At 44.0% G+C, this 107,084-nt stretch carries 116 protein-coding genes (1 of these 116 only partly in view); 36 read left to right on the forward strand and 80 right to left on the reverse strand.

What is annotated here, in order from left to right:
* From HGG78_RS01070 to HGG78_RS01100, 7 genes are all read left to right on the forward strand, one after another.
* On the forward strand, nt 1-111 hold the final stretch of the coding sequence (locus HGG78_RS01070) for a YtfJ family protein (RefSeq protein ID WP_172531849.1). It extends 441 nt beyond the left edge of the window; 111 of the gene's 552 nt are visible here — the last part of the coding sequence; its start codon lies beyond the left edge, outside the window; its stop codon occupies nt 109-111.
* Nucleotides 112-243: 132 nt separating this feature from the next.
* Nucleotides 244-537 carry a DUF2607 family protein gene (locus HGG78_RS01075; protein WP_172531850.1) on the forward strand — a complete coding sequence of 98 codons (294 nt, stop codon included), beginning with the start codon at nt 244-246 and terminating at the stop codon, nt 535-537.
* Nucleotides 538-612: 75 nt separating this feature from the next.
* The gene (gene zrgA, locus HGG78_RS01080) at nt 613-1,296 is read left to right on the forward strand and encodes a zinc uptake protein ZrgA (RefSeq protein ID WP_172531851.1); all 684 of its coding nucleotides are present in this window, start codon (nt 613-615) and stop codon (nt 1,294-1,296) included.
* Between the two features lie 62 nt (nt 1,297-1,358).
* Complete coding sequence (locus HGG78_RS01085) at nt 1,359-2,075, forward strand: ABC transporter ATP-binding protein (protein WP_053309491.1); 717 nt, start codon at nt 1,359-1,361, stop codon at nt 2,073-2,075.
* On the forward strand, nt 2,072-3,331 hold the full coding sequence (locus HGG78_RS01090) for an ABC transporter permease (protein ID WP_172531852.1): 1,260 nt from the start codon (nt 2,072-2,074) through the stop codon (nt 3,329-3,331). Before HGG78_RS01085 ends, HGG78_RS01090 begins: the two co-directional genes overlap by 4 nt.
* A gap of 9 nt (nt 3,332-3,340) precedes the next feature.
* The gene (locus tag HGG78_RS01095) at nt 3,341-3,841 is read left to right on the forward strand and encodes a DUF3299 domain-containing protein (RefSeq protein WP_053309493.1); all 501 of its coding nucleotides are present in this window, start codon (nt 3,341-3,343) and stop codon (nt 3,839-3,841) included.
* 296 nt (nt 3,842-4,137) lie between these two features.
* The gene (locus tag HGG78_RS01100; RefSeq protein ID WP_172531853.1) at nt 4,138-5,037 is read left to right on the forward strand and encodes a TIGR03899 family protein; all 900 of its coding nucleotides are present in this window, start codon (nt 4,138-4,140) and stop codon (nt 5,035-5,037) included.
* Nucleotides 5,038-5,116: 79 nt separating this feature from the next.
* Here the strand turns inward: HGG78_RS01100 and cysC are convergent, their stop codons facing one another.
* The 5 genes from cysC to cobA all read right to left on the reverse strand — a co-directional run bounded on the left by cysC (nt 5,117) and on the right by cobA (nt 10,875).
* Nucleotides 5,117-5,734, reverse strand: coding sequence for an adenylyl-sulfate kinase (gene cysC / locus HGG78_RS01105; RefSeq protein WP_168520887.1), 618 nt, complete (start codon nt 5,732-5,734; stop codon nt 5,117-5,119).
* Between the two features lie 20 nt (nt 5,735-5,754).
* Nucleotides 5,755-7,479 (reverse strand): SLC13 family permease, encoded by a 1,725-nt coding sequence (locus tag HGG78_RS01110; RefSeq protein ID WP_053309496.1) that lies wholly within the window; start codon nt 7,477-7,479, stop codon nt 5,755-5,757.
* Nucleotides 7,480-7,526: 47 nt separating this feature from the next.
* The gene (gene cysN / locus HGG78_RS01115) at nt 7,527-8,954 is read right to left on the reverse strand and encodes a sulfate adenylyltransferase subunit CysN (protein WP_168786518.1); all 1,428 of its coding nucleotides are present in this window, start codon (nt 8,952-8,954) and stop codon (nt 7,527-7,529) included.
* A gap of 17 nt (nt 8,955-8,971) precedes the next feature.
* The gene (gene cysD, locus HGG78_RS01120; RefSeq protein WP_053309498.1) at nt 8,972-9,880 is read right to left on the reverse strand and encodes a sulfate adenylyltransferase subunit CysD; all 909 of its coding nucleotides are present in this window, start codon (nt 9,878-9,880) and stop codon (nt 8,972-8,974) included.
* A 98-nt stretch (nt 9,881-9,978) separates the two neighbouring features.
* Nucleotides 9,979-10,875 (reverse strand): uroporphyrinogen-III C-methyltransferase, encoded by an 897-nt coding sequence (gene cobA / locus HGG78_RS01125; RefSeq protein WP_172531854.1) that lies wholly within the window; start codon nt 10,873-10,875, stop codon nt 9,979-9,981.
* A 287-nt stretch (nt 10,876-11,162) separates the two neighbouring features.
* Here cobA and cpdB point away from each other — a divergent pair, with 287 nt between their 5' ends.
* Together cpdB and HGG78_RS01135 are read left to right on the forward strand one after the other, a co-directional pair.
* On the forward strand, nt 11,163-13,124 hold the full coding sequence (cpdB, locus tag HGG78_RS01130) for a 2',3'-cyclic-nucleotide 2'-phosphodiesterase (RefSeq protein ID WP_168520879.1): 1,962 nt from the start codon (nt 11,163-11,165) through the stop codon (nt 13,122-13,124).
* 114 nt (nt 13,125-13,238) lie between these two features.
* The gene (locus tag HGG78_RS01135) at nt 13,239-13,817 is read left to right on the forward strand and encodes a Crp/Fnr family transcriptional regulator (protein WP_053309501.1); all 579 of its coding nucleotides are present in this window, start codon (nt 13,239-13,241) and stop codon (nt 13,815-13,817) included.
* Between the two features lie 26 nt (nt 13,818-13,843).
* On the opposite strand, the gene dbpA is transcribed toward HGG78_RS01135, so the two are convergent.
* Complete coding sequence (gene dbpA / locus HGG78_RS01140) at nt 13,844-15,229, reverse strand: ATP-dependent RNA helicase DbpA (RefSeq protein ID WP_053309502.1); 1,386 nt, start codon at nt 15,227-15,229, stop codon at nt 13,844-13,846.
* A gap of 177 nt (nt 15,230-15,406) precedes the next feature.
* Here dbpA and HGG78_RS01145 point away from each other — a divergent pair, with 177 nt between their 5' ends.
* The gene (locus HGG78_RS01145) at nt 15,407-15,859 is read left to right on the forward strand and encodes a GNAT family N-acetyltransferase (RefSeq protein WP_172531855.1); all 453 of its coding nucleotides are present in this window, start codon (nt 15,407-15,409) and stop codon (nt 15,857-15,859) included.
* Nucleotides 15,860-15,889: 30 nt separating this feature from the next.
* Here HGG78_RS01145 and HGG78_RS01150 read toward each other — a convergent pair whose 3' ends face one another.
* Nucleotides 15,890-16,453: a LysM-like peptidoglycan-binding domain-containing protein gene (locus tag HGG78_RS01150; protein ID WP_172531856.1), complete on the reverse strand. Its 564-nt coding sequence runs from the start codon at nt 16,451-16,453 to the stop codon at nt 15,890-15,892.
* A 234-nt stretch (nt 16,454-16,687) separates the two neighbouring features.
* On the opposite strand from HGG78_RS01150, the gene HGG78_RS01155 reads away from it, so the two are divergent.
* Entirely contained in the window at nt 16,688-17,308 is a 621-nt protein-coding gene (locus HGG78_RS01155; protein WP_053309505.1) for a BamJ family beta-barrel-assembly machinery protein, read from the forward strand.
* A gap of 301 nt (nt 17,309-17,609) precedes the next feature.
* Here HGG78_RS01155 and rplQ read toward each other — a convergent pair whose 3' ends face one another.
* From rplQ to kefG, 37 genes are all read right to left on the reverse strand, one after another.
* Nucleotides 17,610-17,996: a 50S ribosomal protein L17 gene (gene rplQ, locus HGG78_RS01160; protein WP_053309506.1), complete on the reverse strand. Its 387-nt coding sequence runs from the start codon at nt 17,994-17,996 to the stop codon at nt 17,610-17,612.
* Between the two features lie 26 nt (nt 17,997-18,022).
* Nucleotides 18,023-19,015, reverse strand: coding sequence for a DNA-directed RNA polymerase subunit alpha (locus tag HGG78_RS01165; protein ID WP_053309507.1), 993 nt, complete (start codon nt 19,013-19,015; stop codon nt 18,023-18,025).
* A gap of 23 nt (nt 19,016-19,038) precedes the next feature.
* Nucleotides 19,039-19,659, reverse strand: a complete 621-nt coding sequence (gene rpsD / locus HGG78_RS01170; protein WP_053309508.1) for a 30S ribosomal protein S4 — start codon at nt 19,657-19,659, stop codon at nt 19,039-19,041.
* A gap of 27 nt (nt 19,660-19,686) precedes the next feature.
* Nucleotides 19,687-20,076 (reverse strand): 30S ribosomal protein S11, encoded by a 390-nt coding sequence (gene rpsK, locus HGG78_RS01175; RefSeq protein WP_001118870.1) that lies wholly within the window; start codon nt 20,074-20,076, stop codon nt 19,687-19,689.
* 18 nt (nt 20,077-20,094) lie between these two features.
* Nucleotides 20,095-20,451 carry a 30S ribosomal protein S13 gene (gene rpsM / locus HGG78_RS01180; protein WP_053309509.1) on the reverse strand — a complete coding sequence of 119 codons (357 nt, stop codon included), beginning with the start codon at nt 20,449-20,451 and terminating at the stop codon, nt 20,095-20,097.
* Nucleotides 20,452-20,598: 147 nt separating this feature from the next.
* Nucleotides 20,599-20,712 carry a 50S ribosomal protein L36 gene (gene rpmJ / locus HGG78_RS01185; RefSeq protein WP_000868186.1) on the reverse strand — a complete coding sequence of 38 codons (114 nt, stop codon included), beginning with the start codon at nt 20,710-20,712 and terminating at the stop codon, nt 20,599-20,601.
* A gap of 27 nt (nt 20,713-20,739) precedes the next feature.
* Nucleotides 20,740-22,074 carry a preprotein translocase subunit SecY gene (gene secY, locus HGG78_RS01190; protein ID WP_053309510.1) on the reverse strand — a complete coding sequence of 445 codons (1,335 nt, stop codon included), beginning with the start codon at nt 22,072-22,074 and terminating at the stop codon, nt 20,740-20,742.
* A gap of 20 nt (nt 22,075-22,094) precedes the next feature.
* Nucleotides 22,095-22,529 (reverse strand): 50S ribosomal protein L15, encoded by a 435-nt coding sequence (gene rplO, locus HGG78_RS01195; RefSeq protein ID WP_053309511.1) that lies wholly within the window; start codon nt 22,527-22,529, stop codon nt 22,095-22,097.
* 5 nt (nt 22,530-22,534) lie between these two features.
* A complete protein-coding gene (gene rpmD, locus HGG78_RS01200; protein WP_004398455.1) occupies nt 22,535-22,711 on the reverse strand; it encodes a 50S ribosomal protein L30 in 177 nt (58 codons plus the stop codon).
* 7 nt (nt 22,712-22,718) lie between these two features.
* Nucleotides 22,719-23,219 carry a 30S ribosomal protein S5 gene (rpsE, locus tag HGG78_RS01205; protein WP_053309512.1) on the reverse strand — a complete coding sequence of 167 codons (501 nt, stop codon included), beginning with the start codon at nt 23,217-23,219 and terminating at the stop codon, nt 22,719-22,721.
* A gap of 14 nt (nt 23,220-23,233) precedes the next feature.
* Nucleotides 23,234-23,587: a 50S ribosomal protein L18 gene (gene rplR, locus HGG78_RS01210; RefSeq protein ID WP_053309513.1), complete on the reverse strand. Its 354-nt coding sequence runs from the start codon at nt 23,585-23,587 to the stop codon at nt 23,234-23,236.
* A 9-nt stretch (nt 23,588-23,596) separates the two neighbouring features.
* Complete coding sequence (gene rplF, locus HGG78_RS01215) at nt 23,597-24,130, reverse strand: 50S ribosomal protein L6 (protein ID WP_053309514.1); 534 nt, start codon at nt 24,128-24,130, stop codon at nt 23,597-23,599.
* Between the two features lie 10 nt (nt 24,131-24,140).
* Nucleotides 24,141-24,533 (reverse strand): 30S ribosomal protein S8, encoded by a 393-nt coding sequence (rpsH, locus tag HGG78_RS01220; protein ID WP_053309515.1) that lies wholly within the window; start codon nt 24,531-24,533, stop codon nt 24,141-24,143.
* A gap of 29 nt (nt 24,534-24,562) precedes the next feature.
* Nucleotides 24,563-24,868 carry a 30S ribosomal protein S14 gene (gene rpsN / locus HGG78_RS01225; RefSeq protein WP_053309516.1) on the reverse strand — a complete coding sequence of 102 codons (306 nt, stop codon included), beginning with the start codon at nt 24,866-24,868 and terminating at the stop codon, nt 24,563-24,565.
* 17 nt (nt 24,869-24,885) lie between these two features.
* The gene (gene rplE, locus HGG78_RS01230) at nt 24,886-25,425 is read right to left on the reverse strand and encodes a 50S ribosomal protein L5 (RefSeq protein ID WP_053309517.1); all 540 of its coding nucleotides are present in this window, start codon (nt 25,423-25,425) and stop codon (nt 24,886-24,888) included.
* A 14-nt stretch (nt 25,426-25,439) separates the two neighbouring features.
* The gene (gene rplX / locus HGG78_RS01235) at nt 25,440-25,754 is read right to left on the reverse strand and encodes a 50S ribosomal protein L24 (RefSeq protein ID WP_053309518.1); all 315 of its coding nucleotides are present in this window, start codon (nt 25,752-25,754) and stop codon (nt 25,440-25,442) included.
* A gap of 12 nt (nt 25,755-25,766) precedes the next feature.
* Nucleotides 25,767-26,138, reverse strand: coding sequence for a 50S ribosomal protein L14 (rplN, locus tag HGG78_RS01240; protein WP_053309519.1), 372 nt, complete (start codon nt 26,136-26,138; stop codon nt 25,767-25,769).
* A gap of 160 nt (nt 26,139-26,298) precedes the next feature.
* Entirely contained in the window at nt 26,299-26,553 is a 255-nt protein-coding gene (gene rpsQ / locus HGG78_RS01245) for a 30S ribosomal protein S17 (RefSeq protein ID WP_053309520.1), read from the reverse strand.
* A complete protein-coding gene (gene rpmC / locus HGG78_RS01250; protein WP_010318766.1) occupies nt 26,553-26,744 on the reverse strand; it encodes a 50S ribosomal protein L29 in 192 nt (63 codons plus the stop codon). The genes rpsQ and rpmC overlap by 1 nt, the downstream gene beginning before the upstream one ends.
* A complete protein-coding gene (gene rplP / locus HGG78_RS01255; protein WP_010318765.1) occupies nt 26,744-27,154 on the reverse strand; it encodes a 50S ribosomal protein L16 in 411 nt (136 codons plus the stop codon). The genes rpmC and rplP overlap by 1 nt, the downstream gene beginning before the upstream one ends.
* A gap of 11 nt (nt 27,155-27,165) precedes the next feature.
* On the reverse strand, nt 27,166-27,864 hold the full coding sequence (gene rpsC, locus HGG78_RS01260; RefSeq protein WP_053309521.1) for a 30S ribosomal protein S3: 699 nt from the start codon (nt 27,862-27,864) through the stop codon (nt 27,166-27,168).
* A gap of 17 nt (nt 27,865-27,881) precedes the next feature.
* Nucleotides 27,882-28,214: a 50S ribosomal protein L22 gene (rplV, locus tag HGG78_RS01265; RefSeq protein ID WP_053309522.1), complete on the reverse strand. Its 333-nt coding sequence runs from the start codon at nt 28,212-28,214 to the stop codon at nt 27,882-27,884.
* A gap of 10 nt (nt 28,215-28,224) precedes the next feature.
* The gene (rpsS, locus tag HGG78_RS01270; RefSeq protein ID WP_010318762.1) at nt 28,225-28,503 is read right to left on the reverse strand and encodes a 30S ribosomal protein S19; all 279 of its coding nucleotides are present in this window, start codon (nt 28,501-28,503) and stop codon (nt 28,225-28,227) included.
* Between the two features lie 20 nt (nt 28,504-28,523).
* Nucleotides 28,524-29,348, reverse strand: coding sequence for a 50S ribosomal protein L2 (gene rplB, locus HGG78_RS01275; protein WP_053309524.1), 825 nt, complete (start codon nt 29,346-29,348; stop codon nt 28,524-28,526).
* 16 nt (nt 29,349-29,364) lie between these two features.
* A complete protein-coding gene (rplW, locus tag HGG78_RS01280; RefSeq protein ID WP_053309525.1) occupies nt 29,365-29,667 on the reverse strand; it encodes a 50S ribosomal protein L23 in 303 nt (100 codons plus the stop codon).
* The gene (rplD, locus tag HGG78_RS01285) at nt 29,664-30,266 is read right to left on the reverse strand and encodes a 50S ribosomal protein L4 (protein WP_053309526.1); all 603 of its coding nucleotides are present in this window, start codon (nt 30,264-30,266) and stop codon (nt 29,664-29,666) included. The genes rplW and rplD overlap by 4 nt, the downstream gene beginning before the upstream one ends.
* 16 nt (nt 30,267-30,282) lie before the next feature.
* Complete coding sequence (gene rplC / locus HGG78_RS01290) at nt 30,283-30,912, reverse strand: 50S ribosomal protein L3 (RefSeq protein ID WP_053309527.1); 630 nt, start codon at nt 30,910-30,912, stop codon at nt 30,283-30,285.
* 14 nt (nt 30,913-30,926) lie between these two features.
* The gene (gene rpsJ, locus HGG78_RS01295) at nt 30,927-31,238 is read right to left on the reverse strand and encodes a 30S ribosomal protein S10 (protein WP_001181007.1); all 312 of its coding nucleotides are present in this window, start codon (nt 31,236-31,238) and stop codon (nt 30,927-30,929) included.
* A 392-nt stretch (nt 31,239-31,630) separates the two neighbouring features.
* Nucleotides 31,631-32,371 (reverse strand): 23S rRNA (guanosine(2251)-2'-O)-methyltransferase RlmB, encoded by a 741-nt coding sequence (rlmB, locus tag HGG78_RS01300; protein ID WP_172531857.1) that lies wholly within the window; start codon nt 32,369-32,371, stop codon nt 31,631-31,633.
* A gap of 17 nt (nt 32,372-32,388) precedes the next feature.
* Nucleotides 32,389-34,839, reverse strand: coding sequence for a ribonuclease R (gene rnr / locus HGG78_RS01305; RefSeq protein WP_172531858.1), 2,451 nt, complete (start codon nt 34,837-34,839; stop codon nt 32,389-32,391).
* Nucleotides 34,840-34,971: 132 nt separating this feature from the next.
* On the reverse strand, nt 34,972-35,607 hold the full coding sequence (gene motX / locus HGG78_RS01310; RefSeq protein WP_053309530.1) for a flagellar protein MotX: 636 nt from the start codon (nt 35,605-35,607) through the stop codon (nt 34,972-34,974).
* 218 nt (nt 35,608-35,825) lie between these two features.
* Nucleotides 35,826-37,142 carry an adenylosuccinate synthase gene (locus HGG78_RS01315; RefSeq protein ID WP_172531859.1) on the reverse strand — a complete coding sequence of 439 codons (1,317 nt, stop codon included), beginning with the start codon at nt 37,140-37,142 and terminating at the stop codon, nt 35,826-35,828.
* Nucleotides 37,143-37,271: 129 nt separating this feature from the next.
* Complete coding sequence (locus tag HGG78_RS01320) at nt 37,272-38,213, reverse strand: isoaspartyl peptidase/L-asparaginase family protein (protein ID WP_172531860.1); 942 nt, start codon at nt 38,211-38,213, stop codon at nt 37,272-37,274.
* Nucleotides 38,214-38,393: 180 nt separating this feature from the next.
* Entirely contained in the window at nt 38,394-38,999 is a 606-nt protein-coding gene (gene slyD / locus HGG78_RS01325) for a peptidylprolyl isomerase (protein WP_172531861.1), read from the reverse strand.
* Nucleotides 39,000-39,094: 95 nt separating this feature from the next.
* Nucleotides 39,095-39,295 carry a YheV family putative zinc ribbon protein gene (locus HGG78_RS01330; RefSeq protein WP_053309534.1) on the reverse strand — a complete coding sequence of 67 codons (201 nt, stop codon included), beginning with the start codon at nt 39,293-39,295 and terminating at the stop codon, nt 39,095-39,097.
* Between the two features lie 30 nt (nt 39,296-39,325).
* Nucleotides 39,326-41,128: a glutathione-regulated potassium-efflux system protein KefB gene (gene kefB / locus HGG78_RS01335; protein WP_172531862.1), complete on the reverse strand. Its 1,803-nt coding sequence runs from the start codon at nt 41,126-41,128 to the stop codon at nt 39,326-39,328.
* Complete coding sequence (kefG, locus tag HGG78_RS01340; RefSeq protein WP_172531863.1) at nt 41,109-41,699, reverse strand: glutathione-regulated potassium-efflux system ancillary protein KefG; 591 nt, start codon at nt 41,697-41,699, stop codon at nt 41,109-41,111. Before kefG ends, kefB begins: the two co-directional genes overlap by 20 nt.
* 132 nt (nt 41,700-41,831) lie before the next feature.
* Here kefG and HGG78_RS01345 point away from each other — a divergent pair, with 132 nt between their 5' ends.
* From HGG78_RS01345 to crp, 6 genes are all read left to right on the forward strand, one after another.
* On the forward strand, nt 41,832-43,751 hold the full coding sequence (locus HGG78_RS01345; protein ID WP_172531864.1) for an ABC transporter ATP-binding protein: 1,920 nt from the start codon (nt 41,832-41,834) through the stop codon (nt 43,749-43,751).
* Between the two features lies 1 nt (nt 43,752).
* Nucleotides 43,753-44,232, forward strand: coding sequence for a TIGR02444 family protein (locus tag HGG78_RS01350; protein WP_172531865.1), 480 nt, complete (start codon nt 43,753-43,755; stop codon nt 44,230-44,232).
* Nucleotides 44,233-44,291: 59 nt separating this feature from the next.
* Complete coding sequence (locus HGG78_RS01355; protein WP_172531866.1) at nt 44,292-45,269, forward strand: hydrolase; 978 nt, start codon at nt 44,292-44,294, stop codon at nt 45,267-45,269.
* Between the two features lie 69 nt (nt 45,270-45,338).
* On the forward strand, nt 45,339-45,551 hold the full coding sequence (locus tag HGG78_RS01360; RefSeq protein ID WP_053309540.1) for a YheU family protein: 213 nt from the start codon (nt 45,339-45,341) through the stop codon (nt 45,549-45,551).
* Between the two features lie 76 nt (nt 45,552-45,627).
* Nucleotides 45,628-46,497: a phosphoribulokinase gene (locus HGG78_RS01365; RefSeq protein ID WP_053309541.1), complete on the forward strand. Its 870-nt coding sequence runs from the start codon at nt 45,628-45,630 to the stop codon at nt 46,495-46,497.
* A gap of 242 nt (nt 46,498-46,739) precedes the next feature.
* Nucleotides 46,740-47,372, forward strand: coding sequence for a cAMP-activated global transcriptional regulator CRP (gene crp / locus HGG78_RS01370; protein ID WP_010318741.1), 633 nt, complete (start codon nt 46,740-46,742; stop codon nt 47,370-47,372).
* Between the two features lie 85 nt (nt 47,373-47,457).
* Here the strand turns inward: crp and HGG78_RS01375 are convergent, their stop codons facing one another.
* From HGG78_RS01375 to HGG78_RS01390, 4 genes are all read right to left on the reverse strand, one after another.
* Nucleotides 47,458-48,252 carry a DUF1338 domain-containing protein gene (locus HGG78_RS01375; RefSeq protein ID WP_172531867.1) on the reverse strand — a complete coding sequence of 265 codons (795 nt, stop codon included), beginning with the start codon at nt 48,250-48,252 and terminating at the stop codon, nt 47,458-47,460.
* Between the two features lie 351 nt (nt 48,253-48,603).
* Nucleotides 48,604-50,061 (reverse strand): succinylglutamate-semialdehyde dehydrogenase, encoded by a 1,458-nt coding sequence (gene astD, locus HGG78_RS01380; protein ID WP_172531868.1) that lies wholly within the window; start codon nt 50,059-50,061, stop codon nt 48,604-48,606.
* A gap of 28 nt (nt 50,062-50,089) precedes the next feature.
* On the reverse strand, nt 50,090-51,109 hold the full coding sequence (gene astA, locus HGG78_RS01385) for an arginine N-succinyltransferase (protein ID WP_053309544.1): 1,020 nt from the start codon (nt 51,107-51,109) through the stop codon (nt 50,090-50,092).
* A gap of 66 nt (nt 51,110-51,175) precedes the next feature.
* On the reverse strand, nt 51,176-52,387 hold the full coding sequence (locus HGG78_RS01390; RefSeq protein WP_168520847.1) for an aspartate aminotransferase family protein: 1,212 nt from the start codon (nt 52,385-52,387) through the stop codon (nt 51,176-51,178).
* A 261-nt stretch (nt 52,388-52,648) separates the two neighbouring features.
* Here HGG78_RS01390 and HGG78_RS01395 point away from each other — a divergent pair, with 261 nt between their 5' ends.
* The gene (locus HGG78_RS01395; RefSeq protein WP_172531869.1) at nt 52,649-52,792 is read left to right on the forward strand and encodes a hypothetical protein; all 144 of its coding nucleotides are present in this window, start codon (nt 52,649-52,651) and stop codon (nt 52,790-52,792) included.
* On the opposite strand, the gene HGG78_RS01400 is transcribed toward HGG78_RS01395, so the two are convergent.
* The 14 genes from HGG78_RS01400 to pilM all read right to left on the reverse strand — a co-directional run bounded on the left by HGG78_RS01400 (nt 52,766) and on the right by pilM (nt 67,851).
* The gene (locus tag HGG78_RS01400) at nt 52,766-53,344 is read right to left on the reverse strand and encodes an aminodeoxychorismate/anthranilate synthase component II (protein ID WP_172531870.1); all 579 of its coding nucleotides are present in this window, start codon (nt 53,342-53,344) and stop codon (nt 52,766-52,768) included. The two genes, HGG78_RS01395 and HGG78_RS01400, sit on opposite strands and share 27 nt — an antisense overlap.
* Nucleotides 53,345-53,486: 142 nt before the next feature.
* Complete coding sequence (locus HGG78_RS01405) at nt 53,487-56,102, reverse strand: ExeM/NucH family extracellular endonuclease (protein WP_172531871.1); 2,616 nt, start codon at nt 56,100-56,102, stop codon at nt 53,487-53,489.
* A 346-nt stretch (nt 56,103-56,448) separates the two neighbouring features.
* Nucleotides 56,449-57,465 (reverse strand): tryptophan--tRNA ligase, encoded by a 1,017-nt coding sequence (gene trpS, locus HGG78_RS01410; RefSeq protein ID WP_053309557.1) that lies wholly within the window; start codon nt 57,463-57,465, stop codon nt 56,449-56,451.
* A 138-nt stretch (nt 57,466-57,603) separates the two neighbouring features.
* Nucleotides 57,604-58,290: a phosphoglycolate phosphatase gene (locus HGG78_RS01415; RefSeq protein WP_172531872.1), complete on the reverse strand. Its 687-nt coding sequence runs from the start codon at nt 58,288-58,290 to the stop codon at nt 57,604-57,606.
* An 80-nt stretch (nt 58,291-58,370) separates the two neighbouring features.
* The gene (rpe, locus tag HGG78_RS01420; protein WP_053309559.1) at nt 58,371-59,042 is read right to left on the reverse strand and encodes a ribulose-phosphate 3-epimerase; all 672 of its coding nucleotides are present in this window, start codon (nt 59,040-59,042) and stop codon (nt 58,371-58,373) included.
* Between the two features lie 113 nt (nt 59,043-59,155).
* The gene (locus HGG78_RS01425; protein WP_053309560.1) at nt 59,156-59,983 is read right to left on the reverse strand and encodes a Dam family site-specific DNA-(adenine-N6)-methyltransferase; all 828 of its coding nucleotides are present in this window, start codon (nt 59,981-59,983) and stop codon (nt 59,156-59,158) included.
* A gap of 69 nt (nt 59,984-60,052) precedes the next feature.
* Complete coding sequence (locus tag HGG78_RS01430) at nt 60,053-61,552, reverse strand: SPOR domain-containing protein (protein WP_172531873.1); 1,500 nt, start codon at nt 61,550-61,552, stop codon at nt 60,053-60,055.
* 48 nt (nt 61,553-61,600) lie between these two features.
* The gene (gene aroB / locus HGG78_RS01435) at nt 61,601-62,689 is read right to left on the reverse strand and encodes a 3-dehydroquinate synthase (RefSeq protein WP_053309562.1); all 1,089 of its coding nucleotides are present in this window, start codon (nt 62,687-62,689) and stop codon (nt 61,601-61,603) included.
* Between the two features lie 24 nt (nt 62,690-62,713).
* Entirely contained in the window at nt 62,714-63,235 is a 522-nt protein-coding gene (aroK, locus tag HGG78_RS01440) for a shikimate kinase AroK (protein ID WP_053309563.1), read from the reverse strand.
* A gap of 186 nt (nt 63,236-63,421) precedes the next feature.
* Nucleotides 63,422-65,068 carry a type IV pilus secretin PilQ gene (locus tag HGG78_RS01445; RefSeq protein ID WP_422108873.1) on the reverse strand — a complete coding sequence of 549 codons (1,647 nt, stop codon included), beginning with the start codon at nt 65,066-65,068 and terminating at the stop codon, nt 63,422-63,424.
* A gap of 89 nt (nt 65,069-65,157) precedes the next feature.
* Nucleotides 65,158-65,676: a pilus assembly protein PilP gene (locus HGG78_RS01450; protein ID WP_172531875.1), complete on the reverse strand. Its 519-nt coding sequence runs from the start codon at nt 65,674-65,676 to the stop codon at nt 65,158-65,160.
* Complete coding sequence (locus HGG78_RS01455; protein WP_168520835.1) at nt 65,663-66,256, reverse strand: type IV pilus inner membrane component PilO; 594 nt, start codon at nt 66,254-66,256, stop codon at nt 65,663-65,665. The genes HGG78_RS01450 and HGG78_RS01455 overlap by 14 nt, the downstream gene beginning before the upstream one ends.
* Complete coding sequence (locus tag HGG78_RS01460) at nt 66,249-66,851, reverse strand: PilN domain-containing protein (protein ID WP_172531876.1); 603 nt, start codon at nt 66,849-66,851, stop codon at nt 66,249-66,251. Before HGG78_RS01460 ends, HGG78_RS01455 begins: the two co-directional genes overlap by 8 nt.
* A complete protein-coding gene (pilM, locus tag HGG78_RS01465; protein ID WP_172531877.1) occupies nt 66,835-67,851 on the reverse strand; it encodes a type IV pilus assembly protein PilM in 1,017 nt (338 codons plus the stop codon). Before pilM ends, HGG78_RS01460 begins: the two co-directional genes overlap by 17 nt.
* Before the next feature lie 143 nt (nt 67,852-67,994).
* Here pilM and HGG78_RS01470 point away from each other — a divergent pair, with 143 nt between their 5' ends.
* The gene (locus tag HGG78_RS01470) at nt 67,995-70,514 is read left to right on the forward strand and encodes a PBP1A family penicillin-binding protein (RefSeq protein WP_172531878.1); all 2,520 of its coding nucleotides are present in this window, start codon (nt 67,995-67,997) and stop codon (nt 70,512-70,514) included.
* A gap of 59 nt (nt 70,515-70,573) precedes the next feature.
* Here HGG78_RS01470 and oxyR read toward each other — a convergent pair whose 3' ends face one another.
* A complete protein-coding gene (gene oxyR / locus HGG78_RS01475) occupies nt 70,574-71,464 on the reverse strand; it encodes a DNA-binding transcriptional regulator OxyR (protein ID WP_172531879.1) in 891 nt (296 codons plus the stop codon).
* Nucleotides 71,465-71,622: 158 nt separating this feature from the next.
* Between oxyR and HGG78_RS01480 the strand changes: the two genes are divergently transcribed.
* From HGG78_RS01480 to HGG78_RS01490, 3 genes are all read left to right on the forward strand, one after another.
* Nucleotides 71,623-72,351 carry a redoxin family protein gene (locus HGG78_RS01480; RefSeq protein WP_171979772.1) on the forward strand — a complete coding sequence of 243 codons (729 nt, stop codon included), beginning with the start codon at nt 71,623-71,625 and terminating at the stop codon, nt 72,349-72,351.
* 81 nt (nt 72,352-72,432) lie between these two features.
* A complete protein-coding gene (locus tag HGG78_RS01485; RefSeq protein WP_172531880.1) occupies nt 72,433-73,905 on the forward strand; it encodes a dihydrolipoyl dehydrogenase in 1,473 nt (490 codons plus the stop codon).
* Between the two features lie 141 nt (nt 73,906-74,046).
* Entirely contained in the window at nt 74,047-74,307 is a 261-nt protein-coding gene (locus HGG78_RS01490; protein WP_053309573.1) for a DUF3624 domain-containing protein, read from the forward strand.
* 200 nt (nt 74,308-74,507) lie between these two features.
* Here HGG78_RS01490 and argH read toward each other — a convergent pair whose 3' ends face one another.
* The 4 genes from argH to argC form a co-directional block, all read right to left on the reverse strand.
* Nucleotides 74,508-76,382, reverse strand: a complete 1,875-nt coding sequence (argH, locus tag HGG78_RS01495) for an argininosuccinate lyase (protein ID WP_172531881.1) — start codon at nt 76,380-76,382, stop codon at nt 74,508-74,510.
* A 239-nt stretch (nt 76,383-76,621) separates the two neighbouring features.
* Nucleotides 76,622-77,842 carry an argininosuccinate synthase gene (locus tag HGG78_RS01500; protein WP_172531882.1) on the reverse strand — a complete coding sequence of 407 codons (1,221 nt, stop codon included), beginning with the start codon at nt 77,840-77,842 and terminating at the stop codon, nt 76,622-76,624.
* A 99-nt stretch (nt 77,843-77,941) separates the two neighbouring features.
* Nucleotides 77,942-78,736, reverse strand: a complete 795-nt coding sequence (argB, locus tag HGG78_RS01505) for an acetylglutamate kinase (protein ID WP_172531883.1) — start codon at nt 78,734-78,736, stop codon at nt 77,942-77,944.
* 23 nt (nt 78,737-78,759) lie between these two features.
* Nucleotides 78,760-79,761 (reverse strand): N-acetyl-gamma-glutamyl-phosphate reductase, encoded by a 1,002-nt coding sequence (gene argC / locus HGG78_RS01510; RefSeq protein ID WP_172531884.1) that lies wholly within the window; start codon nt 79,759-79,761, stop codon nt 78,760-78,762.
* Nucleotides 79,762-79,917: 156 nt separating this feature from the next.
* On the opposite strand from argC, the gene argE reads away from it, so the two are divergent.
* The 3 genes from argE (at nt 79,918) to HGG78_RS01525 (ending at nt 84,825) form a co-directional block, all read left to right on the forward strand.
* Nucleotides 79,918-81,054, forward strand: a complete 1,137-nt coding sequence (argE, locus tag HGG78_RS01515) for an acetylornithine deacetylase (RefSeq protein WP_053309578.1) — start codon at nt 79,918-79,920, stop codon at nt 81,052-81,054.
* A 236-nt stretch (nt 81,055-81,290) separates the two neighbouring features.
* Nucleotides 81,291-83,924, forward strand: a complete 2,634-nt coding sequence (gene ppc / locus HGG78_RS01520) for a phosphoenolpyruvate carboxylase (RefSeq protein WP_172531885.1) — start codon at nt 81,291-81,293, stop codon at nt 83,922-83,924.
* Between the two features lie 361 nt (nt 83,925-84,285).
* The gene (locus tag HGG78_RS01525; protein ID WP_172531886.1) at nt 84,286-84,825 is read left to right on the forward strand and encodes a PadR family transcriptional regulator; all 540 of its coding nucleotides are present in this window, start codon (nt 84,286-84,288) and stop codon (nt 84,823-84,825) included.
* A 45-nt stretch (nt 84,826-84,870) separates the two neighbouring features.
* On the opposite strand, the gene cysE is transcribed toward HGG78_RS01525, so the two are convergent.
* The 5 genes from cysE to epmA all read right to left on the reverse strand — a co-directional run bounded on the left by cysE (nt 84,871) and on the right by epmA (nt 89,289).
* Entirely contained in the window at nt 84,871-85,692 is an 822-nt protein-coding gene (cysE, locus tag HGG78_RS01530) for a serine O-acetyltransferase (RefSeq protein WP_168780560.1), read from the reverse strand.
* Nucleotides 85,693-85,784: 92 nt separating this feature from the next.
* Nucleotides 85,785-86,813 carry an NAD(P)H-dependent glycerol-3-phosphate dehydrogenase gene (gene gpsA / locus HGG78_RS01535; RefSeq protein ID WP_172531887.1) on the reverse strand — a complete coding sequence of 343 codons (1,029 nt, stop codon included), beginning with the start codon at nt 86,811-86,813 and terminating at the stop codon, nt 85,785-85,787.
* Nucleotides 86,814-87,093: 280 nt separating this feature from the next.
* Nucleotides 87,094-87,561 carry a protein-export chaperone SecB gene (gene secB / locus HGG78_RS01540; protein WP_053309583.1) on the reverse strand — a complete coding sequence of 156 codons (468 nt, stop codon included), beginning with the start codon at nt 87,559-87,561 and terminating at the stop codon, nt 87,094-87,096.
* Nucleotides 87,562-87,729: 168 nt separating this feature from the next.
* Nucleotides 87,730-88,164 (reverse strand): rhodanese-like domain-containing protein, encoded by a 435-nt coding sequence (locus tag HGG78_RS01545; RefSeq protein ID WP_053309584.1) that lies wholly within the window; start codon nt 88,162-88,164, stop codon nt 87,730-87,732.
* Nucleotides 88,165-88,314: 150 nt separating this feature from the next.
* The gene (gene epmA, locus HGG78_RS01550; RefSeq protein WP_172531888.1) at nt 88,315-89,289 is read right to left on the reverse strand and encodes an elongation factor P--(R)-beta-lysine ligase; all 975 of its coding nucleotides are present in this window, start codon (nt 89,287-89,289) and stop codon (nt 88,315-88,317) included.
* Between the two features lie 248 nt (nt 89,290-89,537).
* Here epmA and frdA point away from each other — a divergent pair, with 248 nt between their 5' ends.
* From frdA to frdD, 4 genes are read left to right on the forward strand one after another with little or no spacing between them, the layout of a single operon-like run.
* Nucleotides 89,538-91,352 (forward strand): fumarate reductase (quinol) flavoprotein subunit, encoded by a 1,815-nt coding sequence (gene frdA / locus HGG78_RS01555; protein WP_172531889.1) that lies wholly within the window; start codon nt 89,538-89,540, stop codon nt 91,350-91,352.
* Nucleotides 91,352-92,125 carry a succinate dehydrogenase/fumarate reductase iron-sulfur subunit gene (locus HGG78_RS01560; protein ID WP_053309587.1) on the forward strand — a complete coding sequence of 258 codons (774 nt, stop codon included), beginning with the start codon at nt 91,352-91,354 and terminating at the stop codon, nt 92,123-92,125. Before frdA ends, HGG78_RS01560 begins: the two co-directional genes overlap by 1 nt.
* Before the next feature lie 2 nt (nt 92,126-92,127).
* A complete protein-coding gene (frdC, locus tag HGG78_RS01565) occupies nt 92,128-92,511 on the forward strand; it encodes a fumarate reductase subunit FrdC (RefSeq protein WP_053309588.1) in 384 nt (127 codons plus the stop codon).
* Nucleotides 92,512-92,523: 12 nt separating this feature from the next.
* Nucleotides 92,524-92,901, forward strand: coding sequence for a fumarate reductase subunit FrdD (gene frdD / locus HGG78_RS01570; RefSeq protein WP_172531890.1), 378 nt, complete (start codon nt 92,524-92,526; stop codon nt 92,899-92,901).
* A gap of 140 nt (nt 92,902-93,041) precedes the next feature.
* Here frdD and efp read toward each other — a convergent pair whose 3' ends face one another.
* A complete protein-coding gene (efp, locus tag HGG78_RS01575) occupies nt 93,042-93,608 on the reverse strand; it encodes an elongation factor P (protein ID WP_172531891.1) in 567 nt (188 codons plus the stop codon).
* A 33-nt stretch (nt 93,609-93,641) separates the two neighbouring features.
* Here efp and epmB point away from each other — a divergent pair, with 33 nt between their 5' ends.
* Together epmB and HGG78_RS01585 are read left to right on the forward strand one after the other, a co-directional pair.
* Nucleotides 93,642-94,664 carry an EF-P beta-lysylation protein EpmB gene (epmB, locus tag HGG78_RS01580; protein ID WP_172531892.1) on the forward strand — a complete coding sequence of 341 codons (1,023 nt, stop codon included), beginning with the start codon at nt 93,642-93,644 and terminating at the stop codon, nt 94,662-94,664.
* A gap of 124 nt (nt 94,665-94,788) precedes the next feature.
* Entirely contained in the window at nt 94,789-95,298 is a 510-nt protein-coding gene (locus HGG78_RS01585) for an MgtC/SapB family protein (RefSeq protein ID WP_172531893.1), read from the forward strand.
* A 219-nt stretch (nt 95,299-95,517) separates the two neighbouring features.
* Here HGG78_RS01585 and HGG78_RS01590 read toward each other — a convergent pair whose 3' ends face one another.
* The 5 genes from HGG78_RS01590 to HGG78_RS01610 form a co-directional block, all read right to left on the reverse strand.
* Entirely contained in the window at nt 95,518-96,945 is a 1,428-nt protein-coding gene (locus HGG78_RS01590; protein WP_172531894.1) for a hypothetical protein, read from the reverse strand.
* A gap of 53 nt (nt 96,946-96,998) precedes the next feature.
* Complete coding sequence (locus tag HGG78_RS01595) at nt 96,999-97,472, reverse strand: hypothetical protein (RefSeq protein ID WP_172531895.1); 474 nt, start codon at nt 97,470-97,472, stop codon at nt 96,999-97,001.
* 58 nt (nt 97,473-97,530) lie between these two features.
* Nucleotides 97,531-98,088 carry a VC2662 family protein gene (locus HGG78_RS01600; RefSeq protein WP_172531896.1) on the reverse strand — a complete coding sequence of 186 codons (558 nt, stop codon included), beginning with the start codon at nt 98,086-98,088 and terminating at the stop codon, nt 97,531-97,533.
* 277 nt (nt 98,089-98,365) lie between these two features.
* Nucleotides 98,366-100,003: a chaperonin GroEL gene (groL, locus tag HGG78_RS01605; protein ID WP_053309595.1), complete on the reverse strand. Its 1,638-nt coding sequence runs from the start codon at nt 100,001-100,003 to the stop codon at nt 98,366-98,368.
* 75 nt (nt 100,004-100,078) lie between these two features.
* Nucleotides 100,079-100,369, reverse strand: coding sequence for a co-chaperone GroES (locus HGG78_RS01610; protein ID WP_053309596.1), 291 nt, complete (start codon nt 100,367-100,369; stop codon nt 100,079-100,081).
* A 251-nt stretch (nt 100,370-100,620) separates the two neighbouring features.
* On the opposite strand from HGG78_RS01610, the gene HGG78_RS01615 reads away from it, so the two are divergent.
* Together HGG78_RS01615 and HGG78_RS01620 are read left to right on the forward strand one after the other, a co-directional pair.
* Entirely contained in the window at nt 100,621-101,238 is a 618-nt protein-coding gene (locus tag HGG78_RS01615; protein WP_172531897.1) for a helix-turn-helix transcriptional regulator, read from the forward strand.
* Nucleotides 101,239-101,353: 115 nt separating this feature from the next.
* Entirely contained in the window at nt 101,354-101,692 is a 339-nt protein-coding gene (locus HGG78_RS01620; protein WP_172531898.1) for a DUF3135 domain-containing protein, read from the forward strand.
* 47 nt (nt 101,693-101,739) lie between these two features.
* Here the strand turns inward: HGG78_RS01620 and HGG78_RS01625 are convergent, their stop codons facing one another.
* Together HGG78_RS01625 and HGG78_RS01630 are read right to left on the reverse strand one after the other, a co-directional pair.
* Nucleotides 101,740-102,165 (reverse strand): DUF805 domain-containing protein, encoded by a 426-nt coding sequence (locus HGG78_RS01625; RefSeq protein WP_053309599.1) that lies wholly within the window; start codon nt 102,163-102,165, stop codon nt 101,740-101,742.
* A gap of 51 nt (nt 102,166-102,216) precedes the next feature.
* Nucleotides 102,217-102,564, reverse strand: coding sequence for a 5-carboxymethyl-2-hydroxymuconate Delta-isomerase (locus tag HGG78_RS01630; RefSeq protein ID WP_053309600.1), 348 nt, complete (start codon nt 102,562-102,564; stop codon nt 102,217-102,219).
* A gap of 289 nt (nt 102,565-102,853) precedes the next feature.
* On the opposite strand from HGG78_RS01630, the gene tpiA reads away from it, so the two are divergent.
* The 3 genes from tpiA to HGG78_RS01645 all read left to right on the forward strand — a co-directional run.
* Nucleotides 102,854-103,627 carry a triose-phosphate isomerase gene (gene tpiA / locus HGG78_RS01635; RefSeq protein ID WP_172531899.1) on the forward strand — a complete coding sequence of 258 codons (774 nt, stop codon included), beginning with the start codon at nt 102,854-102,856 and terminating at the stop codon, nt 103,625-103,627.
* A 134-nt stretch (nt 103,628-103,761) separates the two neighbouring features.
* Nucleotides 103,762-105,120, forward strand: a complete 1,359-nt coding sequence (locus HGG78_RS01640; protein ID WP_171981459.1) for an MATE family efflux transporter — start codon at nt 103,762-103,764, stop codon at nt 105,118-105,120.
* A gap of 898 nt (nt 105,121-106,018) precedes the next feature.
* A partial coding sequence (locus tag HGG78_RS01645) for a hypothetical protein (RefSeq protein WP_172531900.1) occupies nt 106,019-107,084 on the forward strand: 1,066 nt, incomplete at its 3' end.

A 107,084-nucleotide genomic window follows, 5' to 3' on the forward strand; every position in this document is an offset into this window, starting at 1 on the left:
TCAGCCATTATCGTTCAAGATAAACAAGGCAAGGTGCTGTTTGTTAAAGAAGGTGTCCTTACAGAAGATGAAATTCAAACAGTATTAGGCATAATCAAGCAGAGCTTATAGCGCTCGCAAACTCACCATGATTGGGTGATGCCTATCGATAGATATTCTCACCCAATATAAAAAAGAGTATTCTTTGCTCTCTTTATATTGTTATATTATAACAATTGTTATTTTCACGACTGTCTTCATTTAATGCTCAATCGTCCGTGTTTTTCCTATTCCAGCATAAAGTTCACTGCACTATGTGCCGTGTTACTCACCTTATGGCTGAATGCGGCTTATGTTGAGCATTACCTCGACATCACGCCATCCCATCATACACAGCACCATTGTCAGCATTTTGCAGGTCTACAAAATGGCCTAAGCTGTGCGATGCCGACGCTGCCGGTTATGATTGGAAGTGAGATTCCTTTTACTGTCGAAAGAATACAGCGTCGTCCTTCTGTACATTACGCTTATCTTGCGCGCTCTCCGCCGATCTTTTAAACATTTTCATAGCCATGATTATTACCCTAGGCGCATGCGCTAAGGGATATTTTAATGTTTAAAAGGAACCAACCAATGATAATGCAACACAAACTAGCTTTATGTATCGGCGTTGCGATGAGCGCATCTAGCCTAATGATCAGCACGGCAGCACTCGCCAATGAAGAGTTTCGTCAACATGAAGCACACGTACACGGCCATGTTGAATTTAATATTGCTCAAGATGGACAAGATTTATTAATCGAGATTACAGCGCCAGGCGCTGATGTGGTGGGTTTTGAGCATGCCCCAGAAAATGATCAACAACAGCAAACACTGAATAAAGTGCTTGAACAGTTCAACCAACCCAAGGCAATTTTCCAGTTATCTAGCGCAGCGAACTGCCACCTAGAACAAAGTGATATTACGCACACTTTAGGTGTTGATGAGCACCACGACCACGACCACGACCACGACCACGACCACGACCACGACCACGACCACGACCACGACCATCATGATAAACATGATGAAAAACATCAAGATAAAGATATCCATCATGATCATGATGAGCATCACCACAGTGTTCAACACTCAGCCCATGGTTCATTCAGTGTGCAATACCAATATCACTGTGATGACATTGCTCAATTACAACAAATTGATACTCAATGGTTTAAGTTGTTCCCAAATACCAAATCGATCAGTGCTAATCTGCTTACAGACAAAGCACAATCTGCATTGGAATTGAAAGAGAACAATACGCGTATTTCACTTTAAGCCATCACAATGTTGGGTAAGGACTTACTTACCCAACACATTTGTTGTTACAGGAATCAACCATGAGTGATCTGCATATTCTATCGCTGGCCTCTGTCATTGAATTGAATGACGTTGAATTTTGTTGGCCCAACAGCCCTCAATCAGCGTTAAACATCAAACAGCTGTCGGTTAAACGTGGTGAGCATCTATTTATAAAAGGACCCAGTGGCTGTGGAAAATCAACCTTACTCAGCCTGTTAACGGGCATCAACCAAGCCCAACATGGCCGAGTTTCGATTTTAGGTACCGATCTTTCAGCACTAACATCCCGTCAACGAGATAAATTTAGAGCCGACCATATCGGTTATATCTTCCAACAATTTAATTTACTGCCTTACTTATCGGTTATTGAAAACGTGATATTACCTTGTCAGTTTTCAGCCATACGTAAACAGCAGGTCGAGGGGGATATGGCCGAAAAAGCCAAACAACTGCTCACTAGGCTGCACTTAGCTGAATCGCTGTTTACTAAATCAGTTATTGAATTAAGTATTGGCCAACAACAGCGCGTTGCTGCCGCTCGAGCACTCATCGGCGAGCCACAATTGATCATTGCCGACGAGCCAACCTCAGCGCTCGATCACGATAATCGCTTAGCCTTTATTGAACTGCTACTCGAAGAAGCGGACCACGCAGGGGCCACTTTGGTTTTTGTCAGCCATGACCCAACACTAGAAAATCTATTTGACCGAAGTATTCACTTACCACAATTAAACCAAGCAGGAGAAGTCGCATGAATGTGATTGCTAACCTTGCTTGGAAAAGTGTCCTAAACCGTAAAACAACAGCCATACTATCGATACTGACGGTAGCTATTTCCGTCATTTTGCTGATGGGTGTAGAACGGATCCGCACTCAAGCCAAAAATAGCTTTGCCAACACCATTTCAGGAACTGATTTAATCGTCGGTGGCCGTTCAGGACAAGTTAACTTACTGCTTTATTCTGTATTTCGCATTGGTAATGCCACCAATAATATCGACTGGAAAAGCTACCAAGATTTTAGCCAGCACCGCGCGGTGAAATGGGCAATCCCTATTTCACTAGGAGACTCGCACAAAGGTTTTCGAGTGATGGGCACAAACCACAGCTATTTTGAGAATTTTAAATATGGAAGTAAGCAACCACTTACTTTTTCTCAAGGAACTGAGTTTAATGGATTATTTGAAACAGTATTAGGTTCAGATGTCGCCAAAACGCTTGGATATCACATCGGTAGCGATATCATTATCGCTCATGGCATCAGCGATGTTGGGTTTAGTCGCCATGACAACTTACCATTCAAAGTTGTAGGCATTTTAGCTCCTACTGGCACACCGGTTGATAAAACCGTACACGTATCACTTGAAGCGATTGAAGCGATTCACGTTGGCTGGGAATCTGGTGCACATTTAGGCAATACACCGTCGCAAGAACAATTAGCCCAGTACGATTTTCAACCAAAGCAGATCACCGCCATGTTGGTCGGGCTGAAATCAAGAATTCAGACGTTTGCCCTACAGCGTGAAATTAATAATTATCGCCAAGAACCCCTCAGCGCGATTATGCCGGGCGTTACCTTGCAAGAATTGTGGAGCATGATGTCCGTCGCTGAACAAGCATTAATGGCGGTTTCCATTTTTGTAGTGGCCGCAGGTTTACTGGGCATGCTCAGTAGCTTATTAACCAGCTTGCAAGAAAGGCGTCGTGAAATGGCCATACTACGAGCAATGGGTGCTCAACCTAAACATATTTTTGCCCTGCTCATCAGTGAGGCCACGACGCTCACTTTTATGGGAATCGTCGTTGGGCTTATTGGGCTATATGCTTTACTCGCTATTGCTCAACCATTTATTGCTCAACAATATGGCATCCAAATTACCTTAAGTGCTATTAGTCGCTATGAGTGGCAACTATTAGCTTATGTACAACTCGCCGGTGTGATCATTGGTTTCATTCCTGCATTGCGCGCATATCGACAATCACTCAGTGATGGTATGACCATCCGAATTTAGGATTTATTAATGAAGAAACTACTACTTATCAGCACCTTATTGCTGTCCGGCTTGTTGCCCTTTTACGTCCAAAGTAACGAAGATGTGTTAAAGCTCGATTGGATTGATCTCATTCCACAAAACGAGCGAAACCAATTCACCCCCGAAGGCATGCCTGCCTTAAGCCATAATGGTGATATGACAGCGGAACAGTCTAAGGTTGGAGGTGTGAGAAGTGAGCTAAACGGTAGTAAAGTCAAAATTCCGGGGTTTGTGATTCCATTAGAAGGCGATGCCAACATGGTGACCGAATTTCTACTGGTTCCGTATTTTGGCGCTTGCATACACGTGCCACCACCACCACCAAACCAAATCATTTATGTTAAATTTCCAAAAGGTGCGCCCATTCAACAGTTATGGGATGTGATTTATGTCGTCGGCACATTGAAAACAGAAAATATCAGCCACGAATTGGCTGAGACCGCTTATGTGATCGAAGGGACGGCCATCGAAGAATACGATGATATGTAATTAACAAAGCAGCAACCTATCGATTCGTCTAAGCTAAACTATATATTTGGAGAGATACGCTAACAAAGCGACATATACCAAAAAGAGTAAGGCGAACGATAGGGGCTTTTTTAGTTTATTCTCTTTCCAACACTTCATAAGCACCTCGTAAATACCGATAACAATTTTAACAACTTATTATCATTGGCGGTAGCTCAAATTTATGATCTAGAATGACTGTTTTTTCTAGATGCGAAATGAGTTACACGTTACATTTTGATTTATAGATAAAATGAGCGATTGAATCGGAAATGTGAATGGTAGATACCAGTAAACCTGTCGTGATTGAGCATCAAACAAACTCAAACCAAAGCCACGAAAAAAAATCGAGTTATATAAAAGACAGCGCCAGCCGCATTTTGAATATTGCGCAGTGCCATGGTCTTGATGCATTGCTGCAAAACGAACCACCACAGAAAACACCACTCGATCGCGCCCTATTTAGAGAGCGTCAGCGCAAAGAGCAGAGACAAAAAAACCTCGAACAGATCCTCAAACTCGCTCATGTTTCATGCAAAGATGAAACGGCTGGCGATCCAGACCAAGACTGGTTGCATCGTTTTTTTGATATGGCGCAAGACATCCATAATTCCTCGATGCAGCGACTTTGGGCGCAAGTGCTTAAGCGTGAAGTGACCAACCCAGGTTCGACGTCATTGAAGGCATTACAAGTTCTACAAGATATGACTCCCAAAGAGGCGCAAATCCTCCAAAGAGCATCATCATTGGCATGCAGTTTCGGCAGTGATAATAGCCGTAAACTGTTGGTTGGAGTTCGAGCATCAAATGGGATTTTTAGTTTAGGTAAGCGCAATATCACCTTGACCATCAATATGGGGAGCTTTCAGCTTCCCTACTCAAGCCTATTAGTGTTAATTGAGTTAGGTCTGTTACATGCAACGGAGTTAGAGTCAGGCGAAATTGAACTAGAACCTGCGCTATTATTGATCTATCAAGGCAAGAACTTGTCTTTACAAGCGATGGGCAAAGGGGTTCGCTTACTCTATTACCGCTTTAGTCCGACGGGTAACGAGCTGTGCAAGCTACTCGGTAATAAACCCAATATGCAGTACTACGATCAAATGGTTGCCGTATTAAGCCAAAAATTCACCGTGCAAACCGAAGCGGCCAGTAATTCATTTCATCACGCAGTGTAAGCACTCGACGTCGTTAATATAGTTAATACAATAGCAAAAGGGCTCATCTGAGCCCTTTGGACGATTTAGTATCGTAATTTTACGCGATGATCGCACGCTGTTTCAGTGCTTGCAGACAAAGATCGACCAGTTCATCAATAGGCTTTTCACCAGCCGGAAGGTCTATTTCCGGGTTTAACGGTTGTTCATATTCAGAATCGATTCCCGTGAAATTGGCAATTTCTCCAGCACGAGCTTTTTTATATAGCCCTTTAGGGTCACGCTGCTCGCAGATATCTAAATCAGTATTGACGAACACTTCAATAAACTCGCCCTGTGGCAATAAATCACGCACTAACTGGCGCTCTGCTCGGTGCGGTGAAATAAAAGCAGACAGCACAATCAACCCTGCATCAGCCATTAATTTTGCCAACTCACCAATGCGACGGATATTCTCACGGCGATCTTGCTCGGAAAAACCCAGATCACTACACAAACCATGACGAACGTTGTCACCATCCAATAAATAGGTATGAAAACCCAATTGTGCTAAACGCTGCTCTAGTGCTCCTGCAATCGTCGATTTACCAGCACCAGAAAGTCCGGTAAACCACAGCACTGCTGGTTGTTGCTGTTTTAATTTGGCACGAAATTGTTTATCAATACTGTGTTGATGCCAGACGATATTTTCATCTTTATTGGCAGAAGCGGTACTCATAACGAAGTCCTTTTTATACATCAAAATGGAAAAAATTGAGGAATAAGTGTCAACACCAAAGCTGAATACACCAACGAAATTGGCACTCCGATTCGTACGTAATCGCTCAATTTATAATTTCCTACGCTGTAAACCAGTAAATTGGTTTGATAACCATAAGGGGAAATAAAGCTGGCACTGGCACCAAATAGCACTGCCATAATAAATGGCATCGGGTCAACGCCATAGCCAATCGCCATGCTGTAACCAATAGGAAAGGCCAGTGCGGCGGCTGCGTTGTTGGTCACTAGTTCAGTGAGCACTAAGGTGACAAAATAGGTCGCCACTAAAGCACCAAATACCCCCCATCCATTAAACGCTTCGATGAACATTTGCCCCATCCGAGCAGAAAGACCGGATGAGATCATCAGTTGTGCAATGGATAAAGCTGAACCAACGATCACCACAATATCAATCGGGAAACGGCGACGTAGTTCGTTGATTTGTACAATGCCACAAATCAACATCACCAATAGATAGCCCAATAAGCCTTTGATGATAGGAATGATCCCCAATAGCGAAGCGGCAATCACAGCAACAAACCCTATCAACACTAAACTGGATTTATGGCTATCAAGCTTGGCGCTAGAATCCAAATCATTGATCAATACAAACTCGCGGCGATGTGCTCGACGTTCAGCATCAAAACGCTTACCAGGAACCAATACTAAGGTATCACCAGCGGTTAAAATTATATTGCCGAGCCCACCTTCTAAACGTTCATGACCACGACGAATCGCGACCACAACCGCATCAAATCGCTCACGAAATTGGCTTGATTTAAGTGTTTTATTACAAAAACTGGCTGATGAGCTCACCACCACTTCAACAAAACTTTGGCCGTTTAAATGATGTTGTCCAAACAACGTTAAACCTTGGATCTCTTGCAGAGTTGAAACACTTTCAATATCACCACAAAACAGTAGGCGATCTTTGGCTTGCAGTATAAAGTCAGGATCAACCGATGCGACGGTTTCACCATTGCGGATCACTTCAGCTAAAAACAGTTTACGCAGTGCTCGTAAATTATTTTCACTGATACTCCGCCCCACCAGCGGTGATCCAGCTTCGACTCTAGCTTCTAAGAAATAAGGTAAATCCTCTTGGCTTTGATCATCGTAATTCGGCAAAAAATAACTGAGCGGAATTAAGATCAAAACACCACCGAATAAGACCGCAAGTCCAATCATCGTCGGCGCGAAAAATCCCAAACTCGGCAAGCCGGCATCTTCCACAAAGCTGTTAATAATGAGGTTGGTTGACGTTCCTATCAGAGTTAATGTGCCACCAAAAATGGCCGCATAAGAAAGTGGGATCAATAACTTAGAAGGCGCATGTTGTTGATTACGCTTAACTGCGCCAATCAATGACACCACGACGGCAGTATTGTTGGTAAATGATGAAAGCAGCGCTGTTGATAAGCCTAATTTAGCTACCACGGACCCAAGCGTGCCTTCGGAAATACTACGGCTCACCCAACTGATCAAACGTGTTTTCTCTAAAGCAGCCGAAGCCAGCACCAGAAGAATTAACGTTAATAGTGATGAGTTAGTGAAGTTTGCCGCAACACTTTTTAGCTCGATCATTCCTGCCATAAACGCCACAAAAGCGGCACCCGCAAAAATGAAACTAGGCTTAATACGAGTTGCAAGCAAGCAAGTAATAATGCCGAGCAAAATTGCTAACACCAATCCTTGTTCCCACATAACTCATCCCTCAATAAGAGAGTGATCACTCACTCTCACAACAATGACTACTTTAATAATTGACTGAGATCTTTTGCGTCCCAATGTGGGAAATGCTTGCGGATCAGAGCATTTAATTCAATTTCGAAAGCAGAATGATGGTTTTCATCGCGCGCTAAGTTTTGCAGGCTATCACGCACTAAACCAGCTCCAACTGTTACGTTAGTAAGACGATCAATAATGATAAAACCACCGGTATTGGCGCTGTCTAAGTACTTGTCGAGAGCAATCGACTCATTCAATGACCATTCGCACAATCCAATACCATTGAGCGGCAGCTCATCACTTTGATAGGTCGAAAGGTTATTGATGTCATATTGATGACGAATAGCCTTTACTTGACCAACCGTTTTCTTACCTGCAATTTTGATGTTGTACTCGCGACCCGCCTGAAGTGGTTGCTCAGTCATCCACACCACATCCGCCAATAGGTGGTTGGTTGACTCAACACTCGCCCCTTCAAGGACAATTAAGTCACCACGACTAATGTCGATTTCATCTGTCAGTGTCAAGGTAACCGCCTGACCTGCCTGCGCTTGTTCTAGATCACCATCGAAAGTGACAATGCGGGCAATGGTCGATTGTTTGCCCGATGGCAATGCTTTGATTGAATCACCGACGTTGATGCGACCTGATGCTATCGTGCCCGCAAAGCCTCGAAAGTCGAGATTCGGGCGGTTGACGTACTGCACTGGAAAACGAAATTCGCCCGCGCCTTTCTCTTGATCAACATCGACATCTTCAAGTAACTCAAGTAGAGATGGTCCTTGATACCAGTCCATAAACTGACTCGCCTCGACCACGTTATCGCCTTCTAATGCTGAAATCGGGATGATCTGAATATCAATCTCACCTTGTAGGTGCTTGGAAAACTCCAAATAATCTTGGCGAATTTGCTCAAAACGCTCTTGTGCATAATCAACCAAGTCCATTTTATTGACCGCGACTACAAAATGCTTCAAGCCCAATAAGTTGGAGATAAATGAATGGCGACGTGTTTGATCTAAAATCCCTTTACGGGCATCAATCAGAATCACCGCAAGATCACACGTTGAAGCTCCAGTGGCCATATTTCGCGTGTATTGCTCATGCCCAGGAGTATCGGCAATGATGAATTTTCGTTTTTGAGTTGAGAAATAACGGTACGCGACATCAATCGTGATGCCTTGTTCACGTTCGGCTTGCAAACCATCCACCAGCAGCGCCAAATCAGGACGTTCGCCAGTCGTACCAACACGCTGACTATCGGAATGCACTGCGGCTAATTGATCTTCATAAATCTGCTTTGAATCATGAAGCAGACGACCAATTAAGGTACTTTTTCCATCATCTACCGAACCACATGTGAGAAATCTAAGTAGCGATTTGTGTTGGTGTTGAGTGAGGTAACCTTCAATACCTAGCTCAGAAAGTTGAGCTTGAACTGCACTATTCATAATCTTTCCTTAGATCCTTAGAAATAACCTTGGCGTTTTTTCAATTCCATCGATCCCGACTGATCGTGGTCGATCGCACGGCCTTGTCGTTCACTCGATGTGGCAACGAGCATCTCTTCAATAATACCGGTCAAGGTATTCGCTTTGGATTCAACAGCGCCAGTCAGCGGGTAACAACCGAGAGTGCGGAAGCGAACACTTTTGTATTCAACCTTTTCACCCGGCTCAAGTTTCATACGGTTATCATCAACCATGATCAACATGCCATCACGCTCGACCACAGGACGAATTTCAGACAGATATAGCGGTACGATCTCAATATTTTCTAGATAGATGTACTGCCAAATATCAAGCTCAGTCCAGTTCGACAAAGGAAATACGCGAATGCTTTCGCCCTTGTTTACTTGACCGTTATAGGTCTTCCATAATTCTGGGCGTTGGTTTTTAGGATCCCACGTGTGGTTTTTATCTCTAAATGAATAGACCCGTTCTTTGGCGCGAGATTTCTCTTCATCACGACGAGCACCACCAAAAGCAGCATCAAAGCCGTACTTATTCAGTGCCTGCTTCAGCCCTTGAGTTTTCATGATATCGGTGTGTTTTGAAGATCCATGAACAAAGGGACTGCACCCCATTGCCAGACCTTCTGGGTTTTTGTGAACCAGTAGCTCAAAACCATATTTTTGTGCTGCACGATCACGAAATTCGATCATCTCGCGAAACTTCCAGTCAGTATCGACATGCAGCAAAGGAAACGGAATTTTTCCTGGGTAAAAGGCTTTACGTGCTAGATGCAACATGACGGATGAATCTTTACCGATCGAGTACATCATTACTGGATTATCAAACTCAGCCGCCACTTCACGAATAATGTGAATACTTTCCGCTTCGAGCTGCTGTAAATGGGTTAAGCGTTGTTGGTCCATCTTCATGCTTCCTTTTGGCTCGCAGTGCGAGCGTGTTGCAATGAGAGTCATTGATACAATCGTATTTTCAGAGCGTTACTGCGCCCTTATGATTAGAATTAGGCGTAATTGATGTGAGTGGTCTCAATCGCTTGGCCGTGCTGAAATGCCGGCTCACCAAACCAATGCAGCTTGTCAGACAACGCAACGACTTCACCAACCACAATTAAGGAAGGCGCTTGTGCTTTTGCTGCCAATTGCGATAAATCGCTAAGCTGACCTTTGAAAACTTGCTGTGTTCGCTGAGTACCGCGTTCAATAATGGCGATCGGTGTGGTGGCTTGGCGGCCATGCTCAATCAACTGTTCTTGGATATAACTCGACTTCATCAACCCCATATAAATCACCAAGGTTTGATTACCACGGGCTAGCGTTGACCAATCCATATCATCGTTTTCAGCTTTTAAATGACCAGTCACGAATAAGGCTGATTGAGCATAATCTCGATGAGTTAATGGGATGCCAGCATAAGCCGTCGCGCCTGCGGCTGCGGTAATACCAGGGATCACCTGAAACTTAACTCCGGCATCGAACAAGACTTCCAGCTCTTCACCACCGCGCCCAAAGATAAAAGGATCACCACCTTTAATGCGCACTACTTTATGACCTTGCTTGGCAAAATCGACCAATAACTGATTGGTTTTGTGTTGCGGAACACTGTGATGACCGGCTCTTTTACCAACACAAACTAAAATGGTTTCACTGGATACCAAAGACATGATTTCATCTGAAACCAAGTAATCATAAAGCACCACATCGGCCTGCTGCAGAAAGCTCAACGCTTTTAAAGTTAATAATTCAGGATCACCAGGACCTGCGCCAATTAGTGCTACTTCGCCTGAAGCAAGTTGGCTTTTTACGTACGATGGCGTGCTAGGAACTAGGGTTTGAGCATTCACAGCAACGAGGCGTGGCCCTTTTACCGGAAGCTGAGAAATTGTGTCCTTACCTGTCATTATCGTCATCCATAACTGAATTTATAGATGCATTATGGCGAGGTCTTTATATTACCTGAAATTCTAAAATTTCATTTTTTATATCAAAAGCTGATAAGGGATTAATTAGCTATCACAATAAAATCACTTATTTTTGATGAAAAAGTCATGATTGTTGGGATCTTGGCTACAGAATGCCACCAAGTTAACGCTTAACATCACAAATTAATCCTCATTGAAATCATTGTTTCATGAGCTTTTGATACATTACACCAGTTATTTATTTCCCCTATATAATGGAGTACACAATGAAAGTGGCAGTGAAACCTCTATCAATAGCCGTTCTTGGCGGTATGTTGGCCATGGCTGGCCCCGCAATGGCTGACACAATTAAGCTTCGTATTGTCGAAACAACCGACATCCATACCAATGTGATGGATTACGACTATTACAAAGATAAGCCATCCAACCAAATCGGATTATCTCGCGCTGCCACCCTGGTCAAACAAGCTCGTAATGAAGTTCAAAACAGCGTATTAGTGGACAATGGTGACTTAATCCAAGGTAGCCCAATGGGTGATTACATGGCAGCCAAAGGAATCAAAGCTGGCGAAGTCCATCCTGTCTATAAAGCCATGAATCAGCTCGGTTATGATGTAGGTAACATTGGTAACCATGAATTTAACTACGGTTTATCTTTCTTAGCAGAAACCATCAATGACGCTGATTTCCCTTATGTAAACGCGAACGTTTACGATCAAAAAACCGGTAAGCACTACTTCAAACCCTACCTAATTAAGACACACACTTTTAAAGATACCGACGGTAACGCTCATCAAATTAAAGTTGGTTATATCGGTTTTGTACCACCACAAATTATGGTGTGGGATAAGAAAAACCTTGAAGGGCAAGTGGTAGCCAAAGATATCAAAGAAACCGCTGAGCAGTTGATCCCACAAATGAAACAAGAAGGCGCAGATGTGATTGTGGCTATTCCACACTCAGGGGTGTCATCTGACCCGCACAAAACAGGGGCGGAAAACTCGGTTTATTACCTCACACAAGTAAAAGGTATTGATGCCATCGCTTTTGGTCACTCACATGCGGTTTTCCCAAGCAAAGATTTTGCGAAATTACCGGGAGCTGACGTTGAAAAAGGCACTATTAATGGCGTAACTGCGGTAATGCCAGGACGCTGGGGCAGCCATGTTGGCGTCATGGACCTCACTTTAGAAAATAAAGATGGTAAGTGGAGTGTGGTAGACGGCCAATCACAAGCTCGTCCTATTTTCGACAAAGCTAACAAAACATCACTGGCTGAAGCCGATGCTGGCATCGTAAAAGCATTGCAAGATGATCACAAAGGTACTCGCGAATTTGTTAACCAACCGATTGGTAAAGCGAATGACGTGATGTACAGCTTCTTAGCATTAGTACAAGACGACCCAACGGTGCAAATCGTTAACCTCGCTCAGAAAGATTATGTAGAACGCTTTATTCAAGGTGATCCTAGCCTTGATGGCTTACCAGTTCTTTCTGCTGCGGCTCCATTTAAAGCAGGTGGTCGCAAAAATGACCCTTCTAACTTTACCGAAGTCGAAGCAGGTCAACTGACGTTCCGTAATGCTGCTGACTTATATCTCTATCCAAACACGCTAGTTGCACTCAAAATGACAGGTCACGAAGTGAAAGAGTGGTTAGAGTGCAGCGCAGGCCAATTTAGGCAAATTGATATCAACAGCACAGCACCTCAGCAGTTAATTGACTGGGATGGCTTCCGCACTTACAACTTCGATGTGATGGATGGTGTGAACTATCAGATCGACGTGACTCAACCAGCAAAATACGATGGTGATTGTAAAGTTCAACATGAAGGCGCAGAACGTATTGTCGGTTTGACTTACCAAGGTAAGCCTATCGATATGAAGCAGACCTTCATTGTGGCCACCAATAACTACCGCGCTTACAGCAATAAGTTTGCAGGAACTGGTACAGAGTTCATCGCTTTTGATTCACCTGATGAAAACCGCACTGTTGTTGCAGACTATATTTCTCGCGTGAGCCAAGAAAAAGGGCTGGTAAACCCAAGCGCTGACAATAACTGGTCATTTGCACCGATAAAAACCGATACAGCGTTGGATATTCGTTTTGAAACATCACCAAGTGACAAAGCGGCACAATTTATCAAGGACAAAGGTCAGTATCCAATGACCAAAGTTGCCACTGACGATGTTGGCTTCGCGGTTTATAAAATTGACCTAACGAAATAACTGATTCAATATCCAGATTATTTATCTTCAAACGCAGCCATTGGCTGCGTTTTTTATTACTCACTAAAATCAAGGTAAGATAGAAGCTCTATCAACAAGAAGGCTCATCATGAAATGGATGTCGATTTTTACCAGCAGTTATTCCGCCACGGTTTTGCGCAAGATGATATCGAACACTTACTCACTATTGCCAAACCATTAGAGCTACCAACAAGACATATACTAGTCAATCAAGGCGAATACGCTGACGAATTCTACTTTGTACTACAAGGTGTTTGTCATGCCTGCTATCTCACCGAGCAAGGCAAACAATTCAGCAAAGAATTTTATTGGGAAAAAGACTGGGTGATAGGATTCGAGAGTTTGATCAATCATCAACCCTCCCCTTATTTATTAGAGACACTCACTCCGGTACAACTGTTATGTATTCCGATGCAGACATTGCAGAAATGGCGTGACAATGCTCATCCCATTTATCTTAAGCTGTTGGAAACACAATTGAGGTATAAAGAAAACAAAGAACGGTTCATGCTGCTGCATTCGCCACAACAGCGTTATCAACTGTTGTGCCAACACTTTCCTGAGCTATGTGAGCGTATTAATGAACAACATATTGCGGCTTATCTTGGTATTACCCCCATCAGCCTTAGCAGAATCAAAGCACGCATAAACGCAAAAGCCAGCGCAAATTAGCGCTGGCTCAATTAAACCTAACCTGACTACTTAAGTAGACGCGCTCGGAATTGACGACCTTTCATTTTGCCAGACTCCATCTTTTTCAGTGCTTTTTTAGCAACTGACTTATGTACGGCCACATAAGCACGCATCGCAAATAGGTTAATCTTGCCGACATATTGGCCATCAATACCACCATCACTGGTTAAAGCTCCCAGAATATCGCCTGGACGTACTTTCTGCTTTTTGCCGCCATCAATCTGAATCGTCACCATATTAGCTTGATATGGCTGTCGATTCATCGCACTTGAATCTGGTAGTTTCGCCGGCTCGATAGGCATATCCATGTATTCATCAATCATGGCTACACGATGCATTTCATTATCACTAAAGAAGCTGAACGCTAAACCTTTGCTACCAGCTCGGCCAGTACGACCAATACGGTGTACGTGCACTTCAGGATCACGTGAAAGCTCAAAGTTGAATACTGCATCTAAGTTATCCACGTCTAAACCACGCGCGGCCACATCCGTCGCAACCAGAATAGAGATACTCTTGTTAGCGAATTGAACTAACGCTTGATCGCGGTCGCGCTGCTCTAAATCACCATGCAGTTCAATCACGCTAAAACCTTTATGATGTAGTTCATCAGCAACGTTTTGCACTTCTTTCTTTGTATTACAGAACACAACTGCAGATTCTGGCTGATGATGTAAAAGCAGTAACTCGAGTGCTTGGTCGCGAGCTTCTGTCCCTTCGACTTTATAAAAATATTGTTGAATGCTGGACGTATCGTGCGTCGATTCAACTTTAACCATTTCAGGTTCACGCATAATACGCTGAGCAATCTGCTTAATTTGAGCAGGGAATGTTGCACTAAATAGCAACGTTTGGCGTGAAACAGGAGTTTCACTAATGATCGCATCTAGCGCGTCTTGGAAACCCATTTCGAGCATTCTATCCGCTTCATCCAGCACCAGGGTATTGAGCTCAGATAGGTCGATACGCCCTTTTTCAAGGTGATCCAAAATACGACCAGGTGTACCAACTAAAATATGTGCACCATGCTCTAGGGAGCCAATTTGTGGTCCCATCGGCATACCACCACATAAAGTGAGTACCTTGATGTTATGAATCGCTCGGCCTAAAGTACGGATTTCAGTCGCCACCTGATCAGCCAGCTCACGAGTTGGGCATAGTACGAGCGACTGCACGCGAAAGCGTTTTACATTCAAATTAGACAAGACGCCCAAACCAAAAGCCGCGGTTTTACCTGAGCCGGTTTTTCCTTGGCCAATCACGTCCTTACCCGCCAAAATGGTTGGCAAGCTTAGCGCCTGAATCGGCGTCATCTTGGTATAACCCAATGTGTCGAGGTTTGAAAGAAGTTCTGGCTTTAAACTAACAGCCGAAAAAGTGGTATTGCTCAAGGGGACGTCCTTTGGTTAGACGAAAATTAAACGCCTATTATCGTTATTTAACCCCTTGTGGCTAGCGAATCTTTGCCGAACATCACACAAGTTACTCAACTTAACTTAACCTTTGTTAATGAATCATGCACTTAAGCTTGCTACATTGCAGATATTAATAAACCGAGGAGTCTACAAATGATCACCTGGCAATGTCTTTCCTTTTCACAACTAACCATCCAACAACTCTACGACTTGCTCAAACTAAGAGTAAATGTTTTTGTGGTTGAGCAAAATTGCCCATATCCAGAGCTGGACGATAAAGATACTCAAGCGGGTGTCTTCCATTTAATCGGTTATCAACAACAACAGATCGTTGCATGTGCAAGATTATTGCCCGCGGGTATTAGCTACCCCAGTGTCAGTATTGGGCGCGTGGCGACAAAAGCAGAAGCAAGAGGAACAGGACTCGGCCACCAACTGCTCCAACAAGCGTTAGATAATTGCCAAGCATTATGGCCAAACCAAGATATTGAAATTGGTGCCCAGCAGTATTTAGCTAAGTTTTACCAATCCTATGGATTTGATCAAACATCTGATATGTATCTAGAAGATGATATCCCGCATATTGATATGAAGCTGTCTCGATAACGAGTATGAACATCACCACTACGCCATCATTTATTTACTGCGGCCAAACCCACCATCAGAGAGCCTAAAAAACATCACTGACTGGTTATTCTTTTCAAGCTGAAGGATATCAAGTTGGCCATTGGCGGCTAGTTTAAAACGAACAAGCTGTCCTTGCGTTATCTGACTAAGTGGTTTATCACCACCTTCAATCTTGACCAACGCATTGAGATCGGACATCGGTAAATCATTGGCACGGAAAACTTGCGATAAAGTATCACCACTTTTAACAGTGTATTCTTGCCAATTTTCTGATTTCAAAGAAGATTGTTGAGCACTTTTTTGTTGGCTCAAACCTGTGGTATCAATATTAATATTTACCCGTTCATTGCTCTTCTTTGGTGCTTTTAATGATTCACTACTTGGCATAGGAATGATCAACAGCAGCACAACAACAGGCGTTAATACAGCTAAAGCTCGTCGATGCAATTTAGGTAAAGCTTGCCAATAGGTACGTACACGCTCTCCCCATATCCGCCATTCAAACGAGTGCCACTTTTGTTGGATAAGAGCTAAATAATCTGTTTGCGGTTTCTTTTTATAACGACGATTCATCTCTACCCGTCTCCTTTAATTTCAACCTACAGTATAAAAACTCAAGAACGAACAGTATAGAGCTATACGCGTGATATCGTAAACGTTGACACAAACTTAAACATTTTTCTGGGTGATCTGCGATTTGTCACAACCTGAACGATTGAATTCAGATATCACGTGTTACCGTTTCATCCGTTGGCTGAAACTGCTATTCTTTGGCCTTTGTTTATTTAGATAAAAGAGTGACAGTTTATGTCTGAAGTAAAATTTGAAACTGTAGAGCAAAAAGCAAGTTACGGTATTGGTCTACAAATGGGTCAACAGCTTGCTGGTAGCGGCCTAGACGGTCTAAATGTTGACGCTATCGCAGCTGGCATTGCAACGGCACTAGTAGGCGAAATGCCATCAATTGAGATTGATGAAATCAATAACGCACTGCAAGAATTACACACACGTGCTGAATCTGCACGTCAAGAAGCAGCAAAAGCTGCAGCTGCTGATGGTGAAGTATTCTTAGCAGATAATGCATTACGCTCTGAAGTGACTGTTCTTGAGTCTGGTCTACAGTACGAAATCATCACTGAAGGTACTGGTGAGATCCCAACATCTGACAAACAAGTACGCGTACATTACCACGGTGAATTAACAGATGGTACTGTATTTGACAGCTCAGTATCTCGTGGACAACCAGCTGAATTCCCTGTTACAGGTGTAATTAAAGGTTGGGTAGAAGCCCTTCAACTAATGCCTGTTGGTTCTAAATGGAAATTATACATTCCACAAGATCTTGCCTACGGCGAGCGCGGTGCAGGTGCAGCAATTCCTCCATTCGCAGCACTAGTATTTGAAGTAGAGCTACTTGATATCCTATAAGATAGTCTTATAACGGATGACCAAAGGTTGGCAATTGCCAGCCTTTTTTATATCGCCAATATAATACCAATCGTAGTAAATAACTGGTCACCCTAACTTATTTAAATACCCAATAACTGCGTTAGAACTTTTGATTGTAGAATAACTACTTATCGAAAAATTCCACCGTATTATCAAACATCTTTCCTACGCTATTTCTGAACATTTACTTACTGGGCTTGGTATAAGCTGTAATTTGCTTTATTTCAGATACAAAAAAGCCGAGCATTGCTGCTCGGCTTTTTTATTATATACGAACTGATTACTCAGCAGCAGCTTCTACAGCTACTTCTGGGCGATCTACAAGCTCAATGTAAGCCATTGGAGCTTTATCACCAGTACGGAAACCGGCTTTAAGGATACGTGTGTAACCGCCTTGACGGGCAGCGAAACGTGGACCTAGTTCGTTAAATAGTTTTGCTACAACTTCGTTATCACGAGTGCGAGCAAATGCTAGACGACGGTTTGCAACGCTGTCAGTCTTAGCTAGTGTAATCAAAGGCTCAACGACGCGACGTAGCTCTTTTGCTTTTGGCAAAGTAGTCTTGATAACTTCATGACGTACTAGAGAGCTAGCCATGTTGCTGAACATCGCTTTGCGATGACTGCTGTTGCGGTTGAGTTGACGACCACTCTTACGATGGCGCATGACCTAATCCTTCTAACTAGTATCGATTAATCTTCAGCGATAGACGCTGGCGGCCAGTTCTCTAGGCGCATACCTAAAGATAGACCACGTGATGCAAGCACGTCTTTAATCTCTGTAAGAGATTTCTTACCAAGGTTTGGCGTTTTAAGTAGCTCAACCTCAGTGCGCTGTACTAGATCACCGATGTAGTGAATCGCTTCTGCTTTCAGACAGTTAGCAGAGCGAACTGTTAGTTCAAGATCGTCTACAGGACGCAGTAGGATTGGATCGAATTCTGGCTTCTCTTCCTTCTCCTCAGGTACACGTACATCACGAAGATCTACGAACGCATCCAATTGCTCAGCAAGAATAGTTGCTGCGCGACGGATAGCTTCCTCAGGTTCTAGAGTACCGTTCGTTTCCATATCGATAACAAGCTTGTCTAAATCAGTGCGCTGTTCTACACGAGCTGCATCTACAGAGTAGGCAATTTTGTCTACTGGGCTGTAAGTTGCATCTACAAGTAGACGACCGATTGGACGCTCATCTTCTTCAGTATGGATACGAGCTGAAGCTGGAACATAACCACGACCACGCTCTACTTTGATACGCATAGCGATCTCAGCATTGTCATCCGTTAGGTGACAAATCACGTGCTCAGGGTTAGTGATCTCTACATCACCATCATGGGTGATGTCACCTGCAACAACAGGGCCCGAGCCTGATTTGTTCAGCGTAATGAACACTTCATCTTTGCCTTCGGCAACGCGTACAGCTAAACCCTTAAGGTTTAAAAGGATCTCAAGGATATCTTCTTGAACGCCTTCTTTAGTGCTGTACTCGTGTAGTACGCCTTCAATCTCTACTTCAGTGACAGCACAACCTGGCATTGAAGATAATAGAATACGGCGAAGTGCATTACCCAGAGTATGGCCGAAACCACGCTCTAACGGCTCAAGAGTTACTTTTGCGTGTGTCGTGCTGATCTGTTCGATATCAACAAGACGTGGCTTAAGAAATTCTGTTACAGAACCCTGCATTGTGTCCTCTCTTTAGTTTAACCTTACTTAGAGTAAAGCTCGACGATCAATTGTTCGTTGATATCAGCTGATAGATCAGAACGCTCAGGCATACGCTTGAATGTACCTTCCATCTGGCCAGCATCTACTTCAATCCAAGTTGGTTTTTCGCGTTGTTCAGCAACTTCTAGAGCCGCTTTGATGCGAGATTGCTTTTTAGCTTTCTCACGGATTGCAACAACGTCGTTAGCCGTAACATTGAAAGAAGGAACGTTTACAACTTTACCGTTTACTACGATAGCTTTATGGCTAACTAGCTGACGTGCTTCTGCGCGAGTTGCGCCAAAGCCCATGCGGTAAACTACGTTATCAAGACGACCTTCAAGAAGCTGAAGCAGGTTTTCACCTGTGTTGCCTTTAAGGCGTGCAGCTTCTTTGTAGTAGTTACGGAATTGTTTTTCTAGAACGCCGTAGATACGACGAACTTTTTGCTTCTCACGAAGCTGAACACCGTACTCAGATAGACGACCGCGACGAGCGCCGTGTACACCTGGTGCGTTGTCAATTTTACACTTGGTATCAATCGCACGAATGCCAGACTTAAGGAACAAGTCAGTACCTTCGCGGCGGCTAAGCTTTAGCTTAGGACCCAAATATCTTGCCATGATCTTTCTCCAATCTTCCTAGAAACGTTATACGCGACGTTTCTTAGGTGGACGACAACCGTTATGAGGGATTGGTGTCGCATCAACAATGTTAGTGATACGGAAACCAGCAGCGTTCAGTGCGCGAACAGTAGATTCACGACCTGGACCTGGACCCTTAACCATAACCTCTAGGTTCTTTAGGCCGTATTCTTTAGCCATTTCAGCACAACGTTCTGCAGCAACCTGTGCAGCGAACGGAGTAGACTTACGAGAACCGCGGAAACCAGAACCACCAGCAGTAGCCCATGCTAGAGCATTACCTTGACGGTCTGTGATAGTTACGATTGTGTTATTGAAAGATGCATGGATGTGCGCTACGCCATCAGCAACTTGCTTGCGTACACGCTTACGTGCGCGAGTTGGTTGTTTTGCCATTGTACTCTACCCTTCCGACTATTTCTTGATCGGCTTACGCGGACCCTTACGGGTGCGAGCGTTGGTTTTAGTACGCTGTCCACGTAGTGGTAGACTGCGACGATGACGAAGACCACGGTAACAACCAAGGTCCATAAGACGCTTGATGTTCATGGAAACTTCACGACGAAGATCACCCTCTACAGTGTATTTAGCTACACCATCACGCAGTTGATCGATCTGCTCTTCAGTTAGTTCACTGATCTTAACACTTTCAGCAATACCCAAATCAGCTAGGATAGCTTGAGAACGGGTTTTACCGATACCGTAGATTGCAGTTAATGCAATCACAGCATGCTTTTGATCAGGAATGTTAATGCCTGCTATACGGGCCACTATTCACTCCTAGTACTTATATAAGAAATTATCCGCAGCAGAGCCCGTCGAGGATACGCTGCGGCATACTACTTCTTTTGCACGCAAAAGGTAGGCCGAGGAATATACTCGACCAACCTTTAGATTTCAAGTAAAAATTTCTGCTAATTAGCCTTGGCGCTGTTTATGCTTTGGCTCACTGCAAATCACACGAACGACACCGTTACGCTTGATTACTTTACAGTTACGACAGATTTTTTTAACGGAAGCACGAACTTTCATTGCTAAACTCCGTAATTGAACCTGATATTAACGACCGTAGCCTTTCAGGTTCGCTTTTTTCAACACAGAATCATACTGTTGGGACATCATATGAGTCTGTACCTGTGCCATAAAGTCCATAATAACCACTACTACAATCAGTAGTGATGTGCCGCCAAAGTAGAAACGTACGTTCCAAGCGACCATCATGAACTCGGGAATCAGACAGATAAAGGTAATGTATAGTGCACCCGCTAGGGTTAATCTAGTCATTACTTTATCAATGTATCTCGCTGTCTGCTCACCTGGGCGGATGCCGGGTACGAATGCACCGGACTTCTTCAGATTATCTGCTGTTTCACGAGGATTAAACACCAACGCTGTATAAAAGAAACAGAAGAAAATTATTGCTGCTGCATAAAGCATAACATACAAAGGCTGACCTGGGCTAAGAGCCAAAGACACATCAGTTAGCCAACCGAATGTGCTGCTCTCACCATTTTGACCAAACCATTGTGCTAATGTTCCTGGGAACAAAATAATGCTTGATGCAAAAATCGCTGGTATTACACCCGCCATATTAATTTTCAATGGTAGGTGTGTACTTTGCGCTGCAAAAACCTTACGACCTTGTTGACGCTTCGCATAGTTAACGACGATTCGACGCTGACCACGCTCCATGAAAACTACGAAGTAGATAACAGCAAAAGCAATTACCGCGATTAACAATAGAAGAAGTACATGCAATTCACCTTGACGCGCTTGCTCGATTGTTTGTCCGACTGCCTGTGGCAATCCAGCAACAATACCTGCAAAAATTAGCAATGAAATGCCATTACCAATTCCTCGCTCTGTAATTTGTTCACCTAACCACATTAGGAACATGGTACCAGTTACTAAACTTACGGTAGCAATAAGCGTAAACATGGTTTGGTTGATAACAACCAGATTGTCGACCATGTTTGGTAAGCCTGTTGCAATACCAATAGCTTGGAATGTTGCAAGTACAAGCGTGCCGTAGCGTGTATATTGGCTTATCTTACGACGGCCTGCTTCACCCTCTTTCTTGAGTTCCGCTAACGCTGGATGAACTACAGTTAGCAATTGGACAACAATTGACGCCGAAATATACGGCATGATGCCCAATGCTAAGATAGATGCACGCGAAAGAGCACCACCGGAGAACATGTTAAACATTTCAACGATGGTACCTTTTTGCTGTTCGAACAAATCGGCAAGTACAGCTGCGTCAATACCAGGAATCGGCACAAAAGAGCCGGCTCGGAATACTAAAAGTGCACCAATTACGAATAATAAGCGCGACTTTAGTTCACTTAAGCCGCTCTGAGCACTACGAAAATCTTGTCCTGGTTTCTTAGCCATCTGTACCTCGTTCCTCGAGATTATTCCTCGATTTTACCGCCTGCAGCTTCGATTGCAGCTTTAGCGCCTTTTGTCACGCGCAGACCTTTAACAGTCACAGCTTTGCTAATTTCACCAGAAAGAACAACTTTAACGTTCTCGATGTTCTTAGTGATTAGGTTAGCAGCTTTAAGGCTGTTTAGATCTACTACGTCACCAGTTACTTTCGCTAGCTCAGCTAGACGAATTTCAGCAGACACTAGGCTCTTACGAGAAGTGAAACCGAATTTTGGTAGACGTTGTTTTAGAGGCATCTGACCGCCTTCAAAACCTGGACGAACTTTACCGCCAGAACGTGACTTTTGACCTTTATGGCCACGGCCACCAGTTTTACCTAGGCCTGAACCGATACCACGGCCTAAACGCTTCTTAGAAGGCTTAGAACCCGCAGCCGGTGATAGAGTATTCAAACGCATTCTGATTACTCCTCAACTTTAACCATGTAGTAAACCTTGTTGATCATACCGCGTACACACGGAGTATCTTCAAGTTCTACTGTATGGTTGATACGACGAAGACCTAAACCACGCAAAGTTGCTTTATGCTTTGGTAGACGGCCAATTGAGCTTTTAGTTTGAGTTACTTTAATAGTTGCCATCGTGTGCTTACTCCGAAATAGATTCAACAGTTAGACCACGTTTAGCAGCAACCATTTCTGGCGACTTCACATCTACTAGACCAGCAACTGTTGCGCGAACAACGTTGATTGGGTTTGTAGAACCGTACGCTTTCGCAAGTACGTTATGTACACCGGCAACTTCAAGTACAGCACGCATCGCACCACCGGCGATAACACCTGTACCTTCTGCAGCTGGCTGCATGTAAACTTTAGAGCCCGAGTGACGACCTTTCACCGCGTGGTGAAGAGTGCCTTCGTTAAGAGCGATAGTAACCATGTTACGACGCGCTTTTTCCATTGCTTTTTGAATCGCAGCAGGTACTTCACGGGCTTTACCGTAACCGAAACCTACGCGACCATTACCGTCACCAACTACAGTTAGCGCAGTAAAGCTCATGATTCGACCACCTTTAACCGTCTTAGATACACGGTTAACAGCGATTAGCTTTTCTTGCAAATCACTAGCTTGTTGTTGTTCTTTAGCCATCTTCCAACCCTACCTTAGAATTTCAGACCAGCTTCGCGAGCAGATTCTGCTAGCGCCGCTACTCGACCGTGGTATTGGAAACCAGAACGATCAAACGCAACTGCTGACACGCCTTTTTCAAGAGCACGTTCTGCAATAGCTTTACCTACTGCTTTAGCTGCGTCTACGTTACCGGTGTTCTTAACTTGCTCACGGATCGCTTTTTCTACAGTAGAAGCTGCTGCGATAACCTCAGAGCCGTTTGATGCGATAACCTGAGCGTACACGTGACGAGGAGTACGGTGTACTACTAGGCGAGTTGCACCCAGTTCAGCAATCTTACGACGTGCGCGTGTAGCACGACGGATGCGAGATGCTTTCTTATCCATAGTGTTACCTTACTTCTTCTTAGCTTCTTTAGTACGCACATTTTCATCTGCGTAACGAACACCTTTACCTTTATAAGGCTCAGGCTCACGGTAAGAACGAATGTCAGCCGCAACTTGACCAACTAATTGCTTATCACAACCAGTTAGAACAATTTCAGTTTGGCTAGGACATTCAGCTTTAATACCCGCTGGGAGTTCATGCTCAACAGGGTGTGAGAAACCTAAAGTTAGGCCAACTGCGTTGCCTTTGATAGCAGCACGGTAACCAACACCTTTAAGAACAAGCTTTTTAGTAAAGCCTGCAGTAACACCCACAACCATGTTGTTTACTAGTGCACGAGCAGTACCTGCTTGTGCCCAAGCGTTAGCAACACCTTCACGAGGACCGAAAGTAAGGTTGTTTTCTTCTTGTGCAATAACTACGCCGTTGTGTAGAACGCGAGTCAGCTCACCTTGAACACCTTTTACAGTGATTTCTTGGCCGTTTAGTTTCACCTCTACGCCAGCTGGAATAGCGACAGGTGCTTTAGCAACACGAGACATATCCTACTCCTTAAGCTACGTAGCAGATGATTTCACCACCAAGACCTGCTTTGCGAGCAGCACGGTCAGACATCAGACCCTTGGAAGTGGACACTACAGCAACACCCATACCGCCCATCACTGATGGTAACGCGTTATTTTTCTTATAAACGCGTAGACCAGGACGTGAAACACGTTGGATTTGCTCGATTACTGGTTTAGCTTGGAAGTACTTAAGAGTAACTTCTAGCTCAGGTTTTGCTTCGCCTTCAACAGCGAAATCAGCGATATAACCTTCAGCTTTAAGCAGTGCAGCAATTGCAACTTTAAGCTTTGAAGAAGGCATTTTTACAGCAACTTTGTTTGCTGCCTGACCGTTACGAATGCGGGTCAGCATATCCGAAATCGGATCTTGCATGCTCATAAGATTTACTCCAAATGATTAAGTGGCAATTACCAGCTAGCCTTACGAAGTCCAGGAATCTCGCCTTTCATGCAAGCTTCGCGAACTTTGATGCGGCTTAGACCGAACTTACGTAGGTAACCGTGTGGACGACCAGTTTGGTTGCAACGGTTGCGCTGACGTGAAGCACTTGAATCACGTGGAAGAGCTTGCAGCTTAAGAACTGCATTCCAACGATCTTCTTCAGATGCGTTTACATCGCTGATGATAGCTTTTAACGCAGAACGCTTTTCAGCGAACTTAGCTACTAGCTTTGCACGTTTAACTTCACGTGCTTTCATTGATTGTTTAGCCATAACAGTAACCCTTCACCTTACTTACGGAATGGGAAGTTAAAGGCAGCCAGCAGAGCACGGCCTTCCTCATCAGTACCAGCAGAAGTCGTGATAGTAATATCAAGACCACGTACACGATCTACTTTATCGTAGTCGATTTCTGGGAAGATGATTTGCTCACGAACGCCCATGCTGTAGTTACCACGACCGTCAAAAGACTTCGCGCTAACGCCACGGAAATCACGTACACGTGGAAGTGCAATAGAGATTAAACGCTCTAAGAAATCCCACATACGTTCGCCACGCAAGGTTACTTTACAACCAATTGGGTAGCCTTCACGAATTTTGAAACCTGCAACAGATTTACGAGCTTTAGTGATCAGTGGTTTTTGACCAGAGATCGTAGCCATATCAGATGCTGCATTTTCTAATAGTTTCTTATCGTTGATTGCTTCACCAACGCCCATGTTTAGGGTGATTTTCTCAATCCTAGGGACTTGCATGACGCTTGTGTAGCTGAACTCTTTGGTAAGCTCAGCGACTACAGACGACTTGTAGTAATCATGCAGTTTCGCCATAGTAGAACTCCAAATTACTTAATTGTTTCACCGTTAGACTTGAAGAAACGCACTTTTTTGCCTTCTTCAAAACGGAAACCGATACGGTCCGCTTTACCAGTTGCTTCATTGAAGATTGCAACGTTAGAAGCATCAATAGCCGCTTCTTGTTCAACGATGCCACCTTGTTGACCTAGAGCCGGAACCGGCTTTTGGTGTTTCTTAACAAGGTTGATACCTTCTACGATAACTTTACCAGTTACGAGAACCTTAGTTACTTTACCTTTCTTGCCTTTATCTTTACCAGCAAGAACGATTACTTCGTCGTTACGACGGATTTTAGCTGCCATGTGTGCCGCTCCTTACAGAACTTCAGGTGCTAGTGACACGATTTTCATGAATTTCGCATTACGAAGTTCACGAGTCACTGGACCAAAGATACGTGTACCGATAGGTTGCTCTGACGTGTTGTTCAACAATACGCAAGCATTACGGTCGAAGCGAATGACAGAACCGTCTGGACGACGTACGCCTTTACGGGTGCGAACTACCACCGCCTTCAGTACATCACCTTTTTTAACTTTACCGCGAGGAATTGCTTCCTTCACTGTAACTTTGATGATGTCACCGATATGTGCGTAACGGCGGTGAGAGCCACCCAGAACCTTAATACACATTACCTTGCGCGCGCCTGAGTTATCAGCTGCATCAAGTGTACTTTGCATTTGGATCATTGTTAGTGCTCCGCTAAATATTAAAACTAGACCCTCTCGGGTCGGGCTGCCTCTTTAAAAGGGACGCGAATTGTACCACCCTTTTTTTCAATTGGGTAGACAAAAAATAAACGGCTCCAAAAAAACTTTGGAGCCGTTTAAAATCATAGTATTACGATGATTACATCTTCGCTTTTTCTACGACTTTAACCAAAGTCCAAGATTTAGTCTTAGACAATGGACGACACTCACGAATTTCAACAGTATCGCCTAGGCCACACTCGTTGTTTTCGTCATGTGCGTGTACTTTAGTCGTGCGCTTTACGAATTTACCGTAAATTGGGTGTTTCACCATGCGCTCGATAGCAACAACGATAGACTTATCCATCTTGTCGCTAACAACACGACCTAGTTGAGTACGAGATTTGTCGCTCATTATTCGCCTGCCTTCTCAGTCAAAACAGTTTTCACACGTGCGATATCACGGCGTACAGCTTTCAAAGTATGAGTTTGCTGTAGTTGACCAGTTGCAGCTTGCATGCGCAAGTTGAACTGTTCACGTAGCAAATTCAATAGCTCAGCGTTAAGCTCTTCAGCGCTTTTTGCGCGTAGATCTAGTGCTTTCATCACATCACCTGTTTAATTACGAATGTAGTTTTGAATGGCAGTTTGCGAGCCGCTAGGCGGAACGCTTCACGTGCCAATTCTTCAGGTACACCGTCCATTTCGTACATAACCTTACCAGGTTGGATTTGGGCTACCCAGTACTCAACGTTACCTTTACCCTTACCTTGACGAACTTCTAGTGGTTTTTCTGTGATTGGCTTATCTGGGAACACACGGATCCAGATTTTACCTTGACGCTTAACGTGACGTGTCATTGCACGACGTGCCGCTTCGATCTGACGAGCAGTTAGACGACCACGTCCAACGGCTTTAAGACCAAATGTACCGAAGCTTACGTCAGTACCTTTAGCTAGACCGCGGTTGCGACCAGTATGAACCTTACGGAACTTAGTGCGTTTAGGTTGTAGCATCAGTCGACTCCTTACTTACGGCCTTTACGCTGCTTCTTAGGCTTGTCAGCCTTTGGCTCAACAGCGTTTGCAGCTGGCATACCACCAAGGATTTCGCCCTTGAAGATCCAAACTTTAACGCCGATCACACCGTATTGAGTGTGAGCCGAAGAAGTTGCGTAATCAATGTCAGCACGTAGAGTGTGTAGAGGCACACGGCCTTCACGGTACCACTCTGAACGTGCAATTTCAGCGCCGCCTAGACGACCGCTTACTTCCACTTTGATACCTTTAGCGCCTAGACGCATAGCGTTTTGTACTGCGCGCTTCATAGCACGACGGAACATAACGCGACGCTCTAGTTGAGACGCGATGCTATCAGCCACTAATTGACCGTCTAGCTCAGGCTTACGTACTTCAGCGATATTAATTTGCGCTGGTACACCTGCGATTTTAGCTACAGCAGTGCGTAGCTTCTCAACGTCTTCACCTTTCTTACCGATAACAACGCCTGGACGAGCTGTGTGAATAGTCACACGAATGCTCTTAGCAGGACGCTCGATAACGATGCGTGATAGAGACGCTTTTGAAAGTTCCTTCGTTAGGAACTGACGTACCTTGAAGTCGCCGTCTAGGTTGTCAGCGAAATCTTTGGTGTTAGCAAACCATGTAGCATTCCAAGGCTTAACGATGCCAAGACGAATACCATTAGGATGTACTTTCTGACCCATTGCTTACTCTCCTAGTCTCAAGCGTCTGCTACAACAACAGTGATGTGGCTTGAACGCTTCAAGATACGATCCGCACGACCTTTAGCACGAGGCATAATACGCTTCATGGTAGGGCCCTCATCTACGAAGATTTTAGCGACATTAAGATCGTCGATATCTGCACCTTCGTTGTGTTCTGCGTTAGCGATAGCTGACTCTAGAACTTTCTTCACTAGTACAGCAGCTTTTTTGTTGCTGAACGTTAGAATTTCTAGAGCTTGATCCACAGACTTACCACGGATTAGATCTGCAACTAAGCGAGCTTTCTGAGGCGAAATGCGAGCAAAGTTATGTTTAGCAATAGCTTCCATTATTTACTCCTTAGCGCTTCTTAGCTTTCTTATCCGCAGCGTGACCACGGTAAGTACGAGTTGGTGCGAATTCGCCCAGTTTGTGACCGATCATTTCATCAGTTACAAATACTGGTACGTGCTGACGACCATTATGGACAGCGATGGTCAAACCAATCATTGATGGAATGATCATTGAACGACGGGACCAAGTCTTAATAGGCTTTTTGTCTCCGCTTTCCACCGCTTTCTCTACCTTCTTCAGCAAGTGTAGGTCAATAAATGGACCTTTCTTGAGAGAACGTGGCATGGCTTATCCTCTTATATAGATTACTTATTACGACGACGTACGATGTACTTGTCGGTGCGTTTGTTCTTACGAGTCTTGAAGCCCTTAGTAGGCATGCCCCAAGGAGAAACTGGGTGACGACCACCAGATGTGCGGCCTTCACCACCACCGTGTGGGTGATCCACCGGGTTCATTACTACACCACGTACGGTTGGACGTACGCCGCGCCAGCGTGAAGCACCAGCTTTACCAAGTTCACGTAGCATATGCTCAGAGTTACCAACTTCACCGATTGTTGCACGGCCTTCAGAAAGTACTTTGCGCATTTCGCCAGAACGTAGACGGATAGTTACGTATGCACCGTCGCGAGCGACAAGTTGAGCATAAGCACCAGCCGAACGAGCTAGCTGTGCACCTTTACCAGGTTTAAGTTCAACACAGTGAATAGTAGAACCTACTGGGATGTTGCGCATTGGCAGAGTGTTACCTGCTTTAATTGGCGCATCAACACCAGATTGGATCTGGTCACCGGCTTGAACACCTTTAGGTGCAATGATGTAACGACGCTCACCGTCTGCGTACAGAACTAGAGCGATATTTGCGCTACGGTTTGGATCGTATTCTAGGCGCTCAACTTTCGCTGGGATGCCATCTTTAGTACGTTTGAAATCGATCAAACGGTAGTGTTGCTTGTGACCACCACCGATGTGACGTACTGTGATACGACCGTTGTTGTTACGACCACCATTTTTAGAGTTTTTCTCTAAAAGAGGTGCGTACGGCTTGCCCTTGTGTAGGTCAGCGTTAACAACTTTAACAACGTGACGACGACCAGGGGAAGTCGGCTTACATTTAACAATAGCCATTATTCAACTACTCCTGTTATTCCGCGCCGCCAACAAAGTCAAGATCTTGACCTTCTTTCAAAGTCACATACGCTTTCTTAACGTCGCTGCGGCGACCTTGGCGTAGACCTTGACGTTTGGTCTTACCCTTAGTGATAAGAGTATTTACAGACTTAACTTCAACTTCAAATAGCTTTTCTACAGCTGCTTTGATCTCTTTTTTAGTAGCATCTTTTGATACTTTGAAAACGATAGTGTTCGCTTTCTCAGCAGTCATCGTTGCTTTTTCAGAGATGTGCGGTGCACGTAGAACTTTTAGTAGACGCTCTTCACTGATCATGCCAGCATCTCCTCAACTTGCTTAACTGCTTCTGCAGTCATTAGAACCTTGTCAAACGCGATTAGGCTTACTGGGTCAAGACCCGCTACGTCACGTGCGTCAACTTTGTATAGGTTACGAGCAGCTAAGAATAGATTCTCGTCTACTTCGCCAGTAACGATAAGTACATCGTTAAGCTCAAGCTCTTGAAGCTTAGCTACTAGCTCTTTAGTTTTTGGTGCTTCTACTGAGAAGTTATCAACAACGATTAGACGCTCTTGACGAACTAACTCAGAAAGAATGCTCTTCATAGCACCACGGTACATTTTTTTGTTTACTTTTTGGCTGTGATCTTGTGGTTTCGCAGCAAAAGTAACACCACCTGTACGCCAGATTGGGCTACGAATAGTACCAGCACGTGCACGGCCAGTACCTTTTTGACGCCATGGCTTAGCGCCACCGCCAGAAACTTCTGAACGTGTCTTTTGAGCACGAGTACCTTGACGAGCACCTGCTGCATACGCAACAACTACTTGGTGTACAAGGGCTTCGTTGAACTCACGTCCGAAAGTAGTTTCGGAAACAGTTAGTGCGTTAGCACCTTTAACCATCAATTCCATTACTTACTCCTAGACGTTATGCTTTAACAGCTGGTTTGACGATCACGTTAGCGCCTGTTGAGCCTGGTACTGCACCTTTAATAAGAAGCAGATTACGCTCAGCGTCAACACGTACGATCTCTAGGTTTTGAGTCGTTACACGCTCAGCACCCATGTGACCCGCCATTTTCTTGCCTTTAAACACGCGACCTGGAGTTTGACATTGGCCAATTGAACCCGGTGCACGGTGAGACAAAGAGTTACCGTGAGTCATATCTTGAGTACGGAAGTTCCAGCGCTTAACAGCACCTTGGAAGCCTTTACCCTTAGATGTACCAGTAACGTCTACTTTTTTAACTTCATTGAAAAGTTCTACAGTTAGCTCAGCGCCAACTTCAAACTCTTCACCGTTTTCTAAACGGAATTCCCAAAGACCGCGACCTGCTTCAACACCAGCTTTCGCAAAGTGACCAGCTTCAGGTTTAGTTACACGGTTAGCTTTCTTAGCACCAGTAGTGATCTGGATTGCTGCGTAGCCGTCTGTCTCAAGAGTTTTAACTTGAGAAATACGGTTCGCTTCAACCTCAACAACAGTTACTGGGATAGAAACGCCTTCTTCAGTAAATACGCGGGTCATACCCACTTTACGTCCGACTAGACCAATCATTATTCTAATCTCCCTTAACCTAGGCTGATTTGTACATCAACGCCAGCAGCTAGATCTAGACGCATCAATGCGTCAACAGTTTTATCTGTTGGCTCAACGATGTCGATTAGACGTTTGTGAGTACGGATTTCGTACTGGTCACGAGCATCTTTGTTGACGTGTGGAGAGATAAGAACAGTGAAACGCTCTTTACGAGTAGGTAGTGGAATAGGACCACGAACCTGTGCGCCGGTACGTTTTGCTGTTTCAACGATTTCCGCTGTAGAAGCATCGATTAGTTTGTAATCGAAAGCTTTTAGGCGGATACGGATACGTTGGTTCTGCATGAGACAGAGCTCCAATAATTAAAAATTACACAAACAATATCGCCACTCAAACTCGTTAAAACGAGAGAATGCCGATTGATTTATGTGAAACCGTAGTGCCAAAATTAGGCACATTGTCAGCTAATTTTCTATTAACTTTATTCCATTACGATAACGCAACAGGAGCTAATTGTATTAACTGCGAACATAAGCTGAGTATACGTTACTAAACTAACAGCTAGGTCAGTTTACTCCTCACTGCTCATTGGTTCACAACCGGATTTAACCAGTGCGGTGCATTATACAGATCACAGTTTCACATGCAAGTACTGTGTGAAAATTATCCGTGATTATTTTTTGACCAATAAAAAGGCACCACAGTCGATGCCTTCTTACCGATACTATGGGTAAGGTTATGCGGTTTGTCTCTGTCTGACAGCTTCAAATAGACAAATACCTGAAGCCACCGAAACATTTAAGCTTGAAACACTGCCCGACATTGGGATTTTAATCAAATCATCACAGGTTTCACGGGTTAAACGGCGCATGCCATCCCCTTCAGCACCCATAACGATAGCTAGCGGGCCAGTAAGCTTTGCTTGATAAATATCATGCGTGGCTTCACCTGCGGTCCCCACAAACCAAACTCCTTGTTCTTGCAAGGCTCGCATGGTTCTCGCTAAGTTTGTCACACGTACTAGCGGCACTGTCTCAGCAGCCCCACACGCAACTTTACTCACTGTTGCTGTCATAGGTGCGGATCTATCTTTTGGGACAATAACTGCCGCAACCCCTGCAGCGTCAGCATTACGCAAGCAGGCACCAAGGTTATGTGGATCAGTCACGCCATCTAGCACTAAGATCAATGGCTGTTCATGCTTAGAAAGAATCTCATCCAGATCATGCTCATTTAGCTGTTTCGCCGGTTTTACTCGAGCGATCAATCCTTGATGGTTTGCTCCATGTGCTTTGTCATCTAAAGCTTTGCGTCCCATTTGCTGGATAGAAACACCACAATGCTGCAGTTCATTTAGCAAAGGGAGGAGGCGCTCATCTTGACGCCCTTTCAGCACAAACGCTTCAATTAGACGTGCTGGATCATTTTCTAGCACTGCACTTACGGCGTGAATCCCGTAAATAAATTCGTTACTCATGGTCTACCTATCAATCATTATTTTTTGGCGCGAGTCTTGGTCGTTTTGGCTCGTGGTTTATCTTTACGCGCTTTATCTGTTTTTGCCTTCTTGCGCTTTGGCTTGTTGCTTGGGCTTACTTTGTCATCAGGGCGCTTGGTTGGCTCGACTAATGGAACCGCTTTTGCGCCTTTGGTTGAGGCTGCTTTTTTGCCTCTAGCCTTTTCACGTGCTTCTGTTGCCCGTTTCTTCGCCGTTTTACCTTCACCGCGTAGCTTACGGCTAGTTCCAACTAATTCAAAGTCGATTTGACGATCATCAAGGTTCACCGACAACACTTTCACTTTCACAGCATCGCCTAAACGGTAGATATTACCGAAGCTTTCACCGATTAATCGTTGTCCCATCGGGTCAAATTGATAGTAGTCATTCGCTAAACTTGAAATATGAACCAAACCATCAATATGCAGTTCAGTCAAACGCACAAAGAAACCAAAGCCAGTTACATTAGCAATTACCCCATCAAGTTCTTCACCCACATGGTCTTGCATGTATTCGCATTTTAGCCAATCAGAGACTTCGCGGGTCGCATCATCGGCACGACGTTCGGTCGTAGAACATTGTTCACCATAATAATCCATATCATCAAATGAATAATGGAAACCACCAGTTGGTGTCCAGCGATCGGTATGAGTGCCCGATTCTTTCGCAATTAGATATTTAATCGCTCGGTGCAGCAATAGATCAGGGTAACGGCGAATTGGTGACGTAAAGTGTGCATAACGTTTTAACGCTAAACCAAAGTGACCACAGTTATCAGCATTATAGACCGCTTGCTTCATTGAGCGAAGAAGCATGGTTTGGATAAGTTCTTTATCTTGCCGCTCACCAATCTGTTTCATTAAATTGGCATAATCGGTTGGAGATGGAGTCAACCCACCCTCAAGGCTAAGGCCCAACTCACCTAAGAAATCACGGAACCCCATCAAACGCTCTTCTCCTGGGGATTCATGAATACGGTACAACGCAGGCTCTTTGGCTTTTTCAACCAAAGTCGCAGAAGCAATATTGGCTAAGATCATACATTCTTCAATGATCTTGTGAGCATCGTTACGGATAACCGGTTCGATGCTTTCAATTTTACGCTCCGCGTTGAAGATGAATTTCGTTTCAACCGTTTCAAATTCAATACCACCTCGTTCATCGCGAGCCTGCTTCAACACTTTATACATAGTGTGTAGCTCTTCAAGATGCGGAATGAGAGGTTGGTAGCGTTCACGAAGTTCTTCATCCCCCTCTAAAATCGCACTCACTTTGTTGTAAGTCAGGCGAGCATGAGAGTTCATCACCGCTTCATAATGTTTATAGCCGGAAATTTTACCACTTGCAGAGATGGTCATTTCACACACCATACATAAGCGGTCTACTTGTGGATTCAATGAACACAGACCATTAGATAGCACTTCAGGCAACATTGGGACGACTTGTGATGGGAAATAAACTGAGTTACCACGGTTGATTGCTTCTTTATCTAACGCTGTATCTGGGCGTACATAATAACTGACATCTGCAATGGCCACCCATAAACGCCATCCACCGCCTTTTTTCGCTTCACAATATACGGCGTCATCAAAGTCACGCGCATCTTCGCCATCAATTGTCACTAGCGGTAATTGACGGACATCAACCCGACCTTGTTTGGCTTTTTCTGGTACATCTTCACCAAGGTGCTCTACTTGCTTCAATACTTCGGTAGGCCATTCGTGTGGAATTTGGTGGGTGCGGATCGCAATTTGCGTTTCCATACCAGGTGCCATATTTTCGCCTAACACTTCAACCACTTTACCTGTCATTCCACGTGTACGTGCGCCGCGGTCTGTAATCTCCATCACAACAACATTCCCCATACGAGCTCCGCCTCTGTGCTCATTGGGAATAAGAATATCTTGTGTGATGCGAGAATCATCAGGAACTACATAGGCATAACCGTGCTCTAGGAAAAAACGTCCTACAAGCTGAGATTTACGTTCTTCCAACACGCGAACCAAACGCCCTTCTTTTCTACCACGCTTGTCAGTACCCGTTGGCTGAACCAATACATAATCGCCGTGGATGATGGTGCGCATCTGGTGGTGGGGCAACAGAATGTCGTTATCTTTGCCAGTGCTGCCATCCGGACGAATCCAGCCATGTCCATCTTTATGCCCGATCACATAACCTTTTATCATTTCTAGTTTGTCAGGTAAGGCGTAGCATTGGCGACGAGTAAATACCAACTGACCATCACGCTCCATAGCACGCAAACGGCGGCGTAATCCTTCGTACTGCTCTTCTCCAGACAAACCTAACGCTTCAAAAAGATCGTTACGGTTCATCGGTACATTAGCTTTCGTCAGGAACTCGAGAATAAATTCTCGGCTGGGGATTGGATTTTCGTAATTGCTAGATTCTCGATCAGCAAAGGGATCGTTATTGATAATTTCAGACATAGGCAGACCTGCTAAAGCAAGGAAGAGATAACAAGAGTATAACTGACTCAGGAAAGAAGGCACAGCAGCGTATTGATTATTAAACAATATCGCCCAAGCATTACGTTGGGCGATATTAGAGAAGAATGAGCGCTACCAGAATGTATCGCGCCGCTTAGCGCGTGCAATAATATTATCAGGCATACGTAGCTCAAGCCCTTGGCGAAGCATTGAAATGCGGGTATGAGTTCTTTGATCGGCCGTGACAGAGTTATATAGCCAGCGATACGCATCTTCATAATCTAATGGGCTGCCATAATCACGCAGCAGTAATTCTGCCAAATGAATTCGCGCATTGATATTGCCCATGGCTGCTGCTTCGCGCAGGTACGGGATCGCCCGTTCTTTATCTTGTTGAACAAGTGTTCCACGAGAATAGTAGCGCCCTAGCTGCTCTAGTGCTACGGGTAAGCCTTGGTGGGCAGCATTTTCCATATAGTACAAGCCAAGCTCAACATCTTGGTCAACACACACTCCCCACGCCAACATATCACCATACAAAAATTCGTAAGATGGCAGGTTAATGCGAGTGGCACGTGCCACGATATCTTCCACTAACTGGCAGTTATCAGCTTTAACTTGTTCTAAATGTTTATTTTGCTCAATTAACTTGATTAACTCAGCTTCGGTGTAAATAGGGACTGGCTCACCCACTTCCGCCACATTTGCATGACTCAAGGATGAGTTCAGCGCCAAAAACAATGAAGCTGCTACCATTCGTAGCTTCATACCTGCACTCTTTATTTATGTCGATAGCCTTAAAATTATAGCCACTAATCGTTATAGGGCGGGGCTTGATAACTTTATCGGCGATAACGGCAAACTCTTTAGACAAAATTTGCCGTTAGTCGGCAATTTTCTGCCATATCGAGTTCAAAATATCATCATTACCGACATAAAAAAACCGACTTTAAAAGTCGGTTTTAAAAACGTTTATCTATCAACCATTAAACTGAAAATGGGTGAACTTTGATAATGGTTTCGTTACGATCAGGACCCGTTGAAATGATATCAATTGGCACACCAGTCAGTTCTTCAATACGTTTGATGTAATCAAGAGCCGCTTGAGGAAGGGCATCGATTGATTTAGCACCGAAAGTATTTTCAGACCAACCAGGCATTGTTTCGTAAATTGGCGTTACTTTTTCGTATGCATCAGCAGCCATTGGCGAAACTTCTAGTACAGAGCCATCTTCCATCTGGTAACCAGTACAGATTTTTAGCTCTTCTAGTCCATCTAGCACATCTAGCTTAGTTAGACAGAAACCAGTTACAGAGTTGATTTGAATTGCACGACGCATAGCGACAGCATCAAACCAACCAGTACGACGTAGACGACCAGTAGTTGCACCAAACTCGTGACCAACCGTACCTAGATGCTTACCAACTGGGTCTTGCTTATCTAGACCATCGTATAGTTCTGTTGGGAATGGACCTGCGCCAACACGTGTGCAGTATGCTTTTGCAATACCTAGAATATAACCTAGGTGACGAGGACCAAAACCAGAACCTGCAGCAACACCACCAGCCGTCGTGTTCGAAGACGTTACGTACGGGTAAGTACCATGGTCGATATCAAGAAGTGTACCTTGCGCACCTTCAAACATGATCTTGTCACCGCGCTTACGAGCTGCGTCTAGTTCGTCAGTAACGTCGATAACCATCGAAGTCAGTAGATCAGCATAGCCTTTAGCTTGCTCAAGTACTTCTTCGTAGCTTACTGCTTCTGCCTTGTAGTAATTAACTAGTGCGAAGTTGTGGTATTCCATAACTTCTTTTAGTTTTTCAGCGAATGTAGCCATGTCGAATAGGTCACCAACGCGTAGACCGCGACGAGCAACTTTATCTTCATAAGCAGGGCCGATACCACGACCAGTCGTACCAATTGCTTTTTTACCACGAGCGGTTTCACGCGCTTGGTCAAGTGCGATGTGGTAAGGAAGAATTAGAGGACAAGCTTCAGAAATGAAAAGACGTTCGCGGACTGGAATACCACGCTCTTCTAAAGGCTTCATTTCTTTGATTAGTGCATCTGGAGAAAGAACAACACCGTTACCGATGATGCATTTCACTTTATTGCGAAGGATGCCGGATGGAATTAAATGAAGAACGGTTTTTTCACCGTCGATTACAAGAGTGTGACCCGCATTATGGCCGCCTTGATAGCGAACAACATATTTTGCATCTTCAGTTAAAAGGTCTACGATTTTACCTTTACCTTCGTCACCCCATTGGGTGCCTAGAACGACTACGTTATTTCCCATCTTTCCAAGTCTGATTGCTAGTTAAAAAAGGATTCTAGCACCGAATCACTTTCCTTGCAGTCATTTTTTAAGCATAAAAATGTCATAAAAAATGACTTTATAAATCATTCAGTTATTTAGGCATCTAACTTATTCATCTGAATAGATTTTTACGGTTAATTCACCATTGACATCAATACAAGCTCGGTACATTCCTGAGCTGTTCATTGCAAAATGGATATCACCTTGCCCATCGATAGCGATCAAACCACCCTCGCCTCCCATCGTTTTTAACTCGCCTTGGATGATGGTTTCACACGCGGTATGAACGTCTTCTTTTAAATAACGCATCCTCGCTGCCACATCACCGGCAACCATTTTACGGATAAAGTATTCTCCCATGCCAGTGGTTGAAACTGCCACATTGCCATTTTCAGCCATTGTTCCGGCACCGATGATAGGGGAATCACCAACGCGACCAAATTTCTTATTAGTAATACCCCCCGTACTTGTCGCTGCAGCGAGGTTACCTTGCTTATCTAAAGCGACGGCTCCTACTGTGCCAAATTTTTTGTCGTCAGGGTATTTAGATTCCGACAGTGCAAATTGATCATTTTCTTTCATCGCGACCAATTGTTCATAGCGACGCTCGGTAAAAAAGTAGTCTTGTTCGATATATTGATAACCATTGGCAAAGGCAAACTCTTCCGCCCCATCACCAATCAAAAATACGTGTTCACTTGCTTTCATCACATCACGAGCCAACTCTATGGGGTTTTTGATATGACGAATACCAGCAACCGCCCCCGCATCCATATGTTGACCGTGCATCACTGAGGCATCCATTTCAACCATCTCTTTATTGGTTAAAACGGCACCTTTACCCGCATTAAATAGCGGTGAGTCTTCAAGCACTTTCACTGCTTCAACCGTCGCATCCAGTGCATCACCACCTTCAGCTAACACTCGATACCCAGCACGAACAGAAGCTTCAAGCGTTGCTAAAATCTCGCATTTTAATGATTCACTCATTTGTTCACGAAGTATTGTTCCAGCGCCACCGTGGATAGCGATAGCAAAAGGTTGTGACATGATAATTCCTTTTCTGATGGTAAGCGTTCTAACACGAAACTGAGTATCAATATAGACAAGCTATAGATGAAAAAAAAGCGCTAATCGCTAACACGATTAACGCCTTACATTCAAAAAATATTAACTAGAGCATATTTACGCTTTCTCAACGAAAGTAGTGCGATGTAAACCGATCAAATATTAGTGTGAACCGCAACCACCGCCACCACAGCAGCCTTCTTTTTTCTCACCGTGGTTGTGACCATGGCCTTCGCCGCCACAACAACCACCTTCATGGTCATGATCGTGGTCATGGTCGTGTCCACCACAACAACCACCTTCTTCTTGATGAAGGTGACCATGCTCAATTTCTTCTTCTGTTGCTGCACGCATCGCTACCACTTCAACATCAAAAGTCAGTGTTTGGCCTGCAAGCATGTGGTTACCATCAACCACGACTTCATCACCATCAACTTCTGTTACTTCAACAGGGATCGGACCTTGGTCTGTATCAGCAAGGAAACGCATGCCAACTTCAATTTGCTCAACGCCTTGGAACACTTCAGCAGGCACACGTTGAACTAGGTCATCGTTGTGCTCACCGTATGCATCTTCAGGAGCGATAGTTGCCGTGAATTTATCGCCGACTACTTTACCTTCCAATTGGTTTTCAAGACCTGTGATCAGGTTGTTGTGACCATGAAGGTAGTCAAGCGGTGCCTCAACAGTAGATTGGTCAACAACAATACCGTCTTCAAGTTTGACTTGGTAGGCAAGGCTTACAACTACGTTCTTTTCAATTTTCATAACAGCTCCAAGGAGTTTGGTTCCTAGGTTGTATGACTTAACCTAAGAATACGTTCAGTATGACGGTATTATGGGGATCTATTACAGAAACTCAATTATTCTGGTTTAAAAATACCAATCATCTCTTGCTTGGCATGTTCACTTTTTTCTACAGACTTGGGTTTGCGCTGCTCGTGATAGTCACATTCAACACATTCCACCAACTCTATATTGTTATCTACCCACCAGCGAAGTGTGTCTTGCGACTGGCATTTTGGGCAACTAGCCCCAGCGATGAAGCGTTTTTTCTGTTTCACGTTAAATCCTACGACTTATAATACTTTGAGTTATTGTTCCCAATAATGGCGAGACTGCCGGTCATTATCCATTTCTCGACCGAAAATTTCTTCCAATTCTTTACGCGCTTCTTTGGCCCGTAATGCAAGTTGTTTATCTTCATTATGTTGCGGTAATAGCTCTTTGAGCATAGCGCTATCAAGTTTTCGAAAATGCGCTTCCGCACGCTTGGCTTGATAAGGATGCATACCTAAATCAATCAAAGCTTGTCGCCCTAAATCCAGTGCGCCCAAGAAGGTTTCGCGAGAATATTTGTCCACACCATGGCTGAGCAGTTGATAGGCTTCCACTCGGCTGCGAGCCCTCGCCAATATTTTTAACTTGGGAAAATGTTGTTGGCACAGCTCGACGATTTTCACCACTTCATCAGGCGCATCAGTACAAATAACTATCGCTTCGGCTTCATCTGCACCAGCTGCACGTAACAGCTCGAGCTGAGTTGCATCACCGTAAAACACCTTATAACCGTATTTTCGCAGCAACTTTATTTGGCTCGCATCACTTTCTAACACGGTAATTTTGATTTTGTTGGCATACATTAAACGCCCAACTATTTGCCCAAAACGTCCAAAACCAGCGATGATGACACGAGGCTCTTTATTCACCACATCAGATGTCATCTCCACCTCACTGGTCGTATTGAGTTTTCTTGCAAACCAACGTTTTTGTGCGTTCAGTAATAAAGGCGTCGTCACCATAGACAAACTCACTACGACCAATAAAAATGCAGACTGATCTGACTGCAACAAGCCTTCAGCACTTGCCGCCGTAAAAATAACAAAAGCAAACTCACCACCTTGGCTAAGAATCGCCGCCATTTTACTGCGCGCTTTAGCTCGAGTTCCCGACAAACGCGCCAACAGATACAAAATCAATCCTTTAGCTGTAACCAACCCCACTACCGCAAGTAGAATTTTAACGGGTTCAAGCGCCAACAACCCTAGATTGACCGCCATACCAACGGCAATAAAGAACAACCCAAGCAGCAAGCCTTTAAATGGCTCAATCGCAATTTCCAGTTCATGACGAAACTCGCTTTCAGCGAGCAGCACGCCCGCAAGGAAAGTACCTAACGCCATTGAAAGCCCTAATTGCTGCATCAACAGCGCAATGCCAATTACCAGCAATAGCGCAGCAACAGTGAATAGCTCTCGTACACCACTGGCAACAATGTATCGAAACAAAGGACTGAGCAGAAAATGGCCGCCAACCAGCAAACCAGCAATACCGCCAAACATCCACGCCACATCGAGCCAACTTCCAGCACCATTACCGGCAAGTACAGGTAACAGCGCTAACATCGGGATGACGGCAATATCTTGGAATAACAGCACCGCAAAGCCAGATTGCCCAGTCTCACTGCGCGCCAGACCTTGCTCATCAATTACCCGTAGTGCAATAGCGGTAGAAGAGAGCGCCAACCCCATGCCGATCACTACACTGCTTTGCCATCCCACATCAAATGCATACGCGATGCAGGCAATGACCAAAGTGGTCACCACAACCTGCGCGCCGCCGAGTCCAAGAATTGGCCCGCGCATTTGCCATAATTTTTTAGGATTCAGCTCTAAGCCAATAAGAAATAGCAGTAACACCACGCCAAATTCAGCGAAGTGCAAAATCGCCTCAACATCATTGATTAACCCAAGCCCCCAAGGACCAATGGCGACACCGGCTAACAAATAGCCCAATACGGAACCTAATCCTGCTCTCTGAGCGATAGGAACAGCAACAACCGCTGCGGTGAGAAATACCACACTGCTTTGTAAAAAATCACTGGTGAGTGCTGCCATCCAACGCTCCTTGTGTGGTTAAAGGGTTAAGCAACCAATTACGGTAATCTTGCGCATGTTGATAGCGCTCTGCGTCACTCACATTTCGAGCCCAGTAAAGCACCAGCGGTTCCATCCAATTCATGCAGCATAACGCTGCGGTTAACTCGAAGGGTTGCAGAATCTGGTCAAGTGGATATTTGTTGTACCCTTTCTCATCAAATGCATCTTGCTTACCCCCGGTAGTAATAACACTGCGCCAATATTTACCATGTAGCGATGTCTTATTACCGAAGGCAAATCCTTTGGTTAAGACACGGTCAAACCACTCCTTTAATAAAGCAGGACACGAATACATATAAAGAGGATGCTGAAAGACAATGACGTCATGGGCAAGCAAGCGTTGCTGCTCGGCTGTGACATCAATAAAAAAATCCGGATACGTTGCGTACAAGTCATGCACGGTAACGTGTTGCAATGAAGAGATACCATGCAACATGGTTTGATTAGCAATCGAATTGAGCGGCTCAGGGTGTGCGTAAATCACCAAGACTTTGGGTGTTGAGTGGCAAGAGGGTGTTGTCTCAGTCATTCCTTTGCTGTGCCCCGATAGTTATCAACATGTTACTAAGCATCATAACGCAATTTGCATAATGATCGACATTTATCCTTATCACCCTTACTATTCCACGCGATAACATTTCGATATGAAAAATAGATTTTTATGATTACCTTCTCTGATATTCAGTTACTACGCGGCGGAAAACCGTTGCTTGAGCAAGCTTCGGCTACCATCCACCCAGGTGATAAAGTTGGCTTGGTTGGAAAAAATGGCTGCGGTAAGTCCACATTATTTGCCCTACTTAAAGATGAGCTTTCGATTGATGCTGGCTCATTCAGCAAACCTGCTTATTGGGAGCTAGCATGGGTCGCACAGGAAACACCGGCTCTTGAACGTAATGCGATTGAATATGTGATCGATGGTGATCGTGAATATCGCGCGCTAGAAAAACAGCTGCTCGAAGCAGAGCAAACGGATAACGGCACCTTGGTCGCCGAATTGCACGGAAAAATTGAAACCATTGGCGGCTATAGCATTCGTGCCCGCGCCTCTGAATTACTTGATGGGCTTGGTTTTAGCCAAGAACAAATGGGCTGGGATTTGACCCAATTTTCCGGTGGTTGGCGTATGCGGCTAAACTTAGCGCAAGCGCTATTGTGCCGCTCTGATTTACTGCTGCTTGACGAACCCACTAACCACTTAGATTTAGACGCAGTAATGTGGCTAGAACGCTGGTTACAAAGCTACCCAGGCACGTTAGTTTTGATTTCCCATGATCGTGACTTTTTAGACCCTATTGTGGGGCGCATTATCCATATCGAAAATCAAACCATGAACGAATACACCGGTAACTATTCATCGTTTGAAAATCAGCGTGCGCAGAAATTGATCTTGCAACAAGCCATGTTCCAAAAGCAGCAAAAGCAAATGGCACACATGCAAAGTTATATTGATCGCTTCCGTTATAAAGCTTCGAAAGCCCGTCAAGCGCAAAGCCGTATTAAAGCATTAGAGCGGATGGAAAAAGTGCTACCAGCACAATTTGATAACCCATTCAGTTTCGAATTTCGAGAACCATCAGCCCTACCCAACCCAATAATGATGATGGATGAGGTTTATGCAGGTTATGGGGATAACTTAATTCTTGAGAAAATTCGCCTCAACCTAGTACCTGGTAGTCGTATCGGGCTGCTTGGGCGTAATGGCGCTGGTAAATCGACCCTGATCAAATTGTTGTCAGGGGAGCTAAAACCAAAAGGTGGCGATCTCACCTATTCTCAAGGGGTTAAAATTGGCTACTTTGCTCAGCATCAACTGGAAACCCTGCACCCACAAGAAACACCGTTGCAGCATATGATGCAAATTGCGCCAGACAAAAATGAACTGGAGTTGCGTAACTACCTCGGCAGTTTTGGCTTTCAGGGTGATAAAGCACTGGAGAAAGTTGCGCCTTTCTCTGGTGGTGAAAAAGCACGCTTGGTTTTGGCACTGATCGTTTGGCAAAAACCAAACTTATTACTACTCGATGAACCAACCAACCACCTAGATTTAGACATGCGCCAAGCGTTGACGTTTGCCCTGCAAACTTTTGAAGGTGCCATGGTTATCGTCAGCCATGACCGCTACTTACTGCGCGCCACAACCGATGATTTGTACCTAGTGCATGATCGCCAAGTTGCCCCTTTTGATGGTGACTTATCAGACTACTACAAATGGTTAACCGAGCAGCAAAAAGCAGAGCGAAGAGAAGCACAATCTCAGCAGCCCGCCAAAGATAGCAGCAATAGCGCCGCAGCGAAGAAAGATCAAAAACGCCGTGAAGCGGAGTTTCGTAAACAAACCGCGCCAATTCGCAAAAAACTGACACAACTTGAAGATAAAATGGATAAGTTGAATGCCTCACTGGCACAAGCTGAAGAGCAATTATCCGACACTTCACTGTATGAAGCTGAAAATAAGGCTAAACTTACAGAAGTTCTCGCCCTTCAAGCTAGTAGTAAATCGGCACTTGAAGAGGTCGAAATGGAATGGATGGCAGAGCAAGAAATCCTTGAACAGCTAGAACAGGAATTCAGTAGTTAACATGAGTAAAGAGCACGTACGAATATCTCTCACATTAGAGCGCCTGTGGCAATTCAGTTTGCAATATTACAGTGTGCGCGAAGTGAAAGAAGCGTGCTTAAGCTTACAGAATAACTACCACGGTAATGTAAACTTGTTGCTTCTTTTAAAATGGCTCGACGAGCAACAAGTTTCTTTTGCTGAGCACCATTGGCAAACCGTACAAGATTGCCTTAGCCGCTCTGAAACCTTGCTTCATAGCTACCGAGACTTACGTCGCCGACTAAAAACGAACCTACCAGACACCCTATATCGTGAAGCGCTGCAATTCGAATTACAGCTCGAAAAGCAGCAACAGTCTGATTTAGTCGACTGCATCAGCGCATTACCATTAACAAATAATACTGGTCAGCCTCTCACACAACGCTACTGCCGCTTATTGGCTGCTGAACATCTGTGTCGTGCATTCGCTGAACCAGCACCACAATCTGGAAAAGCATAACCCAGCGAATTATCTGTTTCGTGTATACTCTTTCGTATCCTACATAAACCTTATTCCCTATGACTCAATTTATCGCGGCCACTGGGCTTAAAAATCCTCACTTACAAACGCTCATACCACGTTTATTGCGTAAAAAAGCACGTTTTGAACCGCTGTGGCAAACCTTGCCTACCGATGATGGTGATTTTCTTGATTTGGCGTGGAGCGAAGATGGGCATGCAGAACAAAGTAAAGACAAACCGTTGTTCGTTCTGTTTCATGGGTTAGAAGGAAGCTTTTATAGCCCTTACGCTAACGGGTTAATGCATGCGTTCGCCGAAAGTGGTTGGCTATCGGTAATGATGCATTTTCGCGGCTGTAGCGGTAAACCGAATCGCCTTGCGCGGGCTTACCATTCAGGCGAGATAGAAGATGCTCGTTTTGTTCTACAATATTTACGCGAACAACATGTAGGGCGACCTATCGTCGCGGTAGGTATATCGCTTGGTGGTAACATGCTGGCCAATTATCTGGCTGAATATCACGAAGACCCTATTGTCGATGCTGCAACAATCGTTTCAGCACCGCTCGATCTCGCCGCCTGTTCACAACGCATTGAGCAAGGATTTTCAAAGCTCTACCGTGACTATTTACTCTCCTCGCTAAAAAGTAACGCGCTGAAAAAACATCACCTCTTACAAGATGTACTTGACCTATCTTCTTGTCAGATCAGCAGCATTAAAAAACTGTATCAATTCGATGATTTAATCACCGCCCCCTTGCATGGTTTTAAAGATGCTCATGACTATTATCAACAATGTTCTGGGCTACATAAACTCAAGCAGATCCGCGTACCATTGCAAGTCATTCATGCTAAAGACGACCCATTCATGACCGATGCAGTGATTCCCAAATTCGTTTTACCGGAAAATATCGACTACCGCTTATTTAACCAAGGTGGCCATGTCGGCTTTATTTCAGGCAGTGCATTAAAACCCACTTTTTGGCTGGAACAAGCCTTACCAGCCTACTATGAAAGCCTGTGTACACCGTCATAAAATAGCTGCCATCAAAGTGCGATTTAGGGTATAACTGCCAGCCTTCAACATGACAGTTAAGAGGTCGTCATGATTATTCCTTGGCAACAAATTGCTCCTGATACACTCGATAATCTCATTCAAGAATTTGTCTTACGTGAAGGAACAGATTACGGTGAACAAGAGATATCTTTGCAACAAAAAATCGAACAAGTGAAGCAGCAGTTAGCGAGTGGTGAAGTTGCCATCGTCTATTCTGAATTGCACGAAAGTGTCGATATTCAAGTACGTAAATCGTTTTAGCGCACCGCAATCTCATCTTTCCGTGCTATATTGCGACAATAAATAACAAGTACGTTACATAAAGACAGGGTTTGTCATGTCAGCAAAACATCCGATCATAGCCGTCACGGGCTCATCCGGTGCCGGTACTACCACAACCTCTGAAGCGTTTCGCAAAATGTTCAATATGATGAGCATTAAACCTGCTTGGGTTGAAGGCGATAGCTTCCACCGTTTCACACGTCCAGAAATGGACGTAGAGATCCGTAAAGCACGAGAGCAAGGCAAGCACATCAGTTATTTTGGTCCTCAGGCTAATGATTTTGGCGCATTGGAAGAGTTTTTTCGCCAATACGGCAAACTAGGAACAGGGCAAGTTCGTCGCTACCTGCATTCATTTGATGAAGCCGTTCCCTATAACCAAATGCCAGGAACGTTTACTCCATGGCAAGATTTGCCAGAAAATTCTGATGTTATGTTCTACGAAGGGTTACATGGTGGTGTGGTCGATGGTGATGTCAACGTGGCTCAACATGTCGATTTTTTGATTGGCATGGTGCCGATTGTTAACCTGGAGTGGATCCAAAAATACGTGCGTGATACGCGCGATCGCGGTCATTCACGCGAAGCAGTAATGGACTCGATTGTTCGCTCGATGGACGACTACCTCAATTACATTACTCCACAGTTTTCTCGCACCCATATTAACTTCCAGCGCGTGCCCACAGTCGACACCTCAAACCCGCTCAACGCAAAGGGTATCCCCAGTTTGGATGAAAGCTTCGTGGTGATAAGGCTACGCGGCATTAAGAATGTCGATTTCCCCTATTTACTAGCCATGATTGATGGTTCATTTATGTCGCGCCATAACACCATCGTTGTTCCTGGTGGCAAGATGAGTTTTGCCATGGAGCTGATTGTTCGCCCTATCCTGCAACAATTAATTGAAACAGGGAAAATTGGATAATATTTTTGCACTTTTTACGGTTACTTTTCATACCGTGATCATGTGCACATTTTTGCTTAAATTATCGTGTGGTCGACACGATTAAAATCAAGAAATCGTTTCCGAAAAAGGATACTATTCTTAACCGAAACACAAGTTAGCTTGCAGCACTTGTAAAGTGCTCTTATCCTAGTAAGTCAATTTAAAGGCTTAGCTAAAATATGGAAAGCAGCAAGCGTACCCTGCAGAGGAAGTGAGATATTATGGTTCTAGGTAAACCTCAAACCGACCCAACACTAGAGTGGTTTCTTTCACACTGTCATATTCATAAGTACCCATCAAAAAGCACGCTGATCCACGCGGGCGAGAAAGCTGAAACGTTGTACTACATCGTTAAAGGTTCTGTTGCGGTTCTTATTAAAGACGAAGAAGGTAAGGAGATGATCCTTTCTTACCTAAACCAAGGTGACTTTATCGGTGAACTTGGTCTATTCGAAGAAGACCAAGAACGTACCGCTTGGGTTCGTGCTAAATCTCCTTGTGAAGTGGCAGAGATTTCATTTAAGAAATTCCGTCAACTTATCCAGGTGAATCCAGATATTCTAATGCGCCTATCTGCTCAGATTTCACGTCGTTTACAAGTGACTAGTCAAAAAGTAGGTGACCTTGCGTTCCTTGACGTAACGGGCCGTATTGCTCAAACGCTACTAAACCTAGCGAAACAACCTGACGCAATGACTCACCCAGATGGCATGCAAATCAAGATCACCCGTCAAGAAATCGGTCAAATCGTTGGCTGTTCTCGTGAAACAGTTGGTCGTATTTTGAAAATGCTAGAAGAGCAGAACCTAATTTCTGCACACGGTAAAACTATCGTGGTATACGGAACTCGTTAATTTCAATAGAAATTGAGAGACTGAATCGATAAAGCCACCTTGGGAAACTCAGGTGGCTTTTTGTTGGCAAAGACTCAGTACAATTTTATTGCATATCAGTGCTTTCAAAAATCTTGTCAGCTGAAGCGGCAACAAACCCGCTATACAACTCACCGTTTGCCATTGGATAGCGTTTGGCAAACTCGTAAAAACCGCCCGGAATCATCTCAACACCATCACTAAATTGCACCGGTACTTTATCTGCCATGGTGGAAGATTGTTCTAGCAGCACCTCTGGCGTGCCTTTCACTTCTCCGCCATTTTCATTAATAACAAAGCCAGCTTGGCGAAGGTGATCATTCACCGATTTGACTTCATTAAACGCATTCAACTGGTTAACACTAACGGTAAAATGATTGGCCCCATAGCCATGAGCTGCCAACCATGCGGCGTATTCACTTTCCTGAGCCAAAGTGAGGTAATCGCTATGGGCTATCTGCCATAATCGACCACTATACAAAAAGTCGCTACTGGTGAGTTTGTCGCTATCTACTTGCTCTACCAGTTTGGCTACAATCGCTTGCAACTCAGGTGAGCACTCTGCCACTTTTAGCTCACTAATGAAAACCTTAGGTTGCGTTGGATCAGGATGTTCATAGTGCTTCGCGACTAACTTCTTACTTTCAAATTGATAATCACCACACGCTGTATAACCTAATGCTAAAAAAGGCTTAGCCAGTGTTTCAATCCCCAGGGGAGCAACATTAAAGGTTCGTAAAGCGATATGATCATTGATCAGAGCTTCATCTTCTTGAAGCAATTGATGAACTTTGTCAGCCGAAGGACAAAGACGTTGAATATAGTCATTCCATAGCGATTGAAATAAAACGGTTGGCATCATAACGCCTCCTTGTCAGCAATGTGTCTAGCAAGCGATATACCTTGAGTATGTATAAAGCCTTAGTTTCAGTATGAGGTTATTGGATAAATATTGCTGCTTAATATTTATTGAAACGATTCAGAAAATATATCCAGCGGCAATTCAACCTGTGACGTTAAGTTGTGTATTGATCCAGTTATCGGGATCTATACCCAAACCACTTGAAGTGGCAGGTAGGTGGCAAGTGAGTGAATCCCCATGAGCATAGACAAACTATGTGATTGGGGTGAGCAAACTTAGCCAACGCCGCTGTAACTTCAAGTAGAAAGGAGGTAAGCCTCTTCTATGAGAGGCTTTTTATTATTCCGTCGGTTATAGCTCAACCCCAGGGCTGAGAGTGGCAGGTAATTCTGTTGCCTGCCCTTCCATTGAAGCCATAGGGTATGCACAGTAATCAGCCGCGTAATAAGCACTCGGGCGCAAGTTACCCGATGCTCCCGGCCCACCAAATGGTGCATCACCACTCGCACCAGTTAATTGGCGATTACGGTTTACGATGCCAGCGCGGATATGATCAACAAAATAATCCCACTCGGCATCATCAGTTGATACTAAACCTGCAGACAAACCAAAACGGGTAGCATTGGCCAACTCAACCGCTTGCTCTAAAGTCTGATAGCGCACCACTTGTAATAACGGGCCAAAGTATTCTTCGTCAGGCAACTCACTAATAGCGGTTACGTCAATGATTCCTGGCGTAACAAATGCCGCTTGCAGCGGTTTGGCTTCCACCAAACTATAACCACCTAAAAATTGTAAATTAGCCTGCGCATTGAGAATAAATTGCGCGGCAGCTTGCGAGATTTGTGGCCCCATAAATGGCGCTGGATCGGCAAATGGTTGATCAATTCGTAGCTTTTGGGTTGCGGTGATCAATTTACTTAATAGCACATCACCTTTTTCACCGACAGGAACGTACAGGCGACGCGCGCAGGTGCAGCGCTGCCCTGCGCTAATGAAAGCCGATTGAATGATGGTGTATACCGCTGCATCTAAGTCACCATACTGCTCGGAGATCACCATCGGGTTGTTCCCGCCCATTTCAAGCGCCAGCATTTTGCCAGGTTGCCCGGCAAACTGACGATGCAGTAAATGCCCAGTGTTAGCACTGCCGGTAAATAGCAAACCATCAATACCTTTTGACTCGGCCAGAGCGATGCCTGTTTCTTTCGCCCCTTGTACAAGGTTGAGCACACCTGCTGGTAACCCTGCATCTTGCCACAGTTTCATGGCAAATTCGCCCATCCACGGGGTTTGCTCAGAAGGCTTAAACACCACGGTATTACCCGCTAAAAGAGCCGGAACAATATGACCATTCGGTAAATGTGCTGGGAAATTATAGGGACCAAATACCGCCATTACACCAAGTGGACGGTGACGCAGTACAATTTGGTTTCCCGCTGCCTCACGCGCACTTTCACCCGTACGATCATGATAAGCACGAATCGAAATAGCGATTTTGCCGGCCATCGCCGCCGCTTCAGTACGAGTTTCCCAAATAGGTTTACCAGTTTCTTTGGCGATGATCTGTGCGATTTCTTCACTGTGTTCTTTTACTTTCTCAGCAAAGGCCAACACGTATTGCTCACGTTCAGCAAAGGAGCGCTTTTTCCATTCAACAAAGGCACTTCTTGCTGCACTCACTGCGTCTTCTACTTGCGCTGGCGTTGCGCTATCGCCTTGCCAAATCGTTTGGTCATTATAGGGGCTGAGCGATACCATTGGCTCACCTTGGCCAGCTAACCACTCACCTGCAATCCACTGAGTCATATTTCTATCCTTACATCAAAAAGCTGGCTTACTGCGCCAAAATTCGAACTAAATCGCCACTCTCTACTAAAAGCGCTTTTGCTACTTCAGGAGAGATAATCACCGTTTCGGTTTCACGGTTGTAAGCCCCTTTCGCTGCGGTAGCGCGAAAATCTTCAAATGAGGTATTACACACCAAATAATCTTGCGAACTAGAATGCTCTGCCACTTCGACCTTGGCGCGCATGGAATGACGTACCGACTCAACATTACGTAAGTCACACTCAACGGTTGGGCCGGCATCAAAAATGTCGACATAATTGCGGCAAGTAAACCCTTCACGTTCCAATAACTTAAGCGCTGGGCGCGTATTGTCATGCACTTGGCCGATGACAGCTTGCGCTTCTTTGCTCAGCAAGTTGACGTAAATAGGCAGCTTGGGCATCAGATCCGCGATAAACCCTTTCTTACCAATCCCTGTGAGGTAGTCGGCCATCGTGAAATCTATTGAAAAGAAATGCTCTTGCAACCATTGCCAAAACGGAGAGTTACCTTCGGCATCGGAAACACCGCGCATCTCCGCAAAAATGGTTTTTGAGAATCGATGGGGATGTTCGGCCATCATCAGAAAGCGGCATTTCGACATTAAGCGGCCATTAAGCCCTTGACGAAAATCAGGACGCAGAAAGAGCGTACAAATCTCACTACAACCGGTGTAGTTATTGCCAAATGTCAGCAGTTTTACCGTATTGTTCACCTTCAATTTAGGCGATGAATGAACAATCGTGCTGATATGATAAGAGTAGAAAGGCACATCCCAACCAATAGAAGCTTCAATACCCGTGGTACCAGCAACCTCTCCAGTTTCAGAATCAAACCCCACCATTAAATAACCTTCGTCTCCAGGCTCGGATACGTTGGGTTTAGTAAAGCTGTATTCAGAATGGGTAATACGATTGGTTAAAAGTTCTTCATTAACCGGTAGAGATGTGAATCCGTGACCTGATTCGACAGCGCAAGTGTGCAGCGCGTCATAGTCCGACATTGCGATAGGGCGAACAACTAGCATCAATACTTCCCTCCAGATGCTTGAAGTAGCCCAAGGCTTCCTACCTTGGGCTGCTAGGCTTTTTCACTACATGAGTGATGCAATAGCTTTATCGAGTTTTGCTAAGCCTTCTTCTATTTCTTGTTTTGTAATCACTAATGATGGCGTCATACGCACCACATTGGTTCCAGCAACCAACACCATCAAACCTTGTTTACCTGCCGCAACCAAAATGTCACGGGCACGGCCTTGCCACTCTTCATTCAGCGCGGCGCCGAGTAATAAACCTTTACCACGAACTTCACTGAAGATTTGGTACTTAGCATTAATTTCTGCTAGCCCTTGACGAAATAGAGCTTCGCGCTCTTTTACACCCGCTAACGTTTCTGGCTGGCTAACGAAATTAACGACTGCTTCAGCGACGGCGCAAGCTAATGGGTTACCGCCATAAGTTGAACCATGAGTCCCGACTTTTAGATGAGCAGCCAATTCATTGGTGGTGAGCATAGCGCCAATAGGGAAACCACCACCGAGTGATTTTGCAGTACTTAAAATATCAGGAGTAATGCCTAAACCTTGGTATGCGTAGAAATCTCCCGTACGACCATTACCTGTTTGTACCTCATCAAAGATAAGTAGAGCATTGTGTTTGTCACACAACTCACGCACCGCTTGAACAAACTCTGGCGTTGGCGACACAATGCCACCCTCACCTTGCAATGGCTCCATCATGACAGCACAAGTACGGTCTGACATATGGGCTTGTAGTGCCTCAATATCGTTATAAGCTAGGTGGGTCACATCGCCAGGCTTTGGACCAAATCCATCAGAATAAGCCGCTTGACCACCGACAGTAACGGTAAAGAAAGTACGTCCGTGGAAACCTTGTTTAAAGGCGATGATTTCTGATTTCTGCTCACCATGAACATCTGCAGCCCAACGACGAGCAAGCTTCAAAGCCGCCTCATTCGCTTCTGCACCAGAATTGGCAAAAAACACTTTTTCCGCAAAGCAGACTTCGGTTAATTTTTTCGCGAGACGCAACGCCGGTTCGTTAGTCATTACGTTGCTGAGATGCCACAACTTGTTCGCTTGCTCAGTTAAGGCACCAACCATCACTGGGTGACAATGGCCTAAACAACTCACGGCAATGCCACCAGCAAAATCGATGTATTCATTACCTTGCTGATCCCATACTCGAGAGCCTTGTCCCTTTACTGGGATCATTTCCATTGGGTTATAGCAAGGTACCATTACCTCATCAAATAAGCCGCGCTCTACATTCATTTCCACTGTCATTGCACATTCCCTCTCGATACCGCATGCCTAGCAGATTGCGATCTTTCCACAAAAACCTTGTGTGGAAGATATTGTTTTGCTTTTTAGCTAATGCAGCATTGTATTTACAAATTATTAACCATTTCAATAGTGGATTATTCTTTTATCACAACAATTTTGCCGATAATCCTCACTACGTATGATTATTTATGCATTAAGTAGACTCTTTTATGAAGTACTTTTTTACAAATAGTGAGAATAAATACAGCCAAGGCTTGAAGCATGGCGCTTAAAGTAAATTCGATAGGATATATGGCGAATAATTTTGCAAGCCTCACAGCCAACAAAAAAGATGAAGAAAATGTTAAGAAAGGTGATCGCAGTCAGGTTGAGAGAGGACTAACGACGCAAAAAATTAGCCAGTAATTGATGTCCCTGTTCGGTTTTGATTGATTCGGGATGAAATTGTACCGCATCGATGGCTAAGGTTTTATGTTGGTAGCCCATAATTTCGTCCATGCTCCCGTTGTCTAACTCTGTCCATGCAGTAAGCTCAAAGCAGTCAGGAAGCGAGTCGGACTTTACTACTAAAGAATGGTAACGAGTCACCGTCAAAGGGTTATTGAGACCATGAAATACGCTATTCCCTGTGTGACGAATAGCTGAGGTTTTACCATGCATCACTTTTCTGGCGCGAACGATCTGCCCCCCAAACACCTGCGCAATGGCTTGATGACCAAGACACACCCCTAAAATGGGTAACTTGCCAGCAAAGTGTTGTATCGCTTGCAAAGAGATACCGGCTTCATTCGGTGTACAAGGCCCGGGGGAGATAACTAGATGAGTAGGATTAAGTGTTTCAATACCTGCAATATCAATTTCATCATTGCGTACAACCTCTACTTCAACGCCCAATTCACAGAAGTATTGATACAAGTTGTAGGTAAACGAATCGTAGTTATCGATGATAAGTAGCATGGTAGGATCAGCACACTCAAAATTGGAAATCACTAGGGGCAGTATTGTGCAATACCACCAACGAAAGGCAAGTATTAAGTCGGTAAAGGTGAAAAATTAAGGCCAGCAAATGCCAGCCTTACTATTTACAAGTTTTAGCTCATCACTTACGACGTCGCCATGCACCGAAGCCAAGCAACGACATCAGTACACCTAAGCCTAATGAACCACCGTAGATATTCAGTTCGAGAACGGCTGGATCATGATCTGATGCACGGAAGTGATCACTGTATTTAGGTAAGTCACCTTTGAACTCATCGTTGTAATCAAACAGTGTTGATTCACCGCCATTGATGTGCCAATCGGTAGCATCTACCACTTTACCTTTCAGGCTTTTACTTACCAATAAGTGATCCAGTGCGCCAACTTCATCATTAAATGAATAACTCCAACTGTCTGGATGTTTCATCGCAACAGCATTGATGTAATCGTAGCTCTTAGTGATCACAGCACCGTCATCACCAAACTGCACAGCACCAGCAATGTAAGTATTACGAGCGGCTTTGATCTCTTTGCCATATTTCTCTGGACTGTAATCGGTCAGAACCAACATAGGGTCTTCCATGCCGTAAGAGTTCATATCACCCAAAATGACTTTATGCCCGTTGATTTTCTCAAGTGCTTCACCAAGTGCAACCGCTGCCGCGACACGGAAGTTTTCACACGCACCTTGGAAGTCTGCATCGTTGCCACCTTGTCCGCCTTGTTCAAGCGGTGCTGCATCTTCCCAACATTTAGAACCTTTTGATTTCAAGTGGTTAACAGCAACAGTGATTTTCTCATGACCCCCTTTCACTTTGAAAGTTGGTGCAAGCGTATCGCGTTGGTAGTTTTTACCATCTTCAAGCACTTTCCCTTTATCATCCAACACTTGTGGCGCTTGTTGGCTAGGCATTGGGATAACTCGGCTCTGCTGCAGTTTCACGACTTTCTCACGGTATATCACGCCAGTAGTGATCACATCCGTACCAATAGAATCAAGCTCATCAGTCACCCCATCATTATTTGAGTCAACCGCGACAAAAGTGTAGCGTTTCTTCTTATCCGCAATGCGTTGGTTTAATTGCTCAACCAACTGGCGAATCGCAGCACCTTCACCAAAACCGTTATTTTCAATTTCCATCAAACCGACGATATCAGCATCGAGACGCAAAATAGCATTGACGATTTTCTCTTGTTGAATCTCAAACTCAGCTAGATTATTCGCACCACGATTATCGCCGTGTAAATTCGTATCACCACCAAATGGCGAATTGAAATAGTTAAGCACGTTGAATGTTGCGATACGGAGATCACCTTCATCCATATCAGGCTTATTTGTGCGTGGGTCATTGCGTACAAAGTTATCTTGATTGATTTGGTTGGTGACCAACAGGCGATATTCGTTGTAACTGTATGACAACACACCTTCTAAGCCGACAATGGTGTCATCAATGCGAATGTAATCTTCTGTTGAGCCATTTTGATCAATATCACTACGACCAAACTCTGAATAGTATGGGATTTTTCCATCTGCTGCTTTTTGGTCTGATTCAACAAACAGGCGACGTTGAGCATTTTCGATACTTTGTTGTTTAGCTTGCTCTGAACCGGCAGCAAACAGTTGGTTTGGCTGCATGTTAATGCGCCCTTGAGCTAACACCATATTGTTACGACGACCAGCATAGTCATAGCCAAATGTGCGCGTCACGCGCATATCTAACGCTCGATCCGTTTTGACTAACATCCCCTCATAACGCTCTAAAGTTTGCTCAAAATTAGCGTCACTTGGCAGAATTTCTATTGCGGTCGCTTGAGGAGCTGCTTGTTGATCTTGCTTTACCCATTGATTATTTTCAGCTTTAAGCTGAGTAAGGTTGTAGTACTCTTGCACTTTACCTTTGACACACACCACATCGCCCGGCTTTAAATCTGAGCTTGATTGGTTGGTGTGCACAAATAGGCCTTCCGAAGTATTCGCGTTGTAGTCATCGTCTAGCGCTTGTAGGTAGAAGCCCTTGGTTAAACCTGTCGTTATCGCACTGACCACGCCTTTCACAAAGTAGTCTTGCTCTGTTATGTATGGATAACCATTGATGAAAGGCGACGTTGCCCCTTCACCTTGGATTTCTTGGATAGTAGTAAATACGGGGTCTGCACCGTCTTGCGTACAGGCAAATGCTGCCGGTGGTTCAACCGCATTTAATGCGCCTAAACCGTCGATATTATCTTTAGCCAGTGATGTCCATTGAGAAGTTTGATAAGTAGAAGAAGGCATCAGGCTATCAGCATTACGAACGAGGGTTTTATCTTTACCCCAATCAACATCGCCCATTTCACCCAACATGTCATGCACACTACCATCGGTATTAAGCAGTGCTACTGGGTCATCTCCGTTGAAATTAACTACCGTACCGTTATTTTCATCGCTCACTGTTTGAATAGCGCTGCTGGCACTTTCATGTGAAATCACTAATACATCATTAGCGGCAATGACTCGGCCAGTCAGTGGCAATTGTGTATCCCAACTACCACCGCCATTACTCGACTTAGCCAGAATGTAATTATCTAAGCTCACCGCTACATCACCAGTATTGGCTATCTCAATCGCTTTATTGAAGCTTCCACCCTCAACATATTGAGAAATAATAATTTCTGCATGAGCAGAAGCGACGAAAGTTGACCCTATTGCCAACGCTAGCAAAGTGCGGCTCAAGGGGGCTGTACGTTTCAATTCCATTGTTCACCTCTTTATTCCCTGCCATGTAACCAAAGTATTAAGCAAGGTGTTTTAAATCACGTTTATAAGTTTTGATTAATAAATTTGCGCGTACAGTGTTGTTGTTTTGTATGAAATGACAAAACATTCACAATTCATATCGAGATCAAACTCTCATAGTTAGAGTAAATACTTGAACCGAACGCAAACTTTCAACAGAGAAGGTAAATAGATTTGCCTACAGAATCATTACAGATTAATTAATATAATATTTGGCTGATTTTTGAGAGGAAAAATAAGGAAAGAGAAGTTGCAACTAACAAAAAGCCCCTAGAAAACTAGAGGCTTAAAAAGAGGTAAACTGAGTTTAAGGGCGAGTCACAAAACCTACCGCTTGGTAAGCTTTCTTCAACGTCACTGCAGCACGAGCTGATGCTTTTTCTGCGCCCGCTTTCATTACTGAATCTAGGTAAGCGCGATCTTCACGAATACGGGCGTACTCAGCTTGTACTGGTTCAAGCATCGCAACCAGAGCTTCACCCACATCTTTCTTAAATGGTCCGTACATTTCTACGCCTTGATATTGCGCTTCAATTTCAGCAAAGGTTTTACCTGTTGCCGCCGAGTACAAGCTCATTAAGTTCGAAATACCCGCTTTACTTTCGGTATCAAAAGCAATACGTGGCGGTGTTTCAGTGTCAGTCTGCGCTTTATTGATCTTCTTAATGATCGATTTTGGATCTTCAAGCAGAGTAATGACGTTCTTACGGTTATCATCCGACTTCGACATCTTCTTCGTCGCGTCTTGAAGGCTCATTACGCGTGCATTCACTTGTGGGATGTATGGCTCAGGAATGGTAAAGATTGGGTTTTCTGGGCTGTAGATATTATTAAAGCGTGTCGCGATATCGCGTGCCAGCTCAAGGTGTTGCTTTTGGTCACTGCCTACTGGCACTTGATGCGCTCCGTACAGCAGAATATCTGCTGCCATCAGCACTGGATAACCAAATAGCCCCGCATTCACATCATTCGCGTAACGTGCTGATTTGTCTTTAAACTGAGTCATACGGCTCAGTTCACCCATTTGCGTGTAACAGTTAAGAAGCCAACCCAATTGAGCATGCTCTGGTACATGTGACTGAACAAATAGCGTGCTCTTCTTAGGGTCAACACCAACAGCAAGACAAATTGATAATGCGTCTAAGGTTGCTTCATGCAATGCTTTCGGGTCTTGACGAACCGTGACAGCATGCAGGTCAACCACGCAATATTGGCAATCATAGTCATCTTGCATCTGTTGCCATTGACGTAGAGCACCCAAGTAGTTACCGATACTTAGTTCACCAGACGGTTGAACACCACTCAATACAATGGGTTTGCTCATGGGATGATTTCCTTGTTACTTAAAATGAGATAGGACTGAAAAAGTCTGTTAAAAAACCGCGCCAATTCAATCAAAGAATTGCGCGGTTATTGCAGTGTACTCATTGACGAGTATTTTACTAGCGTCTTGTGCTAACTTTTATGCAGAAACTGGTACTAAATCGAGCAACTGATCAATACAATCAGCGACATAATCCGGCTTTGAGTCAGAAATAGGCTCACCGTGGTTGTAACCGTAAGTTAAACCAAACGAGAAACAACCTGCATTTTTCGCCGCCAAGATATCGTTTTTAGAATCACCCACCATCAGCATATCGCTTGCTGTCATCTGGTGTTTATCCAACAACCAATTGAGCGCCATTGGGTCGGGTTTTTTGATTGGGAACGTATCACCACCAATAACATCGGCAAAAAAATCCGCAATACCATGCTGCGCCAGTACATCAGGGACAAATTTCGACGGTTTATTGGTCACCAAAGCCAGTGTGAAACCAGCTTTGTGTAACGCTGCTAAGGTCTCTTTCACCTGTGGATACAAATGGCTAAGCTTGTGACCCGTTTGTTCATAGAAGTCATCAAAACGCTCACGAGCGGTCGCTTTAACTTTGTCGCTCAATTCTGGATCGATGGTTAAGCTTTGGCTTAATGAACGAGCAATCAACACATCGGCGCCATTGCCAACGTAGTCACGAACTTGTAGCTCAGACACCGCCGGGTAACCTAACGATTGCACCGCTTGGTCAGCAGCAACAGCTAAATCTGGCACGCTATCAAGCAGTGTGCCGTCTAAATCAAAGGCAATTAATTTTATTGAGCTTAAAGACATCTTTATTTCCGAAAATAGGCCAAGGGCAGTAATAGATAAGGGGCATCAAGCCCCTTTGAATATGGTTATTATTGTGTAATTTAACCTGCGTTAGCTAGCTCTGCACGCATCTTATCAATCACGGCTTTGTAATCAGGCTCACCGAAAATGGCTGAACCCGCCACAAACATATCAGCCCCCGCTTCAGCGATTTCTTTGATGTTGTCTACCTTCACGCCACCATCGATTTCAAGGCGAATATCTCGGCCAGACTGTTCAATCAATTGACGAACCGCGCGCAGTTTATCCAATGTATGTGGAATGAAGGATTGACCACCAAAACCAGGGTTAACCGACATCAGCAAAATCATGTCCACTTTATCCATGATAAATTCGAGGTGAGAAAGCGGTGTTGCAGGGTTTAATACCACACCCGCTTTACAGCCGTGTTCTTTAATCAATTGCAAAGTGCGATCGACATGATCAGACGCTTCAACGTGGAAAGTAATCATCGAAGCGCCCGCTTTCGCGAAATCGGGGATGATGCGATCAACCGGTTTTACCATCAAATGCACATCAATCGGTGCCGTAATGCCGTAGTCACGCAGTGCTTTACAAATTGGCGCACCAAATGTCAGGTTAGGCACGTAGTGGTTATCCATAACATCAAAGTGAACTACGTCTGCCCCAGCTGCGAGCACTTTTTCAACGTCTTCACCAAGACGCGCAAAATCTGCAGAGAGAATAGATGGGGCAATAAGGAAATCTTTCATACCTGACCTCTTAGGCTAGTGAGAGCAAAATGCGTGATGAGCAAAATTCGCCCGCAATTCTACCTAAGCTGACGGGGAGATCCTAGCTTGATGGATGATTTAGGATGTAAATGTTAGTCGTGGCTATCATTTGCATTAAATAATGCCAACAGTTCATCCACTTTATTACGCCCAGCCCCATTACGGCTAATGGTACGTTTGACTTTGACCACGTTAAGCTCAGCGCCGTGATACAAGCGACGAGTTAGCTTGGTGTCATGGTTAGAAATGAGTACTGGCACACCACGTACTGCCGCTTTTTCTGCAACATCAGCCAATGCGGCTTGATCGTCTAATGAAAATCCATTACCAGCATAAGAGGTAAAGTTGGCGGTGCTAGAAAGCGGAGCATACGGCGGATCACAATACACTACACACCCTTTACGAGTTCGGCGAAAAGTCTCTTCGTACCCTTCACAAATAAAGGTGGCTTTTTTGGCTTTTTCTGCAAAAAACTCCAATTCCGCTTCTGGGAAATAGGGTTTTTTGTAAGAACCAAATGGGACATTAAACCCGCCTTTTTTGTTATAACGGCATAGGCCATTAAAACCAAAGCGGTTCATGTATAAAAATGCCAAAGATCGATATAGCACATCATCGCTCTGATTAAACTCTTTACGTACATCGAGATAGGCTTCTTTGCGATTATTTTCAGCCGTAAACCAACGTTTCGATTCAGTAATATAAAGTTCAGGCTGCTCTTTGAGAAGATTATACAAGTTGATCAGATCTGGGTTGATATCAGCCAACAAATACTGTTCGAAATCGGTGTTGAGGAAGATAGAACCCGCGCCGACAAATGGCTCGACCAATTTACGAGCAGGCGGCAGGTGACGTTGAATATCTTCTACTAGGCCATATTTACCACCAGCCCATTTAAGAAAGGCACGCTGCTTCTTCATTTACTGCTCTATCTTTCAACCACAAAATAAGGCTGCGGAATGTAACATATTTTTGCGCCAAGCTCAGCGTTATTTCGCACGTTCAATCTCTCGGTGTACCTGACTTAGCGATTTAGCCCAAGGACCTACCGATTGCAGCGCCTTAGGTAACGTGGCCACCGCATCACGAGCAAACTGGATCGTTGGGTAGTTATCGTAAGTAATGATGTACCATTCCACGTCATTACGTAATGTTGGGTAAATGCGTATATTTTCTTTCAATTGGTACTGGTCAATAAACTTCTGCGCCTCTTCTAATGAATTAACAGCCGCTAATTGCAAAGTATAACTGCGAGGAGAAAACGCTTTTAGTTCGTCTCTTGCAAAAGAAAATGTAATCTTAACCGGAGCAACATTTTGTGTAATCTGTTCTGAAGGTGTTGTGTTCTCTTGCTCATTTTGACGCTGCGCATCGGCAAGCGCATTATCGATAACCGAGGTATCAACCTTAGTTTGATTACCTTCAAGTAAAGCATCGACAACATCCGATTCAATCACTACACGTTGTTGATCTTCTTCTGTCACACCAACACTTGCGATACTGTCCATTACATCTGGTGGTAATGCACTTGAATCATCGATTGCGCCAACATAACTAGGATCAGTAGGTGTATCTGAACTGCCCGAGGCTGTCTCTGCCGGCTCTGTCGCGATCTTATTGTCCGTATCGGTTGCAGCAATGGCTAAGGTTGGGATCACCGTTTGTTCAACGTTGCTAGCGGTTTGCTGCGCTTCGTCCCCCGGAGTCGGTTGATTCAATAGCCACCAATAACCACCGCCAATCACAACTAATAACAACACAACCAAAGCGGCAATTTTGGCTGGAGAGCCAATAATAGAGCGGATAATAATCCTTCTTTCCATTTTCTGTTCTCCTAATGCCATAATTTCCCCCGGTACTCGTTTTACTTTCTTGTAAGCATTACGAATACGACGTTCCATATTGTCTTCAACGTAGCGCATTACCAAATTTTCGAATAGGCGATCCGCTTCTTCATTGGTCAGCGGTTCAATTTCAAGCTCAACAGGTTTTTGCTCTTGCCCATAGCTCAGACGCGTTAAAAGTGCATCAAGGCTATTGGCTTGTGCAAATAAGACCACGTTAATCGTCCATAGCGGATTAGATTGTGCTTCTAACACTAACATCCACAATTCAGAAATAAGCGCTTCCGACAATAAATGAGCATCGTCGACAACAATCACCACATCACAGCCGCCACCATCCAGTAGATGAGTCAGGCTCTCAGCAAGTGAATCATGAGGATTAAATAAGGGACCGGAGACGATCTGAGTGAGAATGGTCGCGCGACGCTGCTGTTCATCTTGATTAGGATGGCACGATAACAGTGATTGGTTTTTATCTTCCGCCCACGCTTCAAGATATCGCTGAGCAAGCCATGATTTGCCATAGCCTTGGCCACCACCAACCGTAATAACATTAGAACCAAAATTAGTTAAAAGCTGCAAACGTTCTAGCAGCTCTACTTGAGAATCTAATTCTAATACTCGTAACTCATGCGCCAAACTCATTAGGCCATCCTACTGACAAACAATGATCAAATTTGTATCAATGAAGATCTATAGCGTGCGGCAGAAGTCTATCGCTTGTTCAATAATGGCTTCCGGTACACCTTTCACGACTTCTGAAGTACCGATACTCGTCGGCAACACCAAACGCAATTCACCTGAAAGCACTTTTTTATCACGCATCATATGACGCATAAAGTCAGCAAAAGACATGCTTTGCGGTGTATGCACTGGTAACTTCGCTTTCTTGAGTATAGAAATAATTCGCTCAACTTGCTGCTCATCAATCAAACCTTGCAGTTGAGCCGTTTTTGCCGCCATTACCGTACCTGAAGATACCGCTTCACCGTGCAGCCAATTACCATAACCCAGCTCAGCCTCGATCGCATGACCAAATGTATGACCCAGGTTCAATAACGCACGAATTCCTGACTCTTTTTCATCTTGAGCCACAACATCCGCTTTAATTTGGCAACAACGAGCAATCGCATACGCCAGTGCTTTTTCATCTAAAGCGTATAATTTGTCTAGGTTTTCTTCTAACCAAACAAAGAAATCATAATCGTAAATAATGCCATACTTGATCACCTCAGCCATACCCGCAGAAAATTCGCGTTCAGGCAAAGTGGATAAGCATTGTGTATCGATAATCACCGCTTTAGGTTGATAAAAAGCACCAATCATATTCTTGCCCAAGGGATGATTGACTGCGGTTTTTCCACCGACAGAAGAATCAACTTGAGAAAGTAACGTGGTTGGAACCTGAATGAAATCAACGCCGCGTTGGTAGCATGAGGAAGCAAAACCGACTAAGTCACCAATAACTCCACCGCCGAGTGCAATAATCACAACGTCTCGGCTGTAATTACCTTCTAAAAGGTAACTCATTACAGTGTTAAAGGTATCTAAGGTTTTGTACTGCTCACCATCTGGCAGTTCAAGCAAAGAAGCCTGACAACCATAATGCTCAAGAAGCGCTAAAATTTTTGCTGCATACAAAGGGGCAACCGTAACATTGCTGATCACGACTACTTTTTGTTTTGCAGAGAGGAAAGAAAGGAGGGCCGGATCATTAAATAATCCGGCGCCAATTGAGATTGGGTAGCTACGCTCATCTAAACTGACCGTAATCCGTTCCATGGTTTGCACTCCAAAATAAAGAACTTAAGAACGTTCTTCTAGCATTTTTACGATCTCGTTGGCTACCACTTTTGCACTTTGATCGTCGGTACGAACGGTGAAATCTGCGACTTCGTCGTAAAGGTCATTACGCTCACCGGCCAAAGATTCTAAGACTTCACGTGGATTGTCTGTTTGAAGCAATGGACGTTTTTTGTCACGGTTCGTACGTGCAAGTTGTTTTTCAATCGTCGTTTCAAGGTAGACCACAATACCACGAGCAGATAAACGATTACGGTTCTCTTTACTCTTAACAGAGCCACCGCCTGTTGCGAGTACAATACCTTGTTTCTCGGTTAGGTCATTAATTACAGCTTCCTCACGTTTACGGAAGCCCTCTTCACCTTCGACGTCAAATACCCAAGCGATATCTGCGCCTGTACGCTCTTCAATGACTGTATCAGAGTCTAAAAACTCCATATGCAGTTGTTGAGCAAGGTGTCTACCAATTGTACTTTTGCCGGCACCCATCGGGCCAACAAGGAAAATATTGCGTTTCTCAGCCATGTTTAGCAGTAATTTACAACGTTAATTCAATGACATCGCCACAAGATAGGCCAGTATTATACTAACCGTTACTATGTCTGTGGCACCTATTCCTCACAGATAATTCGTGATAAGACCCGAAATTATCTAGATATGGTGGCACTAATGCAACTTTATTTTTTAATCAAGGGCAATATCGTCAGTAAGTTATTGAATGACAACCTTGGGAGTCACAAAAATAAGTAGCTCACTTTTGCCCACCTGTTCATAAGAACGACGGAATAAAACACCGAGTAAAGGCAAGTCCCCCAACAGCGGTACTTTATCAACCGTATTACTAATGCTGTGTTGAAATATCCCACCCAAAACAACGGTTTCACCATTATTAACCAGTACTTGTGTGCCAATACGCTGTGTGTTGATGGCTACCGCTTCTCCTGTACCCGTTTTGACCACTTCCCCTGGTCTATCTTGAGTCACACTCAAATCCAACACTAAACGGTTGTCTGGAGTGATTTGTGGTGTGACTTTTAGGCTCAGCACTGCTTTTTTAAAAGAAACGCTGGTTGCCCCGCTAGAGGAGGATTCGAGATAAGGAATTTCTGTCCCTTGTTCGATATAGGCCGGTTTTTTATTGGTAGTGATCAAACGAGGACTCGAAATAATTTCTGCTTTTGATTCGCGCTGTAGGGCTGAAAGCTCTAAATCCAACAACAAATCAGACCCAAGCTTCGCCACCTGAAAAGCGATACTTGAGGCATTAGCTGATGTTGCGGCAAGGTTTACATTCAAAAAATCATCAACTGGCAATGTACTTTCATTTAACAAACTGGCTTGGAACAAATTACTTTCAATACTTCCTCCTACCGTGTTGTCACCATTGGTCGATGTAAAACCCCAACGCACACCGAGTTCATCTAAGTTACCTTCATTGACGGCCACAATTCTTGCTTCGATTTGCACTTGTTTCACCGGAATATCAAGTGCTGCGATAATGTGCCGAATTACACTAATATTATCGGGAAGCTCGCGGATTAGTAGCGAGTTTGTTCGTTCATCAACGCTAATTGAACCGCGCTGAGAAAGCATGCTCAGGGGACCTTCGCCACCGATCATTTCGGCAATATCCGATGCTTTAGCAAAGTTAATATTAATAATCTCAGAGTGAAGATCCCCTAACTCTTCAGCCAAACGTGCTTTCTCTAATTGCTGCTTTTCTCTACTGTCTAATTCCTGCTTAGGAGCTACTATAATCACATTGCCCTCAACGCGCTTATCTAACCCTTTAACTTGTAAAATAATATCAAGGACTTGCTGCCAGGGTACACCATCAAGGCGCAGTGTCAGGTTGCCAACAACCGAGTCAGACACCACTAAATTGAACTCGTTATAGTCCGCGATAAGTTGCAACACACTACGCACAGGAATGTCTTGGAAGTTAATCGAAATTAATTTGCCTTCGGCTGCCAATAGTTGTTTATTTTGTGGCGCTTCTTCTTGAGTGAGTGGACTCATGACCACCTCAAGATACTTTCCCTTTAAACGGTAATCGTACTGGTATTGACCATTGATGGTAACCAATAACTGTGTGTTCGATTCTTTACGAAAGACCTCTATGCTTTCCACTAACGTTGCAAAATCTTGCACATCCAATACAGATAGCTTTTCGTCTAGCACCTTGGTTTCGAGTAATTCAATGCTTAGGCCTTTTGTCGCTTTTTGCACATTAACCACTACCGATGGCGAGACAAGCTCAACAATCAATACCGCCTCTTGGTTTTTATTGACTCGAAAATCGATATGCTTGAGTTCATTATGCAACTGAGCCTGTGCAGCAATACTTAGGCTAACCATACTCAAAAGCAGGCTGCATAGAAGACCCCGAAAGACCATGACCATCTGTATATAATCCTTTATTTTTAATTGATTTGATTCACTGTCTATTACAGAGCCAATTTGACATTGCGTTTATTCCAACAGCCCAAACCATCTGGCACGATTTCATTAATGAGTAAGTAATTAGCGTCGACACGGGTCACCTTGCCATGATTTTCACCTACATATTGCCCGGCTTTAATTATGACCACATTGCCTTGCGGGGTCTGTATCAAAGCGGATACCGAACCATCGCGGCTCATCAATCCTTTTAGCCTCAGTTCGCTCAAAGTGTAACGCTCAAGCAAACCACTTCTTGAACGACTTGGCGGTTGCCAACAATCAGCTTTCGCCGTTGGGTGGTTCGCCACTATAGCCTCAGGAGGCAACAGAAAAGGTTCGCGGCCTGCACGCTGCTCATAGCGTGCCACGTTCAATGGAATCAACGGTTTTAGTTCTGCCGTCTCTTTTAACGCTTGACCTTCCACTTGCGAGACATAATCACTCAGCGAATCTTGATTGGCTTTACAGCCAACCAACCCACTGAACATGAGAAAAAACACCACCCAAAACCTATTGAATTCCATCGTCAACCTCAGGCTTAAACTGATAGGTATAGGCACGTACCCTAAAATGCAGCGTGCTACTTTCCTGACTAACTCTCTGCCAATCAGCATCATCAAAATTGATGATGCGCGGCAACTTGGCAATTGCTTGTGAAAATTCACCAATATCGTGATAGTCACCAGTCAACTCGATATTCAAAGGCAAGCGGTATAAGAAATCTTGATTTTGCTTTTCACCCCAATCAATGCGAGTAAATGTCAGTGAGCTTTCTAACCCTAATTGATTAACCGCAGCCAACATACTGGCTAACTCCTGTTGCACGGGTAACTGGCGTAGTAAAAAATCATAGCGTAGAGCCAATTCATCAAGCTGAGCTTGCAAGTACGGTAGAGTTGCCGCTTTACTTGCTTTTATCTTTAGTGTCGTTTTTAGCAGCGGCTCTTGCTGCTTTAAAAGCTGTAATTGATCATTTTTAGGCATCAAATAAAACCAAGCACCGATGCCTTGGAGAATCAGTATCAACAGTACAATCACAAGTAACTGAGGTAACAAAGGCCATTCTGTTATCTCATCTAAATCCAAATCTTGAAAACTAACCACGCCGACCTCCCTCATTGGTGCTCTCCATTGAAGGGCGGCTATTCGGTGTAGGAGCATGAAACATAAAAGAGAGACTAAATGTCTGGAACGCTTTACCAAATCGTTGCTTACCATGCACTATCGAATGCATTTCCACTTCAGCTAATAACGGTGATTTTTCTAAATTGTCTAACATAGTGGCCAAGCGCGCTGTACTATCACCAATACCCATCACTTCAATTTTTTGCCCCTGCATTTTGAGCTTATCAATATAAACGCCTTCAGGTATCAACTGCGGCATCAGGTTCATCAACTGAGTGGTTGTATTGCGCTGCCGCTGTAAAGACTCGACCACAGACAAACGAGTCAATAATGCCTTGTGTTCTTGTTCGGTCAGTTTTAAAGCATTAATTTGTGTATCGAGCTTTTGAATATAGTGATTGAGGTAATCTAAACGCGACTGCTGATACAGCGCTTGATCCGTAAGATAAAGACTAATCCCCCACTGAATACCTAACGCGCATATAACTCCTAGCATCGTCAGTCCAATAAAGCGGCGCTGATGTGCAGCTCTTTGTTGTTCACGCCAAGGCAATAAGTTAATACGCTGCAACATGCCGATTCTCCCACCACTCAATGCCTCGCAGTGCCATGCCAGCGGCTGTACTAAAATGCGCCCCTTCAGTTAGCATTCCCTTTTTCGGAGAAGCTTGCAGATCAAACAAAGAAAAGGGGTTTAAAATTTCACATTGAAGATTCAAACGGTAAGTAATTTCAGCGGCTAATTTTGGAGTGCTTGCTCCTCCACCGCAAAGCCAAACCCCCGATAGTCGACCCGCGCCATTGATTGACGTAAACAGTTGAATCTGCCTTTGTAAGCGCTCAATTAACTGATCAATAAATCGCTCTGCGTTATCCACTGGTTTGGCGTTAGCACCATGCGCATCCGATTTCTGTTCCAACCACTGACAACCAAGTGCAATGGTTTTATGAAAAGGAGCCTTATCACTAAAGTCGATACACAACGTTATTTGCGTATAGCCCACGTCCATGAGTAACCAATCGTTGCGCTGGTTGGTTTGGCTGGCTAACTGCCAAATGTGTAATAAACTGTGCGCTTGCATGTCGATATTGATGGGTGTAAAGCCCGCTTTTTGCACAGCTAAAACTCGGCAATCCACCACTTCTTTGCGGATTGCATATACTTGATAATGCTCTGTTGGACCCCGAGAATGTTTTTTTTCGGCTACTTTGACAAAATCGAGACTTAACTCTTGCATTGGAAAAGGAGATTGATGAGAAAATGCCTGATAAATGGCGAACTCTTTTTCACGAACATCAAGAGAGCTATCTATTTGTAATACTTTGCTAATTACTGCATTGTCCGGTACTGAAACTGCGACTTTATGACTAAATAATGGTAACCCCTTTCTTAGTTCTTTGAGTTTCTTTACAATTTTCTGATAATTCAGTGTGTGGTTATCGAAGAAAATGTCTTCAGTAATAGGTAATTCGTTGTACCCAACCAGTACATACGACCCACTCACTGGCTTTAAGACCACCGCTTTAATACTATGGTGGCCAATATCTATACCCGTAACTAATGATTTACCCATGCGGCTTAGCTCCAGTGACTATGCTCGGCTCAACGCGCTTATTTTGAGGTTAAATAAGCAATAATTTATTTTTAGAGCTAAGTTTTTAGCCTAGAGTACAAGGGTTTGCATTAGGGCAACCTCTACTAAACAGGGATTATCCGGTGAAGTTCATAAAGCGTTTGTTCATACTGTCATTGACTTGCATTATTCTTGGAGTCACTACAATATTTGGCTTCTATTTTTACGTGAAGCCAGATCTTCCTGATGTCGCGACTTTGCGCGATGTTCAATTACAGACTCCAATGCAAGTCTATAGCCAAGACGGCAAGCTCATATCTCAGTTTGGTGAAAAGCGCCGCATTCCATTGCGCCTTGAAGAGATGCCACCCGAACTTATCGAAGCAATCATTGCCACCGAAGACAGTCGTTTCTATGAACACTATGGTTTCGACCCAATAGGTATCACCCGTGCCGCAATTGCCGTTGTCGCATCAGGCAGTGCTAAGCAAGGGGCAAGTACGATTACTCAACAACTTGCGCGCAACTTCTATCTCTCAAATGAGAAGAAGATTATGCGAAAAATTAAAGAGATTTTTATTGCCATTCATATTGAGCAATTGCTGAGCAAACAAGAAATTTTAGAGCTTTATCTTAATAAAATTTACCTTGGTTACCGTTCATATGGAATTGGCGCGGCTGCACAGGTTTACTTTGGTAAAGAAGTGAAGGATTTGACGCTGAGTGAAATTGCACTGATTGCAGGTCTACCAAAAGCCCCATCCACCATGAACCCTATTTACTCTGTTGAGCGAGCCACCAACCGCCGCAACGTTGTACTACAGAGAATGCTCGATGAACGATACATCACCCAAACACAATATGAGCAAGCGCGTAATGAACCTTTGATGTCGAAATATCACGGTGCAGAAATCGAGCTAAACGCACCTTATGTGGCTGAAATTGCCCGAGCGTGGATGGTTGAGCGCTACGGTGAAGAGGCTTACACATCAGGTATGATTGTGACCACCACCGTCGACTCTAAGCAGCAACAAGCCGCCAACAATGCAGCGATCAATAACCTACTTGCGTATGATGAACGCCATGGTTATCGCGGTGCAGAAAAAATCGTTTGGAAAGAAGGCCAAACCGCTCTAGGCCAACAGCAAATGGATGACCATTTGAAAAATGAACCGACTTATGGTGATTTGTCCCCAGCCATTGTAACAGCGGTGAGTAATAAATCAGCAAGCGTATGGGTTAAAGGACAAGGACAACAAGATATTCAGTGGGATGGCATGAACTGGGCACGCCGCTTCTTGAGCGATGAACGTCAAGGACCTGTTCCCAACAAAGCGAGCGATATTTTAGCGGTTGGTGAACAAATTTGGGTACGTAACGTAGCCAAAACCAACAGCGATGCGAATAGCGACACTGAAAATGAGATGCAAAACTTAGAACCACAATGGCATTTAAGCCAAGTTCCTAATGCTAACACCGCCTTTGTCGCCATGGATCCTGAAAATGGCGCTGTATTAGCATTGGTGGGTGGCTTTAACTTTGTCCACAATAAGTTTAACCGTGCGACTCAATCTGTCCGTCAAGTTGGTTCCAGTATTAAGCCATTTATTTATTCAGCAGCGATTGATAAAGGGATGACTTTAGCGACTTTAATTAATGATGCGCCAATCAATCAATGGGATAAGAGCCAAGGTACAGCATGGCGTCCCAAAAACTCGCCACCCACTTATATCGGCCCAACACGTTTGCGCATTGGTTTAGCACAGTCGAAAAACGTTATGGCGGTACGAGTACTGCGCGCTGTCGGTCTTGATGAAACGCGAGAGTACCTGACTCGATTCGGCTTCGACATCAACCAAGTACCACGCTCAGAAACCATAGCGTTAGGTGCTGGGAGTTTAACGCCAGTTAAAATGGCGCAAGGTTACTCGGTCTTTGCTAACGGTGGTTATTATGTTGAACCGTATTACATCAGCAAAGTCGAAGGCCCATTTGGTGACTTAGAATATCAGGCCACGCCTAAAATGGTTTGCCACCAACAATGTTCGACGGCGGTAGAAAACGAATTTGCAGAACAAGATGTTGAAACCAACTATGCTCCACAAGTGATTTCAGAGCAAAATGCCTTCTTGGTCCGTGAAATGATGTACAGCAACATTTGGGGTGGCGGTAACTGGCGTGAAGGCACAGGCTGGAATGGTACAGGTTGGCGTGCACAACAACTCAAACGCAGAGACATTGGCGGAAAAACCGGTACCACCAATGATTCTAAAGATGCTTGGTATAACGGCTATGCACCGGGAGTGGTTGCTATTGCATGGGTCGGGTTTGATGATCACAATCGAAATTTAGGTAGAACCACCGAAAACAGTAACGTTGATGATGACGGTGTTTCTGGGGCTGAAGCGGGTGCAAAAACCGCGCAACCTGCTTGGATCGAGTTCATGCGTCAATCATTGGTCGATGTTCCTGCGCAAAATAAGCTGGTGCCAGCCAACATCGTACGGGTACGTATTGATAGAGAAACTGGTTTATTAACCAACAAATTTGATTCAAGTTCCATGTTCGAATACTTCGTCCAAGGTACTGAACCCAAAGAATATGTTGCAGAAAGAGTAACCGACAGCGTGTACTCATCTTCTGCTGGTGAAGAACTGTTTTAATACCAATAGTAGCCAATAACGGTTAGCAAAGAGGCTGATATTCCTATCAGCCTCTTTTTTTATTTTGCGTTTAATTTCAATGTTATCGCATTAGCAAGTTGTTCAAAGCGCTGTCTCAGTGGAGAGCCTGGACGATAAGATAAAACCAAACTACGTGATGGAACTGGGTTGACGGCTTTCACATAGCAGACCCCATCTTTTTCCTTTTCAGCCGGTAAAGATAGCTCTGGTAATAAAGTAATACCCGCCCCCGCCGCCACCATATTACGCAACGTTTCTAAACTGGTCGCTTTAAAGCGTTCGTCATCTTTTGCGCCTGCGGCAAAGCAAAAACCTAGCGCCTGATCTCGCAAGCAGTGACCATCACCCAACGCTAATACTGTGCGACCGTTCAACTCAAGCATGTCCAATTCATCTTTCTGCGCCCATTCATGACCCGCAGGCACGGCAATACTCAGTGGCTCGCTATAAATCTCTATCTCTTTAAATGGTGCCGTTTCGGCAACAGAAGCGAGAATTAAACAATCGAGTTTTCCTTCTTCTAACTGACGAACCAACTGCTGAGTTTGAGCTTCATGTAAATACAGCTCTAGATCAGGAAACTGCTCTTTGAGATAAGGAACAATACGTGGCAAAAGATAAGGCCCCACCGTAGGAATAAAGCCGATATGAATTGGCCCACTCATTGAACCGCCTTGACCACTTGCCATATCTTTGAACGTTTTGACTTCACTCAGAATACGTTTTGCCTGCTCAACCAACTGCAAGCCTGAATCGGTAAACAATACTCGGCGACTACTGCGTTCCAGTAATACCGTTCCTAATTCATCTTCTAATTTACGAATTTGGCCACTCAACGTGGGTTGACTTACAAAGCATGCCTCTGCCGCTTTACGGAAATGTTTATGCTCAGCTAATGACACCAAGTATTCAAAATCACGGATGTTCATTTTTATCCCCAATAGAATTTACCTATCAAAACCATAGCATCAAACGATTAGAGCTATCAAAGAATTTCTTTAATAATAGCTTCAACGAAACAGAGCACGGTCAGAAATAAAACCACTACGCTCAACAATAATTAATCACAAATTATAAGGAAACGACTATGTTCGCATCAAAAGAAGGTCAAGCTGTTCCACAAGTTACTTTTCCAACTCGTCAAAGTGATGCTTGGGTCAATGTTACTACTGATGAACTTTTCAAAGGTAAAACAGTGATCGTATTTAGCTTGCCAGGTGCATTTACACCAACTTGTTCATCAAGCCATTTACCACGCTATAACGAATTGTTCCCAGTATTTAAAGAGCATGGTGTTGATGAAATCTTATGTGTATCAGTCAACGATACCTTTGTCATGAACGCTTGGAAAGATGACCAAGAAGCTGACAACATCACCTTCATTCCAGATGGTAACGGTGAATTTACCGATGGTATGGGTATGCTGGTTGACAAAAATGACCTAGGTTTTGGCAAACGTTCATGGCGTTACAGCATGCTAGTGAAAGATGGTGTGGTAGAAAAAATGTTCATCGAACCAAACGAACCGGGTGACCCGTTCAAAGTTTCTGATGCAGACACTATGCTAAAACACGTAGCTCCAGAGTATAAAACACAAGAATCGATCACTGTATTTACCAAGCCTGGCTGTCCTTTCTGTGCCAAAGCGAAACAAAACCTGATTGACCACGGTCTGCAATATGAAGAAGTGATTCTCGGTAAAGATGCAACGACTGTAAGCTTACGAGCTATCACAGGTCGTACGACGGTTCCTCAAGTATTTATCGGTGGTAAACACATCGGCGGTAGCGAAGAACTAGAAGCTTACTTAGGTTAATCACCCTCAGTCCTAGGGAGTACTCCCTAGGACCTCCCCCAACGAAAACAATGACATATCCAGAATAAAGAGAAGAGCATTATGAAACAATTAAACGTTGATGTTGCCGTAATTGGTGGAGGTACCGCTGGGCTTGGTGCTTACCGTGCAGCAAAAGCACATACCTCAAGCGTAGTTATGATTGAAGGTGGCCCGTACGGTACAACTTGCGCTCGAGTTGGCTGTATGCCCTCGAAGTTACTCATTGCCGCCGCTGAAAGTGCGCACAACATTGAAAAAGCGCCAGCGTTTGGTGTGCACCCACAAGGTGAAATTGTGATTAATGGCCGCGAAGTGATGGATCGCGTTAAACGCGAGCGTGACCGCTTTGTTGGGTTTGTACTGGAAGGGGTAGATGAGATCCCTGCTGAAGATAAGATCTCTGGCTATGCTCAATTTGTCGATAACCATACATTGACCGTTGATGATCACACTCAAATTAATGCCAAACGCATCGTGATCGCCACAGGATCGCGCCCCGCTTATCCTGCTATCTGGAATGAATTAGGTGATCGTCTTGTTATTAACGATGATGTATTTGAATGGGATGTCTTACCACAAGCGGTTGCCGTATTTGGACCGGGCGTTATTGGCTTAGAACTAGGTCAAGCACTGCACCGCTTAGGTGTTAAAGTAAAACTGTTTGGTTTAGGCGGTCAGGTTGGTCCATTAACTGACCCTGAAATCATGGCTTATGCTGATAAAGCATTTAAAGAAGAATTCTATTTAGATGCAGATGTTAAAGTAGAAAGCATGAAACGCATCTCCTCACCTGATGGGCAAGGTGAAGATAAGGTTGAGATTCAATTTATCAACCATGAGGGGCAGCTTGAAATTTTCATTGTTGATTATGTATTGGCCGCAACGGGACGTCGTCCAAACGTTGATAAGCTAGCAATTGACAATACCGATATCGCCCTAGACGAACGTGGCGTACCAACCGCGGATCATTACACGCTGCAAACCTCTGTCGATAATATTTTTATCGCTGGTGATGCAAGTAATCAAATCCCACTACTGCATGAAGCGGCAGATCAAGGTCGTATTGCTGGTGATAACGCCGGGCGCTATCCTGATATTCGCGCTGGGCATAGACGCTCAGTGATTTCCGCAGTATTTTCTGACCCACAGATTGCGATGGTTGGCGAAACCTATAAACAGTTAACGACACGTTTGGGCAATTGCGGCTGTTTTGCAACAGGTGAAGTATCATTCGAGGGGCAAGGTCGTTCACGTGTGATGCTACGTAATAAAGGGCTATTGCATGTTTATGGTGAGCAAGGCACAGGCCGCTTCTTGGGCGCAGAGATGATGGGACCAAACGCTGAACACTTAGCACATTTACTCGCTTGGGCGCATCAAAACCAAATGACGATTTCACAAATGTTGGATATGCCATTTTACCACCCAGTCATCGAAGAGGGCGTTCGCACCGCACTGCGTGACTTAAATGCCAAACTTCATCTGGGGCCAGAGATGATAAAACACTGTTTGGATTGTGGTCCGGGCTGTTAATTTACCCTTCGATTACCACGGTCGCTGCAATGCGGCCGTTTTTGATCGTGCTTCTGTTCTGACTGAATTTGTGGCCACTTATTTCTTGAGACGGATTGAAAGGTATATACTGCTGATATCTATTGTCTACGCTCGGTCACTATGTCTTGTAATCACTGCAAACAATCATGGTTTTGGAAAAAAATAGGCCGCTGTCAACGTTGTATGGACCAACTCACAACGCTGTCTGTGCTGTGCTGGGTCGTGTGGTGGTGGCTATGCAAGGACAATCCGAAAAGCATCGAATCAATAGCATTACTAATGGCAGGATTTACTTTTAATGGGCTTTTATTTTTACATCTATGGATGAAGTTTGTGATTCTTCCTTGGCGTAAACGTAATGGTAGCCAAGACAACCATTGATCGCCCTGCCAACACATCTTCTCTTTCCGACCAAAAGAAAAAAGCCCCAAAACCAATATCAGGTTTGGGGCCTTCTTAGATTCTTCTAAGAAAAAGCAGTGGTATTTGTATAGACCGGGCTTTTCCTTATTTGTTCCCCAAAAATCGATCTTTTTTAGATCTTTTCAAGAAAATACATTTAACCTATAAGATTCATTGTGTTATGCAACCTTAACCTTAGCGATAACTTGTTCGACCAAATTAATTTCTAGGGCGACTTCATCACACGCATGCTGACGAGGACACTGCTCACAATCTTTAAGCACTTTTTCTGGCAGTAATGTTTTTGATGTCGGAATAAAGTCATGCTTCATAAAGAACTCTGGAGTACGCGTTAATACAAAGACTTTTTTAATCGCCATTTGACGAGCTTTGTTCACTAAGTACGAAACAATCGCTCGCCCTTGTCCTTGCCCTTGCCAGCCAGCTTCCACACCTAATGAACGGATTTCCGCCAGACCAGAGTCATAAACATATAACGATGCGCAACCAGTAACTTCACCATGGTGCTCAGCAACCGCAAACGAACCAATATCTCGCACTAGTTCATTGCGTGAACGAGGTAAGTTTTCACCCATATTCGCCCAGTAAGTCACCATGCTTTCTAACGTTTCGATATCAGTCAAACGCGCAGGACGAACTTTCACCGCCGTGGTGTCGCGTTTATCTAGCCGTGCTTGTGCTTGCTCAACCGCATAAGCCACTTGAGTCGGCGAGACACCACCCAACGCGCTACGTTTTTCCAAACACGATTCAATGGTCAAAATAGCGTACACGTCATCTTCAATTACTGGCGAAAATTCTTGCAGTTCAGCAATCGATAATTCTTCTAATGCACAACCTTTAGCGATAGCACCGACCACCGCCACACCCACAATATGGTGAGCTTCACGGAAAGGAATACCTTTAGCAACCAAGTAATCAGCGAGTTCTGTTGCGTTGGCATAACCTTGTTTAGCGGCTTCAAGTGTGCGTTCACCATTCACTTTGATACCATCAAAACACAAGGCCGCCATTTCCATGCAATCATTCCAAGTGTCGAGCGCATCAAACAGCCCTTCTTTGTCTTCTTGCATATCTTTGTTATACGCCAATGGTAGCGCTTTAACGGTCATCATCATGCCAGCCAACGACCCATAAACCCGACCCGTTTTACCCCGAATAAGCTCTAACGCGTCTGGGTTTTTCTTTTGTGGCATCAAAGAAGAGCCAGAGGTCACGGTATCCGCCAGTTCAATAAAGCCAGACTCACCAGAGTTGTAGAAGATCATATCTTCAGCCAAACGCGATAAATGCAGCATAGAGATCGACGCAATCGACATCAATTCCATCACATGATCCCGATCCGACACAGAGTCTAGTGAGTTACGCGTAGCACGACGAAAACCTAAGTTATGAGCTAACTGCTGACGATCAATAGGATATGCCGTTCCTGCTAGTGCACCAGAACCCAATGGGCAGGTGTCTAAACGCCTAATTGCATCGTGTAGACGAGAATAATCACGCTCAAACATTTCTACATAGGCTAAACACCAGTGAGCAAAGGTCACAGGTTGAGCGCGTTGTAAGTGCGTATAACCTGGTAATACTGTTGTTTGATGTTGCTCCGCCACTGAGACCAATTGCGTTTGTAAACGGTCTAAGCCAAGCAGTAGCTGCTGTCCTTGCTGGCGACACCACAATTTTAAATCCGTCGCGACTTGGTCATTACGAGAACGTCCCGTATGCAGTTTTTTACCCAAATCACCGACTTTGCCGATCAATTGCTGCTCTACCCACGAGTGAATATCTTCAGCATCAGAGCGTAGGATCTGCTCTGGGTCTTCCATCACTTCCAGTTTTAACTCATTGAGCGCAAGTTCTAGCTTTTGTTGCTCTTCTTCGTTTAATACGTTCACCGACAACAGGGCTTTAGACCATGCTATAGAACCCACAATGTCTTGCTCAGCCAATCGGTAGTCAAAGCGAAGTGAATCGTTAAACTCTTTGAACCTAGTGTCTGCTGCTTGGGTAAATCTGCCGCCCCATAGTGCCATTGTGTCTCTCCTAAATGCTCGCTATTCACTGCGTGTGCAACGATGGAATCTGATTGAACTCAGTTTCTTTTTTGTATGGTGATAACTTACCGCAGCCTGAAGGAAAAACAAAGTAAAAATTCACTTATTTCACATAATTATTCATGATTTTTAAATTTTAATTTATCATTCAAGGTTACTGTAACAACAAAGCCCATTTGCTAAGCAAATGGGCTTGATAATACGCTAATCAACGAAGGTTATTGGTTTTTCTTTGCTTCGTTAAGTGCTCTGATTCTGCTTGCTAGTGAGTAAAGGCGAATGAAACCACCAGCATGACTTTGGTCATACACTTCATCTTCACCGAAGGTAGCAAACTCTTCAGAATACAAGCTGTTTTCAGAACGTTTTTGAGTCACTGTCGCTTGGCCTTTATACAGTTTAACCACCACCTCGCCGTTGACGTCTTGGGCTAACTGGTCAGCCGCTGCCATGATCGATTTACATAGTGGAGTAAACCAACGACCATCGTAAACAAGGTGTGATGCTTTAACGCCTAATTCTTCACGGAATTCAAAAGACGCTTTATCCAACACTAATTGTTCAACAGCACGCAGCGCTTCCATCATGATGGTGCCCCCAGGAGTTTCGTAACAACCACGAGACTTCATACCGACCAAACGGTTTTCAACGATATCAATACGACCAACACCATGTTTTGAGCCCTTCTCATTGAGATAAACCAGTGCGTTGTATGGCGTCATCAGCTCTCCATCAACACCCACGACTTCACCTTGAGCTACTTGCAAAGTCACGTATTCTGCTTCGTTAGGCGCTTGTTCTGGATCAACCGTCCATACCCAACAGTCTTCGTTTGGTGCATTCCATGTATTTTCAAGCACACCACCTTCGGTTGAGATATGCCATGCGTTGGCATCACGTGAGTAGATCTTAGTTAAAGAAGCAGCACACGGAATGTTACGCTCTGCTAGATAATCCAGACACTCTTCACGGCTAACAAGATCCCATTCACGCCATGGCGCAATAACCTGTAGGTCCGGTGCTAACGCGGCGAACGCGCCTTCAAAACGCACTTGGTCATTACCTTTACCCGTACAGCCGTGGCACAGTGCATCCGCGCCCACTTTACGCGCAATTTCAACTTGCGCTTTGGCAATGATTGGACGAGCCATTGACGTACCAAGTAGGTATTTGCCTTCGTAGTAAGCGCCTGTTTTTAGTGTTGGATAGATGTATTCAGCAACCATCTCTTCTTTTAGATCCACTACGTAGCATTCTGAAGCGCCTGACGCTTTAGCTTTCTCTTCAATGCCGACTAATTCTTCTTCACCTTGGCCAACATCAGCGACAAAAGCCACGACTTCACAATCATAATTCTCTTTTAACCACGGAATGATCACTGATGTATCTAGACCGCCAGAGTATGCGACAACTACTTTATTAACTTGAACTTTGCTCATTTTACTTCTCCAATTTTCCCGGCGCTGCGCTTGGCGGTCAGTGCTCTGGGTTACTTCTTATCGAAAGTCGTTATTAAACAACTTACCAAAATTTTTAATTTATGACTGAGGCAAGAATTGTGTACCAATGCTCTCGCCCGCAAATAATTTGCTTAGCTTATCTGGGTAGCGCCATGTAGCGACTTGAATAGGACGACCTAAATCATTGGCGGCTTCTAATGCTGCTTTGACTTTGACGATCATGCCGTCGGTAATCACTTTACCTGCAATCAGTGCATTAGCCTGTTGTTCATTGAGGCTAGCAAGAAGGTGCCCCTTACCATCCAATACACCACTAACGTCTGAAAGCAGTACCAACTCAGCATCTAATGCGCCTGCCACCGCAACCGCCGCTTGATCCGCATTAATATTCATCATCTGGCCTTCAGCAGTCAGACCAATAGAACTAATGATTGGCAAACCACCAGCAGCAAGAATGGCTTGCAGAATTTGTGAATCCCCAGGTGATGCTTTCCCCACCGCGCCGAGTTCTGGATCCAACTCTTCCACTTTACACAACCCACCGTCAGCCAGAGATAAGCCAACCGCGTTCAAACCATCTTTAATCGCCTGACCCTGTAGCATCTTGTTAGCAGTTCCTGCTAACGCACCAACAATCAACGGAATTTGCTCGTAAGGCGTTACCCGTAAACCGTCTTTTTTCACAGTTTTCAGTTGTAGTTTCGCCATTAGCTCGTCCACTAGGTAGCCCCCACCGTGAACGATGACAATTCGTCGCTGAGCTTGGGCTTGATACTGTGCGATTGCGCCAAACAATTTGCTTAGCGTGTCCGAACAAGACAGCGCCGCGCCGCCTAACTTAATCACTAATGGATTTTGCTTTGTATCTGTCATATTTAACCCTTACGCTTGGTGGCTTACACCAAAGCTGTTAGCTCAGAAAAACCGTAATGAATGTTTAAACACTGCATCGCTTGGCTTGATGCACCTTTTAATAAATTGTCTATCGCCGAGACGACGATAATATGCTCACCTTGTACTCGCCAGCCGAGGTCACAAAATGGCGTAAACTCGACATCTTGAATTCTTGGTAATGTTTGCTTAATTCTGACCGCTGGTTTATTGGCATAAGCCAGCTCAAATGCTTCAAGCACTTGCTGCTCAGAGACACCGTGAGCCAGTTTCATGGTGATAGTCGCTAAAATGCCACGCTTAAAATTGCCAAGGTGAGGAGTGAAAATCACCTCACAACCAAGATGCGTCGCAATTTCTGGTTGATGACGATGCGTAAATACACCGTAAGGCTGTAAGCTGACTTCGCAAAAGCTATTGGTTAAGCTCGCTTTTCTGCCTGCACCAGTCACACCACTGATTGCGTTGATAACTGGCCACTGGTTGCTATCAAGTAGCCCAGCTTCTACCAGTGGTTTAATCGCGAGTTGCGATGCCGTTGGGTAACAACCTGCAACAGCAATCAGTTGGCTTTGTTGGATCGCCTCAGCATTCCATTCAGCTAAACCGTAAACAGCTTGTTCTAGCCACTGCGCATGTTTGTGTTCAAAGCCGTAGTAATTTGTGTAGAAATCATCACCTTGAACTCGAAAAGCACCAGAAAGGTCGAAAACCTGACAACCTTGCTCAAGGAAAATCGGCGCCAAATCATGGCTAACCTCATGAGCGGTTGCTAAAAACACCACATCACATTCACTGGCTGCTTTGGCTGGATCAACCAATGGTTGAATTGACATATCCACAACACCCGCAAGCTTGCCATGCAGCTCTGCCATTGGCTTTCCTGCATCTAGACTATTGGCGGAAACATATAAACCTGATAGCGTGAGTTGTGGGTGCTTTTGCACCATGTAAGCCAACTCAGCTCCGGTATAACCGCTAGCTCCGATAATTGTGGTTTTTAACATCTTGTGACATCCAGTTTCAAAGTAAAAAAGATAATTCAAAAATGACTATAAATTTCAGAAAACACCGCTTATTTCGGTTTTTTATTCACACAAAGTGATTTAATATGTGTTTTACCTTCTCGCGATTACTCTGTCAATACTAGGAGCAAAGATAATATGCAATTACCCAGTTTTCTTGAGGTCTATGAAGGCCTGATTTCGACCTCTTCCATTAGCTCCACTGACTCGAGCTGGGATGAAGGTAATGAAAATGTGATTAATAAGATGTCAGAGTGGTTTTCCAGCTTAGGTTTTACAGTTGAAACCATTGTCGTTGCTCCTGGCAAATACAACCTAATCGCGAAAAAAGGCAGCGGTGAAGGTGGATTGCTGCTTGCGGGGCACAGCGACACAGTCCCTTTTGATCAAGGACGTTGGAGCTTTGAACCTCATGCACTGACTCAAGCCAATGATCGTTTCTATGGATTAGGAACGGCCGATATGAAAGGATTTTTTGCATTCATTTATGAAGCAGTGAAGAAGGTCGATTGGAGTAAACAGAGTAAACCGCTGTATGTACTGGCAACGTGCGATGAAGAAACCACCATGCTTGGTGCTCGTCATTTTACTGAGAATGCCCCCTTCCAACCGGATTACTGTATTATCGGTGAACCCACCAGTTTGGTGCCTATTCGTGGTCATAAAGGACACGTAGCGAATGCCATTCGAGTGACGGGTAAATCTGGCCACTCATCTGACCCAGCTTTGGGGGTAAATGCGATAGAGATTATGCACGAAGTGATGTATGCATTAATGCAACTGCGTGACAAACTGGTCAAAGAGTATCATCACCCGGGGTTTGCCATCCCTAATCCAACCTTAAATTTGGGCCATATTCATGGTGGCGATAGCCCGAACCGTATCTGTGGTTGCTGTGAGCTGCATTATGATGTTCGCCCGCTACCAGGCATCAGCTTGGATGGATTAGATAACATGCTACGTGGCGCACTCAACGAAGTTGCGGCTAAATGGCCGGGCAGGATTGAAATTACCGCATTGCATGAAGCGATCCCAGGTTATGAATGTCAGCATGACCACCCCTTTATCGGAGGGGTTGAAGAGATCTGTAACACACCTTCTGAGACAGTTAATTATTGTACCGAAGCACCGTTTTTACAGCAGTTATGTCCAACGTTAGTACTTGGACCAGGTTCCATAGACCAAGCCCATCAACCTGATGAGTTCTTGGCCTTCGAATTTATTGATCCAACCATCAATGTACTGTCAAAAGCGATGTACAAATACTGCTTCTAAGAACGACATTCTCGAAGATGAAAATATACAGCGCCTTAAAGGGTCCACCTTTAAGGCTTTTTTTGTAATAAAATTTCAGTAATTAATACAAATTATTCATCAAGACGTCAAAAACCGTAACATAAGCAATAAATGGAAACTTAGTCTGCTTTATTTGACTCGGAAGGGATCTTTTCGCTAGATTGTGTACCTAGCAAGGAACATTGGATGTAATTTTTTTACAAGGCAGGACGACAATGAACGAAAAATACGCTGCGCTCAAAAGTAACGTGAGCATGCTTGGCCGGTTGCTAGGCAATACCATACAGGATGCCCATGGTGACGTTATCTTAGAGAAAGTGGAAACCATCCGAAAACTTTCCAAATCAGCACGTAACGGTAATCAAGCCGACCGAGACAGTTTGGTAGAGGAAATTAAAAACCTTCCTAATGAACAACTCACTCCCGTTGCACGCGCTTTCAACCAATTTCTGAACTTAACCAACATGGCTGAGCAATACCATACTATTTCTCGTCACTGCGAAGAACACGTTTGTGAACCAGATGCCATCAGCTCTCTGTTTACTAAACTTAATCAAAATAAAATCAGCAAACTGGATGCCGCTCAAGCGGTACGTGATCTGAATATCGAGCTCGTTCTCACCGCTCACCCAACAGAAATCACACGCCGTACCATGATCAACAAATTGGTTAAGATCAATGAGTGCCTATCGAAACTTGAATTGAGCGATCTCTCTTTCAAAGAACGCCAAAAAACCGAGCGCCGTTTAGAACAATTAATCGCCCAAAGCTGGCATTCCGATGTTATCCGTAAGCAGCGCCCAACCCCTCTTGATGAAGCAAAATGGGGGTTTGCGGTAGTAGAAAATTCATTATGGCAAGCCATACCAGAGTTCTTACGTGAATTCGATGAGCGCCTGGAAAGTTACTTAGGTGAAGGGCTACCGATTGATGCGCGCCCAGTGCATATCTCATCTTGGATGGGTGGAGACCGCGACGGTAACCCATTCGTTACTCACACTATTACCCGTGAAGTGCTGTTACTTTCTCGCTGGAAAGCAGCTGACCTGTACCTTGGCGACATCAATGAATTAGTCAGTGAACTATCAATGACTAAATGCAGTGATGCATTGCGAGCGCTTGCCGGTGAAGATGAACACGAACCATACCGTGCGATTCTAAAGCGTTTACGTACGCTATTGACTGAAACCACGGAAGTGCTTGAAGCAAAAATCAATGGCCAGCAATTGGCACGCAAAGCGCCGCTTCAGCATATCGACCAATTATGGCAGCCGCTGCTGGCATGCTATCAATCACTGCATGAATGTGGCATGGGTGTCATCGCTGATGGTTCGCTACTTGACACACTACGCCGTATCAAAGCTTTTGGCGTGCATTTAGTACGTTTGGATATCCGCCAAGAAAGTACTCGTCATTCCGATGTACTGTCTGAGCTGACGCGCTATCTAGGCATTGGTGATTACGACCAGTGGAGCGAGCAAGACAAAATTGCTTTCCTAACTAATGAGCTCAGCTCTAAACGCCCTCTATTGCCACGTGACTGGCAACCATCAGAGCCAGTTCAAGAAGTGCTCGATACCTGTAAGATTATTGCCGCACAGCCTCGTGAAGCCTTTGGCGCATACGTCATTTCCATGGCTCGTACCGCGTCAGATGTACTCGCAGTGCACTTATTACTGCAAGAATCTGGCTGCCCTTATCGTATGGATGTCTGTCCACTGTTTGAAACATTGGACGACTTAAACAATGCTGAAGCGGTCATCAACCAATTGATGAGTATTGATCTCTACCGTGGCTTTATTCAAAACCATCAAATGGTGATGATTGGCTATTCTGATTCTGCTAAAGATGCAGGTGTAATGTCAGCCGGTTGGGCGCAATATCGCGCAATGGATGCTCTGGTTAAAGTTAGCGAAGAAGCGGGCATTGAACTGACACTATTTCATGGCCGTGGCGGTACGATTGGTCGTGGTGGCGCGCCAGCGCACGCAGCGCTACTTTCCCAACCACCAAAAAGCTTGAAAGGTGGCTTACGCGTAACCGAACAAGGCGAGATGATTCGTTTTAAACTTGGTTTGCCAGAAGTGGCCATTAACAGCTTCAATATGTACGCTAGTGCAATTTTGGAAGCCAACCTACTTCCACCGCCAGAGCCAAAACAAGATTGGCGTGATTTGATGGATGTTTTATCAGAAGTATCTTGTGAGTCATACCGCAACATTGTACGTGGCGAACCAGACTTTGTGCCTTATTTCCGTCAAGCAACCCCTGAACTAGAACTGGGTAAATTACCTCTCGGTTCTCGTCCCGCCAAACGTAATCCAAATGGTGGGGTTGAAAGCTTACGTGCTATTCCTTGGATTTTTTCTTGGAGCCAAAACCGCCTAGTACTTCCTGCATGGTTAGGGGCTGGTGAAGCGATTCAATACTCGATAGATAAAGGACACCAAGCGCTACTTGAAGATATGTGTCGTGAATGGCCGTTCTTCTCCACACGCTTAGGCATGCTGGAGATGGTGTATTCTAAGTGCAACATCGAAATTTCACGCTACTACGATGAACGCTTAGTCGATGAATCGCTGCGTCCACTAGGTGATCGTCTGCGCACTCAACTCCAGAAAGACATCAAAGCAGTGCTTAATGTGGAAAACAACGAGAATTTGATGCAAAGCGACCCTTGGGGTCTTGAATCAATTCGTCTGCGTAATATCTATGTTGAGCCATTGAATATGCTGCAAGCAGAGTTGCTCTATCGCACCCGTCAAACAGAGACCCCATCGGTAGAATTAGAGGAAGCACTAATGGTAACGATTGCTGGCATAGCAGCAGGAATGCGTAATACAGGTTAAATGGTAGTTTTTTATTCCATAAAAACAAAAAAAGGTCGCATTATGCGGCCTTTTATTTTGACTGAGCAAAATTATTGAGAATATTATCAGCTTTTTAGGCATTCACGCCCAAAGTATTCCACTTTATGCTTATTATTTAGATATAATACCGCTCCTCTGCGAAACCATATAAACACAACAAATCGCAGATTGGTATGCGCAATGCGTACTACCTCCTAGGTGATAAACGGCTTTTAAGGTGACACAACCAACATACGATAAGTTGGTGTTGCTTAAACTCAACCAAGATTGATGCCATCAGAAGCACAACAAGAGTTTACGCGATTGGTTTCATCGTTTATTAACCATTTGGATTGAAGACATGTCATTACCACACGTTATCTTAACCGTTCTGAGCACACGCGATGCCACAGGTTACGACATCACGAAAGAGTTCTCAGCTAGCATTGGCTACTTTTGGAAAGCCAGCCACCAGCAAGTTTACCGTGAATTAAATAAAATGGGTCAAAATGGCCTTGTGACTTGCGTATTAGAGCCTCAAGAAGGTAAACCTGATCGTAAAGTTTACTCCATCACGGATTTAGGTCGTCGAGCATTAGGTGAGTGGTTTGATCAACCGACTGCACACCCGACAGTTCGTGACGAATTCAGTGCTAAGCTTATCGCTTGTGCTGTACAGCCAGCAACGCCTTACCGAGTTCAACTGGGTGAGTTACTCGAAGAGTCAAAGAAATTAGTTGCTCATTACCAAGAGATTGAATCTGCATACTATGCAACGCCTGCGACCTTAGATAAGCAACAACGTCTTGAACGCCTGACACTGCGTCGCAACCTTTTGCTTCGTCAAGCTTGGGTTGAATGGGCAGAAGAAGTACTTGTTGAACTTGACGCCATGGCTTAATGCCTGCGATCAAAAAAGGTGATGCTTTTGCATCACCTTTTTTATTTAAATACCATCACCACCGATAAAGCTTTGCGAGCGACCATTAAACTGCTGATCCATATCTAAAGAAGGCTTATCGGTTTGCGGACGACCGACAATTTTAGCCGGAACGCCAGCTACCGTGGTATGTGGGGGAACCGCTTGCAGTACCACAGAGCAAGAACCAATTTTAGCCCCCTCACCCACTTCAATATTGCCTAGAATTTTGGCACCAGCACCAATCATCACACCTTCACGAATTTTCGGGTGACGATCACCACATTCTTTACCTGTACCGCCAAGTGTCACATCCTGCAAAATTGAGACATCATTTTCCACCACAGCGGTTTCACCAATCACAATACCTGTCGCGTGATCCAACATAATACCGCGACCAATTCGAGCTGCTGGATGAATATCGACCTGACAAGCCACTGAGATTTGATTTTGGAAATAAGTTGCCAAAGCGACACGCCCTTGTTTCCATAACCAATTGGCAACACGATATCCTTGCAATGCATGATAGCCTTTCAGGTAAAGCAGAGGCATCGAGTACATAGAAACCGCAGGGTCACGATTAACCGTCGCGCAAATATCACACGCCGCCGCTTCGGTGATGCTGCAATCAGCGGCAAAAGCTTCTTCAACCACCTCACGTACTGCCATGGCTGGCATCGACGCAGTGTTCAGCTTATTGGCTAATATGTAGCTCAGTGCTGAACTTAAGCTATCATGCTTGATGATGGTGGCATGATAAAAGCTAGCCAGCATCGGTTCTTGTTCTGATTGCTCACGTGCCTCTTTGACTATCGCTTGCCAAACTTTGAATTTTTCGCAATGTTTCATCGTTGGTTCATTACCCTTACCAATTCAATCCCTAGAGCGTCAATGTAGATTGCCGTGCGATGAGTCTCCTCACCGATACTATGGGCAATGAATTATCGTTCCGCTTTTTTATCGCGTGCCAGCAGATCTTGAGCCGCCATACGTGCATCTTTACCTTGATACAACACTTGATAGATTTGTTCAACTATTGGCATCTCAACACCCATTCGCTGTGCTAGCACCCATACTTCTTTAGTATTACGGTAACCTTCAACCACTTGGCCAATTTCTTGTTGAGCAGTATCCACCTCTTTGCCTTGTCCCAATGCTAAACCAAAACGACGGTTGCGTGATTGGTTATCAGTACAAGTCAGTACTAAATCGCCTAACCCAGCCATGCCCATAAAGGTTTCCGGCTGTGCCCCTAGCGCAGCACCAAGGCGACACATTTCCGCCAAACCGCGAGTGATTAACGCTGTACGGGCATTGGCACCAAAACCGATACCATCAGACATCCCGGCTCCAATTGCTATCACATTCTTAACCGCACCACCTAATTGCATGCCGATAAAATCACTATTGGCATAAACTCGAAACGTTTTGCTACAGTGGATTTTTTCTTGCAGCTCTTTCACAAACTGCTCATCAGGCGACGCAACAGAAATTGCAGTAGGCATGCCCATCGCTAGCTCTTTGGCAAACGTTGGACCAGACAATACCGCTAATGAATAATGATCGCCTATCACATCGTGTGCTACATCTTTCAATAAACGTCCAGTTTCCGGCTCCAACCCTTTGGTTGCCCAGCAGATCCGAGAGTTCTCTCTCAAATGCGGTTTGAGACTCTTCAAGACAATACCAAACACATGACTTGGTACCACAACCAATAGATCTCGGCTCGCTTGCACCGCTTTTTGTAAATCAGACTCGATAATTAGTGACAGTGGAAAATCAATATTGGGCAAAAACTCATGGTTAGCACGATCAGCCTCAAGGCGAGCCATATGCTCAACTTCATGTCCCCAAAGAACAACATTTGCGCCATTACGCGCCAGAGAAATCGCCAGAGATGTACCGTAAGAACCAGCACCAATCACTGTCATTGCAATCTCTTTGCCGTAAATACTTTTAGGATCTGTCATTGTTTCGCCCATTAACTATTAGTGTATTTATTTTATACCTAAACCATTTTCAGTGTTGCTCTTAAACAATTTATAAAATGGCTTAGGTATCATTCTGCTGATGCTGCTTACCATTTATTAGCCTTGGGCAGTCAAACAAACTAAGCCTTGGTAATAAAAATTAAACAGAGACAAATAAAAAATGCACATCGCACCGTCAGTCTTTGGGATGCTTTGTGCATTTTTAATAATTAAGAGCCGTGAAAATAAACCGCCCCTTAAATGCTAACGCTGATAGCGATTAAGCCTCAGCTTGTTCACCTTGAGACGCTTGCTGTTGTAGATAGTTCATAAACAATGCATCAAAGTTAACTGGTGCAAGGTTAAGTTGTGGGAATGTACCCTTAACCACCAAGCTAGAAATAGTTTCACGAGCGTATGGGAATAGAATGTTAGGGCAGAATGCACCTAAACAATGAGCCAATTGGCCTGCTTCCATTTTATCTGCAGTGAAGATACCACCTTGTTGAACTTCGCATAGGAATGCGTTTTCTTCAGCATTTTTTACAGTAACCGTTAGACGCAGCACAACTTCGTATACACCTTCACCAAGCTCACGGCTTTGAGTGTCTAGATCCAGCTTCACATCTGGATTCCACTCTTTTTGAAACATCGTTGGTGAGTTTGGAGCTTCAAAAGAAACATCTTTTAGGAAGATACGTTGAATTGCGAAATTTTGTTGTGCGTCTTGTTGTGCTGCTTCAGCCATTGTTTAATCCTTAAATACTTACAAATTCTGTGTTGTCTTGAGACTAACCGAGCTAATTTTGAATGACTAGATGAACTCACTATTACGTGGAAAACATCACAACTCTTCAGGTTAAATGATGAATTTTCACTCAAGCAAGTTCAATTCTAGAGAACCACTGTCAGTGAATTACTTCTTGCCGCGAACCAATGGTAGGTTAGCTTCATTCCAAGCAACCAAACCGCTTTTCAATAGATTCACGTTTTCAAAACCAGCTTTAGCGAGTAAGTTTGCACTCTCTTGCGCAGTTTGACCCGTTTTGCATACAACAATGATTGGGTCTGACTTGCGATTTTCAAGGCTAGCAAAGTTACCTGCTTTAATATCCGACGGTAAAATGTGAACCGCATCAGTTATATGACCTTTTTTGAACTCTTCTTTAGAGCGAATATCAACAACCACACCATTGTCACGATTCATCAGATAAGTGGTTTGTGCTGCGGTGATTTCTTTGTATGCCGCAGTGGTCGATTTTACGATGCTCATAATTAAGGCAACGAGAATACCTACCCATGCCAAAGATAGAATCATATTTTGTTGGAAAAACTCGATGTACTCTTGCATATGTTGTGCTCTTGCAATGTGGGCTTAAAAACAGACAAGGAGTATAGCGAGGTTGAAGGCATGACGCGAGTGCTTAGACGGCAGAATAAACAAGTGTTGCATTTTTCCTCATTCATCAAGAGTGAATGAAGAAAAATACCGAGATTCAAATTAAGCAATTGGAAATGGGAAAGCCGTCACTTTATCGATGTGATCTTGGCCAAGAGCCAACATAATCAAGCGATCAATCCCTAAAGCCACACCTGCACATGCAGGTAAGCCCGCTTTTAATGCTTCAATTAAATGATAGTCAATAGGCTGCTCGGCAAGTCCCATCGCGTAGCGTTTTTGGTTATCCGCTTCAAAACGTGCCAATTGCTCTTGTGGGTTATCCAGCTCATGAAAACCGTTAGCAAGCTCAATCCCTTTAAAATAGACTTCGAAGCGATCCGCAACACGAGGATCTTGCACATTAATTTTTGCCAATGCCGCTTGAGAGGCGGGGAAATCATAAACAAATGCGGGCGCTTGTTGACCAATTTTCGGTTCAATGCCGATACTAAATAGCAGCTGTAATAACGTATCTCGCTCTTCTTCTGGCTGCGCAATATCGTTCAGACCAAGCGTACTAGCAACGCGTTTAAGCTCCGTCATCGAAGCATCTAAAGGACAAACACCGAGCACTTGAATAAAGGCTTGCTGATAAGTCATGCGTTCAGCCATCGCACATTGCAGAACAAGCTGCAACAACGTATCCATTTCATCCATAAGATCATGGTGGTTAAACCCAATTCGATACCATTCCAAGAGGGTAAATTCTGGGTTGTGGTATCGGCCGTTCTCTTCATTACGAAATGCTTTATTGATTTGATAAATAGAGCCACTACCCGCCGCCAACAAACGCTTCATATGAAACTCAGGGCTAGTCATAAAATGCAATCGACGCCCATCAGCGTAACCAGGGCCAATAAACTCTGTTTCAAAGGTTTGCAGATGGATATCAGTCACCGTGGCGTGACTCATCGCAGGAGTGTCGACTTCCAGCACGTCTCGTTCATCAAAGAATTGTCGGATCTGCTTGATGAGGCAGGCTCTTTGTCGCAGTTGTTGAATTGATGCGGTTGGCATCCAGTGTTGTTTGCTCATTTTTTGACTGATACACAAGTTGAAGTAAGGCAAATTCTACTCTGCTAAGAGCAAATTCCCAATCCGTACGTGATTATTATCACACAAAGAAAAATAATTATGCTTACACTTGCACTTCCGAAGCAAAAACCTAACAGAATCAATTTTTTCCTAACTAACCTCTTCTACACTAGCAGCACCCAAAGTAAGGCTTATTAGCTTTTAATTATAACAAGCGGAATTTCCGCATCACTCACTGGAGGATAACTGTGCAAATTATCACCACAGATATCGCAGTCATCGGCGCAGGCGGCGCTGGTCTTCGTACTGCAATTGCAGCAGCTGAAGCAAACCCTGATTTAGAAGTCGCTCTGATTTCAAAAGTCTATCCAATGCGTTCTCATACGGTCGCAGCAGAAGGTGGCTCAGCGGCAGTTATCAAGGAAGAAGATAGCCTAGATAACCACTTCAACGATACCGTTGGCGGAGGTGACTGGCTATGTGAACAGGATGTTGTTGAATACTTTGTTGCCAATTCGACGCGCGAAATGGTGCAAATGGAGCAATGGGGCTGCCCATGGAGCCGTAAAGAAAATGGTGAAGTCAACGTACGCCGCTTTGGTGGTATGAAAGTTGAACGCACCTGGTTTGCGGCAGATAAAACCGGCTTCCACATGCTTCACACCCTCTTCCAAACTTCAATGAAATATCCACAAATCAACCGCTTTGATGAGTACTTTGTGGTTGATCTGCTTGTTGAAGACGGTGAAGTACAAGGCCTTATCGCCATTCACATGTCTGAAGGTGAATTGGTTACTATTAAAGCGAAATCTGTTGTATTGGCAACCGGTGGCGCAGGCCGTGTTTACCACTGTAATACCAATGGCGGTATCGTAACAGGTGACGGCATGGCGATGGCTTATCGTCACGGTGTTCCTCTGCGCGATATGGAATTTGTTCAATACCACCCAACAGGCTTACCGGGTACTGGTATTTTGATGACCGAAGGTTGTCGTGGTGAAGGCGGTATTATCGTCAACAAAAATGGCTACCGTTATCTGCAAGATTACGGCATGGGCCCTGAAACTCCCGTTGGTCAGCCAAAAAACAAATATATGGAACTGGGTCCTCGCGATAAAGTTTCTCAAGCGTTCTGGCATGAACAGCAAAAAGGCAACACTATCAAACACCCACTGGGTGATGTAGTGCATCTTGACCTTCGCCACCTAGGTGAAGAGTACTTACAAGAACGTCTACCGTTCATTTGTGAGCTAGCTAAAGCTTACGTCAATGTCGACCCAGCCAAAGAGCCGATCCCAATTCGCCCTACCGTGCACTACACCATGGGTGGTATTGAGACCGATGGTCAATGCGAAACGCGTATTAAAGGCCTATTTGCGGTCGGCGAATGTGCATCCGTTGGTCTTCATGGTGCAAACCGCTTAGGTTCAAACTCTCTTGCTGAATTCGTGGTATTTGGCCGCGTTGCTGGTGAACAAGCGGTGAAACGTGCTGCTGAGTTTAAAGGTTGGAACGATGAATCTATCGCTAAACAAGTGAAAACGGTTGAAGAGCGTATTGCTGCCTTGATGAACCAAGAAGGCGATGAAAACTGGGCCACTATCCGTACTGAAATGGGTCACACCATGGAAGCAGGTTGTGGTATCTACCGCCAAGAAGATTTAATGCAAGCGACGATCGATAAAATCACCGAGCTTAAAGAGCGTTACAAGCGCATCAGCATCAAAGATAAAGGCAAAGTATTCAACACTGACTTGCTTTACGCGATTGAAGTTGGCTACGGCTTAGAAGTTGCCGAAGCGATGGCGCACTCTGCGATTTTACGTAAAGAGTCTCGTGGTGCTCACCAACGTTTGGATGAAGGTTGTACAGAGCGTGATGACGTCAACTTCCTGAAACACTCTTTGGCTTTCTACCAACCAGATGCAGCGCCAACCATCGATTACAGCGATGTGAAAATCACCAAGTCACAACCGAAAGCGCGTCTATATGGTGAAGCCGCAGAACAAGCGGCCGCGGCAGAAAAAGCTGCCGAAGACAAACGCGCAGAGGAGCAAAAATAATGTCAGCAAATCGTATTCAAAAAGTAGATATTTTACGCTACGACCCAGAAGCGGATGCTGAGCCGCATCTACAAGCCTTTGAAGTACCCTTTGATGAAACCATGTCAGTACTCGACGCCATTGGCTACATCAAAGATCACCTAGATAAAGACCTCTCTTACCGTTGGTCTTGCCGCATGGCGATTTGTGGTTCATGTGGTGTGATGGTGAATGGTGTACCAAAACTGGCTTGTAAGAGTTTCCTACGTGACTACCCGAATGGGGTGAAGATTGAGCCATTAGCCAACTTCCCTATCGAAAAAGATTTAATTGTTGATATGACGCCGTTCATCGAACGTCTTGAAGCGATTAAACCTTACATCATCGGTAACGATCGTAAGCCTGAAGATGGCACCAACCTGCAAACGCCAGAGCAAATGGCGAAATACAAACAGTTCGCAGGCTGCATCAACTGTGGTCTTTGCTACGCGGCTTGCCCTCAGTTTGGTCTAAACCCTGAGTTCATTGGCCCTGCAGCATTAACACTTGCGCATCGCTATAACTTAGACAGCCGTGATAATGGTAAAGCTGAACGTATGAAGCTTATCAATGGTGATAATGGTGCTTGGGGTTGTACCTTTGTTGGTTATTGCTCTGAGGTCTGCCCGAAACACGTAGACCCAGCAGCAGCAGTAAACCAAGGTAAAGTAGAGTCTTCGATGGATTTTGTCATTGCGATGCTAAAACCTGACGGTTCAACTAGCCATTCAGACAAAGATTCAGGGGAGGCGTAATCATGAGTAACCGTAAACCTTACGTACGTGAAATGAAGCGTACTTGGTGGAAAGATCATCCTTTCTACCGCTTCTACATGATGCGTGAAGCCACTGTTTTACCTTTGATTCTATTTACCCTATTCCTAACTTTCGGTTTGGGTTGTTTGGTCAAGGGCCCTGAAGCGTGGCAAGGCTGGCTAAGCTTTATGGCAAACCCAATTGTGGTTGCCATCAACATCGTCGCTTTAGCGGGCAGTTTACTGCATGCTCAAACCTTCTTCAGCATGATGCCGCAAGTAATGCCTATTCGTCTGAAAGGTAAGTTGGTCGACAAAAAAATCATCGTACTCACTCAGTGGGCAGCGGTTGCGTTTATTTCTCTCATCGTTCTGATTGTGGTGTAAGGAGCTTATAGTATGAATAACAATTATAAGGTAAATCGCACCCCAAAACGTTCTGACGAACCAGTGTGGTGGGGGCTATTTGGTGCTGGTGGTACATGGTTTGCTATGATCACGCCAATCACTATTTTAGTGTTGGGTATTCTAGCGCCACTCGGTATTATTGACGAACAAGCTATGAGCTATGAACGTGTTGCAAACTTTGCAACTAGCATTATCGGTGCACTGTTCATCATTGGCACATTAGCGTTACCAATGTGGCATGCCATGCACCGTGTTCACCACGGTATGCATGACTTAAAATTCCATACTGGCATCGTTGGTAAAATTGCTTGTTACGCTTTTGCTGGTTTAATCTCAGCCCTAGCGGTTGTATTTATCTTCATGATTTAATCCAACATCAATGCGATAAAAGCAAAAAAGCTGATGAGAAATCATCAGCTTTTTTATTTGTTTGTCGTTCACTGTAAATATCAAATAGTTCAGCGACAAAAAAGGCCGCAACCGCGACCTTCTTATCGTTAAGTAATGATTTACTTAACACGACCTACATATTCACCAGAACGAGTATCAACTTTGATCACTTCGCCAATGGTAATGAATAGTGGAACGCGAACTACAGCACCAGTCGTCAATGTTGCTGGTTTGCCACCCGTCCCCTGAGTGTCACCTTTTAGGCCTGGATCGGTTTCTGCCACTTCTAGCTCAACAAAGTTTGGTGGTGTAACCGCAATTGGGTTACCGTTCCAAAGTGTTAACATACAAGTGTTGTTTTCTACCAACCACTTAGCGCTATCACCAACCGCTTTTGAGTCTGCTGCGATCTGCTCAAAGGTTTCTGCATTCATAAAGTGGTAGAATTCACCGTCGCTATATAGATAATCTAGGTCGATATCCATAACGTCAGCCACTTCAACTGAGTCACCCGATTTAAATGTTTTTTCCAGAACTTTGCCAGAAAGCAGTTTACGGATTTTTACACGGTTGAATGCTTGACCTTTACCTGGTTTCACATACTCGTTTTCGAGAATGACACAAGGCTCATTATCAAGCATAATTTTGAGACCGCCTTTAAATTCATTCGTGCTAACAGTAGCCATTTTTTCCTCTTACCATTCTTCGAGTTAAATTCAATGCCGCACATAATAACCCGAAAAGTCGAATCTGTTGAGCAAAACTGGCTCCAACAGTTAACGAATGCGATCTCAAACCCTGCAGATTTATTACAAATACTGGAGATCGATCCTTCACTTTGGCAAAACGGCTTTGAAGCTCGCAAACTTTTCGCCCTCCGAGTCCCACAAAGTTTTATCGAACGTATGGAACAAGGGAATCCTTATGATCCCCTGTTACGCCAAGTGCTTCCGCTCAGCGAAGAATTTGAATGGCATCAAGGCTATTCTACTGACCCACTTGAAGAGCAAAATAACGCGATTCCAGGCCTGCTGCATAAATACAAAAACCGTGCACTGATGATCGTAAAGGGCGGATGTGCAGTGAATTGCCGTTACTGCTTTCGTCGTCACTTTCCCTATCAAGAGAATAAAGGTAACAAAACGATTTGGCAGCAGAGCTTAGATTATATTGCCGCACACCCTGAATTGAATGAGGTCATATTGTCAGGTGGCGATCCACTGATGGCAAAAGATCACGAGCTTAAATGGCTGATAGAGGCGATTAGCCAAATTCCACATATCAAACGCTTACGCATTCACTCACGCTTGCCTGTCGTGATACCGGCGCGTATTACCGACTCATTATGCGAGTTACTACAAGATACTCGCTTGCAAGTCATTCTAGTGACTCACATCAACCACGCTAACGAAATCAACCTTGAGCTAAAACAGCAAATGAACCGCCTGCGTGCTATTAATGTCACCCTACTAAACCAAGGTGTGTTACTGAAAGGGGTCAATGACAGTATCAAAGCGCAAGTTCAATTAAGCGAAACATTATTTGATGCTGGTATCTTGCCCTATTACCTTCACGTATTAGACAAAGTTCAAGGCGCTGCGCACTTTTTTGTTTCAGATCAACAAGCTAAAGATATTATGGCCGGTGTTATCGAACAAGTTTCTGGTTACTTAGTTCCTAAATTAACACGAGAAATTGGCGGTCGTTCGAGTAAAACACCGCTCGATTTGCATTTAGAATAGATAAAAAATGGCACAGACAAATCAGAGTCTCTGGCCATAAATTTTGCTTATCTAGACAAACAAAAGCTTTTGTTCGATCAATACCTGCTTTCTCTGCATACTCGACATCTTTTAGGAGGTCAGTATGCAACCCATCGAACAATTTCTCAATCTCGGACCTTTTAGTTGGCCAGCTCTATTTTGCTGTGCACTCAATGGACTATTAATCGGCATTGAACGCCAAACTAGGGGTAAGCCGGTAGGCATTCGAACCTCGATATTAATAATTTCTGGTACTTACTTTTTCCTAGCGATGGGGGTAACTTTGTCACCGAATACGCTCGATCAGGCTCGGGTTCTTGGACAGATCATCACTGGGGTTGGCTTTTTGGGCGCAGGGGTGATGATGACTCAAGATGGTAAGATCCATGGTGTAACCTCTGCGGCGGTTATTTGGGTACTCGCTTCGCTTGGTTTGATGATTGGTCTTGGGTACTTACAACAATCAGTGATTATCACCATTTTAGTGCTGAGCGTACTTTATGGAGTAGATAAAGTTGAGAATAGCTTTAAGAGTCTGCGCCGCGGCGTACATCAAAAGTTTCAAAATAGGAAATCATCGCATCTATTAAATAAAAAGCGTATAGAACAATAAAATAAACAATGGGAATTAGATAGAAAATGCCAGAACCTTCATTCTGGCATTTTTATAGAATCAAAAACTAGAATTTACTGTCTTTGTTTATACCCAAACAATTTGAAGTTGCAGGAAGGCGGCAAGTGAGTTCATCCCCTTGAGCATAGATAAACTATGTGATTGGGGTGAGCGAATGTAGCCAACACCGCTGCAGCTTCAAGTAGGAAGAGGATATATTTAATTAACCAATTCCCATCCAATATGATCATGTGGTGCAACTTCACCAGCATTAATCCACCACTTACTGCGGTACTCTAAGTTATTAAATGGGTCTACCACTACAGTTCCAGCGTTAGGATAAGCCGTAAAATTATTCCAAACACCTTCAAGTGCCGCTTCTGGCTCACTAAATTCAGTTTCATAAATATTACAATCTGATTCCGTTGGTGCTACGGTAATTTGAATTGTCGGTTCATTACTTGGAGTAAAGTTATCAACAGTTTCAGCAAAAACAGTGCCAAATTCCGCCGAGCATTCCTGACCTTGATACGATAAAGTGACCATTGAAGCATCTAGTGGCAGCATTGTATGCGTATTTGGTGTTGCCCAACCGTTAACTAAAATCGTACCATCTGCATTTCGAACTACCATGTTCATTGAGTCTGACAAGACAGACTTATCCACGTAAACGGGAATAAACTTAGTTGCGTCAATAGCACCTTGCTCACCGAAAGTCCGCACTGGAACGCTAGTCAATACCGCTTCAAGAACCTTACCAAAATGCTTCGCGTATTTGATTTTGTTATCAACTTGCTTATTTTCAAAAACGTTGCGAACAGCTCTGGTTATTGTTTGAATTTCTTGGTTTGAATAAAAACCATAATTTTTCAATAGCTGGATATAACCGCGCAAATCATTCCATGTTAACGATGCATTATAAATTTTACCAGATTCAGAAAGTTGTTTAGAAACATCTGGGATCTGGCGAATATAGCGAGAACCAAAGTCATTCTGCTTTGTAAAGCAAGTCCAGTCATTTTCTAAATCCTGAGTGACGTTCATGCAGTGTTGGAAAGTCGCTTCATTTTTTAATGGCTGATCTTTCGCAGCGTAAGGACCACGATTATACATAAAACTTAATAACATAGAGAGTGCATCAGGGTCCTTTGCACCTTGCAAGAATTCATGGATACGGTTACCAGGTTCATTTTGCGCTGTTTCATTTTGTTGCCAAGAAAAAGCCCCCGTATTAATTGCAACAGCAGAAGCATTATAATAGGCACTGGTAATTGCAGAACCCAAAATATTACGGGCAGGCCCGTTATTAGAACTGATGGTATTTTCAGGATCCATAGCGGCAAATACGGCAGGGAACCCACCTTCAGCGGCACCTTGAAGCTCAGACCAAGCACTGCCAGGATATTCAACCTGAAGAACGCCATCATCATCACCATCACCCATTTCCGCAGAGGGTAAATCATCGCCTAATGAACTTTCTTGTAGTGCTTTCGAAACATAATAGTTTGGACCCATGTTTCTTTTGAAATATTCACCAAATGATTCACCGGTCGCAAATGGTTTATCTAAATCGAAAGTACCATTTTCTTTTTTTAGACCATATTGAATTTGAACCATACTCTGCATAGAGGCGTGAGCAAATGCCATTGCCCATAATTTATGCTCCAGTATTTTTCGATTAGAATCAGAATTCAATAAATTCAAGCTGACTTTATTTGGATAATTTTTTTCCAGTTAATTTCTCGTTGATCACATGTCGTTGGGTCTAAAACCAATTTATCGCCTTGAGCCTTAATATTACAATGATAATTCACTGTAGTTTGATCGGCTAATTTAAGACTATAATCAACGTTACCACTCTTAGTTGGCAATAATGCTTGATATTGTTCTAACGTAATAGACTCAGCAGAAATTGCACTCGTACAAAATAAAGCCGAAGCAATGCAAAAAGTTAACCTAGATAGTTTCATTTTATTTCCTAAAAATGTAAATTTAATTAACAATTTAAATTCAAACCAACTCACATTAGATAGAAAAATAACTTTCAATAAAACATAGCATTCGCCAATACCATTAAAAATCATAACTAGTATATTTTTATCGCAAACAGTACGATACCAATGTGAAAGAAATGGCATAATAAAGATAGTGGGAAATAAAAATGCTGCTAACAAAACGTTAGCAGCATCAAAAAATTGCTTACTATTTTATATTAACTTAGAAAATAAATAGTTATTTAGCAAAGTTAATTATAGGAAAACATTTAAAAAAACCATTGTCAGCACAGTTGATCAAACCAATTTGTACACCTTCAATTTTGGTTGTTTTATTGAATACGCCAACTTGAACCGTAGAGATTTCAGAGAAGTTAGCAGCACCAACATCAACCATGGTATTGCCTTCTGAATAGTTAACAAAACTCAAGTTTGCACCACGCACATCATTCGTTACGTTAACAGCACCGATGTTTGCACCCGAAGTTGTTCCTGTATTCCAGTTAAAGAATCCTAATGAAGCGCCCGTCATGTCTTGGTTAACTTTTGAAGCACCAAGAAGGCCAAGATTCACACCGGTGGTTGAATTGGTTTCAGAAAGACCAATAATGGCTAGATCAACACCTTTTACTTCATCGACTTTGCCATAAAGTGCAGCAACACGCAGACCTGATACAGCGCTTTCATCTGGCGCATTAAAATTATTGATCGAAGAAAACATCACTGGAGTACCAGCCATGACAACAGAAGATGATAAAGCCGCAGTAACCGCTAACATTGATAGTACTTTTTTCATAAATATCCCCACTGATAGATAAAACCTTACTATTGACTAAGTAAAGCCATTAAGTAATTGCCTAGCACAGAACGAAACTGCTTTCACCAAGCACTTAATTAAGAATCAACAACTCAGCCAATTTCCTTCCCCTCCAATGTAGGAGGTAACACTAAAAATGACAAGTCAAAGCCAGAAGTCTAAAATACCGCCTTCGAATAAACGTCAGAATTAAGACAATTATAAAAAAACCGGAGCCAAGCTCCGGTTCTTTACATTAGTGGGGATGATGCAAAATTTACATCATGCCACCCATTCCACCCATGCCGCCCATATCAGGCATGCCAGCAGATTCTTTCTGTGGTAAGTCGGTTACCATCGCTTCTGTTGTGATCATAAGCCCAGCAACTGACGCAGCAAATTGCAATGCGCTACGAGTCACTTTGGTTGGGTCCAAAATACCCATTTCGATCATGTCGCCATACTCACCCGTTGCCGCGTTATAACCGTAGTTACCTTCGCCTGCACGTACATTATTTGCGACCACTGACTCTTCATCACCAGCGTTGGTCGTGATTTGACGAATTGGCGCTTCCATTGCACGAAGTGCTACACGGATACCGACATTTTGCTCTTCGTTATCACCTTCAAGACCAGCTACTTTAGATGCCGCACGGATAAGTGCAACACCACCACCAGCGACTACGCCTTCTTCAACCGCAGCGCGAGTTGCATGTAACGCATCTTCTACGCGGTCTTTCTTCTCTTTCATTTCAACTTCAGTCGCAGCACCGACTTTTATTACAGCAACACCGCCTGCAAGTTTTGCAACGCGCTCTTGTAGTTTTTCTTTGTCGTAGTCTGAAGTTGCGTCTTCGATTTGTTGACGAATTTGAGCAACACGACCTTGAATAGCCGCTTCATCACCAGCGCCATCAATGATGGTTGAGTTCTCTTTCGTGATAGAGATGCGTTTCGCTTGACCTAGGTCTTCTAGTGTCACTTTTTCAAGCTCTAGACCGATCTCTTCAGAAATAACCGTACCACCAGTTAGCGTTGCGATATCTTGTAGCATCGCTTTACGACGGTCACCAAAACCAGGCGCCTTCACTGCAGCAACTTTCACGATACCGCGCATGTTGTTGACAACTAACGTAGCCAGAGCTTCGCCTTCCACGTCTTCAGCAATAATAAGCAGCGGACGAGAAGCTTTTGCAACAGCTTCTAATGTTGGTAGCAACTCACGAATGTTCGAGATTTTCTTATCAACCAGTAAGATAAATGGGCTTTCTAGTTCAACACTGCCCGCTTCTTGGTTGTTGATGAAGTATGGTGATAAGTAACCACGGTCAAATTGCATACCTTCGACAACATCAAGTTCGTCTTGTAGTGCTTGACCTTCTTCAACGGTGATTACACCATCACGACCTACTTTTTCCATTGCTTCAGCAATGATGTTACCTACACTCGTGTCAGAGTTGGCAGAAATTGTACCTACTTGAGCAATCGCTTTAGTGTCAGCACATGGTACAGACAGCTCTTTCAATGCTTCAACTGCTGCGATAACCGCTTTATCGATTCCGCGCTTAAGATCCATCGGATTCATACCCGCAGCAACTGCTTTTAGGCCTTCAGTGATGATCGCTTGCGCCAACACTGTTGCCGTCGTTGTACCGTCACCCGCCGCATCATTCGCTTGCGAAGCAACTTCTTTCACCATTTGAGCGCCCATGTTCTGGAACTTGTCTTCCAGCTCAATTTCACGCGCTACAGAAACACCATCTTTGGTGATGACAGGCGCACCAAAAGATTTATCTAAAACAACATTACGCCCTTTAGGACCAAGCGTTACTTTTACTGCGTCAGCTAGAACGTTGACACCTTCTAGCATTTTAATTCGTGCGTCGTTACCAAATTTAACGTCTTTAGCAGCCATCTTTAATTTCCTTTTCTTAATTCTGTTTTAATCAATCGTTTTTGAATTAGAGCAAAAATTACTCAATGCGCACTCTTACTCGACAATCGCCATAATGTCGCTTTCAGACATAATGAGCACTTCTTTACCGTCGATCTTTTCAGTTTTAGTGCCATAGCTTTCAGCGAAGATAACAGTATCACCTACTTTGACATCCAACGGTTGAACCGAACCGTTCTCTAGAATGCGGCCTTTACCTACTGCTACGATGGTTCCGCGAGTTGATTTTTCTGCGGCTGAACCAGTTAGAACAATGCCACCAGCAGATTTAGATTCAACTTCTTGGCGTTCAACGATAACTCGGTCGTGTAATGGACGAATGTTCATCGGTCGTCTCTCCTGATTTTATTTTCCGTGAGGTTTATGAAAGGCTGATTACTCAGCTCGTGACAGATATGTGGGGGGTGGTAAGTGCAATCCCAAGGGGGAAATAAGAATTTTTTGTGACGAAATTAACGAATTGGTCGTCAATAACTCATTAATGCGCACAAAACTAAACACTTACCTATGCGGCATAGTAAATGATTTGCTTTATTAACCTGCTTCTTCATAATAGATAAAGTTATGAGAGGAATACGATGAAAACCATTGATAGAATACTCCAAACCTTAAAACGTGATGGCGCAGTAACCGCAAAGCAATTAGCCGATGACTTAGGTATCACCACCATGGGAGCTCGTCAGCACCTACAAAGTTTGGAAGATGATGGCATTCTTACTTTTCACGATGTGAAAGTAAAAGTCGGGCGTCCTACTCGTCATTGGTCATTGACTCAAAAAGGCCATGATCAATTCGCAGATCGTCACGGAGAACTTACCATCCAAGTGATTGATGCGGTTGAACATTTGTTCGGTAAAGAGGGGCTTGCCAAGGTGGCCGCTGAACGCGAGGCTCAAACATTGGCGCAATATCAACAAGCGTTAATCAACTGCAAAAATTTAGAAGATAAATTGAATACCTTGGTTACCCTACGTGAGCAAGAAGGCTATATGGCGGAATTGGAATCAACGGAAGATGGTTTCATGTTAATCGAGAACCATTGTCCTATCTGCAAAGCCGCAACCCGCTGCCCTAACCTTTGTAGATCCGAACTGAATATCTTCCAAACACTGCTCGGTAGCGAACATTGCATTGAGCGGAGTGAGCATATTATTCAAGGTCAACGTCGTTGCACCTATAAAATTACCACTCGCTAGCATTGTCTCATATTTAAGAATTGCGCATTTCGTTCCAACACAGCACTCGTTCCTCAGTTATGCTTTGGGTGTGTTGATAAAATAATCAACATACCCAAATGTAAAGGAGTGACATATGGTGCCCCCTCAAAAACAGGCTTTACCCTCTTTTGATGAACTGGTTGAACTTGCACAGCACAACCCAGAAGCCTTTACACAACTAAAAAAAGACATTTGTGAGGAGTTGATTCTCTCTGCTTCGTTCAATATGCAAGATAGACTTTGGGCTCAACAAAGCCACATTGATTTAGTCGTCAGCCAGTGCAAAAATCCCATTCACACTAACGTCACCTTAATGCGCGAGCTTAGTCAACAGATGATAAAATTCCAAAATGCCTTAGATGGCGAATCTGAAAAAGAGAAGGTTAGCGCCGAAATCGTACCTTTCACACCTCGCGATAATGGATGGCGATAAACTTAAGCTGGCTCACAACGCCTGCTTAAGTTTAATCAAGTTTGAGTTTATTCTGCTTCAGGCCCATAGGCATTACTGCCTGGCGAACCTTTCATAAATCCACACTCAACCAGTATCCATACTCCGCATACTAGTGCGACTAGAGAAACCAAGGCTTCCATCATACCGGCTTGAGCCGCCACATCGGCATTGCCAATTGGCATCGTCATACGTCCCAAAACCAGCGGAACATTGAGCACTAACCACCACACTGACTTGTTTCGATCATGCCAACGCTTTGCTGTGATAGCCAAGTCAGGAATGAGCACAATCAACAAAAACACTGGCAAGATAAGGTAAGCAATATTGGGAAATATCTTATTAGCGACGGTAGCGAAACCGATAATCAACGCATAATAAGTGACGTTCCATAGCCAAAAAGTTTTTCGACCAATACGGCCTTGAAATGAAAATAGCAGTTCTTTAATCGACATTTTATTACCTAACAATGATTCATTTAACCTTAACTCAGATTAGAGATGAGGTTAATTTACGACCTTCTGGAAACTGTCTTTATCCATGTCTCGTACATTGATGGTCAAGCTTCTTACTTGACTAGCTTGCTGCTGCAAAACTTCCATCAACTGACGAGATAAGTCACGCTTTTGTTCTGGCGTTCTACCTGACAGTAATTCAAAACTAATATGAATAAAATCAACACTGTCACCCTCTTCACCAATAAACCAATGGTGGCAGCGCAACGCACGAGATTTAACCGAATCAGCATCAAATAACCCGCACTTCAGAGCCACATGGTGCAGATCTTCCAACAAACCTTGGACATTAACACGTTCATCTACCGAGTTTGAGTATTCCATAACAAGATTTGGCATTTGCATTCCTTTTATCGGTTATCTGATCTGTCATACGGAGTTAACCGTTTAGCATGATAAGTATTCTTTCGGATTATGGGTATAGCAACTAATCGAGCAAAATCCGAGTGATAGGCTACTATTCTGCCGATGGGATCACTGACAAGCTGCACAGACCATTGATGAAGATCCAATAAAGTCATGACTCGCATCATGATCTGCTGAGTTTTATCTGTTATATTCTTTCGCAATCACGTTTATTTTTTACATTCATTGGCTTTAATATTTGATAATTAATGGAGATATTCCTATGCGTCATCCTGTAGTTATGGGTAACTGGAAACTAAACGGCAGCAAAGAAATGGTTGTTGAACTACTAAACGGTCTTAACGCTGAACTTGAAGGCGTTACAGGCGTAGACGTAGCAGTTGCTCCACCGGCACTATTTGTAGACCTTGCTGAGCGTACGCTTACTGAAGCTGGTAGCGCGATCATCCTAGGTGCTCAAAACACTGACCTACACAACAGCGGTGCATTCACTGGCGACATGTCTCCAGCTATGCTTAAAGAGTTTGGTGCAACTCACATCATCATCGGTCACTCTGAGCGTCGTGAATACCACAATGAATCAGACGAGTTCGTTGCTAAAAAATTCGCATTCCTAAAAGAAAATGGCCTAACGCCTGTTCTTTGTATTGGTGAGTCTGAAGCACAAAACGAAGCTGGCGAAACAGTGGCAGTATGTGCACGTCAACTTGACGCTGTTATCAACACTCAAGGCGTTGAAGCTCTTGAAGGCGCTATCATCGCTTACGAACCAATCTGGGCTATCGGTACTGGTAAAGCGGCTACAGCTGACGATGCACAACGCATTCACGCTCAAATCCGTGCTCACATTGCTGAGAAATCTGAAGAAGTTGCGAAAAACGTTGTGATCCAATACGGCGGTTCTGTTAAACCTGACAACGCAGCAGCTTACTTTGCACAACCAGACATCGACGGTGCTCTAGTTGGCGGCGCAGCGCTTGACGCGAAAAGCTTTGCAGCTATCGCAAAAGCGGCAGCTGAAGCGAAAAACGCATAATTATTACGATCATCGTATTTCTTTAATTGAAAAAGGTCAGCTCTGCTGGCCTTTTTTATTGGCTAACATTCCCAACCTAGCCGCTAAGATCATAATCTTGTATCCTAGCGTTTTGCCTACCAAGCCTGTCAGTTATGCACCAACCCGCAAGCAACGATAAACACGGCCTACTTACAGCCCCCATTTCCGATGTGTTGCGTCAAATGACGATTCCGATGATTTTCGGTTTAGTCGCTATTTTGATGTTTAACTTGGTCGATACTTTTTTTATCTCACTACTTGGTACTCAATCTCTTGCCGCCATTAGCTTTACCTTTCCGGTCACCTTTGCCATTAATTGCATTACTATGGGCATTGGTATTGGTTTATCCACCAGCATTGGACGCTTGCTTGGACAAGGCGATGCACAAAATGCCGCGCGTTTTTCTAGCCATGGGGTCTTACTGGCCGTCATATTAGTGACGATCGCCTCCGTGATCGGTTTGCTTACCATTGAACCACTATTTTTACTACTTGGAGCAACGCACGAGCTCATTCCTCTCATTAAGCAGTATATGCAAGTATGGTATCTGACCATTCCGCTATTGGTTATACCAATGGCTGGTAACAGTGCGATTCGCGCGACAGGCGATACCAAAACACCGGCTAAAATAATGATGTTATCAGGCTTAATTAATGGTGTGCTCGACCCACTACTGATTTTTGGTTACGGGCCATTTCCTGAGTTAGGTATTCAAGGTGCGGCAATTGCAAGCGCCTTTAGTTGGCTAGGTGCTTTATGTGGTTCGTTTTACGTATTAGTCACAAGAGAGCGACTCTTAGCTTGGCCCTATTTGCCAACTTTATGGCATGATTGGAAACAGATATTAAAAGTAGGTACCCCCGCCGCTCTTTCCAATGCGATGAACCCGCTGTTGGGAGCACTATTGATGATAATGCTGGCCAGCCATGGAACAGCCGCAGTCGCTGCCTATGGTGCTGCGCAACGTATCGAGTCGATTTTAATTTTGGTGTTGATGTCTTTAACGTCTGCACTTACGCCTTTTATGGCACAAAATATTGGAGCCAAAAATACACAACGCAGCTTTGCGGGTTTATTTATGAGTATGCGTTTCTCGGTTGTTTTCCAATTGATGATTTTCGCAATGATGGTGCCACTGAGCATCCCTTTAGCGGCACTATTTTCACAAGAACAGTCAGTACGCGATCTTCTATGGCATTACTTACTTGTTGTCCCCTTTAGCTACGGCTTTCAAGGCATTGTGATGATGCTGATTGCTGGTTTAAACGCACTGCATAAACCGATACGAGCCTTTCAATGGAGCTTTATGCGGTTATTTGTATTTACCCTGCCAACAGCTTGGTTAGGTTCTTATTGGTATGGTGTTGAAGGGCTATTTATTGGCATTGCGCTAGGGAATGTTTCAGGTGGTATACTAGGCTATGTCTACGCGCTGCGTTTACGGCGCAACTGTCAACCGATAACTCAGTAATAGAGCCCCCAGTCGATGGCTTTATTTTAGTTCAATCGATACCAATAATAAGTCAATATCGTTCTATACCCAAACCACTTGGAGTTGCAGGTAGGCGGTAAGTAAATCCCCATGAGCATAGACAAACTATGTGAGTGGGGTGAGCAAACGTAGCCAGCACCGCTGCGGCTTCAAATAGAAAAGGATATAAGCTTACATATGCATACAAAAAACAATACGGAACTTTATATAACAGTCATCAATGGCCATGCTAACGATATTTTACCGATGAATCGACAGCGAATTTAATAAACAATTATAACCAATACACACCAACGACCACCAACACCAACAGACATCCAAATATTACTCGCTTTGCTCTCTTGTTGAATGGATCTTTAGTAGAGCAATAACAACAAACGTTTATTTCTGACGAAAGTAGCTCATGGCACGCCTTACAATAATTTAATTGCATAACGAGCATCCTATATAGGTGATTATGGAGAGTTCATTATACATATACGCTCTAGTAAGGAATTAAAAAAAAATTATTTTGGGGCTGCGCTGCAAATAAATTATGTTGTGTAAATTTTGATAATCTCCGTTATTGATTTGCACTTAAGGTGACCAAATCTCTACAATAGAAATAAAAGCATTTAAAAACAAACAATTAAATCGTTCATTAAGCATGAACTTCAAACATGCTTGGACAACTAAGGTCATTCACTCTCATCGTTATCCACACAATTAATCAACCACCTTGCAACATAAACCAAACAAAAAGTATGATTTTTTCATTTTACCCCCCTAAAAAATTAAGATATTTTGGGTTGTTTTTTTAATATTAAATAAATCGGAAATGGGTAAAGTGAGAAAATTAATTTTAATGCTATGTTTAATATTAAATTCCAATTCATTGATGGCAAATAATAAACTTACTACAACAGAAATAAATGAGCTATCCAATATAAACATAGAATTCGAAAATAAATACAATGATGCAAATATTGACAACCTAACTAAAAATTACAATAAGTTAAAGTCAGAAGTTCAAAGTATTAAAGAAAAAATCGATGATAACAAATATCATATTGCTGATAGTATGGAACTGATTCAGAGAGAACTGATTTCTGGAACTTCTAATGACGACCTTATATCCTCATTGAAAAATGCATCATCTTCTATAAAAGAATTAAATGAACAACTCAATGAAAGTGAAAACAAGTTAGAAATATCGCATCGTGATATGGAAAAGTCCAAAGGTTTATTATTGATAATAGAAAAGATAAAAAACCAAAAGATACTAGAACTATATAATAGAATAAAAACTAGATTAATCAATGAAGAATCAATCCTACATGAGCAAGAATACAGTGGAAAAATAAAATGTGGTTCCCGCGAAACGATTAGCTTGTGCATAGAAAGAAATCGACGTTCTATAGAGCAATCTTTTTCTTTAATGAATGGTGATATTGATTCTATAAAGATCAAATCTTTTGACTTTGTTGATGCATCTCTAGATATGCAAGGTGTTCTTAAATATAGCGTAAACACAAAATACACAAAGTTATTTTCGAAAGCAGATGAAAAAGCGATTAGACAAGAACTTGGTCTTAACAAGCACTTTTTATTGTTAACATCTAATGACGAAAATACTGAATATTATGTAAATAATGAATTCGCAGGAAAGGGAAAAGTCGTTGAATTTAGCGGTACTTTTTCTGGTGTTATCGATATTTTAGCCAAAAATGGCGATAAGAAAGAATCAATAAAGACAACTTCTTACTCGAAAAATGAATATCACTTTAAATTCTCAGCTAGAAACGGTAGTAAAGTAACAACTTCAAGTTACTCGGAGCAAGAGCAAGAGCAAGAGCAAGAGCAAGAGCAAGAAAATAAAACTCAAGAAGCAGCACATTCAAATGACGATACATCAGACATTGGTGTGGACTTAAATAAATTTCTAGATCCAATAAACATAATAG

It is taken from the genome of Vibrio aestuarianus (assembly GCF_012395185.1).
GTDB classification, from domain to species: Bacteria; Pseudomonadota; Gammaproteobacteria; order Enterobacterales; family Vibrionaceae; genus Vibrio; species Vibrio aestuarianus.

Coding starts and splice junctions, on each gene's coding strand:
- secB (WP_053309583.1), bottom strand. CDS start 87,561: ATGGCTGAAGCAGCACAACAAGACGCACAACAAAATTTCGCAATTCAA.
- cobA (WP_172531854.1), bottom strand. CDS start 10,875: ATGACAGGTAAGGACACAATTTCTCAGCTTCCGGTAAAAGGGCCACGC.
- HGG78_RS01450 (WP_172531875.1), bottom strand. CDS start 65,676: ATGGAATTCAATAGGTTTTGGGTGGTGTTTTTTCTCATGTTCAGTGGG.
- HGG78_RS01445 (WP_422108873.1), bottom strand. CDS start 65,068: ATGGTTAGCCTAAGTATTGCTGCACAGGCTCAGTTGCATAATGAACTC.
- rplW (WP_053309525.1), bottom strand. CDS start 29,667: ATGATCAGTGAAGAGCGTCTACTAAAAGTTCTACGTGCACCGCACATC.
- HGG78_RS01640 (WP_171981459.1), top strand. CDS start 103,762: ATGCACCAACCCGCAAGCAACGATAAACACGGCCTACTTACAGCCCCC.
- rpsJ (WP_001181007.1), bottom strand. CDS start 31,238: ATGCAGAACCAACGTATCCGTATCCGCCTAAAAGCTTTCGATTACAAA.
- epmB (WP_172531892.1), top strand. CDS start 93,642: ATGCCGCACATAATAACCCGAAAAGTCGAATCTGTTGAGCAAAACTGG.
- rplC (WP_053309527.1), bottom strand. CDS start 30,912: ATGATTGGTCTAGTCGGACGTAAAGTGGGTATGACCCGCGTATTTACT.
- efp (WP_172531891.1), bottom strand. CDS start 93,608: ATGGCTACTGTTAGCACGAATGAATTTAAAGGCGGTCTCAAAATTATG.
- HGG78_RS01320 (WP_172531860.1), bottom strand. CDS start 38,213: ATGTCACAACCTTTTGCTATCGCTATCCACGGTGGCGCTGGAACAATA.
- rpsN (WP_053309516.1), bottom strand. CDS start 24,868: ATGGCTAAACAATCAATGAAAGCACGTGAAGTTAAACGTGCAAAGCTA.
- HGG78_RS01165 (WP_053309507.1), bottom strand. CDS start 19,015: ATGCAGGGTTCTGTAACAGAATTTCTTAAGCCACGTCTTGTTGATATC.
- HGG78_RS01600 (WP_172531896.1), bottom strand. CDS start 98,088: ATGAAAAAAGTACTATCAATGTTAGCGGTTACTGCGGCTTTATCATCT.
- HGG78_RS01365 (WP_053309541.1), top strand. CDS start 45,628: ATGTCAGCAAAACATCCGATCATAGCCGTCACGGGCTCATCCGGTGCC.
- kefG (WP_172531863.1), bottom strand. CDS start 41,699: ATGACTGAGACAACACCCTCTTGCCACTCAACACCCAAAGTCTTGGTG.
- HGG78_RS01400 (WP_172531870.1), bottom strand. CDS start 53,344: ATGCTACTTATCATCGATAACTACGATTCGTTTACCTACAACTTGTAT.
- ppc (WP_172531885.1), top strand. CDS start 81,291: ATGAACGAAAAATACGCTGCGCTCAAAAGTAACGTGAGCATGCTTGGC.
- HGG78_RS01350 (WP_172531865.1), top strand. CDS start 43,753: ATGAGTAAAGAGCACGTACGAATATCTCTCACATTAGAGCGCCTGTGG.
- crp (WP_010318741.1), top strand. CDS start 46,740: ATGGTTCTAGGTAAACCTCAAACCGACCCAACACTAGAGTGGTTTCTT.
- cysC (WP_168520887.1), bottom strand. CDS start 5,734: ATGAGTACCGCTTCTGCCAATAAAGATGAAAATATCGTCTGGCATCAA.
- rpsC (WP_053309521.1), bottom strand. CDS start 27,864: ATGGGTCAGAAAGTACATCCTAATGGTATTCGTCTTGGCATCGTTAAG.
- HGG78_RS01145 (WP_172531855.1), top strand. CDS start 15,407: ATGATCACCTGGCAATGTCTTTCCTTTTCACAACTAACCATCCAACAA.
- oxyR (WP_172531879.1), bottom strand. CDS start 71,464: ATGAACATCCGTGATTTTGAATACTTGGTGTCATTAGCTGAGCATAAA.
- cysD (WP_053309498.1), bottom strand. CDS start 9,880: ATGGACCAACAACGCTTAACCCATTTACAGCAGCTCGAAGCGGAAAGT.
- HGG78_RS01390 (WP_168520847.1), bottom strand. CDS start 52,387: ATGACAGTGGAAATGAATGTAGAGCGCGGCTTATTTGATGAGGTAATG.
- tpiA (WP_172531899.1), top strand. CDS start 102,854: ATGCGTCATCCTGTAGTTATGGGTAACTGGAAACTAAACGGCAGCAAA.
- rplB (WP_053309524.1), bottom strand. CDS start 29,348: ATGGCTATTGTTAAATGTAAGCCGACTTCCCCTGGTCGTCGTCACGTT.
- HGG78_RS01345 (WP_172531864.1), top strand. CDS start 41,832: ATGATTACCTTCTCTGATATTCAGTTACTACGCGGCGGAAAACCGTTG.
- aroB (WP_053309562.1), bottom strand. CDS start 62,689: ATGGAACGGATTACGGTCAGTTTAGATGAGCGTAGCTACCCAATCTCA.
- rplV (WP_053309522.1), bottom strand. CDS start 28,214: ATGGAAGCTATTGCTAAACATAACTTTGCTCGCATTTCGCCTCAGAAA.
- epmA (WP_172531888.1), bottom strand. CDS start 89,289: ATGAGCAAACAACACTGGATGCCAACCGCATCAATTCAACAACTGCGA.
- HGG78_RS01100 (WP_172531853.1), top strand. CDS start 4,138: ATGGTAGATACCAGTAAACCTGTCGTGATTGAGCATCAAACAAACTCA.
- cysN (WP_168786518.1), bottom strand. CDS start 8,954: ATGAATAGTGCAGTTCAAGCTCAACTTTCTGAGCTAGGTATTGAAGGT.
- rplO (WP_053309511.1), bottom strand. CDS start 22,529: ATGCGTTTGAATACTCTATCACCGGCTGCGGGTTCTAAGCCTTCTAAG.
- rpsQ (WP_053309520.1), bottom strand. CDS start 26,553: ATGAGCGACAAATCTCGTACTCAACTAGGTCGTGTTGTTAGCGACAAG.
- rnr (WP_172531858.1), bottom strand. CDS start 34,839: ATGTCTGAAATTATCAATAACGATCCCTTTGCTGATCGAGAATCTAGC.
- argE (WP_053309578.1), top strand. CDS start 79,918: ATGCAATTACCCAGTTTTCTTGAGGTCTATGAAGGCCTGATTTCGACC.
- secY (WP_053309510.1), bottom strand. CDS start 22,074: ATGGCTAAGAAACCAGGACAAGATTTTCGTAGTGCTCAGAGCGGCTTA.
- motX (WP_053309530.1), bottom strand. CDS start 35,607: ATGAAGCTACGAATGGTAGCAGCTTCATTGTTTTTGGCGCTGAACTCA.
- rplN (WP_053309519.1), bottom strand. CDS start 26,138: ATGATCCAAATGCAAAGTACACTTGATGCAGCTGATAACTCAGGCGCG.
- rlmB (WP_172531857.1), bottom strand. CDS start 32,371: ATGAGTAACGAATTTATTTACGGGATTCACGCCGTAAGTGCAGTGCTA.
- HGG78_RS01425 (WP_053309560.1), bottom strand. CDS start 59,983: ATGAAGAAGCAGCGTGCCTTTCTTAAATGGGCTGGTGGTAAATATGGC.
- rplR (WP_053309513.1), bottom strand. CDS start 23,587: ATGGATAAGAAAGCATCTCGCATCCGTCGTGCTACACGCGCACGTCGT.
- HGG78_RS01150 (WP_172531856.1), bottom strand. CDS start 16,453: ATGAATCGTCGTTATAAAAAGAAACCGCAAACAGATTATTTAGCTCTT.
- HGG78_RS01315 (WP_172531859.1), bottom strand. CDS start 37,142: ATGGGAAATAACGTAGTCGTTCTAGGCACCCAATGGGGTGACGAAGGT.
- frdC (WP_053309588.1), top strand. CDS start 92,128: ATGAGTAACCGTAAACCTTACGTACGTGAAATGAAGCGTACTTGGTGG.
- rplX (WP_053309518.1), bottom strand. CDS start 25,754: ATGGCAGCTAAAATCCGTCGTAACGACGAAGTAATCGTTCTTGCTGGT.
- rpmD (WP_004398455.1), bottom strand. CDS start 22,711: ATGGCAACTATTAAAGTAACTCAAACTAAAAGCTCAATTGGCCGTCTA.
- rpmJ (WP_000868186.1), bottom strand. CDS start 20,712: ATGAAAGTTCGTGCTTCCGTTAAAAAAATCTGTCGTAACTGTAAAGTA.
- rpmC (WP_010318766.1), bottom strand. CDS start 26,744: ATGAAAGCACTAGATCTACGCGCAAAAAGCGCTGAAGAGCTTAACGCT.
- rpsD (WP_053309508.1), bottom strand. CDS start 19,659: ATGGCAAGATATTTGGGTCCTAAGCTAAAGCTTAGCCGCCGCGAAGGT.
- HGG78_RS01485 (WP_172531880.1), top strand. CDS start 72,433: ATGAAACAATTAAACGTTGATGTTGCCGTAATTGGTGGAGGTACCGCT.
- HGG78_RS01625 (WP_053309599.1), bottom strand. CDS start 102,165: ATGTCGATTAAAGAACTGCTATTTTCATTTCAAGGCCGTATTGGTCGA.
- HGG78_RS01525 (WP_172531886.1), top strand. CDS start 84,286: ATGTCATTACCACACGTTATCTTAACCGTTCTGAGCACACGCGATGCC.
- astD (WP_172531868.1), bottom strand. CDS start 50,061: ATGACTCAGTGGATTGCAGGTGAGTGGTTAGCTGGCCAAGGTGAGCCA.
- trpS (WP_053309557.1), bottom strand. CDS start 57,465: ATGAGCAAACCCATTGTATTGAGTGGTGTTCAACCGTCTGGTGAACTA.
- HGG78_RS01355 (WP_172531866.1), top strand. CDS start 44,292: ATGACTCAATTTATCGCGGCCACTGGGCTTAAAAATCCTCACTTACAA.
- groL (WP_053309595.1), bottom strand. CDS start 100,003: ATGGCTGCTAAAGACGTTAAATTTGGTAACGACGCACGAATTAAAATG.
- cpdB (WP_168520879.1), top strand. CDS start 11,163: ATGAAAGTGGCAGTGAAACCTCTATCAATAGCCGTTCTTGGCGGTATG.
- rpe (WP_053309559.1), bottom strand. CDS start 59,042: ATGAAAGATTTCCTTATTGCCCCATCTATTCTCTCTGCAGATTTTGCG.
- HGG78_RS01415 (WP_172531872.1), bottom strand. CDS start 58,290: ATGTCTTTAAGCTCAATAAAATTAATTGCCTTTGATTTAGACGGCACA.
- HGG78_RS01395 (WP_172531869.1), top strand. CDS start 52,649: ATGGCGCTTAAAGTAAATTCGATAGGATATATGGCGAATAATTTTGCA.
- HGG78_RS01095 (WP_053309493.1), top strand. CDS start 3,341: ATGAAGAAACTACTACTTATCAGCACCTTATTGCTGTCCGGCTTGTTG.
- HGG78_RS01620 (WP_172531898.1), top strand. CDS start 101,354: ATGGTGCCCCCTCAAAAACAGGCTTTACCCTCTTTTGATGAACTGGTT.
- HGG78_RS01405 (WP_172531871.1), bottom strand. CDS start 56,102: ATGGAATTGAAACGTACAGCCCCCTTGAGCCGCACTTTGCTAGCGTTG.
- aroK (WP_053309563.1), bottom strand. CDS start 63,235: ATGGCTGAGAAACGCAATATTTTCCTTGTTGGCCCGATGGGTGCCGGC.
- rplE (WP_053309517.1), bottom strand. CDS start 25,425: ATGGCGAAACTGCATGATTACTACAAGTCGTCTGTAGTCGCTGAGCTT.
- HGG78_RS01490 (WP_053309573.1), top strand. CDS start 74,047: ATGTCTTGTAATCACTGCAAACAATCATGGTTTTGGAAAAAAATAGGC.
- astA (WP_053309544.1), bottom strand. CDS start 51,109: ATGCTAGTTGTTCGCCCTATCGCAATGTCGGACTATGACGCGCTGCAC.
- pilM (WP_172531877.1), bottom strand. CDS start 67,851: ATGGGTAAATCATTAGTTACGGGTATAGATATTGGCCACCATAGTATT.
- HGG78_RS01375 (WP_172531867.1), bottom strand. CDS start 48,252: ATGATGCCAACCGTTTTATTTCAATCGCTATGGAATGACTATATTCAA.
- HGG78_RS01610 (WP_053309596.1), bottom strand. CDS start 100,369: ATGAACATTCGTCCATTACACGACCGAGTTATCGTTGAACGCCAAGAA.
- HGG78_RS01585 (WP_172531893.1), top strand. CDS start 94,789: ATGCAACCCATCGAACAATTTCTCAATCTCGGACCTTTTAGTTGGCCA.
- argH (WP_172531881.1), bottom strand. CDS start 76,382: ATGGCACTATGGGGCGGCAGATTTACCCAAGCAGCAGACACTAGGTTC.
- rplD (WP_053309526.1), bottom strand. CDS start 30,266: ATGGAATTGATGGTTAAAGGTGCTAACGCACTAACTGTTTCCGAAACT.
- rpsK (WP_001118870.1), bottom strand. CDS start 20,076: ATGGCAAAACAACCAACTCGCGCACGTAAGCGTGTACGCAAGCAAGTT.
- HGG78_RS01085 (WP_053309491.1), top strand. CDS start 1,359: ATGAGTGATCTGCATATTCTATCGCTGGCCTCTGTCATTGAATTGAAT.
- rpsE (WP_053309512.1), bottom strand. CDS start 23,219: ATGGCTAAAGAACAACAACAAGCTAGTGATTTGCAAGAAAAGCTAATC.
- HGG78_RS01090 (WP_172531852.1), top strand. CDS start 2,072: ATGAATGTGATTGCTAACCTTGCTTGGAAAAGTGTCCTAAACCGTAAA.
- slyD (WP_172531861.1), bottom strand. CDS start 38,999: ATGAAAATTGAAAAGAACGTAGTTGTAAGCCTTGCCTACCAAGTCAAA.
- HGG78_RS01360 (WP_053309540.1), top strand. CDS start 45,339: ATGATTATTCCTTGGCAACAAATTGCTCCTGATACACTCGATAATCTC.
- cysE (WP_168780560.1), bottom strand. CDS start 85,692: ATGAAACATTGCGAAAAATTCAAAGTTTGGCAAGCGATAGTCAAAGAG.
- rpsH (WP_053309515.1), bottom strand. CDS start 24,533: ATGAGCATGCAAGATCCGATTTCGGATATGCTGACCCGCATTCGTAAC.
- frdD (WP_172531890.1), top strand. CDS start 92,524: ATGAATAACAATTATAAGGTAAATCGCACCCCAAAACGTTCTGACGAA.
- rplQ (WP_053309506.1), bottom strand. CDS start 17,996: ATGCGCCATCGTAAGAGTGGTCGTCAACTCAACCGCAACAGCAGTCAT.
- HGG78_RS01545 (WP_053309584.1), bottom strand. CDS start 88,164: ATGCAAGAGTACATCGAGTTTTTCCAACAAAATATGATTCTATCTTTG.
- HGG78_RS01110 (WP_053309496.1), bottom strand. CDS start 7,479: ATGTGGGAACAAGGATTGGTGTTAGCAATTTTGCTCGGCATTATTACT.
- rplF (WP_053309514.1), bottom strand. CDS start 24,130: ATGTCTCGTGTTGCTAAAGCACCTGTCGCTATTCCAGCTGGCGTAGAG.
- rpsS (WP_010318762.1), bottom strand. CDS start 28,503: ATGCCACGTTCTCTCAAGAAAGGTCCATTTATTGACCTACACTTGCTG.
- HGG78_RS01615 (WP_172531897.1), top strand. CDS start 100,621: ATGAAAACCATTGATAGAATACTCCAAACCTTAAAACGTGATGGCGCA.
- kefB (WP_172531862.1), bottom strand. CDS start 41,128: ATGGCAGCACTCACCAGTGATTTTTTACAAAGCAGTGTGGTATTTCTC.
- HGG78_RS01480 (WP_171979772.1), top strand. CDS start 71,623: ATGTTCGCATCAAAAGAAGGTCAAGCTGTTCCACAAGTTACTTTTCCA.
- HGG78_RS01155 (WP_053309505.1), top strand. CDS start 16,688: ATGTCTGAAGTAAAATTTGAAACTGTAGAGCAAAAAGCAAGTTACGGT.
- HGG78_RS01630 (WP_053309600.1), bottom strand. CDS start 102,564: ATGCCAAATCTTGTTATGGAATACTCAAACTCGGTAGATGAACGTGTT.
- HGG78_RS01500 (WP_172531882.1), bottom strand. CDS start 77,842: ATGAGCAAAGTTCAAGTTAATAAAGTAGTTGTCGCATACTCTGGCGGT.
- zrgA (WP_172531851.1), top strand. CDS start 613: ATGATAATGCAACACAAACTAGCTTTATGTATCGGCGTTGCGATGAGC.
- HGG78_RS01430 (WP_172531873.1), bottom strand. CDS start 61,552: ATGAGTTTGGCGCATGAGTTACGAGTATTAGAATTAGATTCTCAAGTA.
- HGG78_RS01460 (WP_172531876.1), bottom strand. CDS start 66,851: ATGTTGCAGCGTATTAACTTATTGCCTTGGCGTGAACAACAAAGAGCT.
- argC (WP_172531884.1), bottom strand. CDS start 79,761: ATGTTAAAAACCACAATTATCGGAGCTAGCGGTTATACCGGAGCTGAG.
- argB (WP_172531883.1), bottom strand. CDS start 78,736: ATGACAGATACAAAGCAAAATCCATTAGTGATTAAGTTAGGCGGCGCG.
- HGG78_RS01135 (WP_053309501.1), top strand. CDS start 13,239: ATGGATGTCGATTTTTACCAGCAGTTATTCCGCCACGGTTTTGCGCAA.
- rplP (WP_010318765.1), bottom strand. CDS start 27,154: ATGCTACAACCTAAACGCACTAAGTTCCGTAAGGTTCATACTGGTCGC.
- HGG78_RS01590 (WP_172531894.1), bottom strand. CDS start 96,945: ATGGCATTTGCTCACGCCTCTATGCAGAGTATGGTTCAAATTCAATAT.
- gpsA (WP_172531887.1), bottom strand. CDS start 86,813: ATGACAGATCCTAAAAGTATTTACGGCAAAGAGATTGCAATGACAGTG.
- HGG78_RS01560 (WP_053309587.1), top strand. CDS start 91,352: ATGTCAGCAAATCGTATTCAAAAAGTAGATATTTTACGCTACGACCCA.
- HGG78_RS01075 (WP_172531850.1), top strand. CDS start 244: ATGCTCAATCGTCCGTGTTTTTCCTATTCCAGCATAAAGTTCACTGCA.